At 62.3% G+C, this 115,343-nt stretch carries 97 protein-coding genes and 1 tRNA gene (2 of these 98 cut by a window edge); 43 read left to right on the forward strand and 55 right to left on the reverse strand.

Annotated features, from left to right (window positions below):
• The 5 genes in view from drmB to drmD are tightly spaced (at most 5 nt apart) and all read right to left on the reverse strand, a layout consistent with a single transcriptional unit that may run on beyond the window.
• A protein-coding gene (drmB, locus tag OKA05_RS16965) for a DUF1998 domain-containing protein (RefSeq protein ID WP_264488366.1) crosses the window boundary here: on the reverse strand, positions 1–779 show its 5' end (the start). Its footprint begins 1,081 nt before the window's first position; the window shows 779 of its 1,860 coding nt (coding positions 1–779); the start codon lies at positions 777–779; its stop codon lies beyond the left edge, outside the window.
• 5 nt (positions 780–784) lie between these two features.
• Positions 785–4,258, reverse strand: coding sequence for a DISARM system helicase DrmA (gene drmA / locus OKA05_RS16970; protein ID WP_264488367.1), 3,474 nt, complete (start codon positions 4,256–4,258; stop codon positions 785–787).
• A complete protein-coding gene (locus tag OKA05_RS16975) occupies positions 4,255–6,336 on the reverse strand; it encodes a hypothetical protein (RefSeq protein WP_264488368.1) in 2,082 nt (693 codons plus the stop codon). Before OKA05_RS16975 ends, drmA begins: the two co-directional genes overlap by 4 nt.
• 5 nt (positions 6,337–6,341) lie before the next feature.
• Positions 6,342–10,952, reverse strand: a complete 4,611-nt coding sequence (locus OKA05_RS16980; protein ID WP_264488369.1) for an Eco57I restriction-modification methylase domain-containing protein — start codon at positions 10,950–10,952, stop codon at positions 6,342–6,344.
• Positions 10,953–10,957: 5 nt separating this feature from the next.
• A complete protein-coding gene (gene drmD, locus OKA05_RS16985) occupies positions 10,958–14,182 on the reverse strand; it encodes a DISARM system SNF2-like helicase DrmD (protein ID WP_264488370.1) in 3,225 nt (1,074 codons plus the stop codon).
• A gap of 598 nt (positions 14,183–14,780) precedes the next feature.
• Between drmD and OKA05_RS16990 the strand changes: the two genes are divergently transcribed.
• The 3 genes from OKA05_RS16990 to OKA05_RS17000 all read left to right on the forward strand — a co-directional run bounded on the left by OKA05_RS16990 (position 14,781) and on the right by OKA05_RS17000 (position 17,465).
• Positions 14,781–16,088 (forward strand): site-specific DNA-methyltransferase, encoded by a 1,308-nt coding sequence (locus OKA05_RS16990; RefSeq protein WP_264488371.1) that lies wholly within the window; start codon positions 14,781–14,783, stop codon positions 16,086–16,088.
• 4 nt (positions 16,089–16,092) lie between these two features.
• Entirely contained in the window at positions 16,093–16,473 is a 381-nt protein-coding gene (locus OKA05_RS16995) for a DUF5681 domain-containing protein (RefSeq protein ID WP_264488372.1), read from the forward strand.
• 116 nt (positions 16,474–16,589) lie between these two features.
• A complete protein-coding gene (locus tag OKA05_RS17000; protein ID WP_264488373.1) occupies positions 16,590–17,465 on the forward strand; it encodes a hypothetical protein in 876 nt (291 codons plus the stop codon).
• Here the strand turns inward: OKA05_RS17000 and OKA05_RS17005 are convergent.
• Positions 17,440–17,892 carry a hypothetical protein gene (locus tag OKA05_RS17005; RefSeq protein WP_264488374.1) on the reverse strand — a complete coding sequence of 151 codons (453 nt, stop codon included), beginning with the start codon at positions 17,890–17,892 and terminating at the stop codon, positions 17,440–17,442. The two genes, OKA05_RS17000 and OKA05_RS17005, sit on opposite strands and share 26 nt — an antisense overlap.
• A 129-nt stretch (positions 17,893–18,021) precedes the next feature.
• Here OKA05_RS17005 and OKA05_RS17010 point away from each other — a divergent pair, with 129 nt between their 5' ends.
• The 3 genes from OKA05_RS17010 (at position 18,022) to OKA05_RS17020 (ending at position 20,656) form a co-directional block, all read left to right on the forward strand.
• Positions 18,022–18,312: a helix-turn-helix domain-containing protein gene (locus OKA05_RS17010; protein ID WP_264488375.1), complete on the forward strand. Its 291-nt coding sequence runs from the start codon at positions 18,022–18,024 to the stop codon at positions 18,310–18,312.
• A gap of 108 nt (positions 18,313–18,420) precedes the next feature.
• A complete protein-coding gene (locus OKA05_RS17015; RefSeq protein WP_264488376.1) occupies positions 18,421–18,870 on the forward strand; it encodes a DUF2924 domain-containing protein in 450 nt (149 codons plus the stop codon).
• Positions 18,863–20,656, forward strand: coding sequence for a recombinase family protein (locus OKA05_RS17020; protein ID WP_264488377.1), 1,794 nt, complete (start codon positions 18,863–18,865; stop codon positions 20,654–20,656). The genes OKA05_RS17015 and OKA05_RS17020 overlap by 8 nt, the downstream gene beginning before the upstream one ends.
• 205 nt (positions 20,657–20,861) lie before the next feature.
• On the opposite strand, the gene OKA05_RS17025 is transcribed toward OKA05_RS17020, so the two are convergent.
• Both OKA05_RS17025 and OKA05_RS17030 read right to left on the reverse strand, forming a co-directional pair.
• Positions 20,862–20,954: transfer RNA gene (locus tag OKA05_RS17025), tRNA-Ser, on the reverse strand.
• Positions 20,955–21,039: 85 nt separating this feature from the next.
• Positions 21,040–21,645 (reverse strand): hypothetical protein, encoded by a 606-nt coding sequence (locus OKA05_RS17030; protein ID WP_264488378.1) that lies wholly within the window; start codon positions 21,643–21,645, stop codon positions 21,040–21,042.
• 135 nt (positions 21,646–21,780) lie between these two features.
• Between OKA05_RS17030 and OKA05_RS17035 the strand changes: the two genes are divergently transcribed.
• A complete protein-coding gene (locus OKA05_RS17035) occupies positions 21,781–22,290 on the forward strand; it encodes a glycine cleavage system transcriptional repressor (RefSeq protein ID WP_264488379.1) in 510 nt (169 codons plus the stop codon).
• A gap of 8 nt (positions 22,291–22,298) precedes the next feature.
• On the opposite strand, the gene OKA05_RS17040 is transcribed toward OKA05_RS17035, so the two are convergent.
• Complete coding sequence (locus OKA05_RS17040) at positions 22,299–23,108, reverse strand: lipid II flippase family protein (RefSeq protein ID WP_264488380.1); 810 nt, start codon at positions 23,106–23,108, stop codon at positions 22,299–22,301.
• A 126-nt stretch (positions 23,109–23,234) separates the two neighbouring features.
• Between OKA05_RS17040 and OKA05_RS17045 the strand changes: the two genes are divergently transcribed.
• From OKA05_RS17045 to OKA05_RS17075, 7 genes are all read left to right on the forward strand, one after another.
• Positions 23,235–23,546, forward strand: a complete 312-nt coding sequence (locus OKA05_RS17045) for a Dabb family protein (RefSeq protein WP_264488381.1) — start codon at positions 23,235–23,237, stop codon at positions 23,544–23,546.
• A complete protein-coding gene (locus OKA05_RS17050) occupies positions 23,543–24,562 on the forward strand; it encodes a zinc-dependent alcohol dehydrogenase (RefSeq protein WP_264488382.1) in 1,020 nt (339 codons plus the stop codon). The genes OKA05_RS17045 and OKA05_RS17050 overlap by 4 nt, the downstream gene beginning before the upstream one ends.
• Before the next feature lie 2 nt (positions 24,563–24,564).
• A complete protein-coding gene (locus tag OKA05_RS17055) occupies positions 24,565–24,972 on the forward strand; it encodes a hypothetical protein (protein WP_264488383.1) in 408 nt (135 codons plus the stop codon).
• On the forward strand, positions 24,972–25,391 hold the full coding sequence (locus OKA05_RS17060) for a hypothetical protein (protein ID WP_264488384.1): 420 nt from the start codon (positions 24,972–24,974) through the stop codon (positions 25,389–25,391). The genes OKA05_RS17055 and OKA05_RS17060 overlap by 1 nt, the downstream gene beginning before the upstream one ends.
• Positions 25,392–26,180 carry an SDR family NAD(P)-dependent oxidoreductase gene (locus OKA05_RS17065; RefSeq protein WP_264488385.1) on the forward strand — a complete coding sequence of 263 codons (789 nt, stop codon included), beginning with the start codon at positions 25,392–25,394 and terminating at the stop codon, positions 26,178–26,180.
• Positions 26,181–26,282: 102 nt separating this feature from the next.
• Positions 26,283–27,320: a DNA polymerase IV gene (gene dinB, locus OKA05_RS17070; protein WP_264488386.1), complete on the forward strand. Its 1,038-nt coding sequence runs from the start codon at positions 26,283–26,285 to the stop codon at positions 27,318–27,320.
• A 66-nt stretch (positions 27,321–27,386) separates the two neighbouring features.
• A complete protein-coding gene (locus OKA05_RS17075) occupies positions 27,387–28,082 on the forward strand; it encodes a PEP-CTERM sorting domain-containing protein (RefSeq protein ID WP_264488387.1) in 696 nt (231 codons plus the stop codon).
• A 6-nt stretch (positions 28,083–28,088) separates the two neighbouring features.
• On the opposite strand, the gene OKA05_RS17080 is transcribed toward OKA05_RS17075, so the two are convergent.
• Positions 28,089–28,598: a gamma carbonic anhydrase family protein gene (locus tag OKA05_RS17080; RefSeq protein WP_343226975.1), complete on the reverse strand. Its 510-nt coding sequence runs from the start codon at positions 28,596–28,598 to the stop codon at positions 28,089–28,091.
• Positions 28,599–28,727: 129 nt separating this feature from the next.
• Between OKA05_RS17080 and OKA05_RS17085 the strand changes: the two genes are divergently transcribed.
• Positions 28,728–35,087, forward strand: a complete 6,360-nt coding sequence (locus OKA05_RS17085; protein ID WP_264488389.1) for a lamin tail domain-containing protein — start codon at positions 28,728–28,730, stop codon at positions 35,085–35,087.
• 282 nt (positions 35,088–35,369) lie between these two features.
• Positions 35,370–36,188: a hypothetical protein gene (locus OKA05_RS17090; protein ID WP_264488390.1), complete on the forward strand. Its 819-nt coding sequence runs from the start codon at positions 35,370–35,372 to the stop codon at positions 36,186–36,188.
• Between the two features lie 566 nt (positions 36,189–36,754).
• Here the strand turns inward: OKA05_RS17090 and rplT are convergent.
• The 3 genes from rplT to OKA05_RS17105 form a co-directional block, all read right to left on the reverse strand.
• A complete protein-coding gene (gene rplT / locus OKA05_RS17095) occupies positions 36,755–37,132 on the reverse strand; it encodes a 50S ribosomal protein L20 (RefSeq protein WP_264488391.1) in 378 nt (125 codons plus the stop codon).
• A gap of 131 nt (positions 37,133–37,263) precedes the next feature.
• Positions 37,264–37,476, reverse strand: a complete 213-nt coding sequence (gene rpmI / locus OKA05_RS17100) for a 50S ribosomal protein L35 (protein WP_264488392.1) — start codon at positions 37,474–37,476, stop codon at positions 37,264–37,266.
• Positions 37,477–37,677: 201 nt separating this feature from the next.
• A complete protein-coding gene (locus OKA05_RS17105; RefSeq protein ID WP_264488393.1) occupies positions 37,678–37,968 on the reverse strand; it encodes a hypothetical protein in 291 nt (96 codons plus the stop codon).
• Between the two features lie 95 nt (positions 37,969–38,063).
• On the opposite strand from OKA05_RS17105, the gene OKA05_RS17110 reads away from it, so the two are divergent.
• Positions 38,064–38,546 (forward strand): hypothetical protein, encoded by a 483-nt coding sequence (locus OKA05_RS17110; protein WP_264488394.1) that lies wholly within the window; start codon positions 38,064–38,066, stop codon positions 38,544–38,546.
• Positions 38,547–38,904: 358 nt separating this feature from the next.
• Here OKA05_RS17110 and OKA05_RS17115 read toward each other — a convergent pair whose 3' ends face one another.
• The 3 genes from OKA05_RS17115 to OKA05_RS17125 are packed head-to-tail and all read right to left on the reverse strand — an operon-like array spanning position 38,905 to position 41,864.
• The gene (locus OKA05_RS17115; protein WP_264488395.1) at positions 38,905–40,311 is read right to left on the reverse strand and encodes a class I adenylate-forming enzyme family protein; all 1,407 of its coding nucleotides are present in this window, start codon (positions 40,309–40,311) and stop codon (positions 38,905–38,907) included.
• On the reverse strand, positions 40,308–41,621 hold the full coding sequence (locus tag OKA05_RS17120) for a condensation domain-containing protein (protein ID WP_264488396.1): 1,314 nt from the start codon (positions 41,619–41,621) through the stop codon (positions 40,308–40,310). Before OKA05_RS17120 ends, OKA05_RS17115 begins: the two co-directional genes overlap by 4 nt.
• Complete coding sequence (locus tag OKA05_RS17125) at positions 41,622–41,864, reverse strand: phosphopantetheine-binding protein (RefSeq protein ID WP_264488397.1); 243 nt, start codon at positions 41,862–41,864, stop codon at positions 41,622–41,624.
• Positions 41,865–42,058: 194 nt separating this feature from the next.
• Between OKA05_RS17125 and OKA05_RS17130 the strand changes: the two genes are divergently transcribed.
• Positions 42,059–43,474 carry a hypothetical protein gene (locus OKA05_RS17130; RefSeq protein WP_264488398.1) on the forward strand — a complete coding sequence of 472 codons (1,416 nt, stop codon included), beginning with the start codon at positions 42,059–42,061 and terminating at the stop codon, positions 43,472–43,474.
• Between the two features lie 107 nt (positions 43,475–43,581).
• Here OKA05_RS17130 and OKA05_RS17135 read toward each other — a convergent pair whose 3' ends face one another.
• The gene (locus OKA05_RS17135; RefSeq protein WP_264488399.1) at positions 43,582–45,024 is read right to left on the reverse strand and encodes a glycoside hydrolase; all 1,443 of its coding nucleotides are present in this window, start codon (positions 45,022–45,024) and stop codon (positions 43,582–43,584) included.
• A 1,186-nt stretch (positions 45,025–46,210) separates the two neighbouring features.
• Between OKA05_RS17135 and OKA05_RS17140 the strand changes: the two genes are divergently transcribed.
• The gene (locus OKA05_RS17140) at positions 46,211–47,083 is read left to right on the forward strand and encodes a hypothetical protein (protein WP_264488400.1); all 873 of its coding nucleotides are present in this window, start codon (positions 46,211–46,213) and stop codon (positions 47,081–47,083) included.
• 48 nt (positions 47,084–47,131) lie between these two features.
• Here the strand turns inward: OKA05_RS17140 and OKA05_RS17145 are convergent, their stop codons facing one another.
• From OKA05_RS17145 to OKA05_RS17160, 4 genes are all read right to left on the reverse strand, one after another.
• Entirely contained in the window at positions 47,132–48,970 is a 1,839-nt protein-coding gene (locus OKA05_RS17145; RefSeq protein WP_264488401.1) for a phosphoenolpyruvate carboxykinase (GTP), read from the reverse strand.
• Between the two features lie 151 nt (positions 48,971–49,121).
• Positions 49,122–49,865, reverse strand: coding sequence for a hypothetical protein (locus tag OKA05_RS17150; protein WP_264488402.1), 744 nt, complete (start codon positions 49,863–49,865; stop codon positions 49,122–49,124).
• Between the two features lie 23 nt (positions 49,866–49,888).
• Positions 49,889–53,410 (reverse strand): hypothetical protein, encoded by a 3,522-nt coding sequence (locus OKA05_RS17155; RefSeq protein ID WP_264488403.1) that lies wholly within the window; start codon positions 53,408–53,410, stop codon positions 49,889–49,891.
• Between the two features lie 654 nt (positions 53,411–54,064).
• Entirely contained in the window at positions 54,065–56,953 is a 2,889-nt protein-coding gene (locus OKA05_RS17160) for a PDZ domain-containing protein (RefSeq protein ID WP_264488404.1), read from the reverse strand.
• Between the two features lie 152 nt (positions 56,954–57,105).
• On the opposite strand from OKA05_RS17160, the gene OKA05_RS17165 reads away from it, so the two are divergent.
• Entirely contained in the window at positions 57,106–59,202 is a 2,097-nt protein-coding gene (locus tag OKA05_RS17165) for an outer membrane protein assembly factor BamB family protein (RefSeq protein WP_264488405.1), read from the forward strand.
• Between the two features lie 18 nt (positions 59,203–59,220).
• On the opposite strand, the gene uppS is transcribed toward OKA05_RS17165, so the two are convergent.
• From uppS to OKA05_RS17210, 9 genes are all read right to left on the reverse strand, one after another.
• Positions 59,221–59,928, reverse strand: coding sequence for an undecaprenyl pyrophosphate synthase (gene uppS / locus OKA05_RS17170; RefSeq protein ID WP_264488406.1), 708 nt, complete (start codon positions 59,926–59,928; stop codon positions 59,221–59,223).
• Positions 59,929–59,984: 56 nt separating this feature from the next.
• Positions 59,985–61,256 (reverse strand): adenylosuccinate synthase, encoded by a 1,272-nt coding sequence (locus tag OKA05_RS17175; RefSeq protein ID WP_264488407.1) that lies wholly within the window; start codon positions 61,254–61,256, stop codon positions 59,985–59,987.
• A 10-nt stretch (positions 61,257–61,266) separates the two neighbouring features.
• A complete protein-coding gene (locus OKA05_RS17180; RefSeq protein ID WP_264488408.1) occupies positions 61,267–61,596 on the reverse strand; it encodes a hypothetical protein in 330 nt (109 codons plus the stop codon).
• Positions 61,593–61,796, reverse strand: a complete 204-nt coding sequence (locus OKA05_RS17185; RefSeq protein WP_264488409.1) for a DUF433 domain-containing protein — start codon at positions 61,794–61,796, stop codon at positions 61,593–61,595. Before OKA05_RS17185 ends, OKA05_RS17180 begins: the two co-directional genes overlap by 4 nt.
• A 37-nt stretch (positions 61,797–61,833) precedes the next feature.
• Positions 61,834–62,973 carry a glutamine-hydrolyzing carbamoyl-phosphate synthase small subunit gene (gene carA / locus OKA05_RS17190; protein ID WP_264488410.1) on the reverse strand — a complete coding sequence of 380 codons (1,140 nt, stop codon included), beginning with the start codon at positions 62,971–62,973 and terminating at the stop codon, positions 61,834–61,836.
• Positions 62,974–63,075: 102 nt separating this feature from the next.
• Positions 63,076–63,513 carry a TA system VapC family ribonuclease toxin gene (locus tag OKA05_RS17195; RefSeq protein ID WP_264488411.1) on the reverse strand — a complete coding sequence of 146 codons (438 nt, stop codon included), beginning with the start codon at positions 63,511–63,513 and terminating at the stop codon, positions 63,076–63,078.
• Positions 63,510–63,782, reverse strand: a complete 273-nt coding sequence (locus tag OKA05_RS17200; protein ID WP_264488412.1) for a hypothetical protein — start codon at positions 63,780–63,782, stop codon at positions 63,510–63,512. The genes OKA05_RS17195 and OKA05_RS17200 overlap by 4 nt, the downstream gene beginning before the upstream one ends.
• Before the next feature lie 36 nt (positions 63,783–63,818).
• Complete coding sequence (locus OKA05_RS17205) at positions 63,819–64,649, reverse strand: lysophospholipid acyltransferase family protein (protein WP_264488413.1); 831 nt, start codon at positions 64,647–64,649, stop codon at positions 63,819–63,821.
• Between the two features lie 54 nt (positions 64,650–64,703).
• Positions 64,704–65,771: a cytochrome P450 gene (locus OKA05_RS17210; protein WP_264488414.1), complete on the reverse strand. Its 1,068-nt coding sequence runs from the start codon at positions 65,769–65,771 to the stop codon at positions 64,704–64,706.
• A gap of 192 nt (positions 65,772–65,963) precedes the next feature.
• Here OKA05_RS17210 and OKA05_RS17215 point away from each other — a divergent pair, with 192 nt between their 5' ends.
• On the forward strand, positions 65,964–66,392 hold the full coding sequence (locus tag OKA05_RS17215; RefSeq protein WP_264488415.1) for a 3-hydroxyacyl-ACP dehydratase FabZ family protein: 429 nt from the start codon (positions 65,964–65,966) through the stop codon (positions 66,390–66,392).
• Here the strand turns inward: OKA05_RS17215 and OKA05_RS17220 are convergent.
• Positions 66,367–67,608: an AMP-binding protein gene (locus tag OKA05_RS17220; RefSeq protein WP_264488416.1), complete on the reverse strand. Its 1,242-nt coding sequence runs from the start codon at positions 67,606–67,608 to the stop codon at positions 66,367–66,369. The genes OKA05_RS17215 and OKA05_RS17220 overlap by 26 nt on opposite strands.
• A 153-nt stretch (positions 67,609–67,761) precedes the next feature.
• Here OKA05_RS17220 and OKA05_RS17225 point away from each other — a divergent pair, with 153 nt between their 5' ends.
• From OKA05_RS17225 to OKA05_RS17260, 8 genes are all read left to right on the forward strand, one after another.
• On the forward strand, positions 67,762–68,028 hold the full coding sequence (locus tag OKA05_RS17225) for a hypothetical protein (RefSeq protein WP_264488417.1): 267 nt from the start codon (positions 67,762–67,764) through the stop codon (positions 68,026–68,028).
• Positions 68,029–68,033: 5 nt separating this feature from the next.
• Entirely contained in the window at positions 68,034–68,498 is a 465-nt protein-coding gene (locus OKA05_RS17230; RefSeq protein WP_264488418.1) for an SRPBCC family protein, read from the forward strand.
• A gap of 129 nt (positions 68,499–68,627) precedes the next feature.
• The gene (locus tag OKA05_RS17235; protein WP_264488419.1) at positions 68,628–69,239 is read left to right on the forward strand and encodes a TetR/AcrR family transcriptional regulator; all 612 of its coding nucleotides are present in this window, start codon (positions 68,628–68,630) and stop codon (positions 69,237–69,239) included.
• Positions 69,236–70,339 carry an efflux RND transporter periplasmic adaptor subunit gene (locus OKA05_RS17240; RefSeq protein ID WP_264488420.1) on the forward strand — a complete coding sequence of 368 codons (1,104 nt, stop codon included), beginning with the start codon at positions 69,236–69,238 and terminating at the stop codon, positions 70,337–70,339. The genes OKA05_RS17235 and OKA05_RS17240 overlap by 4 nt, the downstream gene beginning before the upstream one ends.
• Positions 70,340–70,359: 20 nt before the next feature.
• Entirely contained in the window at positions 70,360–73,431 is a 3,072-nt protein-coding gene (locus tag OKA05_RS17245; protein WP_264488421.1) for an efflux RND transporter permease subunit, read from the forward strand.
• Between the two features lie 49 nt (positions 73,432–73,480).
• Positions 73,481–74,719, forward strand: coding sequence for a beta-ketoacyl-[acyl-carrier-protein] synthase family protein (locus OKA05_RS17250; RefSeq protein WP_264488422.1), 1,239 nt, complete (start codon positions 73,481–73,483; stop codon positions 74,717–74,719).
• Between the two features lie 109 nt (positions 74,720–74,828).
• Entirely contained in the window at positions 74,829–75,845 is a 1,017-nt protein-coding gene (locus tag OKA05_RS17255; protein ID WP_264488423.1) for a beta-ketoacyl-[acyl-carrier-protein] synthase family protein, read from the forward strand.
• Positions 75,846–75,894: 49 nt separating this feature from the next.
• A complete protein-coding gene (locus OKA05_RS17260; RefSeq protein ID WP_264488424.1) occupies positions 75,895–77,328 on the forward strand; it encodes an enolase C-terminal domain-like protein in 1,434 nt (477 codons plus the stop codon).
• Between the two features lie 13 nt (positions 77,329–77,341).
• Here the strand turns inward: OKA05_RS17260 and OKA05_RS17265 are convergent, their stop codons facing one another.
• On the reverse strand, positions 77,342–77,914 hold the full coding sequence (locus tag OKA05_RS17265; protein WP_264488425.1) for a 5-formyltetrahydrofolate cyclo-ligase: 573 nt from the start codon (positions 77,912–77,914) through the stop codon (positions 77,342–77,344).
• Between the two features lie 30 nt (positions 77,915–77,944).
• On the opposite strand from OKA05_RS17265, the gene OKA05_RS17270 reads away from it, so the two are divergent.
• Entirely contained in the window at positions 77,945–78,532 is a 588-nt protein-coding gene (locus tag OKA05_RS17270) for a hypothetical protein (RefSeq protein ID WP_264488426.1), read from the forward strand.
• Positions 78,533–78,612: 80 nt separating this feature from the next.
• Here the strand turns inward: OKA05_RS17270 and OKA05_RS17275 are convergent, their stop codons facing one another.
• Positions 78,613–78,813 (reverse strand): hypothetical protein, encoded by a 201-nt coding sequence (locus tag OKA05_RS17275; protein WP_264488427.1) that lies wholly within the window; start codon positions 78,811–78,813, stop codon positions 78,613–78,615.
• Between the two features lie 135 nt (positions 78,814–78,948).
• On the opposite strand from OKA05_RS17275, the gene ilvE reads away from it, so the two are divergent.
• The 4 genes from ilvE to OKA05_RS17295 all read left to right on the forward strand — a co-directional run bounded on the left by ilvE (position 78,949) and on the right by OKA05_RS17295 (position 84,386).
• Entirely contained in the window at positions 78,949–79,818 is an 870-nt protein-coding gene (gene ilvE / locus OKA05_RS17280) for a branched-chain-amino-acid transaminase (protein ID WP_264488428.1), read from the forward strand.
• A gap of 406 nt (positions 79,819–80,224) precedes the next feature.
• Positions 80,225–80,737 (forward strand): UvrB/UvrC motif-containing protein, encoded by a 513-nt coding sequence (locus OKA05_RS17285; RefSeq protein ID WP_264488429.1) that lies wholly within the window; start codon positions 80,225–80,227, stop codon positions 80,735–80,737.
• Between the two features lie 5 nt (positions 80,738–80,742).
• Entirely contained in the window at positions 80,743–81,861 is a 1,119-nt protein-coding gene (locus OKA05_RS17290; RefSeq protein ID WP_264488430.1) for a protein arginine kinase, read from the forward strand.
• Positions 81,858–84,386 carry an ATP-dependent Clp protease ATP-binding subunit gene (locus tag OKA05_RS17295; RefSeq protein ID WP_264488431.1) on the forward strand — a complete coding sequence of 843 codons (2,529 nt, stop codon included), beginning with the start codon at positions 81,858–81,860 and terminating at the stop codon, positions 84,384–84,386. The genes OKA05_RS17290 and OKA05_RS17295 overlap by 4 nt, the downstream gene beginning before the upstream one ends.
• Positions 84,387–84,574: 188 nt before the next feature.
• Here OKA05_RS17295 and OKA05_RS17300 read toward each other — a convergent pair whose 3' ends face one another.
• The 10 genes from OKA05_RS17300 to OKA05_RS17345 all read right to left on the reverse strand — a co-directional run bounded on the left by OKA05_RS17300 (position 84,575) and on the right by OKA05_RS17345 (position 95,289).
• Positions 84,575–86,041, reverse strand: a complete 1,467-nt coding sequence (locus tag OKA05_RS17300; RefSeq protein ID WP_264488432.1) for a FecR domain-containing protein — start codon at positions 86,039–86,041, stop codon at positions 84,575–84,577.
• On the reverse strand, positions 86,038–86,592 hold the full coding sequence (locus OKA05_RS17305) for a sigma-70 family RNA polymerase sigma factor (protein ID WP_264488433.1): 555 nt from the start codon (positions 86,590–86,592) through the stop codon (positions 86,038–86,040). The genes OKA05_RS17300 and OKA05_RS17305 overlap by 4 nt, the downstream gene beginning before the upstream one ends.
• A 200-nt stretch (positions 86,593–86,792) precedes the next feature.
• On the reverse strand, positions 86,793–89,066 hold the full coding sequence (locus tag OKA05_RS17310; protein WP_264488434.1) for a LamG domain-containing protein: 2,274 nt from the start codon (positions 89,064–89,066) through the stop codon (positions 86,793–86,795).
• Positions 89,067–89,111: 45 nt separating this feature from the next.
• Positions 89,112–89,816 carry a discoidin domain-containing protein gene (locus OKA05_RS17315; protein ID WP_264488435.1) on the reverse strand — a complete coding sequence of 235 codons (705 nt, stop codon included), beginning with the start codon at positions 89,814–89,816 and terminating at the stop codon, positions 89,112–89,114.
• 277 nt (positions 89,817–90,093) lie between these two features.
• Complete coding sequence (locus tag OKA05_RS17320) at positions 90,094–90,984, reverse strand: hypothetical protein (protein ID WP_264488436.1); 891 nt, start codon at positions 90,982–90,984, stop codon at positions 90,094–90,096.
• A gap of 99 nt (positions 90,985–91,083) precedes the next feature.
• Complete coding sequence (locus OKA05_RS17325) at positions 91,084–92,004, reverse strand: hypothetical protein (RefSeq protein ID WP_264488437.1); 921 nt, start codon at positions 92,002–92,004, stop codon at positions 91,084–91,086.
• Positions 92,005–92,359: 355 nt separating this feature from the next.
• Entirely contained in the window at positions 92,360–92,809 is a 450-nt protein-coding gene (locus tag OKA05_RS17330) for a hypothetical protein (protein WP_264488438.1), read from the reverse strand.
• Positions 92,806–94,065, reverse strand: a complete 1,260-nt coding sequence (locus tag OKA05_RS17335) for a hypothetical protein (RefSeq protein WP_264488439.1) — start codon at positions 94,063–94,065, stop codon at positions 92,806–92,808. Before OKA05_RS17335 ends, OKA05_RS17330 begins: the two co-directional genes overlap by 4 nt.
• Before the next feature lie 18 nt (positions 94,066–94,083).
• Positions 94,084–94,692 (reverse strand): hypothetical protein, encoded by a 609-nt coding sequence (locus OKA05_RS17340; protein ID WP_264488440.1) that lies wholly within the window; start codon positions 94,690–94,692, stop codon positions 94,084–94,086.
• 15 nt (positions 94,693–94,707) lie between these two features.
• Positions 94,708–95,289 carry a hypothetical protein gene (locus OKA05_RS17345; RefSeq protein WP_264488441.1) on the reverse strand — a complete coding sequence of 194 codons (582 nt, stop codon included), beginning with the start codon at positions 95,287–95,289 and terminating at the stop codon, positions 94,708–94,710.
• A 111-nt stretch (positions 95,290–95,400) separates the two neighbouring features.
• Between OKA05_RS17345 and folP the strand changes: the two genes are divergently transcribed.
• The 4 genes from folP (at position 95,401) to bioD (ending at position 98,147) form a co-directional block, all read left to right on the forward strand.
• Positions 95,401–96,228 carry a dihydropteroate synthase gene (gene folP / locus OKA05_RS17350; RefSeq protein WP_264488442.1) on the forward strand — a complete coding sequence of 276 codons (828 nt, stop codon included), beginning with the start codon at positions 95,401–95,403 and terminating at the stop codon, positions 96,226–96,228.
• A gap of 13 nt (positions 96,229–96,241) precedes the next feature.
• A complete protein-coding gene (locus OKA05_RS17355; protein WP_264488443.1) occupies positions 96,242–96,481 on the forward strand; it encodes a hypothetical protein in 240 nt (79 codons plus the stop codon).
• Positions 96,482–96,555: 74 nt separating this feature from the next.
• Entirely contained in the window at positions 96,556–97,398 is an 843-nt protein-coding gene (gene cdaA / locus OKA05_RS17360) for a diadenylate cyclase CdaA (RefSeq protein ID WP_264488444.1), read from the forward strand.
• Positions 97,399–97,517: 119 nt separating this feature from the next.
• A complete protein-coding gene (bioD, locus tag OKA05_RS17365) occupies positions 97,518–98,147 on the forward strand; it encodes a dethiobiotin synthase (RefSeq protein WP_264488445.1) in 630 nt (209 codons plus the stop codon).
• A gap of 768 nt (positions 98,148–98,915) precedes the next feature.
• On the opposite strand, the gene OKA05_RS17370 is transcribed toward bioD, so the two are convergent.
• Genes OKA05_RS17370 through OKA05_RS17385 form a run of 4 tightly spaced genes read right to left on the reverse strand, consistent with a single transcriptional unit; the run spans position 98,916 to position 102,335 of the window.
• A complete protein-coding gene (locus tag OKA05_RS17370; protein ID WP_264488446.1) occupies positions 98,916–100,064 on the reverse strand; it encodes a XylR family transcriptional regulator in 1,149 nt (382 codons plus the stop codon).
• Positions 100,065–100,121: 57 nt separating this feature from the next.
• Positions 100,122–101,123, reverse strand: a complete 1,002-nt coding sequence (locus OKA05_RS17375; protein ID WP_264488447.1) for a phosphatidate cytidylyltransferase — start codon at positions 101,121–101,123, stop codon at positions 100,122–100,124.
• Positions 101,110–101,751, reverse strand: coding sequence for a lysophospholipid acyltransferase family protein (locus OKA05_RS17380; protein ID WP_264488448.1), 642 nt, complete (start codon positions 101,749–101,751; stop codon positions 101,110–101,112). Before OKA05_RS17380 ends, OKA05_RS17375 begins: the two co-directional genes overlap by 14 nt.
• Positions 101,748–102,335, reverse strand: coding sequence for a CDP-alcohol phosphatidyltransferase family protein (locus tag OKA05_RS17385; RefSeq protein WP_264488449.1), 588 nt, complete (start codon positions 102,333–102,335; stop codon positions 101,748–101,750). Before OKA05_RS17385 ends, OKA05_RS17380 begins: the two co-directional genes overlap by 4 nt.
• A 147-nt stretch (positions 102,336–102,482) precedes the next feature.
• Here OKA05_RS17385 and OKA05_RS17390 point away from each other — a divergent pair, with 147 nt between their 5' ends.
• The 3 genes from OKA05_RS17390 to OKA05_RS17400 all read left to right on the forward strand — a co-directional run bounded on the left by OKA05_RS17390 (position 102,483) and on the right by OKA05_RS17400 (position 105,439).
• Entirely contained in the window at positions 102,483–103,337 is an 855-nt protein-coding gene (locus OKA05_RS17390; RefSeq protein WP_264488450.1) for an NAD(+)/NADH kinase, read from the forward strand.
• 289 nt (positions 103,338–103,626) lie between these two features.
• Positions 103,627–104,916 carry an aminopeptidase P N-terminal domain-containing protein gene (locus OKA05_RS17395; RefSeq protein ID WP_264488451.1) on the forward strand — a complete coding sequence of 430 codons (1,290 nt, stop codon included), beginning with the start codon at positions 103,627–103,629 and terminating at the stop codon, positions 104,914–104,916.
• A 10-nt stretch (positions 104,917–104,926) separates the two neighbouring features.
• Positions 104,927–105,439, forward strand: coding sequence for a hypothetical protein (locus tag OKA05_RS17400; RefSeq protein WP_264488452.1), 513 nt, complete (start codon positions 104,927–104,929; stop codon positions 105,437–105,439).
• A gap of 166 nt (positions 105,440–105,605) precedes the next feature.
• Here OKA05_RS17400 and OKA05_RS17405 read toward each other — a convergent pair whose 3' ends face one another.
• Both OKA05_RS17405 and OKA05_RS17410 read right to left on the reverse strand, forming a co-directional pair.
• Positions 105,606–107,246 carry an NAD+ synthase gene (locus OKA05_RS17405; RefSeq protein ID WP_264488453.1) on the reverse strand — a complete coding sequence of 547 codons (1,641 nt, stop codon included), beginning with the start codon at positions 107,244–107,246 and terminating at the stop codon, positions 105,606–105,608.
• Between the two features lie 319 nt (positions 107,247–107,565).
• The gene (locus tag OKA05_RS17410; protein WP_264488454.1) at positions 107,566–108,495 is read right to left on the reverse strand and encodes a hypothetical protein; all 930 of its coding nucleotides are present in this window, start codon (positions 108,493–108,495) and stop codon (positions 107,566–107,568) included.
• Positions 108,496–108,595: 100 nt separating this feature from the next.
• Between OKA05_RS17410 and OKA05_RS17415 the strand changes: the two genes are divergently transcribed.
• Positions 108,596–109,309, forward strand: a complete 714-nt coding sequence (locus OKA05_RS17415) for a TrmH family RNA methyltransferase (protein WP_264488455.1) — start codon at positions 108,596–108,598, stop codon at positions 109,307–109,309.
• 10 nt (positions 109,310–109,319) lie between these two features.
• Here OKA05_RS17415 and OKA05_RS17420 read toward each other — a convergent pair whose 3' ends face one another.
• The 3 genes from OKA05_RS17420 to OKA05_RS17430 are packed head-to-tail and all read right to left on the reverse strand — an operon-like array spanning position 109,320 to position 111,866.
• Complete coding sequence (locus OKA05_RS17420) at positions 109,320–110,480, reverse strand: aminotransferase class I/II-fold pyridoxal phosphate-dependent enzyme (RefSeq protein WP_264488456.1); 1,161 nt, start codon at positions 110,478–110,480, stop codon at positions 109,320–109,322.
• The gene (locus OKA05_RS17425; RefSeq protein WP_264488457.1) at positions 110,458–110,964 is read right to left on the reverse strand and encodes a hypothetical protein; all 507 of its coding nucleotides are present in this window, start codon (positions 110,962–110,964) and stop codon (positions 110,458–110,460) included. Before OKA05_RS17425 ends, OKA05_RS17420 begins: the two co-directional genes overlap by 23 nt.
• An 11-nt stretch (positions 110,965–110,975) precedes the next feature.
• Complete coding sequence (locus OKA05_RS17430) at positions 110,976–111,866, reverse strand: D-alanyl-D-alanine carboxypeptidase family protein (RefSeq protein WP_264488458.1); 891 nt, start codon at positions 111,864–111,866, stop codon at positions 110,976–110,978.
• Between the two features lie 114 nt (positions 111,867–111,980).
• Here OKA05_RS17430 and lexA point away from each other — a divergent pair, with 114 nt between their 5' ends.
• Positions 111,981–112,595, forward strand: a complete 615-nt coding sequence (lexA, locus tag OKA05_RS17435) for a transcriptional repressor LexA (protein WP_264488459.1) — start codon at positions 111,981–111,983, stop codon at positions 112,593–112,595.
• A gap of 824 nt (positions 112,596–113,419) precedes the next feature.
• Here lexA and OKA05_RS17440 read toward each other — a convergent pair.
• The 3 genes in view from OKA05_RS17440 to OKA05_RS17450 are tightly spaced (at most 49 nt apart) and all read right to left on the reverse strand, a layout consistent with a single transcriptional unit that may run on beyond the window.
• Positions 113,420–114,373 carry an ROK family protein gene (locus tag OKA05_RS17440; RefSeq protein WP_264488460.1) on the reverse strand — a complete coding sequence of 318 codons (954 nt, stop codon included), beginning with the start codon at positions 114,371–114,373 and terminating at the stop codon, positions 113,420–113,422.
• A 49-nt stretch (positions 114,374–114,422) separates the two neighbouring features.
• Positions 114,423–115,160: a type III pantothenate kinase gene (locus tag OKA05_RS17445; protein ID WP_264488461.1), complete on the reverse strand. Its 738-nt coding sequence runs from the start codon at positions 115,158–115,160 to the stop codon at positions 114,423–114,425.
• A gap of 5 nt (positions 115,161–115,165) precedes the next feature.
• Positions 115,166–115,343: the final stretch of a hypothetical protein gene (locus OKA05_RS17450; protein ID WP_264488462.1), read on the reverse strand. 263 nt of this gene lie beyond the right edge of the window; 178 of the gene's 441 nt are visible here — the last part of the coding sequence; the start codon falls outside the window, past its right edge — the gene reads right to left on this strand; it ends in the stop codon at positions 115,166–115,168.

Consider the following 115,343-nt stretch of genomic DNA (forward strand, 5'->3'; position numbering starts at 1 on the left):
CTCTCGGGAATCGAGATGACGGAATAGAGCTGGGGGAAATACGCGTTGCTCGCGCTACGGACGAGGAGACGAGAGGTCCGACCGCACTGTTCGCGGCTAAGGGGGCCGAGCCACGGTCGTCTTCCGCTGCAGTTCAAGAGCGAATGCTGATCCTTCTGTGCGGCGGCGAGCGTCCGAGCTTCACCGCATTCGCAACTGACCACGATGTCGGAGAGCGCTCCAGAGTTGCCTCGCTCCAGGAGGTACAAGCCCTGCATCGCTTTGGGACAATTCCTCGCCGTTCTGTGGTGCACGAAGGCGAGCCAGTCGATGTCATCCACATGACCGCTTTCGCAAGCCCTTACGAATCGGATCGGCACCACCTTGTGCGTCTTGCCCTGGATGTCGCGATACTTTCCGTCCCTTTCCAGTAGATGCTTGCCCACCAGACGCCGAGCCTTCGCTCCGCCGTGATCTTCGATTTTCTGAACTACATACCACTCGGGAAATTTCCATCCCGTGACCGCCGGTGTCAGCCCTTGGTATTGAAGCGATTCCCTCATGCGTGGCGGCCGGCGCAACTCCACATCAGGCAGCGTGTAGCTGAAAACCTCGTTGAGATACTCGGCCACTCGCCGGCTCAAACGCGGTTCCCGGATCAAGTGGTCGGCGATCTGATCTTCGCGGTAGGTCCAATGGTCCGGCCCGCTGACGATGATTGCCGCATCCGGCAAGTCCACCATGGCACCAGTGCCGAACGTCGTGATCAGTTGGCTGGATCGGAGTTGCTGAATGGACATTCTAATCAGGCGCTGGGTTGGGAGGCTGGGAGGTGGAGTCCCCCTGTGATCTGTTCGTTGAGCTCCTTGATTGAGAGCTCCGTGCTGGTCTCCACGTCGCGCATCGAACGGTTCGCCCGGAATTTACGAAATTGATCCGGCAAGGTTTCGAGCGAGGTATCCAAGAAATCATGCAGTAAAGCAACGGCACCACTCTGTCGGTCCTCCCGCTGATATTGGATGCTGGAATTTTGCTTGTTCTGCCACTCCAGAGCGATGGCTTTCCAATCATCCACCATCGCTCGGCAACGATTTAGGACGTAGTGATACACTTCCGAGGTGGGCATTGAGGGCAACTCGTCCGGCCGGTGGTCGCGGGCACGTTCCGCCAAGAGCTGGCAAAAGTGTTCGAGGCGGGCGTTGAGGTCCGGCGTAAGGATTCGCTGTGCTCCTAGCGCGGGGGTCATGCTTTCGACAGCGTGGCGGATCATCCCAACCATCGTTGCGCCCAGCGCTCTATCGAGCGCTCGGGGTGAAAATGGCGTGACGCTGGTCGCCTCGACGGATCGATAGAACGACTGATGATACAGTTGGAACTGTTCGAAATGAGAACGGTCCCGGGGCTTGTGGGGATTCAACAAGGTGATAACCAGCCCCGGCCGTGTGACCTCACGTCCGACTCGGCTGGTGGCCTGGATGTATTCCGAGCTGCCCTTCGGTTGTCCAAGGACGAGCATCAGACCGAGACGTGTGACATCCAGACCGACGGAAATCATGTTCGTCGCGAGCACCACGTCGCAGCCTTCTCCGGCGGCATGGGGTTTGCCCATTTTCTCCTTCGTCTCCGCGACCTCCTTGGTGGAAACCCGCGAAGTGAGTTCGCGAATCTGGCTCATATCGATGCTCCGATCCGTGAAAAGGTCCTCGGCTGGCTCCAGTCGACGTCGGTTCGCGAAGCGATCCAGTTGCATCAGAACTTCATCCTCCACAATGCGGCGGCTCCCCCCGAGTTCTCGCAGGCTATTAAAGTAGCCAAGCAACGTCATGTAGGGGTCCGCGCTGACTTTTGCCTCCGGATCGCTGCTAAAATACAAGGCCTGCGCCCGACTCATGATTGCGAGTGAGACCCGAAGAAAGACCTTCTTAAGGCTGCGACCTTGCGCGGCGATTCCTAGATAGAGCCGGCCATTGGTTTTCTCCTTTGCTGGGTCGATCCCCACCGTCCGGGCAAAGAACGAGTCTTGCCGATGGATCCCGGGAGATGGAAAAATGCGCGTCGTCGGCCTACCAAAGAGGGCCTGGATTTGTCGGTTCGCCCGCCGCACCGTGGCGGTGGAGGCAATGATCTTCGGCACGCGGACTTTCTGGCCATCGATGGAATATCGCTCGCAGAGCTTCTCTATCGCCGTCTCATACACGCCAGCGATGGTGCCGAGCGGGCCGGAGATCAGGTGAAGCTCGTCTTGGATGATCAGGTCCGGCCCTGGCAGCACGTCTTCCATTTTTGTGCCTTTGCCGGCATCCATCGGACCGTAGAAACCGAGGGCATCATAGCGGTTTACGCGACCGAGCAAAGCTCCCGCACGGCCTTCCCAAGGCAAAGCGGCGAACTTGTCCACGGTGGCGATTAGGAAACAGGGCAGACGGCGATAGATGGGTTCGTCCACGGTGAGAATCGGCAACCCTGTTGCCTGGGAGAAATCACACTCGTAGTTGTGACAAGTGACTTGGAGATTCGTGGGGGACGCCTCACTAGGCACCATCTTGAAGCTCCGATCATTGAAACGCTCACCGCACCATGGACAGCTTTCCAAAGGAATGGGCGCCGGATTGGCGCTGCTATTCTCCCGGAAGCGCTTGGTTTTGATGTAGGCAGTTTGATCCTGGCCTGGCCCCGTGTAACCGCGATGTCCCAGCCTGTTAGGTGTGGCTCCGGATCCCACCCAAAGACCGATCTCAAATGGCCACTCGCCGAGTGCGGCGGGATCCTTCCGCCGTTCGAGTTCAAGTGCGCAAATCAGCCCGGCGGCGCGGCCGAGCTGGTCGAGCGTGAGCAGGCGCAGCGTGTAGCGCATTAATACGCTGACCCCTGCGGAGCGGATGCCGGGATACGTAAGCCGCCTATGCAGGAGCTGAAAGGCCGCCAGGCCCAGATACGCTTCGGTCTTTCCTCCGCCGGTGGGGAAGAACAGCAGCTCCACAAACCGCCGTTGATCGTTCTGTGGATCCGCAAGGCCCGGCAAATTCAACAGAATGAAAGCGAGCTGGAAAGGCCTCCACTGGATTTGATCCCGTGGCAGCTCCTTGAGACGGCGCGCTGCCGCCTCCAACATGCAGTGGTTTGCCAGCGTGAAAGCGCGGAAGGCCTCCGCATTGGTTTCGAGCAGGGCTATGCCTTGCTCGATGCGATCCGCTGCCGAGCGCGCTTCATTGACGAGGTGCAGCGCTACATTCTTCCGCTTCTCTGATGGCAAAGTCGCAGCTTCCTGCTTCTGGCCGTCCAACCAGTTCCGGTATTGCTCAACTAGAGGGCGCAAGGCTCTTCCAAGTGCGGAGGCATCCGTGAAGGCGGCCAGCACTGCCATTCCGAACTCGACCTGCGGAATGTCACTGGCAATCACGCGTTCCACTTCGTAGTGCGGTACCCAGCTTGTTTCCACACTTGTGACTGCCGCACCAGGGCGGCTGTCGTAAGCAACGCTGACACCGTGGCCGATTCCGTAATCCAGCACGTCGCGGAAATGAAGATCCGCCAGATCATGATCAGCGTCCGCATATTGGGCTGTCGCCAGCCCACGCAAATCCGGACGTCCCACCAAGCCCTGAGGGCAGCTTACCCGCAGCTTGGCTTGAAAGGCGCAACTGCGGTAGGAGTGATCCTTGTCTGCGACCCGGTGATTGACGAGAAACACCGTCACCGCCCGGCAAGCAGGTGGCAGGCCGCCGTTTCCGTGCGCCGGACGGGAGATGCAGGACAGCATCATGCCACTGGCATCTCCTGACTTTACCCGGCTACCCGGAATCTCCAATGGGGTGGGTTCCGGACTTAAGGAATTCAAGGGAACAGGCAGTACTGCGGCTTTCGGTAGTCGCCGGTAGCCGTAGAGCTCCTTCGGCTCGTCCTTCTCGCCCTTCGTCAGGTATCGTTCCTCGATGTAATCTCCCCATTCCACCTGCACTTCGATTTCCACCGCCTCTGCTGGAACAATCACCGTCAGCCCCATGGAAGACGGCAGGTAATTCCCGCCCGAAGCCGAGCGGTCCACCGGGGCGTTGTCGTCGAATCCGCCCAGCACAGGGGCCTCATCAATTTCGTCCTGCACGGTGTCATCCAGCCTCGTTTCGAGATCGGCCTTCACCGGCACAAGAAATCCGGTGAGATACCACTGCGTTGGCGAATCGCTCAGAAGCTCCTTGGCACAGGCATGGCCGTTGCCGGGACCTATCAAATCGAGTTCCAGCGTTGCAGCGAGGTCAGTTCGGGTTTCGCGGGAGGTCATGAGATGAGGTCGATGTTTTCCAAATTGATCCCTAAGAGACGACCCGTATCAGTCGACGAATCCAGAACTGGTTCGAGACGCCACGGCAGCTGATTCAAATGGCCCGGTGGTGCCTCCGTGGTGGTAATAATGTACTGGAACGATGGTTCGGGACCTGACAACAGCGCGAGTTCATGCACCGTAGTGAAAATCGCAGAATAAATGCTTCGGGCGAGGTCGGACTCCCGCGGGCTGTCGTGGATGAGAAATCGAGGGTGCTGGCAATCCCGGTTTGTGAAGCCGAACACCATCGCTGCCAGGTCGAAGGCAAGCCACTTGGTTACCTTTAGCGCCGCGCTTTCCCGTTTGCCCCCAAAGACGATTTCCGGGTGAATTGTTTTTCCAGCTTTGATCTCCACTTCGCCGGCAACCTTCCTGCCGAGTAGCTGTTTGGCGAAGTGATCGTAGAGCCGTTGGAATCCGCGGACTGCGGAATCGTGTTGTTCAGAGAGTTTTTGCAGGCCGGCGGTCAACTTCTGTTTCTCTTCGTGATGGGCGTCTATTTCCACGTTCCACTTATTCAGATCTGCATAGGATTGCTTGAAGGAATGGAGGTGCGTTTCGATCTGTCCGGCTTGCTGATTCGGGTAGTTGATCCTGGCGAGCTCGGTTGCGTGCAACGCTCGCAGGCTATTCACCTTGGATTGTATGGTATCGAGAACGCTTTTGCGGTCGGCCACGATCTTCGTCCGACGGGCAAGCTCCACTTTGTCCCGGGCGATTTCGTCTTCTTTCGGACCCTTGGGAGAGACGGCGATTTGCTTTACGGCTTCTACAACCTCATCGGCGTCAGCTGGGCGTTCATGGGCAATCCGGCAATTGGCTCTCCATGCGTCGGTCATGTAGTGGGAGCAGTAACCCGGAAAAGGTCCCAGCCCCTTCATCATTCGGTTCATTCCGTCACGCCTTCTCGGCTCGATCGCGAGAGGCTTGGGTAGTGTCTCTCCCTTCAATTCCGCTTCCTTCTTCTCGATCAGTTCTTCCAAGTCCGTCGCCCAATCGTCAGCGAATGCCCAAGAGGCTCTGACATTGTCTAGTTCCTTGATAAGCGGCGACATCTCCTCCTCATGCCGCTTCTTCGCAGGTGCGAGGTCCACGCTTTCCCGGAGAGCTTTGACCTGCTGGTCTAAACTCTGTTTCAACAAGTCGGCTTCTGCTTCATCGGGGTTGGGAATCTCGACCCCTCCGAGAATGACGGAAAGACGCTCACGGTCGTTCTGAACGATACTCTCTTTGCGGGGGCGTTCGCGAACCTTGCGTTCGTGATGCTCCGACTCGCGGGCGTACTTTTCCAACAGTTCCCTTTCCTGGCTATTAAGGAGGCCAAGAACCAGGCGGAGAATATGTCCCCGGTCGTCATGAGAAAGAACGGGGCTCTTGTGCTCGCTGTCCTTATGGCGCCATTCCAGCAAGCCACTGTAGTGGGCTTCCTGGTCTCGTGAGAGCCAGGGGAGAAGGCGCTGCCAATCAAGTTCCTTTTGGGAGTCAGGCAGCCGCTTTTCGCTCAAATTACCGAAGGCGGCGGATTCAAGTGCTCCCTGATAATCCTTGAAACCTTGCCGGGGCGGTTTTTCCGGAAAATCGAAGTCCAACGACTCGCCTTTGAAGGCGAAAGAATGGTGGCCGTGATCACTGAGCGGGCGACCGACCAGCCAGCGTTCCCCGCAGATGAATACTTCACCTGCAAGCCAAGGATTGTCGAAGTGACGGCGTAGGCCTTCGAGAAAAGTCGTGGTCCCGGCGGAGTCTTCGTTGAGGAGGTGACGGACGAGACGGCAAAAGGTGGACTTGCCCGCACCGTGGCCGCTCAGACGGTTTTCCTCGGGATTGGCCCCTTCCGGATTGGCCCAGAGAATATTGAGGCCGCGGTGGAGAGTGAAGACGCGTAGCTTGTTGTCCTCCACGGGTTTCCAGTCATTGAAGACGCCGATTTTTGAGACCCAGATGGAAGGTTCGTCACGCCCCGGTAACGGCGTGAATGAGAGCGGTCTTTCCTCCTGTGTCAGTTGCAGTTCTGTATGAGAGGGGGGAGGATTCATCGTGATCAGGTAGCGAGTTCGTAAACCTTGGATTCAAGATGCTGCATATCGAAATCACCAACATCCAGCGCGAGATCTTCGGCAAAGGGCGTGGAGATCCTCAATGCCAGCCACGCGTCGTAACCGACGTGCGGCTCTACGTTGCGTACGATACCGTCCTGAAGCTCGAAGACCGGCTCACCGTTAGGGCTTTTGTCCGTGAACAGATTTCGGCCTCCCAGATTGCGAATCGCTTGAAGGAGGTGTTCTGGACCAGCGGACTGATCCCAAGCCTGTTGCCAAGCCTTCGCCCTCTCTTTTTCGTCGGGCAAGGCGTGGCTGAGCATTAAGCGCGGGGACGTGGCGAGAATATAGGCGTCACGGAGACGACGCCATGGCAACGGGCCTTGGGCTTCGTGAAAAAGAGCGGCAACAAGCGCGGTGGCGTAGATGTTCGGGTCATCCTCACGAATTCGCGTTGTCTGGGGGGGATGGCGTACCGTGGATTTAGATGCCGAGGATTGGAAAAGATCCAATCCTTCTGACCCGAACTGTAGCGACTGTTGTCCGAGGCGGGGGCTTGCATCCGAGTTAGGTGCAGGAAGGTAGCGACCGGCTTTCTTTGCCGCTTTCCGGGCAGTCTTTTTCGCGGCTTTCTTGGCAGCTGGAGCGTGAAGTCCTTGGCGAACTTCTTCGGCGTGGAGTTTGGCGTTGAGTTTGAGGAGTCGGGCGAGGACTTCGTCGCGGGTGGCGTCGGGCCAGCGCCAGCGGATGCTTCTGGGGATGGGCTCGCCACCTTCTTCCTCGGATTCGTCATAGTAGTCGGGAATGAATTTGCTGACGGTTCGCCCTTCTTCGATGAGATCGCTCCAGTCGTAGGAAATGAGCACAGCCTTATCTAAGGCGGCATGGAGTTCGCGTAGACGGAAGATGCTGGGACTTGTTTCCTCGGGGTCGTGGAAGCGGTTGTAGATCTTGGTCAGCCCCTCGTCGTGCTCAACCATCAGCGCAGCCCGAGCCTCGTAATAATCGCGCCCCGCCGCCTCCAGCGCTTCGTCCGTCTCCCAATTAGCGGGGAATGGAAAGGTTTCGAAGCAGTCGCTCGGCGTGTAGCGAAGGTCGTCCTTCATCGAACCCGAAAAGAAGCGCGCCCAAAGTTCGTGAGAGTAGGATTGAAGAATGCCAAAAGCTGCGAGCTGCGAAAGCGCAAAAACTACCGTCGCGTCTGAGAACACGCCCAAGCGTTGCATTACAGTTACCGTCCAGTTCGGCTGATGCCGTGAACAAGCGAGAACATGCGGGAGGTTCTTCACTGCAAAGTAGAGCTCGGGAGAGTTTCGCGAAAATTTCCACCAGAGCTTCATGCGCTTTTCCTTATCCTTACTGGGCTTAGCCTTGTAGGCCGCCTCGCGCTCTGGCTTCACTTTGGCTTCCGCAATTGCAACTAGCTCGGGAAACAGTTCGCGCGCCTCTGCTTCTTCAAGGTCGCTAAGGTTGAAGATGAAACGATGATGCAGATGCGTTGGCGACGAATTGATTTCCTCGCCGCCGATGTAAGGTAGAATTCGCGCCTTTGTTGAGGGAATCGCGTTCAGTTTGTGCATTTCAGACAGCGGCGAGGCCACTCCCGAGTCGTCTGTATCGTCAAAGGTGAATCCCATTCCCACGACAACGCTCCCTTGGAAACTTTGCGCATTTCGGGCTCGCAAAATCGAGGGGTCGTCGTTTCCGCCATCATGAAACAAGAATGCTGTGATTAGGTCGACCTTCCTCCCGTCAAGGATTCTTGGCGTGGGGGAAGCGCCTTTCCCGACATGGACTACACTCACTATGACGGCGGCCTCACCAGGCCATTTCATGCGGCGAATAGCGTTATAGATTGAACCGCCGTGATTGCAGATCCAACGGAGACCAGATCTCCTCGTATCACCCTGCGCAATTGTATTTGTCGTTACAAATCCGACAGTCCCATCTGTGCGCAGGTGGTGAAATGCGCGCCTAAACATGTGAGCCGCCAAGTCACTATTTCCGTGGCTTTCTTTGTGAAGGGTGAGCAGCCAGTCGATGTAGGAAATGTGATTTCCTTCTGAAAGAGTGCTCCTGCCTGCATACGGAGGATTGCCGACGACGGCATCAAAGCCGCTGGTCTCTCGCAAAAAGACTTCGGGAAACTCAATTTCCCAATGAAACGGAATGACAGAATGGGGCGTGCGATGGCGAAAATTGGTCACGAGTTTGCCAACGGCGTCGCTTTTATCTGGCCGAAAACCATGCTTCGGATCGCTCTCTAACAGGGCGTCGAGGTATTGTTCGCGCAGGGCGGCACGAACCTTGGGTTTGTCGCCTGCGAAGAAGGCGGCGAGACAAAGATCACCGGCGCGGCGCACGGGGTCGAGGGCATGGTCCGCAAGGGCGAGACGTTGGGCTTTGAGGCCGGGGAGCATATAGTCCCCCCCTTCGAGAATCTCGCGCCGGTAACTCATGGCACGTTCGAGAGCCTTTTCCAGATCGGTCTGGCCGAAGATTCGTTCCTTGGCTTCCTTCGCATTTAGATCCCAGTGGAAGGCGATGATCTGCTTTTTGTCTAGGCCGACGAGGGCGTCGCCGGTGCGCAGCGAGTGGTCGAGGAAGGTGAATGGGTGGTCCTTGGCGAGAGTGGCGAGCCAAAGAGAGAGCTTCGCGAGATCGGTCGCCATGGGATTGCGATCCACGCCGTAGAGGCAGCGTTGGGCGACAAGACGGCGGGCGTGGAGCAACTCGTCCTCATCCGGTGGGATGACGGGCTTGCCGCCATGCGCAGTCCACGCGGCGACGAGGGCATCGCCAAGTTGACGGCAAGCCTCGACGAGGAATGCACCGGAGCCTACGGCCGGGTCGCAAACCTTGAGATCGAGAATCTGCTGTGGAGTAGGTTTTTCCCCGAGCCGGGCGAGGATGGGTTCCAAGGTCTTTTTGACGATGGGCGCAGTGAGGGCTCGTGGGGTGTAATGAGAGCCGGAACGGCGGCGTTCGTCGGTGGGCTGAAGAAGATATGAGCCGGGCCGGAGTTTTTCCGGCGAGGCTTGGCGAGCGATCTTGCGCTCCACCGCGGCGAGGAGATCGTCGTGGGTAGCGGCATCCTTGAGCGTGGTGGCGACCTTGCCGGTGAGCTTGTGGTCGGTGAGCTTTTGGAGGCGTTCGACGCGCTTGGCGGAGGGGGTGGCGAGGAGGGCATCGAGATCGAGGAAGGTGGGTGCGCCTTTACTCTTGGCGGGTTTGAGGGCGATGGAGGAGCCTTGGGCGATCTCCAGGGTAAAGCCGATCATAGTCTGATAGACAGAACCGATCTGCTCGACATCGAGGGTGCGGTAAGAAAGGCGCTCTCCCCGAAGGATGAGAAGCTTTTCCAAAATGCTGTGAATGGTGCCATCCGAGATCGTGGGCAGCTGGCCTTCCGGGGAGCGAATATCGCTGCGGGCCTCGGCGCGGCCTTCGAGGAAGGGGAAGCGATCGGGATCGAAAAGGTGACCCTCGCGTGGAGGCATTTCCAGATCGCGATGACGGTGGCCACCGTGGATGAGGCGGAAGAGAGTCAGGAGCTGCGGCCAGGCACCGAAGCGCTGGTCCATGGTGTCGTGATGAAGAGCAGCATCGCGGTTCAGTCGCTCGAAGAGCGAATGAAGTGAGTAGTGCTGAGTGAAGAGAGGACTGGAGGGCAGCAAGCCACGGTCCTCGGCAAAGAGGAGGAAGACGAGGCGGAGGAGGACGGTGAGCTGGCCGTGGTAAACTTCATCCGGATTCCGCGCCATGACAACGCGGAGGAGATCGCCGTTGACGCGGGCATCGGCTGCTTGGAAACCACGCACGAGTTCATAGAGGGCCTCCAACACCTGCTCGGCGAGCGCGGTGGAGACGCTGGCCTGCATGTTACGGCTGTGGCGAAGCAGAGCGGGAAGCTGGTTCTTCGCGTCGCCAAGAAAGAGCATGGCGCGGCCCAGCAGCAGCTCGAAGGCACCAAGGATGGGGCGGCCCATGGTGCTGAGCATGTCCGCATAGCGAAGAGTTAGATGGCCGGGATTCTCGCCTTGTGGAGCATAGACGAGGCGGATGGCAGCCTTGGAAAGAAGCAGGCCGGCGGGCACGCCGGTCTCACGCAGGAGGCGCTCCAAGCGGCGGGTGGCAGAGGTGAGCCAGGTATTCGGGATGACTTCGTAAGGTTTGTCGAAGTCTCCCTCGGGATGGCCCGAGGCGAAGAGCAGGAGCTGGTAGGGCGACTGATCGTCGGAGAGGTTCTGCCGCTGACTGCGCGGAAGATGGATCGCGGCGAGGGGCGAGAGGACCTCGGCACTTTCCTTCAAGTAAAGGTGAAAGCGATCCGGGAGTTCGCTGGCATCAACCCACTCTTGGGCGGGCCACTGGAGGAATTGAATGGCTAGGGCCTTGAAGTCGGTAACTTCGACAATGCCGTTTCCCTCGTCGTGGTGCTGGCAGGCGGAAAGGTGATCGATGAACTCGATCTGACGTTGGCGCTGGGCCTCATTGTAGTAATGTCCCCGATCCACCAAGGCGGCGGCGGACACGACGAGGCCATCCGGCTGGAGGTAACCAAGCCAGCGTTTGTGGGCTTCGAGGGAGCGGACGATCTCTGGGGCAGACATGGGCTTTATTTCTGGGGCCAGAGATAGACGAGGCCAACGGGCTCGATGCGGGTGGTCTTGATTTCGTAGAACTCGCGGATGCGGGCGGGTTCGGACTCGATTTGCGTGGTGAAGTCTTCCAACCATTTGCGCTGCGCCTTGGTCTCACGCTCGACCTGGGCTTGTTCCTCGAAGTTGAAGAGCTCGAGCTGGTCTGGCGGGAGGGCATCCTTGAGTTTGGCTTCAACGCGCTTCTTCTGGCCTTCGAGGAGCTGGATCATGGCCTTGGCCTCGGCTTCGGAGCGGGCGTGGAGTTTCTTGCGGGCATCAGCTTCGGAGTCCTTGGCGCGGTCTTCGAGTAAGGGCAACAATTCTGCGACATCGGCCGGGATGGAGTCGAGGAGAGCTTGGCGTTCGTCAGCAGGAACGGAAGTGCCCGACGACAACATGGAGCGCTCGAGGATTTCCAGAGTGCGGGCTTCGGTCTCGCGGGCGTAGGCTTTGAGCGGGGCGGAGCCGCGTTGGGCAGGCGGCTTCCAGGGCGCGGTGATGGTAATTATTTCCTCGTGGAGGCGAGTGGCATGCTTGCCGAAGAGGCCGAGCCGCCCAAGCAGGATGACGCGCGGGACGGCATCGTCCGACTGAGCCAGACAAGCGCGGGAGATGTCGTGATTGACGAAGCCCTGGCAGAGAAAGCGGGAAAGCAGGCGTTTGGCGACGCGGTGGCCGAGGTGGATCTGAACGGTGGTGTCGTCGATGGTGGGGGGCGCGGTGAAGCGGATGGGACGGATGGGACTATCCTTCCGCCATTGGTGATCGCGGCGACCTTTTTCCGGAGCTGCGCGAAGAGTGTCGAGGGTGGTAGTCCAACTCGGATCGAGCGCCTGCTCGGTGGCGATCTTCGGGAATGAGTAGCACGTTTCACCATCGGCGGTGGTTCCGGATGGAGACAAGGGCGAGTAGTGATTGAGCCGGAGGGAGGTGGAAAGCGCCTGCTCGAAAGCTTCATGGGAGTAGTTGATCGCGCGCCGGGCTTGGTCGATGCGGTTTTCGAGCGTTTTCACCTGAGCTTGCAATGCGTCCTGGCGTTCGCGGGCTTCTTCAAGCTCTGCTTCGGCCACGGCTTTTTCCTCTTGGGCATCCTCCTGATCAATGCTGGTGATGAGGTCAGAGACTTGGGCCATGCTAATGCCGAACTCGAGCTTGCGGGAAAGGCGACGGTCGAGGACCTGGGAGAGGCTGCCGAGTTCCTGCTGGATGCGGGAAGTCTTCTTCACGAGGGCATCAAGCACGCGATCTTCCTGGCGCTGCTGGTAAACGAAGTAGTGACAGAAGACCTGTGGCTCGGGCTGGAGCTTGCGGTCGATACGGCCATTGCGCTGCTCTAGTCGGCCGGGATTCCACGGAATGTCGTAGTGAAAGAGGTGTTGGCAGTGGGACTGGAGGTTGATGCCCTCGCGAGCGGCATCGGTGGCGAGCAGGATTCGGACGGGATGTGCACCGGGTGCCGAGTTGAAGGCTTTTTTGATTTCCTCCCGCGAGTCGCTGGAGGTGGAGCCGCGGAAGATGAGTATGCGCTCGTCCGATCGGTCAGTGCCGGCGAGGGCGGCGTGGAGCATGTGACGCAGGTAAGTGAGGCTAGCGTCCCACTCGGTGAAGATAATGACGCGCGTATCGGTCCAGGTGGCACCCGGTTGGGCTGACTGGTTTCCTCGGGCGATGCCGTGGCATTGGTTCCCGGCGATCCAATCGAGGAGCTTGAGCACTTTGGCGTCCGGCCGGTAGCGGGCCTCGCTGGCGAGATCGACCATGTCGTGGAGGAGCTGGGTAGCCTCCTGGTTGAGCTGAGTGATGGGGTCGGCGTTGCGTAACTCGGCGGCGAGGAGATCTTCCTGCTGTTCTTCATCGAGCTGAGCTTCCTCGCAATCGGGGTCGATGCCCCGGGTGAGAAAGGCGGTGTCGGCCGTGGGAGAGAATTTGCGCTCAGCCGTCTCGGCGTGTTTGGAGATGGTGCGGGCGAACGCTTCCGGGCTGGAAAGGAGTCGCTGTTGGAGGTGGGAAAAGACGATGAGCGAGCGGTTGCGGATGTGCTTGGCTTCGTTTTTCACCTGCTCCTCGCGGATGGCTTGGTAGCGGGCGAGCATTTCGCTGAGGCGGAGCTCGGGGGCGTCGGTAGGCAGGCCGTCAATGTCTGTCTGGCAGATCACGCGCTCCGGGAAGCCGCCTTCCAGTGCACGAATGTCGCTTTTCAGCCGCCGGATCATGACATCGGTCAGGTTGGCCTTAACGACGGGAACGCCTCGCACAAAACGCTGGGGGTCGAGGATTTCCAGCAGGGCTGAGAAGCTGTTGGAGTGCCCGTTGTGCGGGGTGGCGCTCAGGAAAATTCGATGATCGAACCGTTGGGCTAGCTCGCGAATGACTCGTGTGAAGCGGGAGTCGATGGCGTATTTCGAGCCGCTGGCCGGTGCGGCATGGTGGGCTTCATCGAGGATGAAGAGGGCGTGCGGCTTCTGCTGGTCGAGCCAATGCTTGAGCGGCTCCGAGTAGGTATCGTCGATGAGGAGGCGGTGGGAGACGAGGAAGTGCGGGTAGGTCGTCCAAGGATTGACGGCGAAGCCCTGCTGCTGGCGGACGCCTTCGATGTATTCGCGGTCGAGGACTTTGAACTCGAGGCCGAAGCGGGAATCGAGTTCGGCCTTCCACTGGTGGAGCATGGAAGGCGGACAGGAAACAATGACGTTTTGAATGCGCTTTCGTAGGAGAAGCTCGGAGGCGATGAGGCCGGCTTCGATAGTTTTGCCGAGGCCGACGTCATCCGCGATAAAGAGGTTCACCCGCGGCAAGCGCAGCGCTTTGTGCAGCGGATCGAGTTGGTAGGCGTCGAGTTTGATGCCGGCGCGAAAGGGCGACTGGAAAAGGTTAGGGTCGGTGGCAGTGACGCATTGCCAGCGAAGGGTATTGTAGAATGAGGCGAAGTATTCCCGGGAGTCGAAGTCGCGGGCTCCGTATTTTTGGCCGATCGATTCCCACGCTTGCCGGGTAAGAATCCGTGTATCCAATTCGGCTTCCCAGAGAACAGACAAAAGCTCCCCTTGGGCGGAGTCATCTAGGCAGGCCAGATCCACGGTCGTTCCATAGGGAGCCCATTCACTGAATTCCACGACGTGGACGCGAGACCTTACTCGAACGACGTCACCAATCAGGGGCGTTTCTGGATTTCGGGAAATGAGGAGATTTTGTGACGTCAAAGCTCACGAGAGATATCCGATTCCTTCCTTGGTTCCAGAGCAAAGAGCGTGGTGGCGAGGTGATCCAAATTATTCATAACGGTCTTACAATCATTGTGAACTGTTCAACTTTAGCCAATCGGCCCCCGCGCCAAATGTAGGGCAGGCATTTAGACCTCGGTGGTGTTGGAGCATTCTCCAGACAAACGGCCATCGCCTCGATGCGCGCGCGGAAATATTGCTTGCCTTTCGGGCTCTATTCGTTGTTGGCTTTCCCGTCACTGAAACTCCGTGCGGCGGTGCCGTGCAAGTTTCTCATTAGGTCCGGTGGTGCCGGCCAGGGCGGGATGCCCTCATTTGAAAAAGGTGACGTCAGAACCAGACGAAAGCGTTTCGAGAATTCAACGGCGGTGCCTTGGATTGTTCGCACGGAGGCGGCGGTGCCCCTCCTCAGGCGGTGCCTGGAGTGCGAGGTCGGAAGAGTTCGTGAGGAGCTGATTGTTGAACTTGGGAACTAAAAACACGCGGCGGTGCCGTGTGCTCCCTGACTGCGCCCGGATTCCGGGAACCTGTCCACGACGCGGAAGAACCGTGTCCAACCTTCAATCAACTTCTTCAGATGAACTCTGTACTTTCCATTGAAACCATTCTCGTCGCGAAGCTCGTGTCCCACGAGCAGAACCCCCGCAAGCACTCCAAAAAGCAGATCCGCCAAATCGCGGACAGCATCCAGACCTTCGGCTTCAAGGTGCCTGTGCTGGTGGATGCCAACAATCGCCTGATTTGCGGCCACGGACGAGTAGCCGCCAGCAAGCTGCTCGGTATCGATTCCGTACCTGCCATTCGGGCCGCTGATCTCGACGACGCAAAGATCCGCGCCTACATGATTGCCGACAACCGGCTTACCGAGGTTGCCGAGTGGGACGATGCTCTGCTCGCCGAAAACTTCAAGATTCTCTCCGATCTCGATCTGGATTTCGACCTTGAGGTGACCGGCTTCGACTACGGCGATATCGAGGGCTTGTTGTCGCTAAACGAGGATGATGCCTCCGATGATCCGCCGGTTCCTTCGGTCGAATCACTTCCATCGGTTGCTCGACAGGGAGATCTCTGGATGCTGGGCGAGCACCGAATCTTGTGCGGCGACAGTCTTGATCGATCCTCCTACCGTAAGCTCTTCCCGGGCAAGACGAGGGCATCCATTGTCTTCACGGACCCTCCCTACAACTTGCCGGCGAAGGACATCGGGAAGACCTGCGAGGCAAGTCATGGCGACTTCGCGATGGGAGCCGGCGAAATGACTCCGGCTGAGTTCCAAGGGTTCCTCGAAACGATCTTCGATCACTTGGGATCGTTTTCGCGGAGCGGATCGATCCACTACATCTGCATGGATTGGCGTCACGCCCCGGAACTGATCGCCGCGGGGAAGGCATCGTACTCCGAATGGAAGAATCTCTGCGTCTGGACCAAGAGCGCTGGCGGGATGGGAACCTTCTACCGCAGCCAGCACGAACTGGTCTTCGTTTTCAAGAGCGGCAGCGGAAAGCATCAGAACCATTTCGAATTGGGGCAGCACGGTCGCCACAGGACCAACGTGTGGACCTACCCATCGGTGATGCATCTGAAGGAAGAAGATGGCGACAAGGGAGGGAAGGAAGCCCTTCATCTTCATCCGACCATCAAGCCAGTGGCGATGGTTGAGGATGCCCTCAAGGATTGCTCGAAACGCGGCGAGATCGTTCTCGATCCGTTTCTCGGCAGCGGAACCACGCTCATCGCCGCTGAGAAAACCGGACGAGTCTGCCACGGCATCGAGCTTTCCCCCCGCTACGTTGATGTGGTTGTCACCCGCTGGCAGGAATGGACCGGCCAGGACGCGGTTCACTCCGAAACCGGCCTCACCTATCAGGAAACTAAGCTCCTCTGAATTCATGAGCACCACATTTTCAGACGAAGAAGACGACTATGAGGTAGGCTACGGCAAACCTCCCAAGCACACCCAGTTTCCGAAGGGAAAATCCGGCAATCCCCTCGGAAGGCCGAAGAAGCAAAAGAAGAACTCCGAACTGCTTAACGAGCTATTGGACGTGAAGATCCAAGTGAATGGAAAGACCATCACCAAGCGAGAAGCGCTTTTCCTCTCGATCGTGAACGACGCAATCAAAGGGAAAGCAAGCGCCCGGAACACACTGCTCTCCCTAGTCAATGAAGAGGACGTAGAATTGGAAGAGTTCAGTGAAACCTTTGACGACAAAATCGCCTTTTTCGAGGTCCAGCGTCAGATGGCGAAGCGAGGAAAGGAGGAGGAATGACGAACGCCCAATTCATCTACCGGATGCGCTTCAGGAGCTTTGTCGATTTCGCCTTCAGAGAACTCCATCCCGACGAGTCCTTCGTTAGGAACTGGCACATCGACCTGATCTCCGAGATGCTCAATCTGATGTATCAGGAGAGCAGCAGCGGCTTGAACCGGATGATTTTCAATCTGCCCCCAGGCTATTTGAAAACTCACCTGTGCTCGGTTTCGTTCCCCGCATGGATCCTTGGCCGCGATCCGAGAAAGTCGGTGCTAATCCTGTCGGAGGATCCTGAGCCTGCCTTCGAGATTCAGGAGCGGTGTGCCGAGCTGATGGGCACCAGCCGCTACCGCTCGGTCTTCCCCAGGGCCCGCATCAAGAAAATCTCGCGGATGTTGGAACTGGAATATGGCGGCGGCATCTGCCACGCGGGAATCGGCTACTCATCCCGGCACACGAAGAGCGATGTCGTTATCATCGACAACCCACAGAGCTTGCACAGCCTGGATCGGATCAAGCCGGAGCATTTTGCCGAAATTGGCAGGCTGTTGAAGAAGCCCAAGGAAGGAATAATCGTGATGGCCACCCGCCGCATCGCGGAAAACGACCTGAGCTCGTTTCTCCACCAAAAGCTGGGTGGCTGGGGTAGGCTCTCAATTCCAGTCGTCGCGTTTGAAGACAAAGTGTGGAAAATGCCGCCCGATCTCAGCCATGTGCAGAAGAAGGGAGCCCTTCTCGACAGCTCATTGGAAAGATGGGAGGACATTGAGGGGCATCTGGCGGCGATGGGCGGGGAAGCGTTTTGCTATCAGTACCTCCAAGGCGAGTATTCTCCGCCGAAGAGCGGGGAAATCGAATTGCCGGAGCGCAACGGAATGAGATGCAAGGCCGTCGGCAATTTCGATCCGACTTGGGTCACTTCAACCCATCTGGCAAACCTCCGGGCATTGGAGGCTGACCGCATTGATGTTGCTTCCGATCCTACCCACGAGCAGGCGACGGAGTAGCCGTGAGGAAGTCAGCGATGGATGTCCAATTGCCGCGGTAACTTTCCTTCTCCGTCAAATCCTTCAGGTTCACCTTGCCCCATCTCGGGTCGCGGGGAAGCGCGAGCACCGTTCCTGCCGGAATCACATAGAAGTCCGGCGGAAGGATCGCCTTTTTCCCGTCCTTCGAGCCCCGGTTGAGGAATGCGGCGACGACAAAATCGCAGTTGAAGTTCTTGATCGGGAAACCGGTCGCACCGGTCCGCCAGCGACTCTTGACCTGAATCCTCACAGAAGTGTTGAACTCCGGGTTGGTCGCCACCAGATCGTAGCCGGGCATGTTGGTGTATGTCTTGTACGTCGGGATTTTCCGGAGGAGAAGTTCGCCGAGAACGAGAAATTCGGCTCCTTCGCTTTCCAAGCGCGTATCGAGTTTTTCCGAAGCCATGGGGATGGGTGCTTCGGCATGCCGTTTGGCAGGCCGGGATGAGCGTAGCTTGGACTGGTGGTCCTAATCAACGGTTTTGTAAGCGCAGTATAACAAACGGAAGGCTGGGATCGCATAGTCATCCGGCCCGTGGGAGCGCGCCCTGTCAGAAATGTTGCCGGGCCAGTCATCCGTTCGCTCCGGAACGAGTTGGGCTGGAGCCAAGAGCAGGCGACAGCCCGCTGTAACGTGGTGGGATTCGATATTTCCAGGGCCTCTTATGCGCAGATCGAGAGCCAGATCCGGAGCGTCACCGACCACGAGCTGGCGCTACTGGCAAAGGCATTCCGGGTAGGGCCGGAACGACTGTTGCCTGAGACTCTGCCTCCGTGGACCGGCAAGGGTAAAAAGGACACTTGGAAGAGCCGGAAGCGCGATTGATCGCCGATCGGAGTGACATTCCTGGCTGAAGTGTTGGCTGCGACTACTTCTCGAACATTCTCTGTATGACTTGATCTCTCTGGCGGGTGGAGCGTGTGTCGCCGCGACATGCAATCCATTGAGGATCTGGAGAAAATGACCAAGGACGAGCTGCTTGACCGGTGGCGAAAACTCCCCGGCAAGCAGCCGCCTCCCGGGCGCGTCGACCGCTTGCTGCGCGAACTTGCCTACCGTTTGCAGGAGGATGAATTCGGACGCCTCGACAAGAACACGACCGTCTCACTGCGCCGCCACATGGCTGAGTTCGGGAAATCTCTGCGCTCCCAGCGACCCGCACAGGCCGAGATCAAAACCCCGACGAAAGTGGTTCTGGAAGCGGGGTCGGTGCTCACTCGCGAATGGGACGGCAAGCGCATCACCGTCCAAATCGCCAGTCCCCGCCAGTTCGTCTGGGAGGGCCAGACCTTCAAATCCCTGAGTGCGCTCGCCCGCAAGATCACCGGCCAGCATTTGTCAGGACCATTGTTTTTCGGACTGAAGGAGGAATGCCATGGCTGAGAAGGTCAAACGCTGCGCGATTTACACGCGGAAGAGCACCGAGGAGGGACTTGAACAGGAATACAATTCTCTCGATGCCCAACGGGATGCTGCCACCGCCTTCATTCGCTCTCAGAAGCACGAAGGCTGGAAAGCCATCAAGGAAACCTACGACGACGGGGGCATCTCGGGAGGACACATGGAACGCCCCGGACTCCAGAGGCTCCTTTCGGACATTCGCGGAGGGAAAATCGATGTCGTCGTGGTCTACAAGGTCGATCGCCTTTCACGGTCCTTGGCCGACTTCGCCCAGCTGATGAAGCACTTTGACACCCACGATGTGTCCTTCGTGTCGGTCACCCAACAGTTCAATACCTCCAGCAGCATGGGCCGGCTCACTCTCAACGTCCTGCTTTCCTTTGCCCAGTTCGAACGCGAGGTCACCGGTGAGCGCATCCGCGACAAGATCGCCCTCTCCAAGCAGAAGGGCATGTGGATGGGAGGAACCCCGCCACTCGGATACGACGTCTGCGATCGAAAGCTCCTCGTCAATCCGACGGAAGCCGAAACCGTTAGAGCCTGCTTCCAGACCTACCTCGAAAAATCAGGTCTCATCGGTTCGGTCCTGGAACTCAACCGGCTGGGGCAGACGACGAAGGCATTCATCAGCCGGAAAGGGCGAATCCAGCAGGCACGGCCGTGGGTGGCAAAGGAACTCCATCGGTTGCTCACCAATCCTATCTACCGCGGGCTGATCCGCCATAAGGGCAACGATTACCCAGGCGAGCACGACGCAATCATCGCCTCTGATGTTTGGAACTCGGTTCAATCCAAGCTCCGCCATCAGCAGCCGGACTTCCGCAAGAGTTCCGGGCACCTCAACGAAACTGCCATCGCCAAGACCCGCCTGATCCACCCGCTCAAAGGCTTCCTCTTTGGCATCGATGGGCAGGCGCTTACTCCGACCTATACCAACAAGAGCGAGAAAGCCGCCAACGGCACGAAAACGCGAAAGCGCTATCGCTACTACGTTTCGCAGCAGGCCATCCGCCAAGGCTACGGAGCCGCGTCACTCAAAACCATCAGCGCCTCGTTGCTTGAGGACGCCGTGCGCCGGATGCTGATCCATTCATTGCCCGATCTCGCCGGATTCACTTCGTCAGAAGAGCTGTCGACGGACGAGATGAGTCACCGCCTCGGCATGCATGCCAGACACCTCGCCCGGCTCGACACTCCGGCTGACTTCTCAACGTGGCTGACGGTTGCGAGCCCAAGGATCGTCGTCGGGCCCGACATGGTCGCGATTCAGATTCCTCAGGACCGACTGACAATGCTGGCTGGATCCCCACCGAATGACCTCGCGGACGATGAATCCCCGCCGCTCGGAATTCCGGCCCAAATCGACTGTGAGAACGAGCGGGTGATTTTGACGGCAACGATCTCCTTCAAGCCGCGGCGCGGCCGGTCGGAGATCATCGACGGACGAACCGGTGAGGAGATCGGCGTGCGGCGCACCGCGCCAAATCCAGTGCTGATCCAAACTATCGCTCAGGCGGAATTCTGGAGGTCTGAACTCGCCCAGCATCCGGAGAAGTCCCTTCAGGAAGTCACCGAAAGGTACGGCGTGAAGCCCACCTACGTCCGTCGGCTTCTCAATGCCGCCTATCTGGCTCCGGCAATCAAGAAGGCGATTTTCCAAGGAACCCAACCCGCCCGGCTTCAGGTGCAGGACCTGTTGGCCCAGCGGTCGCCCGACTGGCCGACGCAAATGTGCGACCTCGGGTTCGAAGGTTCGGCAGCTGCCTGACCGATCCAAACTTCGAAAACCCTCTCGGGGTTCCCGAAATCCGGAAAATGGACCACCACCTGGATCAGTTTGAGAGATCGCGTCGGGAAATCAGGAGTGGCGGACGAAGATCCGGAGGCTTCTCAATCAGAGAGAAGCGGAAACCCGCGGCCCCAAGGGGATGTAACCCATTAAGAGTGAACCTTCCGGTTCATCTCTCAGAAAATGGCGGAGAGAGTGGGATTCGAACCCACGGTAGGTTTTAAGCCTACGTTCGATTTCGAGTCGAGTGCCTTAAACCGAGCTCAGCCATCTCTCCTTTTGCGGCTGGGGGCGGGAAATTAGCAACGAGCCCCGGGTTGTAAAGCTCCGGGTTCGATCAATTCCATTCGATTTGCAGGGGCTCACTCGGCCTCCTCGTGCTCCACGGCGGCGGCGAAGGCGGTGCCGGACGGATCGGTGCCGGGTTGCGGAGTAGCCTTTCCGGGGATCACGTGGATCACATCCAGCGGGGCTGCGGCGCGGCTGCGGCGGACGGCTTCGCGGGAAATGAAATCGACCAGGGTGCCGGACAGGAGGATGGCGGAGGCGGCGAGGCCCATGCCGATGACCCACCAGCGTTCGCCGGTTCGGCCGCGGCCGAAGTTCGATTCGCAATCGAGCGTTGGGCCCACTTTCGGCGGCGCCGCGCGGCGAATCGTTGGCGGCAGGATATCGAATGCCGGATGAATGGTCGGCGGCTCGACGGCGAGATCCGGCACGCGGAGCTCGACCTGGCGGCCGGAGGCGAAAGGTGAGCAGGCCGGGTGCGGCACGTCGGCGCGGCCGGCGAAGGAATCGAAGTCCTCCGCGGCCAATCCTTCCACCGGCAGGTCACCGGCGGTGCCGAGCAGGACTTTCCGCACATCCACGGCGGTGACGAAGTCCTCGATGTCGATCCGGGGCGCACCCGCCGGATCATCGCCGCGTGGCAGCACGGGCAGAGGGGATAGGGTGTCGGGGAGAATCATGGGTGGGACAAATAATTGGGAGAGGGTGTAACTCCTTGGCTTGAAGTGGGTCAATGATCATTTTTTCTTAAATATTTTGCCGAAATTTCAAAAAATTGGCTGACGAAAATCGGGTGCCAGTGCTCAAATCCGGGCATGCCCGCCTCCATCGTGATGACCGTCCTCGCCGCCGACCGCCCCGGCCTCGTCAGCGCCCTTTCCGAGACCATCGCCGCCCGCGGCGGGAGTTGGCAGGAGAGCCGGATGGCACGGCTGGCGGGTCAATTCGCAGGCATCCTGCGGGTCGAATGTCCCGAGGCGGAGTGCGATGCGCTGCTCGCGGCGTTGGTCGGCTTGGAAGCACAGGGGATCTCGGTGCAGGCCAAGCGTGAGGCGGCCGCTCCAGCGGAAAAGCGCGAAACCCTGGCGCTCGATGTCATGGGCAATGACCGCCCCGGCATCATCCGCTCGCTGTCCGCGGCCATCGCCGGTGCGGGCGGCAATGTGGAGGACCTGTCCACGTCGCTCGAAAGCGCGCCGATGTCCGGCCACCCGATTTTCCACGCGAAGGGGATCGTTTCCCTCGCGACAGGTAGCGATCCGGCGGTGCTGATCGCGGCGATCGAAAACCTCGGCACCGATCTCTCCGTTTCCGTAGAGAGTTGAGCCTCGGTTCAGGCGGGGATGATCCGGGCGATCCAGGCGATCAGCTGCGCGCCCGGGATCATCAGGAAATGCGCCATCACCGTGCCTAACAGGCGGCTGCCGGCCATGCCGAAGACCGCGGCCCGGAGGCGCGAGTCGCCGTCCTCGCCGTCGCCCTTCGCCGCGCCATCGGTGACGTAGGAGAGGTAGGGATCGACGAAGGCAAAGAGCATGATGGTGCCGATGAAATTCACAACCGCGGAGAGCTGGCCGGTGGTCATCCGCAGGTCCGGCGCATAGACCCCGGCGTAGAGCGAGCTGAGCACGCCCGTGGCCAGCAGCGCGGAGCCGATCACGTTCATGACGAAGATGTTCCACGGCAGCCGGTGACCGGCGCGGAGGAAGCTGAAATTCGCCGTCGAGGGCACGGTCCACGAAGTTTTCAGCGCCCGCAGGCCCGGTCCGCTGAGTGCGTAGCGGGTCATCCGCAGCAGCGACGGGAAGCGATCGAAGGCCGCAACCACGGTGGTCACGTAGCGCTGGAACATCGGGATGAGAGCCGCGCCGACGAGGGTCGCGACGCTGGCCGAGAGGATCAGCAGGTGGAACTCGTGCATCAGGCCCTCGGTGGCGGTGGACTCGATACCCGACTCGACGCGCTTCGATAGCGCGGGCGTTAGCAGCGTGTTCGCGGTGCGCGAGACGAGCACCAGGATATTGAAGAGCGAGAGGCAAAACGCCACCTTTCCGGTCCGCGCCCCGGCGATGCGGACGCCGTAGGAAAGGGTCGCGATCAGGTGGATCACCGCGATGAAGACGCAGAGGTAGAGGATCGACATCGCCGGAAAACTGCAGGCCGTGTAGCCCCCGCCGGGACCCGCGTCAACCGGCAGGGATCTAACTCCTCTCTAGCAGACACCCGCCGTTCTTGCCGCCGCGGCCTGCCGCCGCTACACGGGCGGCGTATGGAACACCACGTGTATTTCTGGCTGAAGGACGAGCACAAGAATGAGGCCGATCTCAAGGCCTTCGAAGGCGGGCTTTCGAGCCTCTTCAAGCTCAAGGGGCTGCTCGGCGGCTTCTGGGCCGTGCCGGCGAAGGTGATGGAGCGGCCGGTGGTCGATCAATCGTGGGACTACGCGCTCACGATGACCTTCGAGTCCGTCGCCGCGCAGGATGCGTATCAGGTGGATCCGGTTCACGACGTCTTCATCGCCAACTTCAAGAGCTGGTGGGCCCGCGTCGAAGTGCGCGACCTCGAAAAGGGCGGCCAATGAGAGCGCTGCAACTCGTCGCCCCGTCCACGCTCGCCGTGGTGGATTTGCCCGCGCCAGTCCCGGTAGCGGGTGAGGTTCGTTTGCGCGTGAAGGCCTGCGGCATCTGCGGCAGCGACCTGCATGGCATGGACGGCAGCAGTGGACGGAGGATTCCGCCGCTGGTGATGGGGCACGAGGCCAGCGGCACGGTGGATGCCGTGGGGGATGGTGTCACCGCGTGGAAGGCCGGGGATCGCGTCACCTTCGACTCCACCGTCTGGTGCGGCGAATGCGGCTACTGTCGTGAGGGCCGCGTCAATCTGTGCGATGCGCGGCAAGTCGTCGGTGTCGCCTGCGCGGAGTTCCGGCGCGATGGGGCGTTCGCGGAATTCGTCACCGTGCCGCAGCGCATCCTTCACCGCTTGCCAGACGGGCTTTCGTTTGAGGAAGCCGCCTTTGCTGAGCCGGTGGGTGTCGCGCTGCATGCGGTGAAGCGGGCAGGGGATGTGGCCGGAAGTACGACACTTGTCGTAGGTGCCGGTCTCATCGGCCTGCTGGTCATCCAGGCGCTCAAGCGCGCCGGGGCGAGGAAGATCATCGCCGTGGATCTGGATGAAGGGCGGCTCACGCTCGCGAGAGAACTCGGGGCGGATGAAACCATTCTCAGCGGCAGCGCTCCCGTTCCTGAAGTGGACGTGGCGATGGAAGTCGTGGGTGCCGCACCCACGGTCGATCTCGCGATTCGCTCGGTGCGGAAAGGCGGCCGCGTCGTTCTGGTCGGCAATCTTTCCCCGACGGTTCCGCTGCCGTTGCAGATCGTGGTGACTCGCGAACTCGATGTTCTCGGAACCTGCGCGATTGCCGGGGAGTATCCCGAGGCACTCGAAGCCATCGCTTCCGGCGACATCCGGGTGAAGCCGCTCATTTCCGCCAGCGTTTCGCTGGAGGATGGCGTGTCGGCATTTGAGAAGGCCAAGGCGCCCGGGGCGCTGAAGGTGCTCGTGGTCGATGACGCGGGCGAAACGAAGAATTCTTAACGATGGATCACGCTTACCTTGAGATGTGCCACTCTTGCGAAAGCAAGGTGGTGTCGCATTACATCAGCCAGCCGGGGGCGGAGCCGCCCAGCCTTTCGCTTTGCGATGATTGCGTGCAGACGCATACGCCTGCGTTCGCAAGGGACTTCACGGAGGATTTGAGCGCCGAGGGCTGCCGCTTTTGTGGCGGAAAGGCCGCGGCGTCCGACAGCTTGGCCCATGTGATCGATGGCGCTGGGGCGGAAGAGAAGTTTCTCTGCCGGTCCTGCGCCTTGGAATATCACAGGATCGGGCTCCGGTATTTTGAAAGCCCGTTGGATCCGGATTTGAAAGCGGACGAGCGGCTTCGCGAAATCATGGCGCAAATCGACACGGACATGCGCCGCTGGGTGATCCAACGCGACAACTGATGGATTCGGAGGAACAGGGGGTGTGCATGAATTGTGGTGGCGATCACGCCACCGTTTTCCTCGTCACGATTGTCTCGGGAGTGAAGGAATCCCGACGTCTCTGCATGAAGTGCCACGTGCAGGGGCTGTCTGGATCCCCGATCCATGAGGCGATGAAGCAGGCAAGATGTTGTTTTTGTGGCGGACAGGCGGTGGTCCCCGATAGCTTGGCAAACATCGCCAATGGTCCTGAAACGGTGCCTGTATTCCTCTGCCTTTCTTGTTTCGCCGAATCGAACACGGTGGCCACGGAGAAACTCCGGATCTTGGAAAGCGAATCCGATTCACTCCCTTCATCCGAGCAGAAGAAACGACTCCGAGAGATCACGGAGCAGATCGAAACTCACATGCGCCGCTGGGTGATCCAACGCGACAACTGAATGAACGATCCCTTCGACCTCACTGAAAAAACCGCTCTTGTCACCGGAGCCAGCCGTGGATTGGGCAAAGGCTTCGCGCTCGCCCTGGCGAGAGCCGGGGCGGACGTCGTCGTGACGAGTCGCACACTGGCTTCGCTCGATGAGACTGTTTCCGAGATCGAAGCGCTCGGTCGCAAAGCGTGGCCGGTCGTCTTGGACGTGCGCGACAAGGATAGCATCGACGCTGCCGCCGAGGCCGCGTGGTCGGCTGCCGGTCATCTCGACATCCTCGTGAACAACGCCGGCTGCAATGTTCGCAAGCCCGCGCTCGAAGTGACGTGGGACGATTGGAACCTGATCCTGGACACCAACCTGCGCGGCGTCTTCTTCACCGCCCAGGCGATCGCCCGCCGGATGGTCGAGCGGGGCTACGGCCGCATCATCAATATCGGCTCGGTCACTTGTGTGAATGGCTATGCGGGACTCGCGCCGTATGGGGCCAGTCGCGGTGGTGTGAAACAGCTCACCATGAGCCTGGCCGACGATTGGGGGCAGCATGGTATCACCGTGAATTGCCTCGCGCCGGGCTGGTTCAAGACCGCGCAGAACGCCGTGATGTATGAGGACACCGGCTGGGTCGATTATCTAACAGACCGCATTCCGCTGAAGCGTCCCGGTGCCCCCGGCGATCTGGATGGCACGCTGGTGTTCCTCGCCTCGGATGCCAGCGCCTACATGACGGGCCAGACCCTTCTGGTGGATGGCGGCATTTCCGTCGGCGCGGTGCGGGCGGTGCCGCGGAAGCCCTAAGGAGCGCGGACATTCCGTCCACGCCGTGTCGACAGAATGTCGACACTCCTTACGGCCGCCGCTTGCGCTTCGCCACTCCCCGCCGTTTCCTCCAGCGATCCCATGCGAAAGATCGTCCACATCGACATGGATTGCTTCTATGCGGCGATCGAGGAGCGTGAGAATCCCTCGTTGCGCGGGAAGCCCGTGGGCGTGGGTGGCAGCTCGCGGCGCGGCGTGCTGACCACGGCGAATTACGCGGCGCGCAAGTTCGGGTGTCGCTCGGCGATGCCGGTTTTCAAGGCCCTGCAGCTTTGCCCGCAACTCGTGATGGTGCCGGTGCGTTTTCATCTCTACCGCGGTGTCAGCGCACAAGTCCGGGCGATTTTCGGCCGCTTCACGGAGAAGATCGAGCCGCTGTCATTGGATGAGGCCTACCTCGATCTTTCCCATCTGAACTCTTCGGCGGAAGCGGTGGCGCGCGAGATCCGCAATCAAATCCGCGAGGAACTGAGGTTGACCGCCTCCGCAGGCATCGGCCCGAACAAGCTCATCGCCAAGATCGCCAGCGAGTGGAACAAGCCGGATGGGCAGCGCGAGATCCTCCCCGAAGAGGTGGACGACTTCATGAAGGCCCTGCCCGTGGGCAAGCTGTGGGGCGTCGGCGGGAAGATGCGGGCCAAGCTGGAGGCGCTCGGCGTGAATACCTGCGGTGACTTGCAGCGTTTCGACAAGATCGAGATGTCACGCCGCTTCGGCAAATGGGGGCTCGAGCTGTGGGAGCTATGCCGCGGCATCGATGATCGCGAGGTGGAGACCGAGCGCATTCGCAAATCGATCAGTAACGAGAACACCTTTACCGAGAATCTGACATCGATCGATGACCTGCGCCCGCCGATGCATGCGATGCTCGAGGAGTTGGCTGGCGACGTGGCGCGGCATGAGGACCGTGAGATTCGCTCGCTGGTGGTGAAGATGAAGTTCGCCGATTTCACGCGGACCACGGCGGAGAAGGCGCATGCGCTGATGGACACGGAGATCTTCGATGCTCTCCTGGCCGAGGCCTGGCAGCGGGGTGAGGGGAAGCCGGTGCGGTTGTTAGGTGTGGGAGTGAGGTTCCGCGATCCTGAAGGAGACGAACAACTGGAGTTCCCGGTTTGAGAGCTCTTTGAAATCGCGCCTTGAGGCGAGGGGGCAAGTCGATAGAGAAGAGTCCTTGGTGATGCCATGATTGCACGAAACGCCCTATTTATCTTCGGCCTGACAAGCCACGCCGCCTTTTCCGCACTCGTCGTGTCGAGTGGATTGGAGGACGGCTCCGGCGCTTTGCCGGATCGCGCGATTGTCACTTCGGAAGGCGCGCTTGTCGCAACGGGCTTCGCTGGCGTGGGGGTGTTCTCCCTCCCGGATGACGAGGTAGACCGCCTCGCTATCAGCAAAGATTTCGCTGGCCTGATTGCGGCGTTTCAGCCGGTGGTCGGCACGGACGATTTTCAGGCGGGCTTGGTCAGCCTGATTGGCTCTCCCGCTGCTCCCGGCTTTTTCTACGTGGTCAATGAAGGCATTGATCCTGTGGCTTCCGGGCTGTCGGGAGCGACGATCTACTCGTTCTTTGGCAACGGTCCGACTCTGGCGGAGAGCATGGAGCTGGGGTTGTTCAGGCACTCGTCGGTCTTGGCCGGGAACGTTGACGGACAAGGGAACACGCGGACCTACTTTTTCAACCTTTCGGATGGTGTCCCAAAGCTCGGCGCCTTCGGCTCGACGAGCCAAGTGGCGTCGATTCCCCAGTTGGGAACCTTCGACCAACCATTCGCAACGATGGTTCTCGAAACCATTCCCGAGCCCGGCATCTCCATAAGTTTTCTCGCTGGAGTTTCGATGCTCGCCTTCCGTTGCCGGCAGAGGTCCGGGCAAGTCTGACGGCGTTTACCGCGCGAGATACTTCCGCGATTGCACGACGTACTTCTCTGCCCAGCTCTTCACCTTCGCCTGTTCATCGAGTGAAAGCGTGCGCACGACTTTCGCTGGCGAGCCTAACACCAGCGAGCCGGGCGGGATGATGGTGCCACCGGTGACCAGGGCACCTGCGCCGATGATCGAGCGTTCGCCGATCACCGCACCGTCGAGCACGATGGCTCCCATGCCGACCAGCACCTCGTCCTTCACCGTGCAGGCGTGGAGGATGGCCGAGTGGCCGACGGTCACGAGTTCGCCGACGTAGCAGCCGTAGTCGTCGGCGAGGTGGATCACGGCGTTGTCCTGCACGTTCGAGCGTGGGCCGATCACGATCTCATTGATGTCGCCGCGCAGGGTAGTGTTGTACCACACGCTGCTTTCCTCGCCCAAGGTCACGCGGCCGATGACATCGGCACTGCCGGCGATGAAGACGGACGGGTGGATCTGCGGGGAAAAGGACTCGTAGCGCTCGATGGCCATGATGCGGGAAACGTGGACCGCGGCCGCCCGGCTGTCAGTCGCGAATGTGGCGGTATTGCCACGTGGCGGCTTCGACACGCAAGCATGCAAGACGCGGCGATTGGATGGGCTAAACGGCTCAGCGTTGCCATGAAACTCACACGCTCTCTCCCTGCGGGACTCACCGGCTTGTTCGCGGTGTGCTCGCCAGCCCTCCACGCCCAGTTGCTGCTCACCGAGATCAACTCCAACGGGAGTGCCGGGGACTACTGGGAAATCACCAATGTCGGCGCGGCCAGCGTTGATCTCAGCGGCTACCGCTGGACCGATGGCGAGGCTTCCGGGACCTTCGCGGGAGCTGCTGCCTGGGCCTTGGCTCCGGGCACCACGATTGCCGCAGGCGAGTCGATCGTTTTCACGAAGGTCGCCGAGAGCGCCTTCCGCACCTGGTGGGGTGCGTATCTGCCCGCGGGTGCCAAGGTGTTCTCCGCCACGGCCTCTCCCGGATTGGGGGGGAACGATGGAGCCAAGCTCTTCGACAGCACTGGCGCGGCGGTGATCACCTTCTCGTATGCGGCCGGAGGATTCACGAAAGCCGACAATGGTGCTTCACTGGGCGGTCACGCAGGGGCATCCGCCGGTGGCACCTCCAGCCAGGCCGCGGTGTGGATTCCTGCATCGGGTGCTGCGAGTCCTCGCTACACCTTTGCCGATGGTTCCACCAATGGCACAACCGTTTCGGCCACGAATGCTGCCGACATGGGATCGCCGGGCTACAGCGGATTCGGTGGGTCGGGACCGACCATCACGCTGGGCGTTTCCGCGCTGCCCGAGTCCTTCTCCGAGAGCGCCGCCAACCCAGCCTCGACCGGCACGGTCACCCGTGCAGTGGCCACCACGAGCGATCTGGTGGTGAATCTTTCCTCCAGCGACACGACCGAGGCCACCGTGCCGGCGACGGTGACGATCCTCGCGAACCAGACTTCCGCGACCTTTCCGATCACCGCGGTGGACGATACGTTCCCGGATGCTAACAAGACCGCAACCATCACCGCCAGCGCGACGGACGCCACCAGCCCAACGGTGGCGCTGACGGTGCAGGACGACAGCGACGTCTTCCCTCACCAACTCCTGCTGACGGAAATCCACTCCGACCAGGATGCCAGCCCGGAGGATTTCTGGGAACTCACCAACGTCGGCTCCAACAGCGCCGACATCAGCGGCTACTCTTGGATCGACAGCCCCGGCTCGTATTCGGCCTCACTCGACAAAGTGCCGAATGGCACGACGCTCGCACCGGGTGAATCGGTCATTTTCACCGCAGCCGATCCGACCGCCTTCCGCGATGTTTGGGGCGGGTTGGAATCGGTGAAAGTTATCCACACCCCGAACGCGCCGGGTCTCGGCAAGAATGACGGGGTGAAGCTTTTCGAAAGCAGCGGCAACCAGGTCTTCTTCGTCAGTTACGCCGCCGGTGGCTTCGACCGCGCCGATGGCACGGACTCGAAGGGCGAGCACGCCGGCTACTCCGCCAGTCCCGACGGAGCGGTGGAAGCCGTGGAGGAACTCCGTTCGATGATCTGGGTTCCCACGTCGGGCATCGTTTCGCCCCGCTATACCGTGGCCGATGGCACGAGCTTCGGAAGCCGTGCCATCGCGGGCTTCGGCGACGTCGGCTCGCCGGGAGTCACGAACGCGGTCGCAGGAACTGGTTTCGTCAGCATCGCCAGCGCCTCGATTTCCGAAGGTAATACCGGCACTTCCACGCTCGCCCTGGACGTGACCCGCACGGAGACCTCCTCCGCCTTCGCGGTGGACTACACGGTCACCGGCGGCACCGCGGACGGCGCTGATTACACCCTCGCTTCCGGCACCTTGAACTTCACCGCCGGTGGTGTGGATAGCCAGCCGGTGAACATCATCGTGAATGGCGACACCGATTCCGAGCCGGATGAAACGGTGGTCGTCACGCTCTCTAACATCGTCAACACAACGGGCACAACGACCCTCGGTGAAGAAGTGGGAACTGGCACCATCCTTGCGGATGACGTCTTCATCGCCACGCAGCCGGTCAGCACCGCTATCGTCAGCGGCGGTGTGACGACGCTCTTCCTGGATGCCATCGGTTCGCCTGCGCCAACCATCCAGTGGTATCAAGGAAACGCCGGTGATACCAGCACGCCGGTCGGCACGGATTCCCGCATCTTCGTCACCCCGGCCCTCGCCGCGAGCACCAGCTACTGGGCGCGCCTGACCAACGGTGTCACCACGGTGGATACCAGCGTCGCGACGGTCTCCATCGTCCCTGCCGCCACGGGCGTCAATCTCGCTACCTACGTCCGCACGGGCCGCCACGGCCTGCCGGAGCCGACCCGCACCGCGCTGCCAGCCGGCACTGCCGCCCACAACCTGCTCTGCCAGGAAGCGTCCGGCGTGGCTTACAACTGGGACACCGACACGCTGTTCATCTCCTGCGACGGCGGCCGTTCCATCACCCAGGTTTCGAAGACCGGCCAGTTGATCGATACGATGTCGCTGGACCTCCAAACGGGTGCTCCGCAGGGCACCGCGTTCTACGATCCGGAAGGCATCACCTACGTCGGCGGCGGCCAATTCGTCTTCAGCGAGGAACGCGACCAGCAACTGGTAAAGTTCACCTACGTGCCCGGCACCACGCTCACCCGTGCGAATGCCCAGACCGTCGATCTCGGACCGTTTGACGACAATACCGGCACCGAAGGCCTGAGCTGGGATCCACCGGCCAGCGACTTCATCGCGCTCAAGGAGAAGTCCCCGATCGGCGTCTTCCGCACCGGCGTGGACTTCACCGCGGGCACCGCCACCACCGCTCCTCCCACGAGCGGAAACGAGGCGAGCAATCTCTTCAACACCTCGCTGCTCGGCATGACCGACGTGGCGGATGTGTTCGCCTTCACCAACATCCCGTCGATGGCCGGCCAGCCGCAGGAAGCGAGCTTGCTGGTGCTCGGCCAAGAGAATGCCCGGGTCGTCACCATCAGCCGCAGCGGCACGATCGGCAGCACGCTGAACATCACCGCCGACCCGGGCGACACGATCAGCCCTCCGGACATGCAGCACGAGGGCATCACGATGGACCGCGCGGGGAACATCTACATCGTCAACGAGAACGGCGGCGGTAACATCAACTTCCCGGAGCTCTGGGTCTACTCGACCACCACACTATCCAACACCGCCCCGACCGCCGTGGCTGTGAACAATGCGGTCACCTCCATTCAGGAAAACGCCAACACCGCCTCACCGGTCAAGGTGGGCGACATCGTGGTCTCCGACGATGGCCTCGGCACGAACGCGCTGAGCCTAACGGGAGCCGATGCGGCCTCCTTCGAAATCACCGGCACTGCCTTGTATCTCAAGGCGGGTGTAACGCTCGATTTCGAGACCAAGGCCAGCTACGCCGTCACGGTCAATGTCGATGACAGCTCGGTGGGCACCACGCCGGATGCCACCGCGAACTTCACGCTCACGGTGACCGATCAGGAGCCCGAGACTCCGGTCGTTTCCGGACTGCTCATCACCGAGGTTGTTCCTTGGGCGAGCAGCAACAGCCCGGTGGCCAAGGATTGGCTCGAAGTGACGAACACGTCGGAAGATCCGGTCACCATCACGGGCTGGAAAGTGGATGACAACTCGAACTCCTCCGCCCTCGCCGGAACGATCGGCGGCGTGACCACGATCGCCCCGGGCGAATCGGTGGTGTTGCTCATGGAAGTCACGGAGGCCGAGCTTCCCGCGCTTGCCACCACTTTCATCAACACCTGGTTCAATGGCACCGCACCTTCCGGCTTCCAGATCGGATGCGTCACAGGGGGAGGCATCGGCCTCGGATCAGGAGCCAGCGGTGACGCGGTGAACTTGTTCAATGCCACCGGCGTCCTGCAGGCCAAGCTTACCTTCGGAGTCTCCGACGCGGTCTCGCCTTACCAAACCTTCGACAACACGGTCGCTGCGGACAACGTCGCGGTCTCGCTGCTGAGCTCGGTGGGTGTGAACGGCGCCTTCCTGGCCCCGAACTCGGCGGAAGTCGGCTCGCCGGGCTACTCTGCCCCAGCCGTCCTGCGCATCACCGAAGTGGCTCCCTGGAGTAGCGGCAATAGCCCGATCCAAGCGGATTGGTTCGAAGTCACCAATACCGGTGCCCGTCCGAAGGACATGACCGGTTGGAAGTTCGACGATGTCTCGGAATCCTCGTCGGGTGCCTCCGCGCTGGCTGGCATTTCCTCGATCGCTCCCGGCGAGTCGGTGATCTACATCCAGACCACCAACCTTGCCTCCGCCCGCACGGCCTTCCTGAACAACTGGTTCGGCGCGAATCCGCCGGCCGGTCTCCAGATCGGCAGCCACAATGGCGACGGACTCGGCACCAGCGGCGACGCGGTGAACCTGTTCGACAGTAACAACGTGCGCCGCGCGAAGGTGACCTTCGGGGTTTCGCCTTCCGCCGCACCGTTCGGCACCTTCGATAACACCGCCAAGGTGGATGCCGCGGCAGTGACGCTCAAGGCGTTCCCAAGTGTGAACGGAGCCTTCAACGCCGCGAACAGCGCGATCGAAGTCGGCTCGCCCGGCTCGGTAGTGAGCGGTGGACCGCTGGCGTTCGCCACGTGGCTCTCCGCCAATGGCTACTCCTCGTTCGGTCTCGGCGCGGATTCCGATTCCGACGGCCTCACCGACGGTGTGGAGTACTTCTTTAACCAGAGCCCCAACAACGGGAGCGACACCGGCAACACGCCGCAGCTCGTTTCCAACGGCGGTGCCCTGGAGCTCGATTTCACCCGTCTCACCAATGCCGGTGGCATGATCGGCTCGCTGGAGGTTTCCGGTGATCTCGCCACTTGGGTCCCGGCCCTCTCCGGACTCGACTACGTTCCGGCCGGTGCGGTGGTGAACGGCACCGAAACCGCCGTCACCTACAGCCTGCCCGGCACCGGCCCGTCCGCACCGAGCCCTTCGGCGGGCTACCTGACTCCGAATACCTCGGACCCGGTCGGTGCCTCGCTCGGCGGTGTGCGCGTGGTGAACGAAGGCCTCGTCGGCGTCGGTCGCCTGAGTGGTGAGAACGTGGACGTGTTCGGTGAGACGCAGGGGGCCGCCTCCGGCCTCTTCATCACCGGTTGGGCCTACAACGCCGGCCAGTTCACCGGGAAGTTCCAGGTGCTCCCCGACCGTGGCTACGGCGACGGCAGCTCGAACTACGCGGCGCGTATCCACGAGGTGGACTTCACCTTCACCCCGTACTACGGCACCACGGCGACCGCTCAGGGACAGGTCCAGCCCGTTTATAACAACGTATCGACCAAGTTCACCTACGTGGATGTTGAGGATGGCTCGAAGACGAAGTTCACCACCGGACTCAATCCCGACAACGTCGGCCCCACAATCGGTGCCCGTACCGGCACGCTGTTCGGGCAGACCGTCGGTCTGGCCACCGCAGCCAACGGTCTTGGCGGCAATCAGGAAAGCCTGCTGAGTTTCGACGCGGAAGCGGTCCATCTCTTCCCTGACGGCTCCGGCTTCGTCTCGGATGAATACGGCACCTACATCGCCCGCTTCGATGCGACAAAGAAGATCACCGGCCTGACCCAGCTCCCGGGCGCGGCCCAGCCGCACAAGACCGGCGCGCCGAACTTCAATTCGCTCGGCGCACCAGACAACGGTCGCCGCAACAACCAGGGCATCGAGGGCATGTCGGTCACTCCCGACGGCACCCGCCTCTTCGCCCTGCTGCAGAGCGCCACGGTCCAGGACACCAACGGTGGTGCTCAGCAAACTCGCAACCACGCCCGCCTGTTCGTCTACGACATCGTCGGGGCGAAGCGTGAGAATCCGGAGCTGGTGGGCGAATACATCGTCCGCCTGCCGCAGATCGACCTCAATAGCGACGGTTCCGCCCTCGACGGCACCGCCGCCCAGTCGGAGATCGTTGCCCTCGGGCCGAATTCCTTCCTGATGCTGCCGCGCGATGGCAACGGTCTCGGCAAGCTGAACTCCCCGCCGATCCTGTTCAAATCGGTGCAGCTCGTCGACTTCGCCTCGGCCACCAACATCCGCGGCCTGTTCGACGGAGTCGGCCAAGCGGTCAGCCCGGCCGGTGTGCTCGACTCCAGTGTGACCGCCGCCGCCACGGCGGAGGTCATCAACATGCTCCAGCCGGACGACCTCGCGAAATTCGGCCTGAACACGACCATCCCTGCGAACTCCAACACGCTGAACGAGAAGATCGAAGGCATGGCGCTGGCTCCGGACCTCTCCACCGAGCAGCCCAATGACTTCTTCCTCTTCGTCGCCAATGACAACGACTTCCAGTCGTCCGACGTGAAGATGCTCAACGCGGCTGGCGTTATTCAGGACCGCGGTGACGGCCGACTTACCCCCGGCGTGACCAACGACGCGATGTATTACGTCTGGCGCCTGACCATCGACGCCAGCGGCAAGAAGTTCTTCCGGATGGATGTGACTGGAAATCCCTGATGCTTTCAGGCTGACTGCATGGATTGAATACGGGGTGGCCCCGGCGGAGATGCTCCCGCCGGGGCCACTTCCTGTACCCGCCGGGGGACCCGGTTCGGGCGGGCGGAGGAGGGGTGGATGCCTTCGGCCGGGATTCCGGCGTGCCCCTTTTGAGACCCACGAATCGCTGGACAGTCGTCGTGATCACGCGGACAAGTTCGAGTCGGCAATCACGCAGCCCGCGATGTCATCCTTGACGTAGCGGCGCGGGACGCTTGGTTTCCGCCCTCCCGTCACCCATTCATGCGTTCCTGCCTCATCGTTCTCGGCCTCTTTGTCCTCGCCATCGGCCTGCGATCGGCGCGGCGTGCGACATGGCGCAAGCTCGGCGCATTGGTCTTCCTGGGGGCCAGTTTCATGGCGGCCTACTACCTGACAGACTGCCTTTGGTGGGGGTTTGCGGGCGTGGCGCTGTGGTTTTTCCTGCCATGGGTGGAGCTGCTGACCCGGATCCGCCGGATGCGCCTGCCGCTGGAGAACCGCCTGCGCAGCCGCGAGGTGCCGGACCCGGCGTTCTTTCCGAACGCGGTGGAAGCCGCCGGGGCGATGGAGGACGCGGGCTTCGAGCATGTGGATGATTGCGGCTGGGAATGGGGCGGGATGAAGCAATTCTTCCGCCTCTTTTGGCATCCGGAGGAGCGGGCCGTGAGCGCCGTCTGCCTGTGCGAGCAGGGCGATGTCGCCTTCGCCTTCATCTCGGTGACCTCCCGCGACGAATCCGGGCGGATCTGGCGGACGACCAACTTTCCCTTCTCGCCGACCCTGAAATGCCCGCCGCAGATGCGCTGGAACCACGTGCCCTGCGAGCGGAACTGCTTTCACCAGATCCTGCGCGATCACAATGAGTTCCTGAAGCGGGTGAAGGTCCCGGTCGATTCGTTGCTGATGCCGGACCCGGACGAGATCGAGCACGCGATCGAGGACGAGATGAAATTCCAGATCCGCCACAACCTCGAGGCCGGGATCATCCGCGCGACCGGGGACGGGCATTTCGAGTACTCCTTCCGCGGCCTGATGTTCCTGTGGGGCCAGTTTGTGAAGGACATGGTGCGGTTGTGCTGAGGTTCCTTGCGGGCTCGATCCGGGCAATCTGCCGCAAGCCTCTCGAGGATCTGGTCCAATGATCCCGGAGTTCCCGGTCCAGGATCCGGGAGGGATCCCAGCGAGTAGCCGGTGGTCGTATCCGCGCAGCGGCGAAGACCACCGGACCCAAAGGAACGCGGGAGGAATCCCGGAGGGGATTCCAGCCGGGCCGGAAGCGCACCGCGGCGTATAATATCCCCTTCAGCTAGGGAACGAGGACAGGTGTGGCGGCCGTGTCCGTTGTTCGTACCCGGCTTGAACCCCATCCGGGGTTCCCATCAACGTCGTCGTGGATCCGGGGGTGTCGCTCGTGCCTCGCTCAACCCCCGGCTACTCGCTGCTTCCCCTCCGGGGAAGATGACCGGCGGATCGACTGTCGGCGGGTTTTGTAACAGGCTGGCGAGAACGTGGGAAGCAGGCGGCAGAGTCCGCTTCAGGGGGTGCTTGCGCGGTGTCACCACCGCGCCTACGGCGAGGCCACGGTAACAACAAAAACGCCGCACGGCACGGGGCCGGGCGGCGTTTTGGAATGAGTTGTTTTAAACTCAGGCAGCGGCGGTCGCCTTCTTGTCGAGGGCGGCCTTGGCCTGGGCGACGATCGCGGAGAACGCGGCTGCGTCCTTGACTGCGAGGTCGGCGAGGATCTTGCGGTCAGCTTCGATCCCAGCGGCTACGAGGCCTTCGATGAAGCGCGAGTAGGTCAGGCCTTCGTTGCGGACGGCAGCGCTGATGCGCTGGATCCACAAGCGGCGGAACTGGCCCTTGCGCTTCTTGCGGTCGCGGTATTCGTAGGTCATTGCCTTACGAACCGCGTCCTTGGCGTAGCGGAAGAGCTTCGAGCGGAATCCGCGGAAGCCCTTGGCACGCAGCAGGACGCGCTTACGACGGGCGCGGGAAGCCGGGCTATTGGTGGCGCGTGGCATTTTCTGTTTCTGGGTCGGACAGGCCGTTGGTTATTCTTTCCTCCCGCAGTCTCGCTTGTCCGGTGGTACCCTTGCGGGTCAGGCTGCGATGGAGGCCGTCCGAGGCGCGGACGGGGGCGCGGTTTGTTGCTTCAGCGAGAGAACGGAAGGTTTTCCTTCACGTTCTTGATGTCGGCATCGGAGACAAGGGCGGAATGAGTGAGATTCCGTTTGCGCTTGCGGCTCTTGCATTGGAGCAAGTGCCGGGCGCCTTGCTTCCGGCGCAGAACCTTACCGGTTCCTGTCACCTTGAAACGCTTGGCAACAGCCTTTCGAGTCTTTGCTTTTCCTGAGACGCGTGGCATGGGGCGGCGAAACTAGGGGGCGACCCCGGGTTGGCAAGGCAAAAGTGGCACCTGAATCGCTTCCTTTTCCCGGTATTCCGGGGCTTCTCAGCGGGTCACCTCGCGAGCGGACTGGTAAAATCTTCGCCGGAGGTCTAAGGATCGACCGCTGGACGTGTCAAATCGTGAAGCGCCCCCGGATCCCGGTGGGCGGATATTCATTCAATCCCTGCTGCTCCCATGAACAAGCGACTTGTGGCCATGGCGATCGGAACCGGCCTGCTCGTGGCCTGGCTCAGCGGGCGCGTGGTAATATTGGAGCGACAGCTCGCGGCTGCCGAGGCGGCAGCCGTGCCGGTGCGGCGTTCCGTTACCGAGCTCCCAAAGTCCGCCGTCCCTCAGATCCCGGTGCCAGAGTCGGAGCCAGAGCCGGAGGCCGATCCGGTGGAGGCACCCGGCCTGCACGCGGAACTTGCCCAAGCCCGCGCCGAGGCCGCCGTCATGAAACAGCAACTGGACGCGCTGGAGAAGGCGAGACCGGTTCCCCGGAACGGGCCGCAGCCCCGCCTCGGCCCGCACCCACCGGATGGGGGGATTTCACCCCTCTCGTGGCGGCGCAGGCCATCGAGCACTGGACCGGCGGGGACAAGCGGCGCTGGGGGCACGAGCAGGCGGCCGGTGAGCCCGACACCCACCAGCCCGGCGACATCCCATCGGCGTGGGCGTCAAAAGCTCCCGATGGCGGCGAGGAATGGCTGCAGCTCGACTACGAGCGGCCGGTTGATCTCCAACAGATCAATGTGGTAGAGAGCCACAATCCGGGCGCGATCCGCAAGGTGGTCGCCGTGCTTCCCAATGGCCGCGAGGCCACGGTGTGGGAGGGGACCATGGACCCTTCGGCGGCCGATGAGCTGGTTTCCTCCGCCTTTCCCGTGGAGGGAAATGTCCGCGCGCAGTCGGTGAAGGTGTATATGGATACCAGCCGGGTTGCCGGATGGAACGAGATCGATGCGGTGGAAGTGGTTGGCCGGGACGGGACCAAGCAGTGGGCGAGCGCTTCGCGGGCGAGCAGCAGCTATGCGGATCCTTGAGAGGGGTGTGCCGGAAGCGCCGTTAGACCCGGGAGCGCCGGTCTTCAGACCGGCTTGAATGGTCCTTGGATGCCGGTCCTCAGGTCTAGGAGCGCGGTGACGTCTCCGCTGCCTTTCTCATGCTACCTCTGGGGGAACACTCGATGGGGAGCCCGTAAACCTGAGAGGTAAGCACCCCGTGCTTCCCCGCAGCAGGGCTGCTGGCTTTGAGCGGCAGCAGGGTTGTGCGCAGTCCGGGTCTCCGACCACTCGGGCGGAGGTGAATGGGATGCGAAGCGGTCCGGTGCTGCCGCGTGCACCACTTTTCATCAGCAGCGAGGGACCGTTCGGGCCGGTCTGAAGACCGGCGCTCCCGGGGTTAGCCGTCGCTGGTGACGCGCTTCAATTTGCCGGATGCCGTAAGGGGCAGGGAGTCGACCATCTTGAACACCATCGGCACCTTGTAGGCGGATAGGACGGCCTTGCAGTGGCGCTGGAGTTCGATTGGCTTCGGCGGCAGCGAGGGGTCGGCGGGGATGATCTCGGCGACCGGGACTTGGCCCATCTGCGAATGCTCGCGGCCGAGGACGCGGCTGCGGGTCACGGCGGGATGCTCGTTGAGCACGCGCTCCACTTCCTCCGGGAAGACCTTCATGCCGGCCACGTTGATGACCGACTTCTTGCGGCCCATCAGGAACAGGTGGCCGTCTTCATCGCGGCGGACGAGGTCGCCGCTGGCGAACCAGCCATCGTCGAGTGGCGAGGGATTCCAGGGTACGAGGTAAGCATCTAACAGGCCGGGGCCGCGCACGTGGAATTCATCGTCGCGCAACTCGACCTCGTAGGCGGGCATGGGCTTGCCGAGCGAGCCCGGCTTTTCACTGGCTGCGTCCAGATTGATCACGGAAAGGCCGACCTCGATGATACCGAGGCCCTGGTGCAGTGGCTTGCCGAAGCGTTGCTCGAAGGCCCGGGCGGTTACTTCCGGCAAGGCGGCGGCGGTGGCGACCGCGAGCCGCAACGAGGGCCACATGAAGCCGCGCTTGTCGCCGGACAACATCGCGAAGTGGAAAGGCGAGCCATAGATCACCGTGGCCGTGTGCTTCTCCGCGGTGGCCAGGATGTCCTCGCGCATCGCGGAGTGCTCCAACACCGTGGTCGCGCCGAAGTGCAGGTAGAGCACGATCGACACCGCGAAGTGGTGCGCCATCGGCAGCATCCACAGCACGCGGTCTTGCGGTCCGATCTGCAGGCCTTCATTCGCCGCGGTGATGCGGGCGAGCAGCGTCTCGTGGGAAAGCACCACGCCCTTGCTGGTGCCGGTGGTGCCGGAGCTGAAGCGAATGAACGCGGGATTGAGCGCTTGGAAGCCCTCCTCGGGGAAGGCGGGTGTTAGACCGGCACAACGGTGGAGCTTCCACGGCGTGCCGTCGCTTTCGGAGGAGAGCAGCGATTCTTCCGGGCCGTGCCACGGCAGCTCATCAGCCGCGAGGATGAAGTCGAGCGCGGTGGTCGCGGCAATCTCGGCGCGTTCGGTGTCGGTGAGTTCTTCGGCGAGCGGCACCAAGCAAGCGCCGGCCAGCAGCACGCCCATCGAGAGCACGATGTAGGACACGCCATTCGGGCATTGCAGGCCGACGCGGGCGATGCGGCCGATGTCCGGAATCAAGGCGGCGATTTCCCGAGCATGGCGGAAGAGGTCCCCGTAGGTCACACGGCGGTCGCCGCTGACGACAGCCAGCGTGGCCGGATCATGGCGGCGGGCGATTTCCTCAATCAGGTTCACGGCACGGGCGCTCCGAGGTCTTCGGAAAGGGTTTGTTTCAGCAGCTCCAGCTCTGCGGACGAAAGGCAGCCGTCCTTCCACGATAGCGTCATCGAGAGCTGACCATTGAACTCGGAGAAGAAGATCCCGATCCCCGGCGGCGAACTCACCGAGGGAACGTGGTAGCCATTGGTCACCCGGCTGCCGTGCATGTCTGTTAGGCCCGGGGCGAAGCCGCCGGTATGGGAGTGGAAGAGCGTGCACAGCTCTCCCTTCAGATACACGAAGGTGGGGAGGTTGTAGAAGCGGGAGGGGCAGCGCTCCATCATCCGCATCAGCGCGTCCATCGCGCCGGGCAGCTTGCGACGCATGAAGTCGGCATACTTGCGGTAGAGTACGCGGGTCGCGGGCTTGAGCTCGGCGAGATCTTCCGCGGTCAGCAGCAGGGTGTAGACCGACATGTGATTCTGGAACAGCGGCCGGTCGGCCTGGCGCTGGACCGGCAGCGAAAGTAGTACCGGCACTTGCTCGTCGGGGTGGCGCGCGGCGATGACCGCCTGCACGGCCCGTGAGGCGATGGTCGCGAAGTACGGTAGAAGTAGTAGCTCGCCGGCGGTGGCGGCCATCTTCGTGCGGATGGCGGCGGTGGCCTCGCGGTCGAAGTTGACGACGCTCACGCGGCTTTCTCCGGGCCGCACACCCTTGCGGTGTAGCGAACGGATCCGCCATTGGGGAAAGGTCCGCATTTCCTGGATCGCCGGGAGTGCCCGCTGGTAGAGCGCCGACATCGGCTCCGCCGGGGTGGGGGAGTCCAGCCCGCCGCTGCGGGGCGTGCGGTCGTCACCCGGCGCGGCGATTTCCAGCAGCAGCTTGTCGATGCCCACGGCATCGTGCAGCGAATGGCTCCACACCAGCACCAGCGCCCACGTGGAGGGCGAGGTGATCACGATGTGGAAGCGGAGATTCGCACCCGGCGCGCGGATGTCGGGGTCGCGGGCGTTCAGCAGTCGTCCGATCAAGTCGTGGAGGCCGCCTTTGGAAAGTTCGTGGACCTCGAGCGGAATGGCGGCGGGCACTGCTTCATCGAGCCCCCAGCGGGCGATGAAATCGCCGCCGCGGGAGATACGGGAGTGGAGAACGGGGTAGCGATGACCCAGCACGTCCGCCGCATTTCGCAGGGCATCGAGATCAGGCGCTCCTTCGCATTCGATGACGGTGGCCGCCAGATGATGGCCTTGGCCGCTGCGACGCATCAGGCTTTCAAGGCCGTGCAGGAAGCCATCGCTGCAGGTGGCGGCCAGCGGCGGCAGGGGGTGGAGGGGCGCCGGCATTCAGCGGGAAGCGGCCTCCTTTTTCTCGGCGACGAGGGCGGCGATCTTTTCCGCGGTGGAGAAATTGTCGCGCGACAGGTCGGCGGGATCAATCACCACGCCGAAGCGGTCCTCGATGGCCAGCAGGAGTTGCATGATGCCCATCGAATCCAGCCCGGCGGCGAAAAGGTCGCTCTGGGGCGTGAGCGCCTGGTCGGTGTCGAGGATCTCAGTGGCGATGATGGCGGTCAGCTCGTTTTCCATGCGGCGACGCGGAGAATACGACGTCACGCCGGACGATCAACCCCGGGGTTTGCGATGGCGGATGAGTTCACGGCGTCCCGGGCACGGCATTTGCCCGCCACGCCGATCCGTTCGCTTGCTTTACAGTGGTCTTTCCGGTCATTAATTGAGGCGGGTGATGAGAAAAGGATATCTCGCCCGTAAACGTTGCTGTCATGAAATCGGAGCACCAGATGAGAAGATTGGCGGACCTGCTGCGCCCCGGCCGGGCCGGTGGGATGGTGATTCCACTGCTGGTGGCCCTGACCCTGTCCTCTGCCGGCGATCCGATCGCAGACATCCGCAAGGCGGGGCAAACGACGATCGAGAACGCCGATACCGACGCCACTTTCAAGAAGCAGGAGCTTGCGAAGAAGTACGCCGTGGCTCTGGAGGCGCTGGAGAAGAAGCTCACCAGCGCTGGCGATCTCGATGGCGTGGTCCATACCCGCGAGGAGCGGGCGGAGGTTCTCAAGTCAGGCAACACCACCGCCTACGCGGACAAGGCGCTGGTGGAACTGCGCGACAAGTATCGCAAGTCGATCGATGGCATCGATACCGGCATCACCTCGGCCAAGGCGAAGGCGGTCGAACAGATCCGCAAGAGCCTGCGCGAGCAGGAGGCTGTCTTGACGAAGGCCGGCAAGGTGGATGATGCGCTGGCGCTGCGGAAGCAGGGTGAGCAGTTGTTGCTCGAGTTCGGCGGCGGAGCGGAGGTCGGCTTTCAGGAAGATCCGCGTGCCGTCCAGAAGACCGCTTTGAAGGGGCTGGAAGCCGTTACTCTTCCCGCCGAGAAGCCGGCGGTGAAGGACAACCCCTTTGCCAACAAGGACCGTTGGCTCGAAGGTCTGACCATTCCGGCGGCCAAGCAGAAGATCCGGCAGGGCATCATCATCGGCGACCGTGCTAAGCAATCCTGGCCGGTGGTCATCGTGACGCCCGGCAGCCACTGGGACGGTGGCGACAGCGGCTACGTCGAGGTTTCCGCCGGGAACTTCGTAACCGAGAAGAGCCGCTACCAGGATGTCCGCTTTTTCACCGATCTCTCCTGCCACGCCTATTTCACCCGCTGTCTTCTCGAGAAATGCCGGTTCGACAAGGGCGGCGTCTGGTATGGCTCGGAGCAGGCGGGGAAATTCTACTTCAAGGATTGCATCGTCCGTGGCGGCACCTTCTCGGCCAAGTCGATCAATGTGGTGGATCACGGCTTCCGCGCCGAGAACACGGTCTTCGAGGACGTGGAGATGCCGCACATGATTTTCCGCAAGAAGCAGCCCGCCGACTACCTTAATCACAAGTGGCTGCGGTTTGTGAACTGCCGCTTCACCGGCTGCACCATTCCGGTCAGCTTCCTCTACCTGACTCGTGATTGCATCTTCGAGAAATGCACCTTCGTCGAGTCCCCGCCACCCGCGAAGCCGGATGAGGAAGTCGTCATCAAGCCCTTTGAGATCGTGGTCTACACCACCGCTTGCAAGAACAAGGCCGGCACCCTGCCGGAGAAGTTCAAGTTGGTCGAGCGCCCTGCGTCCTCGCTCCAAGGCGTGGTCATTCCGACCGCGGCCGAGCTGATGAAGCTGATCGGTCCGTGACCGGGGCTCAAGGGACGCGCCCGCATTGCGGGCTGACCGCGTAGCGGGCAGGGGAACGTGTCGCAGCGCGACACCGGAACCGGGCCTTGCATGTCACCGATGTTCTATCAGCTCACCCCGTTGATCACCACTGTCTGCACGGACTTCATCGGCTGGCGGAGATCCAATTGCTTTCCTTTGAGCGCGATCTTTTCCAAGACCTTATAACGGCTCCGTTCCCGCGGCTCGGTGATCCATCCGGTGGCGGTCAGTGCCTCGCCTTTGAAGCGCGAGAGATCAATCTTCCACTCCCGTTCGGCATCCCCGTCGTTCAGGAACACCAGGGTCAGACGACCGCGCTTTTCTTCAAACGCGGCCACCACCGCTTCCTCGGCGGTCGTCAGTATTGTGGAGCCGGGCACGATGTTGCGGGTGTAGTGGGCGAGCACGTGCCACTTCGGATTCACCCGGCGCAGACGCCCGCGCTGCATGTCGGCGGGGATCAGGCCCCAGCCGCCGCCATCGATGGGTTGCCAGTAAGACCATGAGGTTGGCTTCAGCGTCGCCATGTCGCGGTGGAGGTTCCGCGCCATGTTCAGGCCGGAGGGATCACCATCGCCATACTCGGAGTTCCACAGGCGCTTGCCGCCCTGCACGTGCACGACTTGGTGCAGCTTTCCCCGGTCCCCCTTCGCCTCCTGGTAGCCGTGGACATTCACCTGTCCGATCAGGGCGCGCGTCTTCTCGTCAAAGCTCTCCCACGTGGAAATCGCATGATCGTAGTAGGTCTCTTCCGAGGCCGCGATCGGCAGCTTTTCCAGGCCTCGCTTGTCCAATTCCTCGCGGAGCAGGGGCATCACCCGGGCCTGTTGTCCCGGCGAGACGTGGCAGCCCTCCTGTTTGCAATCGGCGAACCACCAGTCCGACACCGGCTCATTGAATGGGGAGACCGTGGTGAAGGAGATGCCCCAGTCATCTTTCGCGTGGCGGGCGACGGCCGCAAGATAGATGGCAAAATTCCGCTCGTGAGCGGGGGACAGGTTGTCGTCGGTAGGCTTCGGGGCGCCGGAGGGATTGTCGATGCGGGTCATCCACCACATCGGGGAATTCGAAAAGAGTTCGAAATGGGTGACGCCCCGGTCCTTTGCCAGCGCCAGCATGTTTCGCTGCTTCGCATCGACCGACCAATCCCAACTGCCCGACGCCGGGTCGCTGCTGCGGTCATCCAGCCAGAAGCCCTGCATCTGCCGGTAGGGCAGGATGATCTTCGACTTCTTCATCTCGCGCTCGCCGATCTTCCGCCACCCGCAGGCACCCGCGTTATAGCGCGCAATGGTCAGCCCCAGCCCCGGCAACAGCTCACCTTCCACCCGCACCGCCTGAGTAGTGAACATCGCATCCGCCAGATCCGTGCGGTCCCCAAACACCGCCGCCCACCAGCACAGCGAGGCCCCCCAGCCGTCCCAAGTGCCCTGTTTCGCGGTGGGATCGAGCTTTACCTTCATCGGTTCGGCCACTAGCCGCACGGAGAAGGACATCCCGAGGAGGAGGAGAATACGAACGATCGTCATTCCCTGATTCCAACTCCGGTTTCGACGATTCGTCGTGCGCAAAAATCGATCGAGAGCTCGGGAAGGGAAACAGGTCCGGGTGAGAGAAGATTTCCTTACTCCTTGAAAATTTTTCACAGAACGATGCAAGATTGAGTCGCCTTGAGGAGATTAGGTCAGAGGTGAAGACGCCGCTGAAAGTGCTGTGGCTGATTGGCCGGCGGATGGCCTGCCCATTCAGGCTTTATCCAGATGCTCCGATAGTATTGGCCGCGCCCGTCATGCCCTGCCCCTTGCGCTACCAAACAATCCAAAAAGCTGGGAAGAATGTTAGAATGCGGGGACCGAACTCCAGTTTTGTTCAACTTTAAACGAAGAATGCAAAGTTCATTTGATCGGATGTGTCCGCGTTGTGGGCAGGGAGGGCTTCTGTTAGTGCGCTTGCTGGACTTGGATTCAAAGGTTTGTGTTGTATGTCAGGAGTGTGAGGCGATTTGGGAGGGGGCAACTCCCGATCTGTCGCTCCCATCAGTGAGATTCGGAGAATACGCGTCAGGGCTGGGTATTGATCCTGATTGGCATCGGCTTGAGATAATTGATCGTTGATTCGGATCTCTAGTCGGATTGTGAAATTATCTTCAGCGTGCCAAGGCGTTTAGCTCTTGATGTGCTGGTGGAAAGAGATTCGTCCAACGGGTCGATCCAGTTTTCCAATGAGGAGGTTCTCAAATAGATCGCTTTCAAAGAACGGATGAGGAAACTCCTGATAGGGCTGGGTGTGGTGATTCCCGCGGACGGTGCACGTGTCCCGGTTCACGAAAAGGGGGATTGGCTCATTGCCTTGGTTGCGATGACCGGGGTTCTTCTCATCGGCGGGATGCTGTTCGTTCGGAGGATGAGTCGGGCCAAGCAGGGCAGGAATGAATCGGAATTGGAGAGATGCCGATAGCCGCCCGGTGGCCGGGAATTCATTGATCGGCGGATGGCTTCTCCCATTGTCCCCGCCCCCGCTGGATTCGTTCTGGACGGAGCCTGACAGCTCCACCTCACCGCCGGCCCGGCTTGCGAGTTGAATTGGGCAGTTTACCGCATTTTAAGAAGACTGGCTTGATCCGGGTGCTCCGATTGGGTTGGCTGCGCTCCAGTTTTGAGACGAAGGGGCTTACCTACGACCATGTGAATCTATGAGAGCGAAACCCTTGGCCCAATGATGCGCTGCCTTGCGACCGGATTTGCAGCTATCGCTTTTCTTATAGCTCACCCGACATGCCGCGGTGAGCCCGAAGTATCGGCCCCACGTGGGGACGTCGAATTATTGGTAGCCAAAGGCGCTGAGTATCTGAGCGAGAAGGAGTATTTGGCTTGGCAAAAGGAGGTCGCGTCACGGCCCGACATCAAGTCTGATCTTCTGGCGATGCTCCGTCGTGCGTTTGAGGTCGACAAGAACGTTCAAGCGTTAGGGAGGGCACTTTCCGCTCTTCAGCTAAGAGCTGATTTGACCGACGTGGAATTGACCGAGATCCTCAGGCCCTTGATAACGCTTCAGAATGCGACGGCCTTGGACCGTCTTCAAATCTCTTACGCATACGCCGGGTTGCAGGTCCTTAATAACTATCCCTCGAAGGAGCATGAGGATCTTGGCATCACTTATTTGTTACGTCCAGAGCTTCACGCTCGGCTAGGCGCAGCGCGAGCCTTAGCCCAAATCGGAACGGAACGATCGTTGGTTCCCCTGCGAACGCTTGCAGAGGACTTGAAGCCACCGGATGGACTTTCCGATGATAGCTACACCACCGTGTTACAGGCGATCGCCTCCATCGAAAAGCGATTGCAAGCGGCAGATGCAGGAGCGCCCGATGCCGCCCCGCCCGACACCCCGGAGCCGCCCCCCACGACACCGGATGAAGGCAGCGCGAAGCCGCCTCAAGTGGCCAATCCTTCCGCCCGGTCGACTGACGAGGTGTCTGCCGGTTCCAAGATGGGATGGATCGGCGGAGGGGCACTCGTGGTCATCGCCGTCGTTCTTCTCGTCGTGCAGCTTCGGCGACATGACGGGAGATCGAAAGCGGGTCGTCACTGAGGCGGACAAGAGCGACGCTCTCCTGACGAAGGAGGGGTCGAATCTGGATCAACTCAACCGCGCCGCCAAGAGCTCGCGCTGGAAGACGATTTCCTTTGGCAGGTAGTCGTAGAGTTTCAGGAAGAGTTCGCCCTGGCTGAGGATCTCGGCTTTCCACTCGTCGGCGTCGAAGGCCATGCACTGGTCAAATTTGGCTTCGTCGAAGCCGTTGAGGCCTTCGGTGTGGAAGTCTTCCCAGTCCGGTGTCCAGCCGATCTGGGTCTCGTGTCCGGGGATGCGGCCGCGGCAGCGGTTTACGATCCACTCGAGCACGCGCATGTTCTCGCCGAAGCCGGGCCAGAGGAACTTGCCGTCGGCGTCCTTGCGGAACCAGTTCACGTGGAAGAAGCGCGGCAGGTGGTTGACCTTGCGGCGCATGTCGAGCCAGTGGTGGAAGTAGTCGGCCATGTTGTAGCCGATGAAGGGGAGCATCGCGAAGGGGTCGCGGCGGACGCCGGCCTTGAGGCCGATGGCGGCGGCGGTGACTTCCGAGCCCATGGTCGCGCCGACATAGACGCCGTGCGACCAATTGAAGGCCTGATAGACCAGCGGCATGGTATTCGGCCGGCGACCGCCGAAGACGATCGCGGAAATCGGCACTCCTTCCGGATTCTGCCACTGGGGGTCGATGGTCGGGCACTGGTTGGCCGGGGCGGTGAAGCGGGCATTCGCGTGCGCCGCGGGACGGCCGCAACCGGGGGTCCAGTCCTGGCCCTGCCAGTCGATGAGGTGGGCCGGGGCTTCCTTGGTGAGGCCTTCCCACCAGACGTCTCCATCATCTGTTAGAGCAACGTTGGTGAAGATGGTGTTCTCCTTCATCGACTCCATCGCGATCGGATTGGTGTCGTAGGAGGTGCCGGGGGCGACGCCGAAGTAGCCGGTCTCCGGATTGATCGCGTGCAGGCGGCCATCCTGATGGGGCCACAGCCAGGCGATGTCATCGCCGACGATGGTGGTCTTCCAGCCGGCGTCCGAATAGGTCTTCGGTGGTACCAGCATGGCGAGGTTGGTCTTGCCGCAGGCGGAGGGGAAGGCGGCGGTGAGGTAGGTCTTCTCGCCCTGTGGCGATTCGAGGCCGAGGATCAGCATGTGCTCCGCCATCCAGTTGTGCTCGCGGGCAATGTTGCTGGCGATACGCAGGGCGAGGCACTTCTTGCCTAACAGGGCATTGCCGCCGTAGCCGGAGCCGTAGGACCAGATCTCGCGGCTCTCGGGGAAGTGGACGATGTACTTGTCCTCATCGCATGGCCACGGGACATCGGCCTGGCCGGGTGCGAGCGGCGCGCCGATCGAGTGGAGGCAGGGGATAAAGCGGCCATGGCCGTCGCGCTTGGCGGGAATCTCGCCGTTTGCCTCGGCCTCCAGCCGGTCGAGCACCTTCTGGCCCATGTGGGCCATGATGCGGGTATTCACCGCGACGTAGGCGCTATCGGTTACCTGCACGCCGATCTTGGCGAGCGGCGAATCGAGCGGGCCCATGCAGAAAGGTACGACGTACATCGTACGTCCCTTCATGGAGCCGGTGAACTTGCCCTTGAGCAGGGTCTTCATTTCCGACGGCTCCATCCAGTGATTGGTCGGGCCGGCGAGGTCCCTGCGGCGGGTGCAGATGAAGGTGCGGTCTTCCACGCGGGCGACGTCCGATGGCGTGGAGCGGGCGAGGAAGGAGTTCGGGCGCTTGGCCGGGTTGAGCCGGGTGAAGGTGCCCTTCTCGACGAGGAGCTGGCACAGCCGCTCCCATTCTTCCTGCGAGCCATCGCACCATTCTACGGTGTCGGGCTGGCAGAGGAGGGTCATTTCCTCGACCCAGGCAAGGAGTTCGGCGTGTCGGACGGGAGCTGCGCTCATGGCGTCCGTATCAAACGCCGCTGAAAGGTCCGGTTCAACCCTATGGATGGAAATGGGCCAATTACGCAAGGAATTGACCGGATGCCGCCAAGCGGTGGGGAAAAATGATCAACGTCCGCGAGGCACCGGAAGGGCTCGGTGCCGGGGCCTCTTATGGCTGCTTGGCCGTGCCGGGTTCTTCCTTGGGAAGATCCAGCTCCATGGTCTTGCGGTCCTCGGGCACGGCCTTCACGCCCACCGGGCCGAGGCGGGGATCAGTGCCGGGAACGAGGAAGCAAAGCGTGCGGGTCTCCTTGTCGTATTCCCAGACGGCCGAGTAGAGCGGCTTGGCCAAGCCTCCCGGAAAGGCGAAGGCGGCGCTGAAGCCACGGTTCGCGCCACCGAGATCGAGATCGACGGGCTTCCAACCCGGCGGCACGCGGATGGCCTTCTTCTCAAGCTGGACTTCCAGCTCCTTGGGCGTGGCATTGAGGAAGCGGTAGCTGCCCCAGCGGAAACCGGCGGGATTGTCATCGAAGACCACCGCGCGGATGCCAGTGGGATCCTTCGGGTCGGGCAGCAGCACCAGCAGGGGATGCTTGATGGTTTCGGCGATGGTGCAGGCGTGCTGGGCCGGCTTGCCATCGGCACCCTGCTTGTCGAGGGCCCGCACGAAGACGGGGCCGTCGCCCTTCACTCGGAAGAAGGGGCTCCGCTTGGACGGATGGAGGTCCTTGATCTCGACCGCGCTTTCGCCACTCACGAGGGCGAACTTGCGGGCGGCGATCTCCGCATCCCACGGCAAGACACGCAGGGCCGGGGCAGCGGAGGACAGGACGGGAGAAAGCAGCAGGGCCAGAAAGAGGCAGCGGAAGTTCACAACAAGCAGGCTGTTTTCCGGGCGGTCGGTTGTCAACGCCGCCGCCCGGGAGAAGAAAGTCAGTTCAGATAAGGATCGCCGGTGGGGGGCTTGACGCGGGCGAGTTCGCGCACGCTGACGATTTCAAAGCGGCGGCCGAAGGTCTTGTTGGCTTCCATCGTCAGGTTGGCGATGGGGGTGGTGACGTCCTCGGTGGGGTCGATCCAATCCGGGATGCGCTGGACCACGGCCTCGAGGCTGACGCGGGCGATCACGTTGCCCTTTTCGTCGCGGGCTTCACCCTGCGAGCGGATGACGAAGGTGTCCGAGCGCGGCGTCATGAACGGGGCCAAGGCGTTGAGCACGTCCGCCTGGCTGAGCCAGCCGGGGGTATTGGTGCCGGTGTTCGGGTTGGGGATGTTCTCGCGGTTCGGATAAACGGAGACGTCGAACTTCGGATAGCTGAACTTCTTGTTGAGGGTGGTCTTGTCGATCGCGCTCTGGATGGCACCGGCGAGGTTCATGGTGCGCTCGCTGGAGATCCGGCGGTTGACGAATTCACCGAGTGAAAGGAAGGGGCCGCGCAGACGGACTTCTGCGACGATGTTGGTGGCCAGCGTCTTGATCTCCTCATCGGTCAGGGTGCGGAAGCCGGACCATGGGTCATTGGCGGCCATCTTCGCCGGACCGGAGTCCAGGATGTGGCGGAAGCGGGACTGCGGCGTCTCCTCCTTGTCGGCGGGATCCGCCCCGCGCAAGCTTGCGAGCACCGAGGCCCAGGCCTCTTCGCTGGTGGAGTTGATGTTGAAGCCGCCGTCCACCATCAGGTTGCCGGCGATGCGGGTGCAACCCGCCGGATCGCTCAAGCGCTTCTTGAGATCCTCCGCGGTTTTGCCGGCATAGTGAGGGATCATCCGCGGGTTGCGCAGCGGACGGCTCGCGGGGTCTTCGAAGAACGCGCCGAGCACGTCTTCCAGCGTCTCGCGGTTGCCGAGCTGATCCTGGTCCCAGATGTTCGGAGTGACCGTGCCGCCGCCATTGCGCTGGCCTTCTGCCGGAGTGGCACCGGAGAAGAAGAAGTTGTCGAAGAGTGCTTCATTCGCGAGGTAAGACATGTCGTAGACGCCCAATCCGGAGGGACGGATCTGGACGGGTTGGACGCCGGTGCTCGTGGTGACCCGGCGGGCAACGCTGGCCGCGGGCAAGTAGGGCGACGCCCACGAATTGCCCACCTGGCTGGGGTTGCCGAAGGCAGTGGCCGACAAATCGCAGTGCTGGAAGGCGCCAAGCGAAAGCGTCGGCGAGCGCGGGATCTCGAAGAACGAGAGGTGCGAGTAACCGGTCTGCGCACTGTGCGACGGGCCGTAGAAGGCCTGGGCACCGTTCGATGTGGTTTGCATCGCCAACTGCGCCAGCGAGGTTCCGCCTTGCAAGAGGGTCTCATAGTGCGGACCGCTCTGCATGCGCGTGGCGCTGAGGTAGTGGTTCACATACGCCTGGCGCGGATTGGTGGTGAACATCAGGTCTGCCAAAGGCAGCGTGCTCGACTGTGCCACCCGGTGGTAGGTCAGGAGGCTGCCGATCAACTGGGGACTTTCCTTGATGGTTTCGAACTTGAAGCTCGGGTAGCTCATCGAGTTGTCACCGACGCCGTAGTTCTTGGTCGATTGGATCTGGGAGTAGAAGTGAAGGTTCTTCTCCGCGGGCAAGGCGGGGAGGGTTCCGCGGGCGGGCCGGGCTTCCACCATCAGTTCCTTTGTGGGGTTCTTGATCTGGTAGGCGTCGGCCATGTTCACGATGTACGGGTATTCGTCGCGATCGAAGGATACCGTGTTCGCATTCACCGTGTCGCCATTCTGGAGCTTGTAGTTGAAGTTGGCGGTGCCACCGATGGACTTGGTCATGTTCAGCACGACGCCGCCCTTGAGCGCTTGGGTGATGTCGGTGGCGTTGGTGACCGGCTTCATCCGCCAGGTGCGGGCGGCCGGACCTTGCAGGATTTCCAAGTCCCTGCGCGCGGTATCCGCCAGGCAGAAGACCTTCACTTCTCCAGGGGCCATGCGAATCTTCTGATTGATGGTGCTGGTGCCGGAGCTGACCGGCGAGCCGGTTTCGGTCAGATGGAGGTAGAAGTAGGGCCGGCTGGAGCGCCCGTGGGCCTCGCCTGAGGAGTTCTGATATCCTTCTCCCACCAAGCGCGACAGCGAGCTATCCCAGGTTTCAGGATTCGGGGTGCCGGAGACGGGCGTCTTCTTGGAGACACTCCATTTCCAGAAGATCGCCATGTCGATCCACGGGTAGACCACCAGGCCTTCGGTCTCGACGTTGACGTTGTAGGGATTCCAGATCGTCACCAGCGGGGTGATGAGAATCCCCAGCGTGCCATCGGCCTTCGCGTAGACGCTGAAGAAGAAGTTCACGCGGTCGAGCACCGGTTGGATCGAGCCCTGGGTCTGCTTGCCGAACGGCCGGCCGGTGATTTGCTCGGGCGTGGCGACGTGCGAGTAGGGGCGCTCGAAGGCGGTCAGATCGTTGCCGCCACCTTCGTAGAGGTGGCGATAGGTCCGGTAGTGAGTGCGTAGCATGTCGAAGGTCGGCACGCCATTTACCTGATACTTGTGGTTCACGGTGGCCGGGTCGAAGTCCATGGTCACCTGCACCTGGGCGTTGTTGACCACAGGGGTGAAGAGCGGCTTCTGGCCCTTGTAGTCGGTAGCCCCACCGCCGCGGAAAGGATTGGTCGCGGTCACGTCGCCGTCCTGCCACGTGGCCTTCGCGAAGTCCCCATCCTGCATTTCGAAGCCGGTGGACATGTCGGCCTTCAGGCCACCTTTCACCGCGTTCGTCAGCAGGCTGAAGGCCTCGCCGGTATAGTGTGCGCGAGCCTTGCCAAGGTTGTCCCGGTCCACGCCGTAGGCGGGGTCCAGCGAGGCTTGGAGGAAATCCACGATCGTGGCTGGCCGCCGATCCCAGGCACCGTCGGGATGCTTGAGCATGGAGGACACCGCGAGATTCGGCCGGGCGGGCGTTTGGAGCTGTTCGGCGAGATCCTTGCGTTTGTCGTCGTCGGTCCCGAGGTTGATCTTGGCCCGGGTGTTTTCCTGGGTTACCGCCCACGCGAGGGTACCCGGGATGCTGCCATTGCTGACCGGGACCTTTTCTCCACTCAGTTCGAAGCCGCTGCTCTCCGTAGTGAAAAGTTCCGCGACGTCGCCGCTGGGTTCCGTGGCGTGCCACTGGATGTCCCGGGTCTTGTCCGGCTCCGCCTGCGAGACCAGCCACGAGCGGAAGCCGGTTTGTTGCTTCGGTGTCGCGTAGTCCACCCGCGGGGTGGAGGAGGAGGTCGTCTTCGTCACCAAGTCCGGTGACCAGCCGTTCCACACGCCGACGGCGCAAGGGTTCTGGGTGCCCTGCAGGATCGAGGCGTCGGCGGTGACGCGGCGGTCATCGCCGAGATCCTTCTGAAGCTGGCCGAGCGCGAGCACCAGCCCGAGCCGGGCATTGGCGCGAGCCGCCGCGCGGGCCTCGCCTGCCGTGCTCTTGCGCAGCTCGATCGACGCCAATCCAAGGAGGCTGGTCGCCAACACGGTGATCAGGATCATCAACGAAAGAGAGATCACCAGCGCGAAGCCTCGGGCCGGTTTCTTCCGGGAAGTTTGAAACCTGGGGATCGTTTTAGGTTTTACGGGCACGTAGTCTTTACGTCGTAACCTCCGGCGAGGTTTAGTTCCTTTGAAATCCCAAACGAAAAAGATGGGTTTTTGGGTTTTTGGGTTCCCTGTATGCACAATGGCAACTGTTGTTGCATAAAATTGCGCTGTCAAGCCCCGCTTCGATGAGTGTCGGGTATCCATGGGTCTCCTAGGAATGAGCGGGGAGCCGAAAACGTAGCAAAGTTTCGTCGCTCAAGGGCGAGAATCTGCCCGGCACCCTGCGAACCATCGGATCGGGCCGCCCCCGCCCCGCCCACCTTTCGGCCGGGCGGGGCGTAGGCCACCCTGGAGGGGAGAGTCGGATTACGGACGCCGTCTTGCGATTCTGTCCGGTTCTTCCGGCTTTGCTCTCAAGGCGTCGTCCCGCACTCCGGGAGCATCCTGTGTGCCCCCGGGCTCGCTTCAACGTGCGGCGTGTGACAATTTCGCAGGGACATTTTTCCGGCTCATGGCGCTTGCAGGGCACGATGAAAACCGGCGGTTGGCATCACGCCTTGGTCATTCTACGGAGGCTTTCCGGATGGCGCGACTCATGTCCGCCGATCACTCCACGGAGATCTCTTGGAAGGCGGTATGCTCGCCGGTCGGGTTCAGCGGCGCGGCGACCCATATTAGCCAGCGGAAGTTGCCAAGGGTGCTGCCTTTGGGTGCCCGCAATGAAGTGGCGGAGAAGCGGGATATCGGGAGGTCCCGCGTGTCCACGGTGCCGAGCGGGACGTAGCGCAAGGAGTCCGAGGTATTCCAGCCGGGGTCGGTTTCCGACGCACTGCCATAAAGAGTGAACCACTGTGCCCCGCGGGTGCCGCCCTGATTGTGGGACCAGGTGCTGACGGCGGAGACCTTCTGAAGACGTCCCAGGTCCAGCTTATATAATCCATCCCGTGTCCGGTTCGGGAAGACGGGGCCGTAACCTTGGGCAAGCTTGCCATCGGTCAGGAAGGAGAGCGGATCATTCGACGTCGCCGGGTGGCTGGAGAGTTTGGCCCCTGGCAGCGCGTGAATGGGGATGACCTTGAGGCCGTCGGCGTTCCCCGCGCTGTCCACCGCGAGGTAGGGAATGCGGGAAATAGTGAGCGTCACCGGTTTTTGGTTCCGGATCACGGCGACCTTCAGCTCCTTGTCACCGGACTTGTTCAGGACGGCGAAGAGGTCGGCGGCCTTGGTCACCTTGTTGCCGTTCACGCCTTGGATGAGATCGTTCTCCAGAAAGCCGGCCGTCGCGGCGGGGCAGCCTTTCGGGACCTTGGCCAACTGCACGCCACCATCCTCGCGAGTGACCCCGAAGGCGGAGAACTCCTCGCCGGCCAGCGTGTGGAGGAGCGCACCGAGCCAATATTGTGGGAGGGCATCACCGGCGGCTGGCGCCTCGGCCTTCGACTCGAGTGCGGGAATCTCCGGCGTTTTGGCGATGGTCTTGAGCGACGGCTTTTTCACGCCGAACTGGTCCATTGGGAAGTTCTCGAAGCCGGCTTTCAGCGCGGGGGAGCCTTCCTTGAGGCGGAAGTCGCCCTTGGCTGCATCGACGAAATCCGGCGCGATCGCGATGGAGTCCGCGTCGCCTCCCTGCTTGCGGCAGGCGTCGAGGATGGCGGGGGAGGTGAAGATGTTCTTGTTGAAGGCGGCGGCCCAGCCCTTCGGCATGCCGATCTCGGCGTGGAGCTTCATCAGCAGGTTGCCGGTGACCGAGTCGCCGCTGCGGTTGAACCAAACGTGCGGGTGGAGGCCGTTGTTGACGATGATGTTGTTGTGCGCCTTGCGGCCGTAGCCCTCGCGAAACTTCAGGCCGCCGGACAAGAGCAAATTACGATAGATATCGTAGTTCGAGGAGCCGTCATCGAGGTCGATGTCCCAGCCGTGATCGCAGCGCCAGCGGGAGTCGCGGATGACGGTGGTTTCGACCGCGTCGAGATAGGGGAGCTTGGGATTGCGATCGACCTGCGGTTCGGAGACGCCACGGTGGTTCGAGGTCCAGTAGCGGTCGCGGCCCCATGAGTTGAACGAGCCGTGGTCGTGGGTTTCCAGCACGGTATCGAAGACATCGCAGCGCTCGATGAGGTGGCCGCCCCAGCAGCCATCGCCGATATTGATGCCGGACCGCGCGCAGTCGTAGATCGAAAGATCGCGCAGCGAGATGCGGGCGGCCATCGCGATCTGGACACCGGCGGGCTGGCGTTCGACGCGGCCGATGCCGTGGATCAGGCAGTCCTCGACCGCGCTCTCGGCCGGATAGTTGTCGGTCTTGGGACCGGGCGTCGTGTCGATCTTCGTGAGATCCTGCGTCTGGGCGTATTCAAAGAGCGGATCGCGGACGGCGGCAGGATCGCCGACGAAACAGACGCCGCTAGCACCCGTGTCGTGGATGTGGCAGCCCTTCACCAGGGCGCGGCGGGTGTAGTGGTTGAAGAAGATCGCGTTGCCGCCCGGCTGATCGAATTCGCAATCGAGGATAGCGACGTCTTCGGTTCCGGTCAGGGTGAAGGCACCGCCTCGATTGATGGTCCAGTCCGAGCGGAGGAGGGCCTCCCGGTTCTCCATGAAGGTGCGGGCGGCATGGCGGATCACGAAGCCCTTGAAGGTGATGTGGCTCACCGGGGCGGATGCGGTGCCCTTCACGTCGATCAAGTGGCTGAGCCGCACGACCTCGACGGTCGCGGTGCCGGGATTCCGGCCAGGCTCGGGCAGGTAGTAGAGGGTGTTGGTTTTGGCGTTGTGGAACCACTCGCCCGGGGCGTCGAGTTCCTCGAAGATGTTTTCGACCATCCGCTGCTGGGCGTGCATGCCCATCTGGCGGTTGTTCTGCCATCCGCCTTCATACTGCAGGGTGCCGTCGGGCTTCTTGCCGGTGATGCGGTAGTGGTAGCCACCCCAGCGAGCCGTGTGCATGGCGTGGATGTAGCCGCCGGCCGGATCTGCCCAACGCGCGGCGCGTTCCTTGGAAATGGCGTCGGCGGCGAAGCCCTGGTAGGCGGCCGTGGGCTTGGCGGGATCGTAGTTCGGGTAGCGGGCCATGCGCTGGCGGACGCCATCGATGAAGAGCTGGTCAATCGCGAGCCCGGCGGGAGTGGCGGCCTGATAGATCCCATCGCGGTAGGCCTTCCAATTGAGCTCGAGTTTCACGCCGCCGCTGAGAATGGCTTTGCCTTCGTGCTCCGCTTGCCAGACCACCGGAAACGCGGCCGTTCCCGAATCGGCGGCGGTCAGGCTGAGAGTTTCGGGGAGGTAGTAGATCCCATCGGCGACGTGGATGGTGACCGCTTCTTTGCCAGCGAAGCGGCGGGCGGCATCGCGCGCGGCGGAAAGGGATTCCAGGGGTGCGGCGGCGGTGCCCGGCTGGCTGTCGTTTCCGGCGGGTGAAACGTGGAGGTCAGCGGCGACAGATAGACCCGCGACCAGGAGCAGGCTGGTGATGGCAGTGACGGATCGGCGGCACATGGGAAAGATCAGGATCAGGAAGACGTGAGCGCTACGTCAAAAGCGGAAAAATTCTCACAAAAAGCAAACAAAACAGACATGCGCGGTCTTACGGAGCCGTTTCCTCGGAGGAACGCGCCGCTGCCTTGCGTAACGGAACACTCCGCCTGCCCATGAAGTTACCCGCCTTGCTCCTCACCCTCGCCGCCGCCCACGCCGCCGATACGGGATGGCCCGCCTACCTCGGGGACAAGTCGAGCAGCCACCACTCCATGCTTTCCCAGATCACCCCGGAAAACGTCGCCAAGCTTCAGGTCGCCTGGACCCATCACGCCGGTGGCGCCGATCCGCAGAACCGCTCCCAGCTCCAGTGCAATCCACTGATCATCGATGGCGTGCTCTACGGCACCACGCCCGACTTCCAGCTCATCGCGCTCGATGCCGCGACCGGCGCGGAGCGCTGGCGTTTCGATCCGGCCAAAGAGGGATTGGCCAAGAGTGGCGTCAACCGCGGCGTCGTCCATTGGGGGAGCGGCGACGATGCGCGGATTCTCTACGCGAACGCCCGCTACCTTCACGCCATCGACGTACGCAGCGGCAAGCGGATCACCGGCTTCGGGAAGAACGGAAGCGTCGATCTCAAGGAGGGCCTCGGCCGCGAAGGGGCCGATCTTTACCTCACGGCGAATACTCCCGGCGTGATTTACCGGGAGCTTTTGATCATGGGCATGCGCTTGGGTGAAGGCCCCGGGCCTGCCGCCCCCGGTCCGATCCGCGCCTACAACGTCCGCACCGGCGAACTCATCTGGCGCTTCGATACCATCCCGCAGCCCGGTGAGCCTGGCCACGAAACCTGGCCGCCCGATGCCCATCGCCGCATGGGCGGTGCGAACGTCTGGACGGGATTCGCGCTCGATGAAGCACGCGGGCTGGTATTTTGCCCGACTGGCTCGGCCGCCTTCGATTTCTGGGGTGGCGATCGCACCGGTCAGAATCTTTACGCCAACTGCCTGCTTGCGCTCAATGCCGAGACTGGCAAGCGCGTCTGGCATTTCCAATTCGTTCACCACGATCTATGGGACCGGGATCTGCCTGCACCGCCAAATCTTCTCACCATCACTCGCGGCGGGAAGCGCATCGATGCCGTCGCGCAGGTCACCAAGTCGGGGCACGTGTTCGTCTTCGAGCGTGCCACCGGAGCACCGCTGTTTCCGATCACCGAGAAGCCCGTGCCGCCCTCCGATCTCGCCGGCGAATCCGCGTGGCCGACCCAACCTCTGCCGGAGAAGCCTGCGCCGTTTGCGCGCCAGGTTTTTAACAAGGACCTCATCACCGACGTTTCGCCGGAGTCACATCGCGCCATTCTCGAACGCTTCGAGAAGCTCAAGCAACACGCTCCTTTTGTGCCGCCGAGCGAGCAGGGCACCATCATTTTCCCGGGCTTCGATGGTGGCGCCGAGTGGGGTGGGGCGGCGGTCGATCCCGATGGTGTCCTTTACGTCAACGCCAACGAGATGCCGTGGATCCTCACCATGGTCCCCGCGAAAGGAAACGCTGGCGCGACGACCGGCGAGGCGCTCTATAACCAGCTCTGTGCGGCCTGCCATGGCATCGATCGCAAGGGCAATGCCGCGCAGAACGTTCCGACACTGGCGGACGTGGCCCAGCGACTGAAGAAGCCGGAAGTGGTCGCCCTGCTCCAGACCGGCCGCAACGTGATGCCAGCCTTCGCTTTCCTGAACGAAACTCAGCGCCAGCAACTCGCGGACTTCCTCTTCGGCGAAGTAGTGAACGATCCCGCGCGCAAGGCTGAGCCCGGCGGCGACGGCAGCCTTGCTACCTCCCCCTACACCACCACTGGCTACAACCGCTTCCTCGACCCGCAGGGCTATCCCGCCGTAAAGCCTCCGTGGGGCACGCTTCACGCCATCGACCTGAGCACAGGCGACTACCGCTGGTCCGTGCCGCTCGGCGAGTATCCCGAACTCACCGCGAAGGGCATCCCGAAGACCGGCACGGAAAACTACGGTGGTCCCGTGATCACCGCCGGTGGTCTCGTCTTCATCGCCGCCAGCCGCGACGAGCAGATCCGTGCCTTCGACCGCCGCACCGGGCAGGAACTCTGGAAGGCCAAGCTGCCTGCCGGAGGCTATGCGACTCCCGCGACCTATTCAGTACGAGGAAAGCAGTACTTGGTCGTCGCCTGTGGCGGCGGCAAGATGGGCACCAAAAGTGGCGATGCCTACGTGGCCTTCGCGCTGCCGGATTGATGATCTCCGATGCCCGGCTCAAAGTGCGCCGAAGCGCCGGTGACGGCGCGAGTACTCCTGAGCGGCCTCGAAGAGGTCGGCCTGATGGAAGTCCGGCCAGAATTTCTTGAAGATGACGATCTCCGAGTAGCTGATCTGCCACAGCAGGAAATTCGACACGCGCAATTCGCCGGAGGTTCGGACCAGCAGGTCCGGGTCCGGGATATCGGCGGTGTAGAGGCGTGAGGCGAAGGTGGCGATGTCGATCTTGGCGGGGTCGATCTTTCCCGCCGCGGCATCGATGGCCAGCGAGCGGGCGGCTTCCACGATCTCCTCGCGGGCACCGTAGGAAAGCGCGAGCACCAGCGTGAGCGAGGTGTTTCCCGCGGTGCGGTCGATGGCCTTGTCGAGCTTGCGGCGGGTGCGGGCCGGCAGACGGTCGAGGTGGCCGATCGCCCGCAGGCGGACGTTCTGCTTCATCAGCTCCTCCGCCTTCTCTTCAAGGAATCGCTCTAACAGCGCCATCAGTGCCGTGACCTCGGCGATCGGGCGATTCCAGTTCTCGGAGGAAAACGCGTAGAGCGTGAGGTACTGGACGCCCAGTTCCTTGCACGCTTCGACGCATTCGCGGACCGACTCCGCGCCGGCGCGGTGTCCTTCGCGGCGGGGTAGCCCGCGTTCTTTTGCCCAGCGGCCATTGCCATCCATGATGATGGCGATGTGGCGGGGGATGGAGGACTCGCTCATGTCGCGGCCGAGGCTTGGGAGGGGGGACGCGGATTGCATGAAGGCGGAATGAATTTTCAGACAACCAGTGTCTGAGCACGATCGGGGCCGACGCCTATGAATTTCACCGGCGTGTCGCACAGTTCGCTGAGGCGCTTGAGGTAGGCCTTGGCGTTTGCCGGCAGGTCGATGAAGTCGGTGCAGGCGGTGGTGTCCTGCTGCCAGCCGGGGAGTTCCTCATACACGGGCACGGCGCGATCCCACGCGTGGCGGTCGGCCGGCGGGAGTTCGTGGATGGTACCGTCGATGTCGTAGCCGGTGCAGATCCGTAGCGTCTCGTAGTTGTCGAGACCGTCCACGTTGGTGACGGCCAGGCCGGTGGCGCCGTTGACCATGCAGCCGTGGCGCAGCAGCACGGCATCCAGCCAGCCGCAGCCGCGCGGACGACCGGAGACCACGCCGAATTCGCGGCCGAGGCCGTGGAGGTATTCGGACAGACCCTCGTCCACCGTGGGGAAGGGACCGGAGCCGACGCGGGTGGTGTAAGCCTTGCAAACGCCGATGACCTGCTGGATCGCATTCGGCGGCAGGCCGCTGCCGGTGCAGGAGCCGCCCGACGTGGTGTTCGACGAAGTGACGAAAGGATAGGTGCCGAAGTCGATGTCGAGCAGGGAGCCCTGCGCGCCTTCGAACAAGATGACCTTGCCGCTCTTCCATGCGGAGTGCAGCACCGGGATGGTGTTGGTCACGTGCGGCTTCAGGCGGGCAAAGGCGGCGAGCACTTCATCCGCCTGCTTGGCGGCATCGAAGGTTTCCAGACCTTCGAACTTCGAGAGCACCTCGTTCGCATCGGCGGTGCGGTGGGCGACCATCTCGCGGAAATAAGGCTCATTCAGTAGATCGGCGATGCGCAGGCCGCAGCGGTTGATCTTGTCGGCGTAGGTTGGGCCGATGCCGCGCTTGGTGGTGCCGATCTTGCGGTCGCCGAGCGCGGCCTCGCGGGCGGCGTCGAGTTCCTTGTGCAGCGGCAGCACGACGTGGGCGCGATCGGAAATCAGCAGCTTGTCCGGCGTGATGGATACGCCCTGGGCTTCCAGGCGCGCGATCTCCGCGACGAGGCCGATGGGATCGACGACGACACCATTGCCGATGATGTTGATCTTGCCGTCCCAGAGGATGCCGGAGGGCAGCAGGTTTAGGATATACTTGGTGCCCTTGGCGATGACCGTGTGGCCGGCGTTGTTGCCGCCTTGGCCGCGAACGACCACGTCGGCGGTCTCGGTGAGGTAATCGACGATCTTGCCTTTTCCTTCGTCTCCCCACTGGAGACCGGTGACGATGGTGTTCATGAAATTCTGTTCAGTAGCCACTCACTTCGATCAGGTTTCCGGCGGAAACTCCGGCGATGGCCGAGCGCAGCGCGGTGGCGAGGGGCAGGAGGTCTTCGATTGCATTGCTTGGAACGCGGATCAGCACGATCCCAAACGACAGCGTGGAAAGGTTTTGTTTATGGCGAAGGCTTTTATCCACGGTCACGAACACGTCGAAGTTGCCTTGGATTGCGGCGATCAGACGGCCGTTTTTCATGCCGGAGAGCCCGGCTTCATGGGCTGTCTGGACCGATTCGTTGCCGAGGACGCGCTTGAGCTTCCGCGGGAGGCATTCGTCGAGGATCACCCGGCGGCTCATCGGACCAGTTCACAGCGGCTTTCGGCTTCGGCGAGGACCGAGACGACCTGCTCCTGGGTTACAGTCGGGAAGTCATCGAGAAACTCCGCGATCGAGTCGCCGGCTTTGAGGTAGTCGAAGAGCGTCGTCACCGGCACGCGGGTTCCCCGGAAGACCGGGATGCCTCCCATGGTTTCGGGGTCGCGGACGATTTCACTCATGGCGGTACGATAAGACGGGAAAGGTGGTAACGCGAGTTTACTTGGTGGTGTCGATCAGCGCGGCGAATTCTTCGAAGAAGTAGCTCGCATCGTGCGGGCCGGGGGCGGCCTCGGGGTGATACTGCACGGAGAACACCGGGATGTCCTTGTGGCGGATGCCCTCCACGGTGTCGTCGTTCAGATTGAGGTGGGTCACTTCCACGTTTGATGGCAGCGAGTCGGGATCGACGGCGAAGCCGTGGTTCTGCGAGGTGATCGAGATGCGGCCGCTGCGCAGGTCCTTGACCGGCTGGTTGCCGCCGCGATGGCCGAACTTCAGCTTGTAGGTCTTGCCGCCGAAGACGTGGCCGAGGATCTGGTTGCCGAGGCAGATGCCGAAGACGGGCTTCTTGCCGATCAGCTTCTTGATCTCCTCGTGGATGTAGCCGAGCGCGGCCGGGTCGCCGGGGCCGTTCGAGAGGAAGATGCCATCCGGGTTTCTCGAGAGAACCGCTTCGGCGGAGGTGCGGGAGTTCACCACGTCAACATCGAAGCCGGCCTGGCGGAGACGACGGAGGATGTTCCACTTGATGCCGAAGTCGAAGGCGACGATGCGGTGCTTGACCGGAGGAAGCTCAAGGTAGGTCTCCAAGTGCCCGGTGGACGCGTTCGGCAGGGCGAAGCGGCGCGAGTCGGCTTCCCAGTGATAGCCCTCGGCGGTCGAAACTTCCTGCACGTAGTCCATGCCTTCCATGGCCGGCGACTTCTGTGCGGTGGCGATGGCTTCCTCGGAGGAAAGCTGGGTGGTCAGGCAGGCGCGCATGGCACCGCGCGAGCGCAGGTGCTTGGTCAGGGCGCGGGTATCGACGTGCTCGATGCCCAGCACGCCGTGCTCGGAAAAGTAGTCGGGAAGCGTCATCCGCGAGCGCCAATTGGAGGCGACGGGCGAAAGTTCGCCGATCACGAAGCCGCGGACGTGCGGGGAAGCCGACTCGGCATCTTCCGGATTGATCCCGTAGTTGCCGATCTGCGGGTAGGTCATCGCGACGATCTGGCCGCGATACGAGGGATCGGTGATGACCTCCTGATAGCCGGTCATCGAGGTATTGAAGCAGATTTCCCCGGTGGTGGTTCCGGAGGCACCGAAGGCACGGCCTTCGAAAAGGCGGCCGTCTTCCAGGGCAAGAATGGCTTTCATGGGCGCGATGCTGCCGCGAAAGCGAGAGGGCTGCCCGCGCGGCGGGCGGAACGTAGGGGAGGGGGGACCCGCGTCACAAGCGGAATTCGGGACGGACTGCGATCAGGGCTGGAGATGGAGGAAATCCAGGCCGGGGAACTTCGCGAAATCTGCGTCGAAGGAGACGACCCGGTAGCCGTTTTCAAGGGCGATGGCGGCGATCCAAGCGTCGGTCCAGAGGCGGTGGGGAAATCCCGCACCAAGGCACCACCGGGACATCGTGACCTCGGTATGGGGTCCATCGGCGAGAAAATCGATATCGGGAAGATCGGCAAAGTCCCGGTATAGCCGCCAAGCGTCGGGCATGTCGAAAGGCTTGCCCGCCATGGCCTTCGGGTTGGTCATCACGCGCAGCATGCCCGCGCGGGTGAAGCTGCAAAACGCAAGTCGACTCGACCGGTCCGAGTTCCAGTAGCCAACCGCCCGGCGGTGGTGAACATGAGTCGTGTCGGTCAAGGCGACCCAGACATTGACGTCCGGCAGGTCGATCTGAGCGCTCATTCCTCCCAGCGGATTCCCGCTCGTTCCATGTCCTCACGAAGGAAAATCTCATCGATTTCCGCGTTCGTCAGGGAGGGGATGGTATGGCCCCCGCTTTCGCGAGGCGTAGGCAGCGGGCTGCGGACCGGCTTTTTCTCGGCTTCGGGAGACCCGTAGAGTCCCTTTTTGACAAAGCCAGCGAGCAATTCCTTCAAAGTCACGCCTTCCTCGGCGGCCTTGATTTTCAGGTCGCGGAATACGGGATCCGGCAGGTCGAGCGTCGTCCTCACAAACGCATCTTCGCATCAAAATGCGAAAACGTCAAATTACTCCACCACCCGGCGCAGCTTATGGGCGCGGGAAAGGTTGTGCTCGTAGATCTCCTCCAACCGCTTGGTGAACTCGTGGGCGGTCTCGTTTTCCCCCGGCATCACCGGGTCGCCGAGCTCGATGCTGACGCGGATCGGGAACTCCGGCTTTTTCCACAGCGGCCAGCCTTTTTCGAGGAAGCGGGTATTGCTGCGGATGAAGACCGGCCGCACCGGCACCCCAGCCCGGCGGGCGATGAGGGCGCAGCCGCCGCGCAGGGGATTGATCCAGCGGGCCTCGCGGCGGGTGCGTGTGCCTTCCGGGAAAAGCAGGAGCTGGCCGCCTTTTTGGAGCGCGTCGGCGGCGTCCTTCACCATCCGGGCGGACGAGCCGTTCGGGATATAGCCGGCCAGCCGGGCACCGCCGCCGAGGAAGGGATTCTTCAAAATCGCCTCCTTCATGATGCAGATCGGCTGTGGCAGCTTGGAAATCACGAAGACCGCGTCCCACAGCGAGGTGTGGTTCGGCGCGATGATCACGGGTGACTTTTCGTCCTTCAGCGCATCGAGCGAACTCAGGTCGGCATGGACCAGATCGGTGGCCCGCAAATAGCCGACGAAGACTTGGAAGGCCTTATGGAGCATCCCGCGGCCGAGCTTCTTCGCCACGGGGCAGGGGAGCAGCAAGATCAGCGGGATCGAGACCGCCGTGAACAGGAGCCCGAAAATGCCCCAATAGACGATACCGCCCAGCGAGGCAGCCATATCCCACGGCAAGCGCCACCACCGGCGCGCCTGCGCGACTGTGGAATCGGTCCGGGGAAGGGTGTGACTTTCCAAGGAGGGCATGGACAACAGCCCCGCCACCATAGCCGGTTTCCGGTAGTCCGGTCTATGGAAAACTCAAGCGCGGCCACGAGGTGTCATCCGCACCCGAAGCGATTCGTATCCCAGAGTGCGATCGAATTTCGCCTCGCGCTCCACGCGTTCCTCCTCCGACAGGATTTCGATCCGCTCGATTCGCTCGCAGCAGAGGCGCAGCAAGGCGCGAAGGATCAGGCGCGCGTGAGGAGCGCCAAGGCATAGGTGATTACCAAAGCCGAATGAAAGGTGCGGGTTCGGCTTCCGGTCCAGACGAACCTCCATCGGAGCGGGAAAGGCAGCGTCATCGAAATTCGCGGACGCCCAACAGAGCGAGATGCGTTCTCCCGCGTTGACCGCTTCGTCATTCACCACGGTCGTTTCCGGGCACACACGGCCGATGTGGGTGAGCGGCATGAAGACCCTGAAAAACTCCTCGCTCGCCAGCGTGATGCGTTTCGGGTCCTCGCGCAGGAATTCCAAGGCCTCTGGATTCGTGGCGAGGTGGGCCATTGCGCAGGAGATCGTGTGGATGATCGTGTCGCGTCCGCCGGCGAATGCGAGGTTGGCAAAGCCCATCATTTCCTCGCGGGCCAGCGGTCGGCCGCGGAAGCTGGCCCGCGTGAGCTCGCTGAAGAAGTCCTCGCCCGGGTTTTCCGCCGCCTCGTCGAAGCGAGCGTGGAGGTAGTCCTCCAGCACGTTGCCTTGCTTGAACTCCCCGCCCGTGACCTTGAACACGTGGATGCCCCAGCCGATCCAGGTGTCCGCTTCGGACTCCGGCATGTTGAGCAAGTACGTCAGCGCCCGCGACTGCACCGGCAGCGCAAACTCGTTCACGACCTCGATGGTGTCCCGCGCGATGGCCGCGTCCAACATCCCGCTGATCAGGGCTTCGACTTGGGCGATCACGGCGGGCTCCTTGGCCCGCTGGAAGAACGGCTCCACGATTTCCCGGTAGTCGGCGTGCTCCGGCGGGTCGGTCTCGATCGGTAACTGGCGCATGGTCCGGACCTCTTCCTCCGAGGGGACGGGCACCCGAAAGGGAGCGTCCGAGCTGTAGGTCTGCCAGTCTTTCGCCGCGAGCCGAACGTCTTCGTGACGGAGTAGCATGACGATGTCCTCGCCGTGAAAGGGGCAACGTAGCACACCCTTCTCAAGTCGAGCGTCACGGAAGGGGTCGTAAAACGCGGCCATGCTTCCCGGAGCCAAGGAGTCCGGCGGAGGGTTGTCCAACCGATTCCACGATGGCCCCTTCTCGCTTGCAGGCTTGTCAGAGGCGGGCTCCCCGCAAATGGATCGGCGATGCAAAACCCACTCGCCGCGTTGCCGCATGGGCCGGAATTCCGTTTCGTTGATGCGCTCGACACGCTTGAGCCGGGGAAATCGGCGACCGCCCGTTACCTCGTTCGTGGCGACGAGGCCTTTCTGGCCGGTCATTTTCCGGGAAATCCGCTGATGCCCGGTGTGATCCTGATCGAGGCGATTGCCCAGCTAGGGGGGGTGGTGGCGCAGAGCGATCCGGCGATTCCGCCTTTGGAAAACCTGCTGCTCACCGGCGTCCGTGGCGCGAAGATCCTCGGCGCGGCCAAGCCCGGCGAGACGCTCACCTTGCGCGCCGAAGTCGAAGCCCGCCTCGGGGGGATGATTCAGGTTTCCGGTGAGGTGAGCGTGGGGGAGCGACCGCTCGCTTCGGCGAAGATCATGCTCAGCGGGCAGGAGCGCGCTTCTTGAGCTCTGCGCGGGAGAGGGTCCACAAGCTTTCATCCGGCGCGGTTTCCCAGTGCCGTGGCATTTCCCAGCCGGCGAGCGTTTCGGTCATGCGTTTGCGGAGTTGGTCCAGTGTGCCGGATTTCAATTCCACCATTGCGGTGATTTCTTCGACGCGTTCGGGATCGTGGCTTGGCACGCCAAAGACTCGCGCTCGTTCGGCCAGTCCACTGGCCAGCAGCGCCGCCTCGATCTTCGCGGGGCCGATCTTGCGGCCGGCGACGTTGATGGATTCCGCGCCGCTGCTTTCTAACATCAGCCGCCCGCCTTCGATGCGTCCGAAGTCCTGTGTGAGAAATTCGCCGTCGCCGAGCAACTCGCTCTCCCTCGCCGCTTCGTAGCCAAGCGCGACGGACGAGCTTTCGACGAGAAATCGTCCCGACTCGTGGACCCGCACTGTCACGCCCAAGAGTGGCGCGCCGAGGTTCGCGGCGCTTTCGCGAGGGGCGTCGCTGGTGTCGAAGGAAATCCCGCCGCATTCGCTGGCCCCGTAGAAATTGTGGAGCTTCAGCCCGCACTCGACGAAGACCGCTCTTTCCAGCTCCAACGAAAGCGGTGCGCCGGCTGAGACGGCGAGATCGATCTTTGCCCCGCGCAGGATCCCCGCCCGATGCCATGCCTTCCACATGGAGGGCACGGCAGGAATTACGACGCCATCATGCGCCGCCAGCGCGTCGGCGATGACTTTCGGAAACGGGACTTCCACGGCATGCAGCGGGATGCCGTGGAGCAGCAGCGGCAAGATCAGGCTGGAGTAGCCGTAGGAGTGCGTGAGCGAGATCGCCGCGAGGTTTGGGATCTCATGGCGCAGCCCCATCGCTGCGACCAACCGGTCGGCATCGGCCGCAATTTGTTCCGCGGAAAAGAAGACCGCGCGTGGCTTTCCGGCGATGCCTGGAGTTAGTTTTAGGTGCGTCGTCCCTTCGGGAAAAGACGCCGGCAGTTCGGGGATTGCCGCGCCTTTCTCCAGCGGCAGGACCGGTTGCTGGTCGCGCCATCCTTGCAATACCGCTGTGACGATCTCCAGTGCGCCGCCGCTCGCGATTACCGGCGCATTCGTCAGCGGCTTTTCCGCCAGGCACACCGCGAGATCGGTGAAGCTCCATGACTCCGTCCCTTCGATGACCGCAATTCGATCGCGAAATCGCGCGGAAGTTTCCTGCCAGCGTGAAAACAACATGCCCTTGGTCAGTCGATGCTTCCCACCGGGGTGATGCGCTGCGTGCTCATGCCCGAGAAGTGCATGAGACGGCACGAGCCGTCAATTTGACCCTCAAACGAAATCCAAGGGTTCTGGCTTCCGGAGCGGGGCTCGCCTTGCTTCATTGTGGCGATGAGCGGACTGCTGATCATGCTTGGGCTCTTTGGTCCGCCCTTCGTTTGGCTGGTCGCGATCCGCCCCTACGCCCGTCGGCACGGTCAGGGGTTCACCCCGGGCGCCAATGTCGGGATCACCGCCTGGGTCGATTGGGAGCAGGCGAGTGACATCGCCAAGAAACGCGGCGATAAGGGAATGATCTGGATTTGCCGGCTCTTCTTCCTCTTGAGTGCGTCCGTCGTCGTTGGCTTCCTGAGCCTGTTTTTCCTTGGTCCCGATTGATTGCCGTGCCGCGCCTGGAACTCATCACCGACATCGCCGCGCCGATCGGGCGGGTGTTCGATCTCGCCCGCAGCATCGACGTTCATCAGGAAAGCCAGACGCGCCATCGCGAGCGGGCGGTCGCCGGGAAGATGTCGGGGCTGGTCGAGGCGGGGGACACGGTGACGTGGGAGGCCGTGCATTTCGGTGTTCGCCAGCGGCTCTCCAGTCGCATCGATGCGATGACCAAGCCGGTCCATTTCCGCGACTCGATGATTTCCGGGGCTTTTGCGGGCTTCGTGCATGATCACCATTTCGAGGAAACTTCCCGCGGCACGCGGATGACGGATGTCTTTGACTACACTGCGCCACTCGGGCTGCTGGGGAGGCTGGCGGACGCGCTCTTTCTGGAGCGATATATGCGGCGGTTATTGGAGGAGCGAAATGGGGTGATCCGACGTCTGGCGGAGCAAGCGACGACGAAAAAGTGAATCCTGCTGTCACATCCCGGCGGATTAGTTCGGCGAAGGGGTAGATGATCGTCATGACAGAAAAAAATCGGGTCCGACCGTCCAGACGGTTTGACTCCGACCGTCTGGACGGTTTGGCTTCCGCCCGGCATGGGAAAACTGACTTCATCGTCCCTGAGGGACCAATTGCTCGACGCGGCCGAAACGGTGGCGGCGCGGGAAGGTGTTTCCCGGATGACCTTCGATGCCGTGGCGGCCGAGGCCGGGGTCAGCAAGGGGGGGCTGCTTCACTACTTCACCAACAAGGACCAGCTCATCGAGGGTATGGTTCGCCGGGCCGCGGAAGGCTGGCGGATCCACTTTACGTCCGCTTACGAGAATGCATCGCCCGGCCCGGGCCGGATGGTGCGCGGACTTCTGCAAGGGTGCTTCACCGATGCTCAATCGTGGACCGAAGAACTCCGCCGCAGCTACTCCTCCGTTTTCGCCGCGCTGGCCCAGAATCCCGGGTTGGTGGAGCCGATGCAGGAGGCCTACCGCGAGCTTTACGGCTACCTCCAGGACGATGGTCTGCCGGACGGCGTTGCTGAGACTCTGGCAACCGCTATCGATGGACTATGGCTTTATTGGGTGCTGCGCCTGCGTCCCGTGGTCCAAGCCGACCTCGATCGAATGCGTGGAGTGCTGGAACGGGCACTCGCCCAAGCCATCGAATCTTCCAAGGAACCCGGATCTGAAACGACGACTTATCAGAAACCATGAAGGCATCCCAGTGGATCGGATCACTCGTGCTGATCGGCGCGGTGGCAGGCACCGGCTTCGGCTTGGCGGCTTGGAAAAAGGCGGATATCGAGAAATCGATGGCCGAGGCGGCGATGATGCCCGAGCCGATGGAGGCGATCCTCGTGCGGCCGGCGCATGAAATCGAACACCGCCGGACTACGACCGCCGTCGGCACGGTGCTGGCTTTGCGGTCGGTGACCCTGCAGAACGAACTTCCCGGCACGGTGGTGCGCGTTGACCTTACGCCGGGCAAGGTGGTCGAAGCGGGTGCCGAGCTGGTCGCGCTGGATGTCTCGGTGGAAGAAGCCGAGCTCAAGGCCCAGCAGGCTCAGGCCTCCTTGGCGGAAGCCACGCTGCATCGCGTCGAGTCGCTCACATCGAGCAGTGCGAGTTCCAAGAAAGATCTCGATCAAGCGAAGGCCGAGCACGAGGTGGCGCTTGCCCAGATGGAGCGGACCAAGGCGATGATCGCCCGGAAGGTCATCCGCGCGCCCTTCCGCGCCCGCATCGGTCTCTCAGACCTGCACCCCGGCCAGTATCTGATCGAGGGTGTGGAGCTCACCACCTTGCAGGGTGTGGATGAGGCCGCTCACGTCGATTTCACCGTGACGCAAAGCGTCGCGGCCGGCCTGCGCGAGGGCGACGTGGTGGAGGTGGTCGGGCAGAACAAGGATGCGCCGGTGCAAGCGACAATCATCGCGCTCGATGCCCGCATCGACCGCGCCACCCGCAATGCGAGCATTCGTGCGAAGGTGGCCGACGCGTCCCAGATCCCGTCGCCGGGAGCCTCCGTGCAAGTGCGGGTGCCGGTTGGCGCGGCGCGCAAGGTGGTCGCCATTCCGGTCAGTGCGTTACGCCGCGGGCCGGAGGGCGATCATGTGTTCACCGTCGTGCCCGACAAGGAGGGCAAGCCCCGCGCCTCTATGCGGCTCGTGAAAAGCGGTGCCGTGCTCGGCGATGAAGTGATCATCGAAAGCGGTCTGGCAGTGGGCGATCCCGTCGCCGCTTCCGGCTCCTTCAAGCTCCGCGAAGGCGTGCTCGTTGCAGACGCCGGGCAAGCTCCGCCGCAGGGTCAGTAAACTCCTTCCCCATCCGCGCCATGCGCTCCTTCACCGATCTTTTCATCAAGCACCCGGTGCTCGCCATCGTGGTCAATCTCGTGATCGTCCTCATGGGATGGCGCGCGATCGGCTCGCTGCCGGTGCAACAATTTCCAAAGCTCGAGAGTTCGTCGGTGCTCGTCACCACGCTCTACTACGGCGCCAGTGCCGAGACGGTCCGCGGCTTCCTGACCACGCCGATCGAGCGCGTCGTCTCGCAGATCGGCGGCGTCGATCACGTCGAGTCGAGCAGCCGCGCCGGTGTCAGCACGGTCACGGTGCGGCTGAAGCTGAACCACGACACCACCGCGGCGCTCGCCGAGATCAGCGCCCGACTCCAACAGGTCCGCGCCGAGTTGCCCCCCGATGCCGAGCCGCCGATGGTCGAGGTCCAGCGCGCGGACCGGCCCTATGCGACCTTTTATCTCAGTTTCACCTCGCCGGAACGCAGCGTCTCGGCGGTCACCGATTGGCTGACGCGCTCGCTTCAGCCGCAGTTCGCCACCTTGCCGGGTGTCCAGCGGGTGACGATCGAAGGCGGCCGCCAGATTGCCATGCGGATCTGGATCGATCCCGAGCGGCTTGCGGCGCTGAATCTTACGCCGGGCGACGTCCAATCCGCGCTGCGCCGCAACAACTACCTCGCCGCGGTTGGTCGCACCAAGGGCAACCTCGTCGAGGTGAACCTGCTGGCGAATACCGACCTGCGCTCCACCGATGACTTCGAAAAGCTGATCGTGGTCGAGCGCAATGGAGCCATCGTCCGCCTGACCGATGTCGCGAAGGTGGAGCTCGGCGCGGAAGAGCCCGACTACATCGCGAAGCACAGCGAAAAGGAGGGCGTCTATCTCGGCGTCTGGCCACTGGTCGGCTCGAACGAGATCGATGTCGCCAAGGCCCTCGAAGCGGAGATGAACCGCATCCGCCCGACGCTGCCCGACGACATCGAGATGAAGCTCGCCTACGACGGCACCATGTTCATGCGCGAGGCGCTGAAGGAAATCAGCAAGACGCTGGTGGAAACGATCCTCATCGTCGGCCTGGCGGTGTTCCTCTTCATGGGCTCGATCCGCACGGCGCTGGTGCCGTTGATCGCGATGCCGATTTCGCTGATCGGCACCGCGGGGATCATGCTGGCCTGCGGCTTCAGCCTGAACCTGCTCACCATTCTCGCGATCGTGCTTTCGGTCGGTCTGGTGGTCGATGATGCGATCGTGGTGGTGGAAAACGTCGAGCGCCACGTCCGCGAAGGGAAGTCGCGGATCCAGGCGGCTTTGATCGGGGCGAGGGAGCTGAAGGGGCCGGTCATCGCCATGACGATCACGCTCGCCGCGGTCTATGCACCGATCGGTTTCCAAGGCGGCCTCACCGGTTCGTTGTTCCTCGAGTTTGCGATCACGCTCGCCGCGGCGGTGATCGTGTCCGGCTTCGTTGCCCTGACACTTTCGCCGGTGATGAGCTCACGCTTCATTCACAAGACGGGGCAGGAAGGCCGGCTCACCCGGCTGGTCAACCGCGCCTTCGATCGCGTGAAGGCGGCCTATGCCGTGGCGCTGGATGGGGCGCTGCAGATCCGTTGGGTCATCGTCGGCGTGGCCGTCGCGATCATGCTCGCGGCCTATCCCTTCTACCTGATGTCGGAGAGCGAGCTCGCGCCGGTGGAGGACCAGAGCCACATCAGCCTGTTCCTTGACACGCCGCCGGATTCGACCATCGAGGCCGCGAATCGCGAGTCGCTGGAGCTGGTGAAGAAGGTCACCGCGTTTCCCGAAGCCGACTACATGTGGTCACTCACCGCGGGATGGGGTGGCTTCGGCGGCATGGCCATGAAGCCGTGGAAGGAGCGCGAGCGCACTACCGAGGAAATGTATGGCGAGGTCTTCGGTGCGGTGTCCCAGGTGCCCGGCCTGCGGATTTTCCCGCGGCTCGATCCCTCATTGCCGACGCCCGGCCAGTATGACGTCGAGCTGGTCTTGCAAACCGACGGGCCGGTCGAGGACTTGATCCAGACCGCGCATCAGATCATCGGTGCGGGCTTCCAGAGCGGGAAGTTCCTCTACGTCGATACCGACTTGAAGATCGACCGGCCCGAGGCCCGCGTGTTGATCGACCGCGAGCGGCTTGCCGACCTCGGGCTGGACCTGGCAGGGGTGGGCCAGGAACTGGGCACCTTGCTTGGTGGAGCCTACGTGAATCGCTTCAACTACTTCGACCGCAGCTACAAGGTGATCCCGCAGCTCGGCGACAGCGACCGTGCGTCGGTCGGACCCTTGCTCGATCTGAAGATCCGGACGCCCGATGGCGATCTGGTGCCCGTTTCGACCTTCACCAGTCTTGAGGCAGGGACATCGCCGCGCACCCTGAACCGCTTCCAGCAGCGCAATGCCGTGAAGATCTTCGGCGGCGTGCAGCCGGGTGTCACCAAGGAGGCCGGGCTGAGCGTGCTGGAAGACGCCGCGAACAAGGTCAAGCCGCCCGGGGTGACGCTCGACTACGCCGGCGAGTCGCGACAGATCCGCAAGGAAGGCTCCGCTCTGGTCGTGACGCTCGGCTTCGCGGTGGTGCTGATTTACCTGGTGCTCGCGGCGCAGTTCCACAGCTTCCGAGATCCGCTGATCATCCTCTTTGGCTCCGTGCCGCTGGCGATTTCCGGGGCGCTGATCTTCACGTTCATGGGGTTCACCACGATCAACATTTACTCGCAGGTCGGGCTGATCACGCTGGTTGGTCTGATCGCGAAGAACGGAATTTTGATCGTGGAGTTCGCGAACGAACTTCAGGCGAAGGGTCTTGAGAAGGTCGCCGCGTTGCGAGAGGCGGCGCTGACTCGTTTGCGCCCGGTGCTGATGACCACGGCGGCCACGGTGTTCGGGCACGCGCCACTGATTTTCGTGACCGGTGCGGGCGCGGAATCGCGGAACAGTATCGGGATAGTGCTGGTGGCGGGGATGATCGTGGGGACCTTGTTCACGCTGTTCGTCGTGCCGGCTTTCTATTCGATCATTGCGGCGAAACACCGGCCGCATGAGGAGATCGAGGAAGAGGAGGCGGGGGAGCTGGTGCCGGCGTAAACGGCTACTCTGTTTGACAAGCTGCCGCGCTGTTGCCTAGCTGCCGCCGGTGGCATTCCGAGCCGATCAACCCCCAGTTTCCGCCCTCCGTCCCGTCGCCATCACCGGCACCGGGATCTTCACGTCGATGGGCGGGGATCTCGCGGAAAATGCTGCGGGGTTCCGGGCAGGCCGCACTGCGTTTCGCCCGGTGGATCTGTTTGATGTTTCGCGTCAGCGGGTCGGCACTGCCGGTCAGGCTGAGCTGCCCGATTCGGCGGCCGGGGTGTCGCGAAAGTCCTGGCAGCGCATGGACCGCGGCAGCCGTATGGCGTGGCTCGCGGCTCGTGAGGCCTTGGATACGGCAGGGCTTTCCGGAGGGGACATGCCGGTGGTGATCGGCACCTCTGCCGCCGCGATGCCGGTGGGGGAGCGGTATTACCTGCAGGCGATCGAGGGTAAATCCAAGCGTCGCCAGCTTACGCGGGTGGAGACCTATCAGCCGCAGTTCCAGATGATGGAGATGATGCGCAGCCTCGGGGTCCGGGGGCCGCTGCGCATTGTCTCGAATGCCTGCGCATCCGGAGCGAATGCGATCGGGCATGCGTTCCAAATGGTGTCCGAGGGGAAGGCCGAGCGAGTGCTTGCCGGTGGCTACGATGCCCTTTGCCAGCTTGTTTTCGCTGGCTTCGATTCGCTCCAGGCGCTTTCAGTGAGCGGCATCCCACGGCCATTCGATGCTGCACGGGATGGCCTAGCGCTCGGCGAGGGTGCGGGCTTCGTCATCGTCGAGTCGCTCGAAGCTGCCCAGGCGCGCGGGTCTAACATTCTAGCGCGAGTGCTTTCGTATGCTGCGGCGACCGACATCCACCATCTTACCCAGCCCCATCCTGAAGGCGATGCGGCACTGGTGACGATGGAGAAGGCGACGCGTGCTGCCGGCCTGCATCCGGAGCAGATTGACTACATCAATTCGCACGGCACGGGGACTCCGCTGAATGACGTGGCGGAGGCCCGCGCGATCTCGCGCTGGGCGGGTGATGCGGTGTCGAAGATCCAGGTTTCCTCCACCAAGTCGGCGATCGGGCACCTGTTAGGCGGCGCCGGTTCGGTGGAGTCGGTGATCTGCCTGCTCGCGCTACGAGATCAATTCCTGCCTGCCAGCTTGAATGTCCGCGAGATCGATCCAGTGGTGGAATTCGATCTCGTCCAACAGCCGCGGGATGCGGTCGTGAACACGGTACTGACGAACTCGTTCGGCTTCGGTGGCGCGAATGCCACGCTCATCTTCCAGAAGGAGGGACTGTGAGAATACGGATTATCGAACCGCCAAGACGCCAAGTGCGCCAAGATTCCAAGTCTTTGCGAACTTGGCGTCTTGGCGGTTCAAATTTCCGCAGGGGAACGGAGGTGCTGTCATGATCCGCATCACTGGCACCGGAGCTGTTAGCTCGGCAGGGTGGGGAGTGGACGCGATGATGAGCGCGCTGGATTCAGGCGTGCGCCCGGAGCTTTCCGAGTTGTCCCGCGAGCGAAAGGATGGAGAGCCGGTGGTCACGCGGGTGCTGCGGGTTCCGGCTGCTCTGAACACCTTGCCGAAGAGCCCGCGGCTGCGCCGGGTCAGCCCGATTTCGAAATTCGCTGTGGCTGCGGCGATGGAAGCGCTCGGCTCGGAGCGTGCGGCGAAGGTGGCGGCCGGTGAGCTTCGGCTCGGGGTCGTCTGTTCGCTCTTCAATGGCTGCGTCAACTACTCGAACCGCTTCTTCGGCGAAGTGCTGGTAGAGCCGGCTGTGGCCAGTCCGATCCTGTTTCCCGAGACCGTTTTCAACGCGCCTTCCAGCCACCTTTCCGCACTCTTTAATTCCACGGCACCGAATGACACCATCCTCGGGGATGGCGCGGAAATCTTCACCGCGCTGGAAATCGCCACGGAGTGGCTGCTGCGTGGCGATTGCGATGGGGTGCTGGTTGTTGCGCCGGAAGAGATCGACTGGCTGAGCTCGGAAGGCCTCGGCCTCTACTCGCGCGATGCCATTCCTTCCGAAGGAGCGGCCGCGGTCTATCTGGAGATCGGAGGCGAAGGCCCGCAGCTCCTTTCCATTCCCGATCCGGTGTTGTTAGGGGCCGGTCTTGCCCGTGCGGCGACGTTGCGGGAGGCGATGTCAGCGGCAGGCGCCGAGGACGATGGCAGCACCCTGCTTGCCGATAGCCGCAGCGGCGTGGCGAAATTCGACGCGCCGGAGAACAAAGTCTTCGGTTCGTGGAACGGTCCGCGGATTTCGGTGAAGACCATTCTCGGCGAGTGTTTCGGCGCGTCCGCCGGGCATCAGCTTGTCACGGCCATCGAACGCCTCCGTCGCGGCGATGCGGAGCAAGCCCTGGTGATCACCTTGGGCGGCAATGAACAGGTGGGGGCATGCCGGTTGGGACGCTGAGACGCGGATTGCGCTGGCCGTCCGGGCGATCCCCGGTTGAAAAAGGACCATGGTCTCCTCGCGCCGTGCGTTTCTCAAATCGTCAGCCCTTTGCGCGACGGGTGTCGGATTCACGCAAGTGCCGAACATTGCGATCAAACAACCCATCGGGATTCGGGTCGCTGCGGTGGATTTCGCCTTCGAGGAGTTCAAATACCGCATGCCGTACAAGTTCGGGGGGACGGCGGTGGATCGAGTAACCTTGCTGAATGTCACGGTGGAGGTCGTTTCCCCATCGGGCAAGACGACCAAGGGCTTCGGCTCGATGCCGATGGGCAACGTCTGGTCCTTTCCTTCGAAGACGATTCCCTACGAAGGCACGCTCCAAGCGATGAAGGCGCTGGCTCCGAAGATTGCGGCCATCACCCGCGGCTTCACCGAGTCCGCCCACCCGATCGAGATCAACCACCAGTTGGAGCCCGAGTATCTGAAAGCCGCGGCAGACGTTTCCAAGGAACTGAAGCTCGCCACACCGATTCCGAAGCTGTGCACGCAGGTCGTCGCGAGTGCGTTCGATGCCGCTTTGCACGATGCCTTCGGGAAATCGCTCGGCTTGAATTGCTATCGCACCTACACGCCGGAACTCATCGGTCACGACCTGTCGCGCTACCTCGGCGCGGACTTCAAGGGCGAGTCGATCCAGACCCACGTGAATGAGAAACCGCGCGACTGGGTGTGGCTATTCCACTCGGTCGGCGGGCTCGATGCGGTGCTGGAGTCCGAGCTGAAGGAACGCGTGAACGACGGGCTGCCCGAGACCCTCGCGGAGTGGATTCGTCGCGACGGCTTGCAGCGGATCAAGATCAAGCTCCAGGGCGAGAACCTCGACTGGGACATCGAGCGCACGGTATCGATCGATCGGGTCGCGCGTGAGACCCGGCCGGATGTGGAATGGGCGTATTGCTGCGATTTCAACGAGGCGTGCGCCAATGTGGACTACGTGCTCGAATTCCTGGCCAAGGTGAAGGAGCGTGCGCCCAAGGGCTTCGAGAGCATCCTCTACCTCGAGCAGCCGACACGCCGAGACCTCAAGGCCGACTCCGGCAATCACATGCACCGGGCGGCGGAAATGCGGCCGGTGGTCATCGATGAATCGCTTACCGAGCTCGAGTCGCTGCTGCTCGCCCGGGAAATGGGCTACACCGGCGCCTGCCTCAAGGCCTGCAAGGGTCAATCGCATGCCGTGCTGATGGCTGCTGCCGGTCGCAAATACGGGATGTTTCTCTGCGTTCAGGACCTGACCTGTCCGGGGGCGTCGCTGATTCACTCGGCGGGTCTTGCTGCCAACCTCGCGGGGCTTTCCACGATCGAGTCGAACGCCCGCCAGTATGTTCCGGCGGCGAATGCGGGTTGGATCGAGCGGTTCCCGGGGCTCTTCGACACCAGGGACGGGAAGCTGGCCACGGCCCGTCTGACCGAACCCGGGTTGAGTGCGGTTTCCTGATGCCGGTTCCAGCTCAGCGCTGTTGGCAGGAGGCGAGTGCGTCCGCGGTCGCCAGGAAATGCATCGGCAGGTCGTGCGGGTCCATGGGCAGTTCGGGCAGGACTTGCTCGCGGAAGCACACGCCGACTCGCAGCGATTCCGAATGGGACGTCGCGAGCGCGCGGTCGTAGTAGCCCTTGCCGCGGCCGAGGCGTTTGCCACAGCGGGTGAAGGCCATGCCGGGGCAGAGGAAGAGATCGATGTCCTCGGTCGTGACGAGCGGCGCGTCGGGCATCGGTTCGGCAATGCCGAAAGGACCGGGGTGCAGCCGCGGCAGGGAGGCATCGACGAGATGGAAGCTCATGGTTTCGCCCTCGATCCGTGGCAGCAACCAGCGGCGATCCGGGAACTCGGCGAGCAGGGGCAGCAACAGCGGCTCGCCGGGGATGGCCACGAAGGCGGCGATGGTTTTTGCGGGTTGCCCGGCAAGCCAGTCGCGCAGGTGATTGCGAAGCGCCGCGGCTTGTTCGAACTGCGACTTCAAGTCCGGGCGGTTGGCGCGCAGGACCCGGCGCAGGGCGGACTTGGCGGGAGTTGTCACTTGCATTGGACCGGCTGGAGCAGAAACCTAGCCGCCGTGAACGTCCGCTGGCAAGTCGTCGCCTGTCTCCTCAGCATCTCCGTCGCCGGAGCGGCGGATGAGAAGGCGAAGTTCGAGTGGAAACCGCCGGCCGTGGGCGCGGGGATTTTCACCGATCAGCTCGGCATGCTCGACCGCGAGCGCGAGGAGTATGCGAACAACCTGGCCGGCTACGCTTCGAACCGGATCGCGGCGGCGCGGGCGAGCGCGGCCTCGCTGAACGAGGGCCGGCGTCTGGTGGCGCTGGCGCTGCATCTCGTGCCTCGCAACCGCAAGGCGTTGGTGCTGAGCTTTCAACTCTCGCGCGGCGTGGTCCCGGAGGCGGATCCGGATAATTTCCGCCCGGATGTGCTGGCCGGTTTGCTTTTTACCCGCGCGCAGGTGCTCAAGGAGCAGGGAGGCGTGGAAAACCTGCTGCTGGCCAAGATCTTCACCGAATTGGCGGCCGAGATGGACCCGAAGAACGACGACGCCGTTTACGCCAGCGAGCTACAGCGGCTGGACCAGGGCGCGGTGGATTGGTCGGCGCTCACCGATGTGAAAAAGCCCGCGGCGGATGAGCCGGAGGCCGACGACAGGCCGTGAGCCTTTTCCGAAGGCGACGCGGAGTGGCTCGTTGAGGCGGAGTTCACCCGACGCATTCTCACGAATGCGCCTACGGATCGTCATGCGAGCCCGAACTCTTCCCGAACGGTCTGGTGGGAGTGCTGCCGGCCGTCGCGGATGTTGGCGAGACCCGCCTCGATTTTCTGGCGGACGAGAATCTCATACATCAGGTCATCCCAACTGGCCGATTCCGGCAGGTCTCTGACCAGCCGGGTGGCGGCTTTCTTGATCGACGCCTTGTTTGGGTGAGCTCCAGTCATGGAGGAATGAGGCCGCGAGCCGGGGTCCAATGCAAGCAGGGCTTTGCCCCCGGCGGGTTCATGTCAGCAAACGGCTGCGCCCTCACGAGGGGCTTGCCAGCTTGCCTCCCCGGCCTACGCTGCGGGCTCTTTTCCATGAAAATCTGGCTCGACGGCGAATTGGTGGACGAATCCGCGGCGAAAATTTCCGTGTTCGATCACGGTTTGCTTTACGGTGATGGCGTCTTTGAAGGCATCCGCTTCTACAACCGGCGGGTCTTCCGCTTGGAGGAGCACATCAAGCGCCTCTTCGAGTCGGCCCGTGCGATCGTCCTCGAAATCCCGTGGACCCACGAGGAAGTCTGCAAGTTCGTGGTGGAAACCGTGGCCGCCAACGGCCTCGATGATGGCTACATCCGGCTGGTGGTGACCCGTGGCTCGGGTGGCTTGGGCCTTAATCCCTACCTCTGCAAGCGGGCGAGCATGTTCATCATCGCCTCGACCATCAGCCTCTATCCGCAGGAGCACTATGAGAATGGCTTGTCCGTGATCACCTGTGCCACCCGCCGCCCTGCGCCCGCCGCGCTGATGCCGCAGGTGAAGTCGCTGAACTACCTGAACAACATCATGGCGAAGGTGGAGGCGATCCAGGCGAACGCCCTTGAAGCCGTGATGCTCAACGAACAGGGCTACGTTGCCGAGTGCACCGGCGACAACATCTTCATCTTGCGAGAGGGAGTGCTCTACACCCCGCTGGTCAGCGATGGCGCGCTCGACGGCGTGACCCGCCGCGTGATCCTGGAGCTGGCCGATCAGCTCGGCGTGCCGAAGGTGGAGAAGTCGCTGACGCGCTACGACCTCTACATCGCCGACGAGTTTTTCCTCACCGGCACCGCCGCCGAGGTCATTCCGGTGGTGGCCTACGACCGCCGGGTGATCGGCGAAGGCAAGCCCGGCGAGATCACCAAGCGCTTCATCGCCGCCTTCAAGGAGCTTGCGTCCACGACTGGAACGCCGATCGATTGAGGGCTGGTCGGACGGGTCTGAGAGCCCTGATGGCCGTTGCAAATTTACTCCGCTATTCCGGTATCCACGGGTACCTGAATAGCGGAGTTCGCTGTTTGTAGAGAGGGGGCCCTTCCAGCTGAGCGCGGTCACAAGGCGGATCGTCACTCCGAATCAATTGGCGGACCGCTCCCCGCCGGAACGACGAAGTCTTCCCGCTACAAAGGCGAAAGGCCTCATTCATACCTGCCGATGCCGGGACCCTTCACCGCATGGGGCGTCACGTTGCGACACGGTCGGTTTGTCACGCTCCCTTGCTCGAGCGGAGGAATTGGAAGGACGTTTTGCAGCGAGGTAGGAAAAACGGACTTCTGCCGGGAGATTTCCTTTCGCATTCGGCATTCTCACTCGTAGCTTTTCCCTGTCCATGGACTGCGACATCTGCGGCAAGCATGCAAAGGTGCACCTCACCCAACTGGTGGGCGGGCAAATCAAGAAAATTACCCTTTGCGATGATTGCGCCAAGGAGAAGGGAGTCACGGACCCGACCGGCTTCGCGCTGGCGGAGATGTTGCTGGGGAAAACGCCCGGCAAGGTGGTCCCGGCTTCCCCGGCGGTGGCGGGTAGCGGCAAGCGCTGTCCCTCCTGCGGGTTCACGCTGGAGGATCTGCGCCGCATCCGCCGCTTCGGCTGCGCGGAGTGCTACACGACCTTCCGCGACGACGTGAACCAGATGCTCCGCGGCATGCACAAGGGCTTCAAGCACTGCGGCAAGGTGCCCGCCGGGCTGATGGAACTGCACGAGCGGACGCAGCGGCTGGAGGAACTCCGCGGCAAGCTCGACCAAGCCGTCACCTCCGAGAACTACGAGGAAGCCGCGGGTCTGCGCGATGAGATCCGCCAGATCGAGCTGCGCGCTACCCCTCAGGCCAACGACTGATTGCCATGATGCGCTTTACCACTCTCGTCAAAAATCCCGCCGACTGGATGACCGGCGAGGGGGCTGATAGCTCCATCGTGTTGACGTCCCGCATCCGGCTTGCCCGCAATTTGAAGGGCGAGTCCTTTCCCGGCTGGGCGAAAAAGGAGGAGCGGCGTCAGGCTCTGGAAATCATGCGGCCGGCCGTCGAGGCGCTGTCGTGCATGAAGGACGCCTTTTCCCAGGAACTCGACGACCTGACCTCGGTCCAGAAGCAGGTGCTGGTCGAGCGCCACTTGATCAGCCGTGAGCACGCCGCCCGCGGCGAGGGCAGCGCGGCGGTGATCGAGCGGCGCCAGTCGATCGCGCTGATGCTGAATGAGGAGGACCACCTGCGGATGCAGGCGATCCGCCCGGGGATGTCGCTGCGCGCCGCGTTCGAGTCGCTGTCGGTGATCGACGATGAGCTGGAAATCGCGCTCCCACTGGCCTTTGACCACGAGCTGGGCTACCTGACCACCTGCCCGACGAATCTCGGCACCGGCCTGCGCGCCTCGGCGATGCTGCATCTGCCGGCGCTCGTCTTGAGCGACCAAATCGGCCAGGTGCTGCAGGCGGTGAACAAGATCGGCCTCGCGGTCCGCGGCTTGTACGGGGAAGGGACCGAGTCGCTCGGCAACCTGTTCCAGATCTCCAACCAGTCCACGCTGGGCGAGAGTGAAGAGACAATTTTACGCAGGCTGGAGCGCGTTATTTCCCAAGTTGCGACACATGAGCGCAATGCCCGCGACAAGCTGTTGGAGGATGACCCTGCCATGGTGAGCGATAAAATCGGTCGCGCCTACGGGGTTTTACGGCATGCATGGATCATCGACTCAAAGGAGGCTTTGACCCATCTTTCCTTGCTGCGCCTAGGCGGAGACCTCGGTTTCCTGCCCCACGACACGGTAAAAACCTGCGACGCGCTGCTGATGGACATCCAACCGGCACACCTCCAGCTACACAGCGGGCGGAAGCTTTCACCGGAAGAGCGCGACTCCATTCGAGCGGAAATCGTGCGCGGCCGGTTGCAAAGCCTCGAAGCCCCTGATATTCGTTCTACGAGAAAGAAGGACGCGTCCGACCCAGACCCTGAAATTTTATGAATAACTTCACTCCCAGAGCTCAACAGGTCCTGGCCCTTGCCCGCAAGGAGGCCGACCGCTTCAACCACAGCTACGTGGGAACCGAGCATCTCCTGCTCGGCCTCATCAAGCTCGGTCAGGGAGTGGCGGTCAATGTGTTGGAGCGCATGGGACTCGACCTTGAAAGCGTGCGGATGGAGGTCGAAAAAGAGGTCGGCACCGGCACCGGCCAAAAGATCTCCGGCAGCATCCCCTACACGCCTCGCGTGAAGAAGGTGCTGGCGCTCGCCAACAAGGAAGCGAAGGCCCTCAACCACAGCTACGTGGGCACCGAGCACATCCTGCTCGGCCTGCTCCGCGAAGGCGAAGGCGTCGCCGCCCGCGTGCTGCGCCGCATGGACGTGGACATCCAGCGCACCCGCAACGAGATCCTCGCCGAGATCGACCCGAACTTCACGCCGGACGATGACGATGACGATTCCGACGACGAGGAAGACGAAAGCTTCGAAGACGAAGGACAGGAAGGTGGCGAAGAGCCCGAAGCCGAGGGCAAGACCAAGACCCCGGCGCTGCGCGCTTTCGGCCGCGACCTGACCAAGCTCGCCCGTGAGCACGAACTCGACCCGGTGATCGGCCGCGAGTCGGAGATCGAGCGCGTCATCCAGATCCTCTGCCGCCGCACCAAGAACAACCCGGTGCTGATCGGTGAAGCCGGTGTCGGCAAGACCGCGATCGTCGAGGGCCTCGCCCAGGAAATCTCCTCGGGCAACGTGCCGGAGATCCTCCGCGACAAGAAGGTCATTACCCTCGACCTCGCGCTGATGGTCGCCGGAACCAAGTACCGCGGCCAATTCGAGGAACGCATCAAGGCGGTGATGGACGAGATCCGCAAGGTGAAGAACGTCATCCTCTTCATCGACGAGCTGCACACCATCGTGGGTGCCGGCTCGGCTGAAGGGGCGATGGACGCTTCCAACATCATCAAGCCTGCGCTTTCCCGCTCCGAGCTGCAGGTGGTGGGTGCGACGACCCTCAACGAGTACCGCAAGTACATCGAGAAGGACGCCGCGCTCGAGCGCCGGTTCCAGCAAGTGAAGGTGGAAGAGCCCTCCGTGGACGACGCCATCAAGATCATGCAGGGCTTGCAGGAGAAGTACGAGGCGCACCACAAGGCGAAGTTCACGCCCGAAGCCGTCGAGGCCTCGGTGAAGCTCACCGCGCGCTATCTCACCGGCCGCTACCTGCCGGACAAGGCGATCGACGTGCTCGATGAAGCCGGTGCCCGCGCCCGTATCGGCACGATGACCCGGCCGCCGGAAATCAAGCAGCTCGAAGCGGACATCGAACAGGTGAACCGCGAGAAGATCGGCGCGATCGGCGAGCAGGATTTCGAAAAGGCCGCCTCACTGCGCGACAAGGAGAAGCACATCAAGAAGTCGCTCGAAGAAACGCTCAAGACCTGGCGCTCGAAGTCCGAGGAAACCGTCGTCGAAGTCGGTGACGAGGACATCATGTCGGTGGTCTCGAAGTGGACCGGTGTCCCGCTCCGCCGCATGGAGGAGAAAGAAGCCGAGAAGCTGCTCAAGATGGAGAGCGAACTGGAAGGTCGCGTGATCGGTCAGGACGAGGCGGTGAAAGCCATCTCGAAGGCCCTGCGCCGTTCGCGTGCCGACCTCAAGGATCCGCGCCGCCCGATCGGTTCGTTCCTGTTCCTCGGCCCCACCGGTGTCGGCAAGACCTACCTCGCCCGCAACCTCGCCGAGTTCATGTTCGGCGATCCGGACTCGCTCATCCAGATCGACATGTCGGAGTACATGGAGAAGTTCACCTCCAGCCGCCTGATCGGATCGCCTCCGGGCTACGTCGGCTACGAGGAAGGTGGCCAGCTTTCCGAAGCCGTCCGCCGCCGGCCTTACTCGGTGGTTCTCTTCGACGAAATCGAGAAGGCTCACCCGGACGTGATGAACCTGCTCCTCCAGATTCTGGAAGAGGGCATGGTCACCGACTCGCTGGGTCGCAAGATCGACTTCCGCAACACGATCATCATCCTCACCTCGAACGTCGGTGCTTCCAGCATCAAGCGCCAGACCACGCTGGGATTTGGCGCGATGTCGGCGGACGAAGGCGACTTCGAGGGCATGAAGGCGAAGATCATGGAGGAATCGAAGCGCTACTTCAAACCGGAGTTCCTCAACCGCCTCGATGACCTCGTGGTCTTCCACATGCTCGAAAAAAAGGACCTCGACAAGATCGTGGACCTGGAAATCGACAAGCTGGTAAAGCGCCTGCGCGAGAAGGACATCACCATCCAACTCGACGCCAGCGCCCGCGACCTGCTGGTCAAGAAGGGGTACGACCCCGACTACGGTGCGCGCCCGATGCGCCGTGCGGTGGAACGCTACCTCGAAGACCCGCTGGCCGAAGCCCTGCTCCGCGGCGACGTGAAGCCCGGCGATACCGCCAAGGTCATCTGCCCCGAAGAGAAGGAAGAGCTGGTGTTCGAAACCATCGGCACCAAGGCCGAGCCGGACAACGCCGGGGTCTGAGCGAATCAATCAAACCAACGCCCGCCTGTGGAAACACGGGCGGGCGTTTTTGTTTGGTTGAGGGGGGCATGCCGGCTTAGGGCGGCAGCGAGCTCTCATCCTGCGGCGGTGCGTCTATGACCGTCGCACTTTGGGGACCGACATTCTCCCGGCCGAGGAAGCGAGCGAAGAGCTGGTTGTTGGTAACCTCAATCATCCACCCGGCGGGCGTCCCGATAGGGAAGGTTGACGAAAACCAGCGTCCGGGCATCGCGCAAGAAGTGCAGTTCATCCGTTCGTGAGCTTCCTCCAGTCGGGACATCGAGATGCAGGTAGCCCTCGGCTGCCGTCCAAGTGGCAGTTTCGAATCCGATGTAAGGTTCGCCGTCGATCGTCAGGCTAGCGGTTCCGCCCGGTGCAAACGTTCGCCGGAAGACCTTGCCGTCATGCATGTATTCCCAGGTGCCTGTAAAATCCGACTCCGCCGCGCTTAGGGCGAGACCGTCTTCCAATAATACCACGCCGCTTGAGGAATCGGGTGACGCCACCGGCTTGCTATCCAATCCGCCATGCACTCGCAGCGTCCAGTGACCGCGGTGATACGCATGATCCGGCACCACCAGATCATAGCTGTTGGCCTGTGTGCGTGGGACCACCCCGGCAAATCCGGCGTGTCGATCGCGCGCCACCAGTTTGCCGTCGAGCAACAATTCCGCGCCTGCAATCGCAAACCCGCGAGCGCCAGTCATCCACTTGCAGATGGCGCGGTATCGTCCCGGATGCCAGATGAGGTGGCTCACGTCGTATTCCAGGACTTCACCCCGCGACGAATCGCTGAGTTGCCACGCGAACTCGCGGGATGGCAGGCGGCGTGTGAATTTCTCCAACTGGAAGGGCACCGAGACCACTTCGCCATCTTCCGCCGTGACCGCGTGATTCTCCCGAAGCAGTACCTTGCGGCCGGAACCATGCCGCGGGTGGTATTCGATCTCACCGCGGAACACCCCGAAGTTCGCCGAGCGGCCGCCCGCCATCACCTCAACACCGAACTCAGTACCAAGATCGACGATGGTTCCGTCCGGGTACTCCACAGTGAATCCCTCCGCACCCTTGGGCACATCTGCCACGAGACGACCGCGTGAGAGGTTCAGAGCGTTGCTCCCCAAAACACGAAACGAAGCAGGCCCTTCGATCACCGCGCGCGTGCCGCTGGCAAACGTCAACTCGACCAGGCCTGTTTCGACACCCGTCTCGGCCGCTGCCGCCGAAAAGCTCATCGGCATGCCTGCCGCATGGCTTTCCCAGGCGACACCAAGCATGCCGGTAATCGTCGCGGCGGGCATCTGCACCCCCGTGACTGATGCCGTGGATAGCGGTGCTGCGGGAGCCGGAGTGAAGGCCCGCCACACCATCATGCCGAGGAACAAGCCGGCGACGAATACCGCGGCGAACTGCCACCGAGACGCCCGCCGGGGCACTATCGGAATGACGGGATCCATCAAACGAGCCGCTGCCGCCGGTAGCGCGGCCTCGATCTCGGCGATATCGAAGAGATACTCGCGCGCGGGCCCTTCAGCGGTCAGACGGCTCTCCAAGCGGAGCGCATCTTCCGGGGTGATCGTCCCATCGTGCCATGCATCAATCAGACGACGCAGTTCGCGGTCAGGTGAAGTCATGGATCTTGACGGCTAAGTTTGCGGTTAATGCAGAGGCGCAGAACCAAACGGATGCGCGAGATCGACTTGTGCAGGGAATTCGCGCTGCATTCAAGCCGGGTTGCCTGCTGGGCCAGCGAACGGCGTTCGACATACTTTTCGGTTACCAAGCGGCGTTCCTCGGGCGACAAGCCTTTGAGACAGTCCTCAAGCGCATCGACGAGCGGATCGCCCTGCCCAAAGCGTACCTCGGCGTGCGCGGCGACCATCTGGAAAGCGGTCTCGCCAAGCATCACCCGGCCTTCGCGCTGGCGGATGCGCCGCCATGAGGTCGCCTTGAAGAAGGCGACGCGAAACGCCCAAGCGATGAAATTGGTGCCTGCAACGAACTCATCGCGCTTGTGCAGCAGAACCAGATTGGTCTCTTGCACCAGATCATCGACATCCGACCAAGCGCCCAGCAGGGACGCGACGTATCCCTTGAGCCGAGGCTGGGCGTCCGCCAGCAAGGCATCAAACTCTGCGGCAGGCGATGAAGGCATGCCAGGTTCAGGCACGAGGTTCGCGGACATCACGAGGATTCAATTACTCCGGATACTGTACCATGCCGCTGGGGTCAGGTGCGAATGCTGGAACCCCATGGCTTGAATTGAATAGCAAGGGTGCGTTCTGAATAGAAGAGGGCGTTCACCCGGTGTTTCCTTCCAATTCGAAGGGTCCCGGACGCACATGCCCCCGGGACCGATCGACCTCTATGTACCCCGAAAATCATTCATTGCCCAGGAGGAGCCGCCCCTTCAGCAATCCGGATAAACAGGCGTGGGCCGGACATCGGAACGGTGGGAATCGGGTCGCCTCCCATGAAAGTACTGCCTGGAATCGAGTCGAATGACAAGAGGGTGACGGAGCTTTCCAAATGATAGGGTTGGCCGTTCACCATCCCGGAAACGCCACCGATGACCAGATTGCCGCCGAGAACGGAAACCCCCGTAATTGCGAATGTTGCGTCCGCCGGTTGAGGCAATCCGGTGAACCCGGTCACCCCCGTGTTGCGAATGGCATTGATTTGCGTGGGATTCAGGACCTCCCGGAAGATCGCCACGTCATCGAGCATGCCCTCGAACATGAAGTCGGTTCCCAGGTTTCCGCCGCCGGCGAGATGGAGATCGTTCAGGAGATTGCGACCGAACTCTACACCGGTATCGGTTGCCACCGCTGTCCCGTTCACGTAGAAGATCTTCGTTTGCGCAACATGATCGTAGGTGATGGCCAAGTGAGTCCAAGCACCCTGCACCACGTCGCCCTCCGCACCACCGGCTTGGGAAACATCCCAGATCGCGCCGGTCGGCTTGCCGTCGCCGGACCAGAATTCCCAGTCGGCATCGCTGCTGTTGTAGAGGATGTATCCGGAGCCGGAAGGAGTCGCGTCATTGCGGCTGGTGATCGCGGCATTGAAATCCGAGGCCGAAGCAGGATTCGCCCACAGGACGACGGTGAAGCTCGACGGGTTCAGTGCCTCATCGAATGGCACGTCGATGCGGCTTGAACCATTGAACATGGCCGCGCCGCCCGTGACCCCGCCTGCCCCCGCTGCGGCGTAGCTGACCGCTCCCACATCCGCGCCATGGTGGCCGTTGCCGGAGGCGTCGCTTGCATTCGTCTCCATCGGCCACCAGGCGACCAGCGCGCTGCCCGCGACATTCGTGACTTCCACCAGGATGGTTAGGTCGAGTGCCTGCTCATCGAAGTCGTCGGAAACGATGCGAAGCGTCGCTTGATAGATGCCGCCTTTCAGCCCGGCAGGATCGAAGGTGAACTGGAGGTCGAGCTGGTCCCCGGAATTCACCGTGAGCGACCCGTTGTTCAGGAAATCGTGGACCACGGCGAAATCATCGAGCAGCTCGGGGTTGATGACTCCTGGCAGGAAGAAGGCGTCGGCGATCGTCAACTCCTCTTCCCCGCTATTCGACACCGTGACCCCGAAGGTCTGCATCGCCGCGCCGTTGGCGACAGGACCGTAGCTGTTCGACAAAGGAGCCTCGATCTCCGGTGCGAGTCCGTCTACATCCAGGCTAAGGGAGACGAACGCATGCGGCCGCATGACATCGTCGGTCGTTAGGTCGAGCGAGGCGCTCAGGGGGCCGTTAAATCCTTGGGGATCGAACTCCACCGTCAGGTTGACCGTCTGGCCCGGGGGCACAACGATGGGCAGGGTGCTGTTGACTGTGCAGAGGGCCCCGTCCTGACCGCCGAGGATCACGGAGGTCACATTCAAGTTGTTCGTGGTGCCTCCATTGGTGATCGGGATCTGCAGCGTAACCGGCTCTCCCTCGGATTCGCCCGATACCGCGGTGGGCACCTGGATCTTCGGATCGAGGCTCGCCTCGGTGGCGAACCGGACTTCGCCCAAGCCGAAGCGATCTCCGCCGCCTATGCCGCCGACGCCGGAGTAGTTCGAATCGATCCGAATGGCTGCATATCGAGCATCAAGGGCCGTACCGGCAAAGAACGCTTGGGCGATGTTGTCGATCGTGTTGTCACCAGTGATGGGGTCCATGACCCCGCTGATGTCAACCGTTTCGGTCGTGAAGTCGAAGACGTTGCCCTCTGCCTCGGTATGGAAGATGACCCGGAATTCCCGGGTGCTGTTGCCGCCGTTCGTCGGACCGATGCCGCCGTGGTTTCCGTATTGCCAAAGGAGGAGCGAGCCGACCGCAGTATCGCCGCCATTGGTGAGGTCGAAGACGAAGACCGGGTTTCCGCTGGAGGTCGGCCTTGTCCATGATTCCTCGTGTCCATTGCCCGAGCGGTAGGAGTAGGTGGTTCCAGCCTTGAAGAAGGGATCCCCGGTATCGAGGGTAAGTGCGGCACCGGTTGAATCCTGCAATCCGGCGGCACCTTGGCCGGGGTTGTCATTGAGCAACCAATTGACGTTCGATCCGGCGTCGCCGGCGATGGAGGAAGTAGCGCTCACCGGCTTGATCACGGACGCATGGATCACCGGGGTGCATAGAAGCGTTAGGAAGGCGAGATGGAAGGTTCTCATCGGGTTTTTGCGGTTTTTAAGGGGAAGGTAATGGAGACATGGATTTCATCGGCCGCGGCGCAGCAGGCCGATCAGACCGAGCCCACCCAGCAAGAGAGCGGAGGGTTCCGGTACCTCAGGAGTTCCGAGAAAGCGGATCTCCGCGATTCCTACCCGGTCACCTCCAGCGTGGGTGCCGAAGTAGTTGTCGGTAATGGTCAGGCGTACGAAGTTCGCCGAGGTCGGGTTGAAGGCGATGGTATCGGCCGCATTGGCGGCACCTCCATTGGGAACCGTGAGGCCGGTCAGCGACGTGTAGTAAGAGCTGCCACCGTTGTCCGAGAATTCGAGATCAAAGGTCTTCGGATGGTTCCCGCTGTTGCCTCCGAAGTGATAGCCCCAGATCACGAAGGCATCGACGCTGAAGATGGATCCAAGATCGATAGTGAAGGTCGGTGCTGCACCACCATCGGCAAAGTAGTCGCCGCCACCGGGAGCGATATCCACGGTCGCCCATGCATTTCCTGGAGCGCTCAGGGAAACGGAAGCGTGGGTAATGGTGGTGTAGTTCGCAATATCGAGAGAACCGCTCAGACCGGAGCCATTGATGATGTTGGTTTCGTTGTTCAATGAGCCACCAAGACCGTTCTCCTCCTGATTCGGGAGGTTGGTATAGGTGATCGTGGTTGGAGTGATTAAGGTGGTGGCCGCGAGAGCCGGGCTGGCGGCTGCGAATAGCAAGGCGATGGCAAGTGGAGAGGCGCTCTTCATGGGTTTAAATGTGGTGATATGGTCACGCTGAAATGGTTGCCCGATTTGGTTCAGGCACTCATTTGGTTCAGGCACTCAGGATGCAGATGTCGCGATTCCGCAAAACCTGACCGGAAAAAATTCAAAACCTACCAAAACGGGGTGAGTTTTCGGGCCGGAACTTTGATTTCGATTTCGCCGTGTGGCGGCTCGACCAAGCTGCCGGGGCGCAGGTATGGGTTGACTGACCAGCTGGCTTGGAAGGGGAGGAGGCTTGGTCCAAGCCATCACCGATCTCTCAGCGGGTCCCAACCCGGACCACTTGCATCGCCTGTTCGCCAGAGGCCTTCATTTTCCCTTCGGGGAGTGAGGCAAGCCAACGCTCGGCGGCAGGTGCATCGCTTTCCGCCCAGGTCTCGACGAGGGCTTGAACTCCCTCCTCAAGCAATGCCCCGGGCGGAAGCTCTCGAACCCACTTCGCCGTGTCATCCGGATCGCGCTGGGTCCACTTGTGAATCACGGCAATGGCTGCCTGATTCCGTACTTCCAGATCGGGAAACTGGCCTTCGGCAATCAGCATGGCGGCGGCTTCGGGATCGGATTGAGCGACGACAATGGCAATCCTCCCCAACAGGTCCGCCCGTCCGGTTTCGTTGGCATGCTTGCTCGCCCAATCCCAGGCTGCGGCAGCGTCGCGTTCCGCCCACTGGGCGACAAGATCCCCAGCCAGACGATAGCCTGGCCTACCAAGGTCATATTCCGAGACAAGAGCGAGGCCCGCCTCAAGGTTCTTTCGACCCACTTCCGCGACCACCAGATACAGAGCCTCTTTCCGTCGGACATCTTCGGGAAGCTGCCGGGCCCAGACAAGAGCGGCTCCCGTATCCCGGCAGGACCATCGCCTGGCCAGTTCAAGGGTTGCCTCGCTCCGTTGAATCACACCGGGCAGTGTTTCAATCCGTGCCGCGGATCGCTGCGGATTGAATCCGACCGCTTCACGTGGCCTGGCTGATGGGGATTGGAGCGCTACCCTTGAGGAAAAGCGCGGGTGTGTTCGCGCCGCCGGTTGGTTGGTGAGATCGGAATGCCCTCGCTGGAAGTCGCCCGCAGTTCCCGAGCGATATTGCAAGAGGGCGCCCCCTCCGAGAAAAAGGGCGATCGCCCCAAAAAACCTGATGTCAGCCTTCATGAACGGGTAGTGTTTCAGCCAGAGTCCTGAGCAAGCCTCCGCCTCCCGGCCTTGATGGCAGCGGAAGGCGGAGGGATCAGACCGGCAGGTTCTCGTGCCTTACCAAGTGTTGTCGTCACCGTATCCCAGGGCCTTCCATTTGGTCGCCGGCACCAGGATCCCGTTGCGATGCCAGACTTCCTTTTGGTTATTCGAGGTGTAATCCACCGGAGCCACGACGGAGTCATTGGGGTTCGCGCTGTGGGCCACCGAACCGACGGCGGGAGTCTTCAGCACCCCGTTGGTCACATACCGGGGATTCTTGTAACGCACGTCGAAGGCGGCAGATCCCGTGATCGAAGTCTCCACCCAGACCAGGGACGAATCGATGTAATTTGCCTTCGAATACACGGCACCGATAAAGTAGGGTACCCCGGTATCGAGGTTGTCGATCCAGGCTTCCCAACTCCAGTAGCCGTTGGTTTGCCCCCCGCGATAGACCACCAGCTTGTAGTTGGTCCCCACGGTCCAGTTGAAATGGGAGGCGGGCCTACTATTGACTTGCGTGTAGGTGCCCGGGTCGAAGTGCCCGACATACACGGAGACACCGGCGGCCGGATTGTAGAGCATCGGCGGTGAGGAGATCTGGTTCTCGTTGGTGACGGAGGGACCGCTGTTGAAAAACGGGGTGTAGCGGTATCCCGGTGTGGTGAACTCGATGAAGTAGCCGCCCCAGTTGCTCTGCTGCACCGAGTTGACCCGTTGGGGTCCGAGGTGTGCGCCTTCCCCCGCATTCCCGAGATTCACCTGTATCGCAGGAAAGAACAGGGAATTGGCGAGAGCGGTCGTATCCAAGGACTCCACCTTCAGTTCGACGGAAACCAAGGTGCAGCCCGGCTTGTCGGCGGACGGGACCGTATAGTGGGTGTAGGTGCCGGCTCCGGCTTGAGCGAAGGCATGCCCCCCGGCGAGAAGCAAGCCTGCTGAAACCGAGGCTTTGATGGTGCGGGTCACGAGAGCCGCGATACTGGATCTTTTCATACTTCGGTGTGGTGAGTTTTGATCTCTGGTTTTGTTGTTATTGGGTCGGAACGCAGGAGAGAGCCCTCTGGACACTCTTCCCGGTGCCAAAAATGGAAATGTCACTTTCCCGCAAAACCTGACCTGAAAAGTTTCAGGAATTACCACTCCCGGCCCAGCAGCCGTGCCCCACGCCCTGTTGCCGGTGGCTTTCCGGAAAGCACCATCTCGGTCGTCTACCTGGAACTAGCTGGTTCGTGATGAAGGGGCGAAATCGGGAGCCGCCTCACGATGCGGCTTGTTGCCGCGAGTTTCCGACGGTCATCGACCGACGCTTACATTTGCATGCCAGTCTCAAGACCGGCGCTCCCGGGATTTAGCGCTCCCGATCTTCACGCGGATCCGGGTCGCCCCTTTGCGGAACGGACGGCTGACCGGTGGCGGCGTGCTTGAGCTTGAGCAGAGTATTGCGCTGGATGACGAGCTGCATGCTGCCGCCGTGAACTGGATGACTACTACGGATGTAGGAGAGATCGGTGACTTCGACTTCCCGCCAAAGTCCGCGAATTAGGGTGAGGCGACCGTCCTCGGTCATGACCTTCTTTTGGGATCTGCCGGAGTGCAGCGTGACTTCGAAGGAGCCGGGCACATGGCCGGCATCGTCGGTGAAATCGACCTCAACACGGAGAGGTCCCAAGTAGAGTGCGATGAGAGCGGCGATGGGAACCAGCAGTAGGATCGCGTAAGGCCAGCGCCGTTTTTTCCGCTCGGGCAGGGGAGGTGGCTCCGCATGCGGGGAGGGCAACGGCGGCGGCTCGTCGATCATGGCACTTGATTGAGCAAGCGGACGGTATCGGGAGCGGGGCGGAGCAGCGTGAACTTGCGGCCCTCGGGCGTGGTGACGGCGGCGCCGATGGCCGGTGGTTCGTCGGTGCCGGCGAATGACGAGATCAAGTCGGCTGCGGCCGTGGCGAAGGCGTCGGCGGACTTCTCCGAATCGAGGCGGATGTCCCAGATCAGATGCACGTCGACATCGCTGGTGGCATGGAGCCGGTATCGGTCACCGCGCCAGCCATCCGCCAGCTTGGAAAACTCCTCGCCCAGCGGTTCGAGCCACAGCCGGAGGCCGAGCATGCCGGCGCTTTCTTCTAACAGCATGTTGCCGGGCGTGTCCGGCAGCGCGAGGGGCGAGGGTTGGAGACCCTCGTGGTCGGGAAAGAAGTCGGCGGTGATCGTTGGCGGCTTGTGGAGGGCGGCCATGATTTCTTCCTGATCCATCAGACGTTCCGCGCGCGGCAAGCCGAGGGCGGAGGGGAAGGTGGCGATGCCACGGACGAAGGCGGGCAAGTTGGCCATCAGCTCGCGGGCCTCGGCATTGTCCTTCAAGCCGGTGAAGCCGATGCCGAGTGCCTGGCGGGCGAGGAAGCGGTTCTCGACGGCCATCGCGGCACCATGGTGGAGAGCTTCGCGACAGATCGCCGCCTCATCGCCGGGCCAGCCGGGCATCGGCGGGTAGTGCTGGTGGATGAGGATGCGGGCGAGGGCGCGGATCAGCGCGGCTTGATCGGGCACGGCCTGAGGATCGAAGCGATCGGTCACCCAGCCTTCGCCGCCCTGTTCATCGAACCACGAGCGAGCACCGATGGATTTCGTCGCTGCGAGCTGCGGCGCGAAGCGGTCGTCCGCGGTGAGCAAGCCCATCAGCGCCCATGCCTGCTGCCGGGAATCCAATCCATGCGGGCCATAGCGGGCCTCGATGGAAGCGACGATGCGGTCGCGCAGTTCCTCGCCGGCGATGCGGTGGACCTGCGGGTTGCTTTTGAAATCGAAGCCGAGCGCGTCTTCGACGAAATCGAGCAGCTCCTGAGGCACCTTTACCTCACCGCCGCCTTGGGCCAGCGAGCGAAGGCTCTCGTTCTCGCGCTTGAGCAGTGCGATCTCGTTTTCCAGCGCGACGACCTTGCCTTCGCTATCTTCGGTCTCGGTGGCGGTGGCAGCACTGCGCCACTGAAGGCCCTGCATCCAACCGGCGGTGCCGATGGCTGCGCCGAGCAGCCACGGCAGAAGTGTTTGAGGTCGCATGGAGAATCGGAAGCAGGCTCAGCGGGTGGCTCCCTGCTTGGCCGCGGATTCCCAATCGGTCAAGGGATTGAATCCGGTGAGGGCGGCACCCAGCAGGGTCTCGGTTGCACTGGGCGACATGACGTCGATGGTCGTCGGCGCGGGACTGCCCCCGTTTGCATCGTAGGAGTAAACGATGCGCCGGAGTGGCGAGGCATCTCCTTCGGCCCGGTCTTCCTTCGCGTCGAAGATCTGGACCTCAGCCATTTTGCCATAGGTCGGGCCCGCTTTGGCATGGTAGCCGTAGCGGCATTTCAGCAAGCGCTCGCCCTCTGCGTTGAAGATGTCGCAGGTGAGGGGATTACCCTTGGGGCTCAGGCGATAGACGGTCTTGAGGAGTGGGTGGCCTTCGGCGCTGACGGTCCTCTTCGTGATGACCGTTAGATCGTGGGTCCGCTGGAAGTATTCGCGGGAGCCGTCCTTGTTGGTCTTCACGCTGGTGCTGGGCGCGAGCGACGCCGACCTCGGCGCCGGCCTCGCCGATGGCTCTGGAAACGCCGGAGGTGGCGACGAAAACCATGCCAAGGCAAGATAGCCGGCAGGGAGTGCCATCACCACGATCAACAGAAGCCGCGCCGGAGCCTTCATGAGGTACGCCGGTGATTACTTTCCGAGCGGCTTGGCGCGCGGGTTGACCTTCTCCTTCTCGTCTGGCTTCCGGCCATCGAATGGGTCGAACTCCAGTGCGGAGGGGCCGAAGACTTCATCCGCGGTCTTGCCGGGGATGGTGGTGATGGAGATCGGCGCATTGCGGTTGCCCTGCGCGTCGTAAGTGTAGATGAAGCGGCGCACCGGGATCTCCTTGCCGCTCCTCGGGTCGGTGCGCTTCATGATGGCGTCGAACATTTGCTCCTCGATCAGCTTGCCGTAGGTCAGTCCTGGCTTCGGGTCGTAGCCGTAGCGGGATTTGAAAAGCCGTTTGCCCTTGCCGTCGAAAATGTCGCAGGTGAGGGGGTTGCCCAGCTTGCTGAGACGGTAAACGGTCTTGAGCACGTCCCGGCCCTCCGCGCTGACGGTCCTTTTGGTGATCACCGTCATGTCACGGGTTCGCTCGAAGTACTCGCGCGAGCCATCCTTGTTGGTCTTCACGCTGGCGTAGGGGCCTTGCACTTCCAGGCCGGGCACGGCCGACCAAGCGGTGCCGCAGGACAGGGCGGCGATGGCGACGAGGGTTTTCAGGTTCATGGGCGCGGAGATTAGGGCTTGGCCGGAGGGGCTGCAAGTGGCCATTTGCCGCCCGTCATGTGGTGGAGAACGGTGCGCACACGGGTGGATCTGAGCCGGAGGGGGGGGGTCATGGGCATCCTGAATGTCACGCCGGACTCCTTTTCCGACGGGGGGACGCACGCTGGTGTGAGCGCGGCCTTGGACCACGCGCGGCAGATGATCGCGGAAGGGGCGGAGATCATCGACATCGGCGGCGAATCGACCCGCCCCGGGGCGGCGGAGGTTGCCGTTGCGGAGGAAATCGCCCGGACGGCTCCGGTGATTGCGGCGCTGCGGGGGGAGTGGGACGGGCTGATTTCCATCGATACCATGAAGGCCGGGGTGGCCGCGGCGGCGCTGGAAGCGGGTGCGGACATCGTCAATGACGTGAGCGGCCTGACCGCCGATCCGGAAATGGTTCGTGTCTGTGTGGCAGGCGGCTGCGGGGTGGTGGTGATGCACATGCAGGGGGATCCGAGGACGATGCAAAAGGCCCCGCGTTACGATGACGTGGTGACCGAGGTGCAGGCATTTTTCGAGGAGCGCCTGGCCGCTCTGACGGCGGCGGGCATGGATGCGGAAGCGATCTGTTTCGACCCCGGGATCGGCTTCGGCAAGACGGTGGCGCACAATCTCTCGCTGCTGCGGGCTTTGCCGGACCTTGGAATCGGCGGCCGTCCGCTGCTGCTCGGGGTGTCGCGGAAATCCTTCATTGGCCGGGTGCTCGGCAGCGAAGCTCTGGCGGATCGTTCGTGGCCGACGGTCGCGATCACGGCTTGGGCACGCGAGGCGGGGGTGATGATCCACCGGGTCCACGAGGTCCTGCCGAATGCGCAGGCGCTCCGGATGACCGAGGCAATCCTGCACGGCGGAATTTCGGATTCTCCCGGTGAATCTTTTGTGAGAACATCCGTCTGACCCAGCGAACGACATGAAAGCGATCCCGCTCAAAGCCTCCGCCCTGATCCTCGCCCTTGCCGGAACCTCCTGCATGACCACCTACGACGCCTATGGCCGGCCGGTCCAGACCGTCGATCCCGGTGCTGCGGCGGCGATCGCCCTCGGTGCGGCGGCCGTGGGCTATGCCATCGGCGAGCACAATGATCACCATCACTACCACGGCGGCGGCTACTACTACGGTCGTCCTTACTACGGCCCGGGTGGCTGGTAAACCGCGCCTCATTTCCGCTCGCACGGAAAAGCAAATGACAGTGTGGCGCGCCCCGGCGTAGTATCCCGATCGCGATGGCGTGGGACTTTGTCAGGGATCATTGGCGCGACGGGATCGAAATTCTGATCCTGGCGATCGCCATCTATCAGATTTTCCGGGCGTTTCGGGCGACCCGGGGCGCCCGTATTCTGGTCGGCCTGGTGGTCATCCTGGTGGCGATCACGCTGTTGCTGCGGCTGTTCGAGTTCGAGGTGATCACGTGGTTGGTCACCCGCGCGGCAATCCTGCTCGTCTTCGCGGTGCCGATCATCTTCCAGCCGGAGCTACGCAACGCGCTGGCCAAGCTGGGTAGCAGCCGCCTGTTTTCGTTCTCAAACAAGAGCCAGCTCGATTTCCTGGAGGTCTTCGAGGACTCGGTAGTGGCGTTGTCGAAAAAGCGCATCGGGGCGCTGTTCGCGATCGAGCGCGACATCACGCTCAAGCCCTACGAGGAGACCGGCGTGATGCTGAATGCGGACTTCTCGCCGGAGCTGTCGATGACCGTGTTTTTCCCGAAGTCCCCGCTGCATGACGGGGGGATGGTCATTTCTAACAAGAAAGTGACCTCCGCCGCGTGTGTGTTTCCGGTCAGCCAGCGCGAGCTCGCCGACCGCTCGATCGGCCTGCGCCACCGCGCGGCGATCGGCGTGACCGAGGAAAGCGACTGCGTGGCCGTGGCCGTCAGTGAGGAGACGGGCGCGATATCCATCTGCATGGACGGCCACTTGGAGCGGAACCTGGGTGAAGAAAAATTCCGCACCCGGATGGCCGAAATCTTCCTCGCCACCGACGACAACAATGAAAAAGGCGTTTCGAAAGAACCTGATCCCAAAGATCGTGTCGCTGCTTCTGGCGACCGCGATCTGGTTTCTGATTAAGGAACACTTGGGCAAGCAGGTCGATTGGTTCGGGCCAGGGACCAGCCCTTCCAACCTCCCGCCCGACCAGGGAGAGGATCCGCCTTGACCGCGCCGCCGCGTGCGGCCACGGCTGCGGCGTGAGCTACTTCGTCACCGGCACTGACACCGGCGCGGGCAAGACCCGTTTTTCCTGCCTCCTCGTGGAGGCGCTGCGCGCCGAGGGGATCGACGCGGCTGGCTTCAAACCCGTCTGCTGTGGCGATCGCGATGATGCGGTGAAACTGGCTGCCGCTTCCGGAGGGCTGGAGCTGGATCAGGTGAATCCGGTGTGGCTGAAGGCGGCGGTTGCTCCATTGGTTGCCGGGATGCTGGAAAATCGGCCGGTGGATCCGGCGGCGCTGCTGATGGCGACGAGGGATTTCCTCGCGAGTCACGCCCGGGGAATCGTCGAAGGCGTCGGCGGCTGGCGCGTGCCGCTCGCCGAGGGGTATGACATGGCGGATTTTGCCACGGATCTGGGACTGCCGGTGATCATTGTGGTGGGCAACCGCTTGGGGGCGCTCAATCACACGATTCTCACGGTGGACGCGATTCGTTCGCGTGGGTTGGAGATTGCGGGACTGGTGATCAACCACCTGGCGGACGAACTGGACACGGCGGCGATCACGAACAAGGGAATGATCGAGCAACTGACCGGGGTGCCGATCCTGGCGGAGATCATCCACGGGCAGGATTTTCTGGAGGTGGAGCCATTTTTGGGTTCCTGAAGGGGAAAGAAGGGGTCTCCGTCAGGTTTGCTGAGTGGTCTTTGGAAGAAAGGTCAACCGCCGATGGACGGGCTGCACAGAGAACAAGATGTGCTAGGACGGATGGGATGGGCGGCGGCTTGGTCCGAGGCGGCTGCCCTTCGTCCCAACGAGACGATTCATAAAAGCCCGGCACGAAGTGGCCGGGGGGCAAGGCTCGTTGATCGCGTCCCAACGGGACGCCTTATGCGGGGAGGAGTGCGCGGACGGGCGGAGCAAGTTGTCCAGGCTGGTTCCTGGCACGCGCGGGACCTGCGCAAAGCGCTCGGGCCACGGCTTCGGAGCCTGTCTGACAGATCGCCGCCAGCCGCATGAGGTGTCCCGTTTGGGACACGACGAGCCGGGTCGGCTGAGCTGGCACTTCGTGCCAGTCTATTATCAGCCGTCCCGTTGGGACGAAGAAGGTCGTCTGGTTGGGATTCATCGCCAAACCCGCCTGACCGGAAAAGAAAAACGCCGTTCCCTCGGCGAAGGGAACGGCGTTTGGAAAGTGGGAGGGGGCGAGCTCTGCTTAGCGGCGGGTGCCGGTTTGCTGAGTCGAGCCGGAGTTCACGGGGAACGAGATGGCGGAAGGAACGGACATGGCTTTATTTGGTTCGAGGTCTTTGACGAGGTCGTGGATCTGGGAGGGGTGCTCCCAACGGGTGACGCCAAAGTAACCTCGAACTGCTTGCCCTACATTATGAAGACGGGAACCTGACTTGCGATTATGCGCAGATGTAAATACCGCTATACCCCCGTGGATTTACGGTATTCCCCCGGGGTCTTGCCGGTCTGTCTGCGAAAAAGATGGCTGAGCCGTTCCGCATGCTCGAAGCCGAGCAAATCCGCGATGTGAGCCAAGGTGTAGTCGGTCTGCGAAAGGAACCGCTGGATGCCTTCCACCAAGGTCTGGCTCAGCAATTGCCGCGGCGTCTTGCCGGTGGCCGCCTTGACCCGCTGCTCTAACAAACGACGCGAAACGTGGCAGTCGCGTGAGAGTTCCTCGATGCTGAGCAGGCCCGGTTTTTGTTGGCGGAGCAGCTCAAGAAAGCGGCGCACCACCGGATCCTCGATCGCATCGAGTGCGGTTGACTGGCGGATCACCAGACCCTTGGGCGGGACGAGGCGCTCGAGCTTGATCTGCTTCAGCTCTTTTCCGGCCATCAACTCGGCCAGCCATGAGGCGGCGAGGAAGCCCATGCGGATGATGTCCGGGTCGATGCTGGAAAGAGGAATGCGGGAGGTGCTTGAGAAGACGGGATCGTTATCCACGCCGAGCACCGCGAGGTCTTCGGGCACCGCAATCTGGAGCTCGATCGCCGACTGCACGGCACGGAACGCGACTTCATCCCAGCAGCAAAAGAGCGCGCACGGCTTCGGCAGTGATTCGATGAAGGCGAGGTCGCCCTTCTGCAGCGACTCGAAGCTGCGGGCCTTGCGCTCCGGGGTGTGATGGCGCCGCGGCTTGTGGCCGCGGGCAGACAGGGCGTCGGTGAAACCGATTTCGCGCTCTCGGGAAACATTGTGGTCGCTGTAGCCGAGGAAGGCGAAGTGGCGGTGGCCCTTCTCGATGAAGTGCTCCGCGGCCATCTTGCCGACCGCGCGGTGATCGCTATCGACAATCAGGTGCTCGCCGGCGGGATCGAGCAAGGTGCTCTGCAAGTCGAAGACCGGCATGCCCTGCTTGCGCAGCGCGCGCGAGTGCTGCTGGTCAGGACTGGTGGTGATCACGCCATCGCCCTTGAAATCGGCCAGCCAGTCCGGTTCGGCCGCGGTCTTCCCGCGATATTCAAAATGGATCTGCCAGTCATGCAGGCGGCCGAACCGGGCAATGCCCCGGATCAGATTGCGCCCGTATTGGGTGGAAGTTTCAACGATGACCGCAACGTGCCGCACGAAGGAATGGGTAGGGCGTGGGTGCCAGCCTGACGAGGATTTTGCCAGCCATCAAAATCAGCCGCCCATCCACAGCCGCAGGGCGTCGTGCATCCATTGCGGCTGGCTGTAGGCGGTGTTCATGTTGGTGCCGAAATAATAGCCAGTGACGTGGAAGAACAGCGGCCCGGCGAAAAGCAGCGAATCCAGCCGGTCCAGCACCCCGCCATGGCCGGGAATGCCGCGGCCCCAGTCCTTGGCACCGAGCGAGCGTTTCACCGCCGACATGACCAGCCCGCCGAAAAAGCCCGCGGCTACCAGCAGGGCGGACATGCCCGCGGCCACCGCCGGAGAGAAAGGTGTGGCCCACCATAGCGAGGTGCCGATGAGCGTGGCTGCCGCACCGCCGTAGAGCAGTCCTTCGCGGGTCTTCGAGGGGCTGACTTTCGGGGCGATCTTGGTTTTCCCGAAGAGCTTCCCGAAGACGTACTGCATCACGTCGCTGAGCTGGGTGACGAGCACCACGAAGAAGAGCAGCTTGGCATTCTCCTCCTGCTGGTAACCCGGGATCGGCAAGTAGAGCAGCATCGGCAGGTGGCTGAGGAAATAGACGCAAGTGAGCACGCCCCACTGGATGCGCGCGGTCCGTTCCAGGAAGCGCTCGGTATCACCGGCCAGTGCGCTGCGGATCGGGATGAAGACGAAGGCGTAAACCGGGATCCAGATCAGGAACATGCCGTACCACGGGGCTCCGGCGAAAACGAAGTGCAGCGGCAGGATCAGGAAGAACACCCAGGTCAGCGTGCGATGGTCGCCCCGCGGAGTGGGGGACAGTGTGATGAATTCGCGCAGGGCCAGGAACGACAGCAGCGCGTAGAAGCCGAAGACGCCGCCGCGTCCGAGCGCCAGCGAGGAACAGAATACGACCATCATCCACCACCACGCGTTGACCCGCTGGCGGAGGTTCACCAGCACCGGCGTCTCACCGGATTTCCGGATCAGGAGCTTGGTGATCAGGGTGGCGACGATCAGCACGGCCACCACACCGCCGACGAGGTAGAGAAGTTCAGGATCCTTCATCAGAAGCGGGAGCGGGGAGGAGATGACCGTGGGAGAGGCACATCATGGATTCGCGGGCACGTTTCAGAAAGGCGGCCTTGCATTCGCCTTCCACCGGTCCCGGTATCGGTTCGCCGAAGACCGCCTGTCCCATCAGCGGCAGGGGCAGCAGTTCGCCCTTGGGCAGGATGCGGCTGAGGTTTTCGAGGAAGACGGGCATGAGCAGCGCGTCAGGCCGCTTGGTGGCGAGGTGATGGAGCCCGGGCTTGAAGGCGGCGACGGCACCGGTGTCGCTGCGGGTTCCTTCGGGGAAAACGATCAGGTCCGCACCTGCGTCGAGCGCTTCTAACATTTTGCCGAGCGGGTCTTCCGTCCGCATCCTCGCGAGGTCGCGGGGAATGAGCACTGCCTTGAAGATGCGGCTGGCCAGCCAACGTCGCAGCGGGGTCTTTTCCCAATACTCCGCGGCCGCGACCGGCCGGGTCCATGAGCGTTGCCGGCCAGGCAGGGCCGCCCAGATGACGACGAAATCGAGATGCGACGAGTGATTGGCGAAATAGATGCGCCGCTTGCCGTCCTCCGGCAGATCGCCGAGCAGCCGGACTCCGGTTGCCAGGCGTATGACGAATGCCAGCACAGTGCCGGTCATGGGCGGGCCTCCTTGAGCTTTGCGGATAGGCGCATCACGCGGCGGATGATGGTCACGCAAGTGCCCGCGGCGATGATCATGATGGCGATCTTCATGACCTGCCCGTGTCCCTTCCAGAGCGGTTCGGCGGCGGTGACCAAGGCGGCGACCGTCAGCGCCGCCATCCGCTGGGGCTTGGCGAACGGGCCGCAAAAGTCGTGGGTGCCGACCAAGGCGGCTCCCGAGGCGCGGACATAGGCCGTCATCACCGAGGCCCAAGCTGCAAGAGCGCCGACCCATGGCGAACCTACCGCCCACGCGGCGCAGGCCAGCAGGATGGTGTCGGCGAACCGGTCGGGGAGTTCGTTCCACAGGTCGCCGGTGGGGCTCTTCTTGCCTCCTTCGATGGCCACCATGCCATCCATGAGGTTGCAGATGAGGCGGAGCTGGATGCAGGCCGCGCCGGCGAGCCAGCCGCCTTTCCAGTCGAGCGAGCCATTTCCGGCGGCCAGGAAGGCAAGTCCTCCCCCGGCGGCCGCCACCACGCTGAAGGCGGAGATGGCATTGGGGGTGACGCCTTTCGCAGTGAGGGACTTTGCCAGCACGACGGCCCATTCGGCCGAGCGGGATTTCAGGGGGCGCCGCGAGCTGTCTCCTTCCACGCCGCGACTCTGCCAAGCGCGGCGGGAGCGGGCAAGTTAAGGAATGGAGACTCCTTGCGGTGCGGGGCGTCCGCCGTTAGAAGAGCGGACATGACCGTCGGCATTATCGCCAACCCACAGAAAGAAGGAGCGCGGATTGCCTTGGATCGCCTGATGGGCGCGCTCTCGCTGAGGCGGATTGGCACGCTGTTGGAGAGGGAAGCTGCGGCGTTGTGCGGGGTACCGGGCGGCATGGATGGCCCGGACCTGGCCGCCGCCTCCGACGTGATTGCCGTGCTCGGTGGCGACGGGACCATGCTCAATGCCGTCGCGAAGCTCGGTCCCACGGACAAACCGGTCGCCGGCATCAACATCGGCACGCTCGGTTTCCTCACGAGTTGCACGGACGACGAGGTCGAGGTGTTCGCCGACGCGCTGCTTTCCGGCGAGTATACCACCAGCCGCCGCACGCTTTTGGCCGCCAAAGTCCGCAGCGTCGATGGTAGTGAAAAGGACTTCCGCGCCCTGAACGAGGTGGTGCTAGCTCGCGGCCAGACCGGCCGGCTGGTGTCGCTCTCCGCCTTTGTCGATGGCGATCTTCTCAACAGCTACCGGGCGGATGGCTTGATCGTCGCCACACCGACCGGCTCCACCGCTTACTCGCTGTCTGCCGGCGGCCCGCTGATCAGCCCGGCGGCGGCGGCCTTCGTGATCACGCCGATTTGTCCGCACACGCTGAGCCAGTGTTCGCTGGTCGTTGGCGATCACGTGACCGTGGAGTTGAGGCCGCAGAACGCGGACGAGGCGCCGATGCTGTTCACGGTCGATGGCCGCGACTGCATCACCATTCACCACGGCGACCGGATCGAGGTGAGGAAAGCGGCCCATGTGCTCAATTTGCTGCGGCTGTCCGGGCACTCCTTTTACGAGGCCGTGCGGCAGAAGCTGAATTGGCGCGGGGGTTGAGCCAACCATGGGGCGGCGTTTCTTCTCAAAGCGGTCCGCCGAGATCGTGTTCCTGTGTCGCGACGCGACACCATGGCGGACGCGGCCGAACTAGGGGCTGAAGCCCGTGGCTACCGTCCCTTGACCGCTACGCGGTCGCTGGGGTTTGGTTCGAGGTGTGTGGGCGCTGAAGTGAGAGTTCTCTCCCGGATTGGCCATTCGACGCGCCGATTCCGTAGCTTTCGCCAAGAATTCGGCGGGCTGAGGGAATGGCGTTGCGGCGCGCGCGGGCATCCGCTGGAGTCCGGTCGTGCGCTACGAACCCATCGATCCCCAGCTCTTCGTCCGCAATCGCGAGAATCTCCGCGCCCTGCTGAAGCCGAATAGCATCGTCATCGTGCTGGCGAACGACATCTACCCGACCAATGCCGACGGGTCGATGGCCTTCAAGCAGAACGCCGATCTCTTCTACCTCACGGGCGTCGATCAGGAAGAAACGATGCTGGTGCTGATGCCGGACGCGAAGGATCCGAAGGAGCGGGAGATGCTGTTCGTGAAGGAAACCAGCGAGCTGATCGCGATCTGGGACGGCGATAAACTTTCCAAGGACCAGGCGAAGGCGGCCACCGGCGTCGAACGCATCGAGTGGAGCCACAGCTTCGAAGCGTGGTTGCACCGACTCATCCCGCAGGCGGATCACATCTACCTCGCGACCAACGAGCACCTGCGCGCCACCACGGTGGTGGAGACGGCGAATGACCGCTTCATCAAGAAGTGCCAGTCGCGCTACCCGCTGCACCGCTATGAGCGGCTCGCTCCGCTGATGCATCGCCTGCGGATCACCAAGGATCCCATCGAGGTCGATATCATCCAGAAGGCTTGTAAGATCACCGAGGCGGGTTTCCGTCGTCTGTTAGGCTTCGTGAAGCCGGGGGTGGGCGAGTGGGAAGTCGAGGCGGAGCTGCTGCACGAGTTCGTGCGCCGTGGTTCGCGCGGCTTTGCCTACGGGCCGATCATCGGCAGCGGGGCGAATGCCTGCGTGCTGCACTACGTCGAAAACTCCAAGGTCTGCAAGGATGGCGACATGCTGCTGCTGGACGTGGCCGCTGAGTATGCCGGCTGGGCTTCCGATCTGACCCGCACGATCCCGGTCAACGGGCGCTTCACTGCCCGCCAGCGTGATGTTTACAACTCGGTGCTGCGTGTTTTCCGCGGGGCGAACGAGATCCTGCGTCCAGGCAACACGCCGCTGGAGTATCAAAAGCAGGTGATCGAGCTGATGGAAGCGGAGCTGGTCCATCTCGGACTGATCGGTGCCAAGGAGGCGAAGGAGCAAGGGCCTGACAAGGCGCTGGTGAAGAAGTACTTCATGCATGGTACTTCCCACCACATGGGCCTGGACGTCCACGATGTGGCTCCGCCGCACGAGCCGTTTGCGGAGGGGATGGTGTTTACCATCGAGCCGGGGATTTATATTCGGGAGGAGGGTCTGGGCGTGCGTCTTGAGAACGATGTGGTGATCGGGAAGAAGTCGAACCTTGATCTGATGGCTGATATTCCGATCGAGGCGGATGAGATCGAGGAGTTGATGAACCGGTAGTGATCCAAGGATGGAATCCATCATCAAATTCCGGGAAGAACTCACGAGATTGTGGGAATTCTTGACCGAGGCAGGCTATGTCTCGGAAGCCTTCCCTGGATTTGATTGTGGCGGTTTCGAGGAAGAAGGGGATTCTCTCTCAAGAGAGTCGTTTGTCAGAGTTGCCCGGCTATTTCTACCGAGCGGGCCAAGCGTTGTTGTCGAGAGGAGAACTCCAGATGAGTTTATCGTGATTTACGGCGCAGAAGCTATGGATCGGTGGCCGAAGGACGATCCGTTCTTTGATTGGCCGTTTTTTCCTCTCATGGTTGATTCCGAGAGCTACACGGTTGGATTGACTCTTGATGACGCCGACGGAGGGTTTCGCCTTTTGTGCGTGTCCAAGGATTGTCTGTATGACGATTCGATGCCCGACGACGAGGATCTGGCTTACGTTAGCGAGAAGCCGGTATGGGAGTTGCCAAAACTGGTGAGGGACCTAGTCGAGTCGCAAGATGAGGTGGTGTTCTTCGGAAACGTCTGACGTGCGTGGCCAATCATTGCCATGCCAAGTGGCAATGTGCATGGCAGTAAGGAGTGTGGACGTTCCCTCCACATTGTGTCGACGGAACGTCGACACCCCTTATCCTTAGGCTGCGCTATCGATTCGAGCGTGATGAATCCCGCGGTCCCAGTAGGCTTGGGGTGCGTCAGCCGGTGAAGCCTTGGACGATGGGCATGCGGCGGCCCATGCCGAAGGCCTTGGAGGTCACGCGGAGGCCGGGGGCGGCTTGTTGGCGTTTCCATTCATTGAGATCCACGCGGCGCTGGACCCAGCGGACGAGGTTCTCCTCGTAGCCGTGGGCGACGATTTCGTCGGCGGAGAGGTGGCGCTCCACGTAGAGCTCGAGGATGCCATCGAGGATGTCGTAGGGCGGCAAGGTGTCTTGGTCCTTTTGATCGGGACGCAGCTCGGCGCTGGGCGGCTTGTCGATGGTGCTCCACGGGATGATCTCGCGGTGGCGATTGATCCAACGGGACAGCTCGTAGACGCGGATTTTCGGCAAGTCCGAGATGACGGCTAGGCCGCCACACATGTCGCCGTAGATGGTGCAGTAGCCGACCGCCAGTTCGCTCTTATTGCCGGTGGTGAGTAGCAGGTGGCCGAACTTGTTGGAGAGCGACATTAGGTAGAGGCCGCGGATGCGGGCCTGCATGTTTTCCTCGGTCACGTCCTCCTTGGTGCCCTCGAACAAGGGGGCCATCGAGGCTTTGACGGAAGCGAAGGTATCGGCGATCGGCACGGTCTCGCAGCGGATGCCGAGGGTTTTCGCGAGTGCCACCGAGTCATCGACGCTGCCGCCTGACGAAAAGGGACTGGGCATGGTGAGCCCGTGAACATTCTCTGGTCCCAGTGCCTCGGCTGCAAGGACGGCGGTGAGGGCTGAGTCGATGCCGCCGCTGAGGCCGAGGCAGACGCTGCGGAAGCCGCACTTCTTCACGTAGTCGCGCAGGCCCAGGACCAGCGCATCGAAGAGCTGGCCGGCCGCGACCGGCTGGGGAAGGGGAGCTTCGCCCTGCGGAAGCGCATCGAGATCGACGGTGAGGGATTGCTCGGAAAAGCCGGGCATTTGTATCGCAATCCGGCCGTCCGGAGTGGCGACCAGCGAGTGACCGTCGAAGAGCAATTGATCCTGCCCGCCGACAGCATTCGCGTAGATCACCGGCACGGCGGCATCCTTCGCCACCGCCGCCATCATCTCGCGGCGGATCTCCGGCTTGCCGAGGTGGAAGGGCGAGGCCGAAAGGTTCAGCAGCAGGTCGATCCCCTGCGAGCATAGCTCCTGCACGGGGTCGCGCTCGTAGAGCGGGCGGTGCAGGTATTCCTCCGTCCAGATGTCCTCGCAGATGGTGACGCCGAGCCGCAGTCCATTCCAGACGATGGGCTCGCATTTCTCGCCGGGCTCGAAGTAGCGGCGCTCGTCGAAAACATCGTAGGTCGGCAGCAGCGTCTTCCAGACCTTGGCGACGATCTCGCCGCGATGGAGGAAGGCGGCGGCATTGCGGAACGGCTTGCCCGGGCGACCGGCCTCGTTGAGATCGACGTAGCCGACCAGCAGGGGAACCTCCTTCACCTCGCCCGCCAGGTAGTCGAGCGCCTGCAGGCACTTCGGCACGAACTGCGACTTGAAGACCAGATCGCGGGGCGGGTAGCCGGCCAGCGACAGCTCCGGCGTGATCACCAATTCGGCGCCTTGCTCCAAGCACTCGCGATAGGCTTGGAGCAGCCGCTTCGCATTGCCGGGGAAGTCCCCGATCACCCCGTTGATCTGCGCGATCCCAACCTTCATGTGCGGCGACTCAACGCAGCCAGGGCCGGGGAGGAAATCCCAAATCGGTACAAAAAAGAAGGGCGCGAATCGCAAGTCCCCCCGGAATCACAATTCGCGCCCTTTCTGACCCATCGGGTTCTCTAGCTGGCGGCATTGGCCGAAATCCCCCCGGATTCAGAACCAATGCATATTGCCGTGCCGGATTGTCCGATGGCCGGGCAACGACACCGAAGCGCCGCTACCTGTGAATGAAATTGCCAAATAATCCGGGTTTGGAAAGCATTAATTTAAGTGAAAATTCACAAGTTGTTCCCAAAATTGGACATTTCACTGAAAATCAGGGACTTTTCGCGGGGATTTCCAGCGTGAGGCCCTTCGGCCGCCAGTAGCGGACCAAGGCTTCCTGAGTCGCGACCGCCGTTTCGGGGGAGAGGACGTCAACCGGCCGGCGGTTGCGAGGGGCGGCGGTGAGGATGTTGCGCAGGGCTTCAACTCGCTTGTCCCCACCGTGGATCTGGTAGTGGGCGAGCAGCAGGGCGGTGGCGTAGGCGTGGTAGCGCTCCTCCACCGGCAAGTCGGTGACGAAGCCGTGCCAGCGGCGGCCATCGAGCCCGACCAGATCGGCGACCCGGACCAAGGGGATGCTCGGATCGTCCGGGCTGAGGCGGACGCGCAGGTGCTGGCGGATGGCGCCGTCCATATCGGCGAAGGAGAAGCGCCCGGCTCCGGTGTGGGCGCACGCGAAGTATTCCGCAATGCCCTCCGCCAGCCACTGCGGCAGACCATGGTTCAGCCGGTGCATGCAGAGGTGGACGATTTCGTGGACGACGAGATCCTCGTCGTTGCGTGGCGCGAGTTTCGAGCGGCCGGCATCCGGGGGGCGCGAGAGATAGCCGCCATGGATGAGCACCAGGCCCTGCCGGGCGACGTAGTACCCGGCCGAACCCGCTGCCGCGCCGGCTTCACGATAGCTTTGGTCGGTGGAATAGATGGCGATGCGTGGGCGCTTGCCCTCCGGCGGGCCGAAGAGCGGCAGCGGGTGGGCTTTCACCACCAGCGCGGTGGTGTCGGCGACTTGGGAGAGGCGAGCGAGTTCGTTTGGCTTCAGGTCAAGGTCGCTATCGATGCGGAAGAACCGGGTGTGCCATACTTTCCGGCCGCCATCGTCCGGCTGGGCTTCGACGACGGCCGGGCCGGGAACGGTTTCGCGCGGCAGCGGGTCTGCCGCGGCGAGCGAGGCGAGGGCGAAGAAGGTCAGCAGGCGCATGGCAGGGAAAACCTCGGCGGTTCGGTGAAGTGTGCCCCGTCCGGAGGCATTCCGCAGGTCGAAATTCGACAATCCGCCCCGCCTGCCGTAACCGGTGCGCGTGACCGACGATTGGCAGACCACCCTCCGCGAGCAACTGGCCGCCCCCCAGGACCCATGGGTCGTGCTGGAGGGGCAGGGGATGGTCGAGGCCGCAATCGCCGGCTGGTGGGAGGTCGCGGGGGTGATGGTGGCGGAAGATCACTCGTGGGAAGTGCCGGTCTGGAGCGGCATGGAGGTGGCTCGCGAGGCCCCGGCGGAAATGGATCGCTGGGCCGATGCCTCGATTCACGGGGGTGTGCTCGGCTTGGCCAGGCAGCCGTCCGAGACGGGTGAGGTGGCAACCTTCCTCCGCTCGCTGGATGCCGAGGCGCTGCTGGTCGTCTGCCCGCGCTTGGATCATCCCACGGTGGTAGGGGAAGTCATCCGGCTGGCGGCAGATCACAACGCGGCAGGCGTTTTGTTTGGAGCGGAAGGGGTTTCGCCATTTCATGTCGAGGCGGTGCGGGCGGCGGCCGATGCGCTTTTCCAGCTCCCGATTCGCGTGGCGGATGGCGGGCTGCTGCTGCGCTCGCTCAAAGCCGCCGGGGTGGAGCTTTGTGGCTGGGAGCAAGCTGGGTTTTCCGGCGAGGCTGCGACTACCGGTCGCCGCGCGCTGGTGATGGGCGATCCGGAGAAGGGGCTGGGGCCGTTTTGGCGGGCTGCGTGCGACCGGCAGGTTGGCGGGGAAGTGGGGGCTGTCTTGAAGGAGCTCGCCGTAGAGGTTGGCGGATAGGTCCTATGGGTCACATGGGACTTATTTCCGAAGCGAGTGCGGCGACCGCATCAGGAGGATGGGCTGCCGACACGGATATCCGCAGCCTTGCGGTGCCCCGTGGGACCGTTGGATAGCGGATCGCTGGAACGAGAAAGCCGCGGGTTTCCAAGCGGGCGGCGGCTTCGAGCGCTGCTTCGTTTCCGCCGAGGAGCACCGGGATCACGGGGGATGGATGTCCGGCCGAGAGGACGGCGATGTTTTCGCGGAGTTGCTTCCGGCGATGATCGCCATCGGATGAAGTGATACGCTCCAGAGATGTCATCGCTGCGTGGGCAAGAGCGGGTGGTGGAGCGGTCGAGTAAACGAAGGATCGTGCGCGGTTCACCAGCAGATCGCGCCATGCCGTGGTGGTGGCGAGGTAACCGCCGGCAAGGCCGGCGGCCTTGCTGAAGGTGCCCATTTGGAAATCCACGCGATCTTTAACGCCGAGCTCTGCCGCAAGGCCCATGCCGCGTGGACCGAGCACGCCGAACGCGTGCGCTTCATCGAGGAAGAGCAGCGCGCCGTGGCGATCCTTCAGCTCGATGAGTTCTGTTAGAGGGCAAAGGTCGCCATCCATCGAGAACACCGATTCGGTGATCACGATCACGCGGGCCGCCGGTTGTTTCGCGCGGATGTTCTCTAACAGGCGGGCCAGCTTTGTGGTGTCATTGTGCGGGAACACGCGGATGGTGGCACCGGAGAGGCGGGCTCCATCGATGAGCGAGGCGTGGCAAAGCTTGTCGAGCACCAGCACGTCATCCTTTCCCGCCAGTGCTGGCAGGCTACCGACTGCGGTGGCGAAGCCCGAGGAGAATACCAGCGCGGCTTGCGTGCCCTTTGCGGCTGCCAAGGCTTCCTCTAACAGGTGATGTGGAGGCAGGGTGCCACAGACCAATCGCGAGGCTGCGGAGCCTGCTCCATACTTTCTAACACCTTCGATGAATGCTTCCGCAAGCTCTGGATCGGTGGCGAGGCCGAGGTAGTCGTTGGAGGCGAAGTTCCACAGCTCCCGTCCATCGCGCATCACCCGTGGACCCGTCGGCGAGTCGAGAGGCTTCAGCGTGCGCAGCAGGCCCGCCTCGGACAGATCGGCCAACTCCTGCTGTGGATCCGGCGAGCCGAGGTCAGTGCCGGAGCGTCGTGTCATGGCGGGAAAGGTAGGTGTCGATGGCCTCAAAGATACCCGGAGCGAAGGCGGTGCTTCCGCTCTGCCAGGGACGCCGGATCGTCACCGCGGCGGAGATCTCTCCATCGTCGTGCAAGACCGCATCAAGGAAGGTGCGGAAGCTCTCGTTGTGGGGATGAGTCGTGGAGAAGATCCCGATCCGGCCGACCACCGCGTGAGCGCCGTTGTAGGTGATCGCCGATCCGGCCTTGGTTCCTTCCTTGCGCGCGAGTTTTTCCAATGAGTCGCGGAGACCATTCCGAAGTGCGGGAACTGACTCTCCATAGAATGCGGCCGCGGTCATGCCCGCGCGCAGGGTGAGCGAAGCGAGTCCCGGCCATTCCCGCTCGGTGATGTCGACATCGGTCTTGACGTTCCAGCGGTCGCGGGTTTCGCCGATGGAGGGATACTCGCGCTTCGAGATGGCCGGCACCCAAGCCGGAAACCAGCGGAGCCGCCAAGGCATCTCGCGCGGGATCATCCTTCCGCCGCCGGACGTTCGAGCGCCCAGCGCAGGAGCTTTTCGGAATCGTTCCACACGTTGGGGGTGTTGCTCTTGAGCACCACCACGATGACCGAGCGGCCACCGAGCGTGCCGGAGGAAACCAGGCAGCGGCCGGCGGCATTGGTGGTTCCGGTTTTCAGGCCATCGCAGTAGGGCACGCGCTTGAGGAGCTTGTTGGTGTTTTCCAGCGTCTTCACGCGGCCGTCGCTGTGACGGAAGGTCGTGCTCTTCAGCGAGGTGAACGAGTGAATCGTCTGATTGCGCCATGCGGATCGTGCGGCGATCGCAATGTCGCGGGCGGTGGAGAACTGACCCTCTTGCGGCAAGCCGTGCGGGTTCATGAAATGCGAATTCCGCATGCCGAGTTGGGCGGCCTTGCGGTTCATCATCATGGCAAAGCCGTCCTGGCTCCCGCCGATATCCCGGGCGAGCGCGCGTCCCACGTCATTGGCGCTTTTCACCATGAGCACTTTCAGCAGTTCGCGGCGGGAGTGTACCTCGCCGGGCTTCAAGTAGAGCTTGGTGGGCTCGCAACGGGTGTCATCGGCGGCAATGGTCACCGGCTTGTCGATGTTGCTGTCCACGGCCACGAGCGCGGTGACGAGTTTCTGGGTCGAGGCGACCGGTCGCCGCTGGTCGGCGTTCTTTGCGTAGAGGACGCGGCCGGACACCGGGTCGATCACGATCACGCTCTCTGCGGCCACCGGTGGAGGGGGCGTCGTAGGGATCGCAGTGGTCCGCACTGCCTCGGCTTTCAGCGGTCCCGCCTGCGACATGGATCGCGGAGGCGGGGAATCGCCGCCACAGGCGGGCAGCAGGAAAGAAAGGGCAAGAAGTCCGAAAAGGCGGGCTCGGCGAAACATCGGGCGGATCATTCCCCGGACGGACCTGCCTCTCAAGGCGGGAATCTCCGAATTTCCGCTTGCCGGGTGGTGTTCATCCTGTTTTGTTCTCAAGAACACTGTTCAAAAAAAGCGATGAGCGAACCGATGACCCAGCGCCAAGGGGAGATCCTCGAGTATCTCAAATCCGCCCAGCGGAAGACCGGCGTGATGCCGTCCACCCGTGAGATCCAACACTATTTTAAATTCGCCAGCCAGACGGCGGCGATGAGCCACTTGAGGGCTCTCGAAAGAAAAGGGGTTATCCAGCGTCTTCCGGGCAAGGCCCGCGCGGTGGTTTTCCCGGAGGAACTCGACCGTGAGGAAATCGTCGATATCCCGGTCTATGGCCAGATTGCGGCCGGCATGGCCGGGGAGGTGGAGCAGGAGAAAGAGGGGTGTATTTCGATCGACATCGCTACTCTCGGAATTCCCCGGAGCTCCCGGACCTTCGCGCTGAAGGTCAGGGGTGATTCGATGATCGATGCCCACATCTGCCATGGCGACACCGTGATCCTGGAATTCCGCGAACCGCGGGACCGCGACATCGTGGCGGCGTTGATCGATGGGGAGACGACGCTCAAGCGCTTTGTCGTCAACAAGGGCAAGCCCTACCTTCACGCCGAGAACGATGAGTTCCCCGACCTTATTCCGGCACGCGAACTGATTATCCAAGGCGTTCTCGTTGCCCTTCTGCGAAAGGCTGCGTAGGATTTCATCTTCTCCCCAGATCGAGCTGGCTCCGGCGAGATACCCTCCCCTCGCCGGAGCCATCGGCTTGGTCTCGCGGTCGGTTTGGTCGGGGGAAGCGAGATATTGACAGGGCGGAGCGAGCTTTGCGGAGGGAGGCTTCCAAGGAGAAGCCAAGAGGGAGAGGAGCGGAGGGGGCTCGACGGTTTTCCCGGACCGACGTGCGGGAGATTTGGGATAGAGCCGCCGCACCCCGCATGAGGTCTCCCGTTGGGAGACGATTTTTGACCGCATGCCCTGGCACTTCGTGCCAGGCTATTATGAGCCGTCCCGTCGGGACGAAGAACGGACCGTCCTGTTGGGACGAAGAACGGACCGTCCTGTTGGGACGAAGAACGGACCGTCCCGTTACGACGAAAGGCAGCTATTCGGGTGGCTTTCCATTTCGTCGGTTTCGCTTGTTTTGTGGTTCTCCACCTACGCCTTGGTGGTGACGACGGATGCACCCGGGTGCTTCCCCGCAGCAGGGCTGCTGGCTTTGGGCGGCAGGAGGGCTGCGCGCAGTCCGGGGTTGAGACCACTGGTTTCGGCAGTGCGCGTTTCCGACGGCTGGGGCGGAGGTGAAGGGGAGGCGGAGCCGTGAGGTGCTTCTGCGGGCCAGAGGTTGTCCGGATAAAGGAGGTGGCCCGGACCACTTCCGCTGCGCTCCAGTTCCGCGGTCCCAGCGGAAAGCCATTCCGCCGGGTCACTGGCAACACGGGTGGTAGGCCCGGTCTTGGTTCGCGATGGGCTTTTTCCTAACCCAACCCTTCCGTTCAGCTCAGCTCAGCTCAGCTCAGCTCAGCTCACGGTTGCAGCACCACACCGGATTCTTCCAAGGCGAGGGCGGCGGCGCCGACCATGCCGGCTTCGTTGCCGAAGCGGGCGGGAAGGATCATGAGGTGCTCCTTGAAGGGGGCGGAAAGCTGGGCGTAGAGGTGCGCGGTGAGGGGATTGAACAGGATGTCCCCGGCCTTGGCCACGCCGCCGCCGATGATGACGGCTTGCGGATTGAGGAGCCAGCAGCAGTTCATGATCGCGCTGGCGAGCTTGGCGGCGATGCCGTCCCAGATCGCGAGGGCGGTTTCGTCGCCGTTGAGGGCGGCCTTTGCCAAGGCGGCAGGGCTGCAATCGGGAAGGTGGCGCTCGACGCCGGATTCGAGGTAAGTCTGGCGGGCATCGGCGGCGATCTCGTTGTTGCCGACGTAGTCTTCCAGCGCGCCGAGATTGCCGTAGGCACCGCGGCGGCCTTGCCAATCGATCGACATCTGGCCGATCTCGCCGGCTCCGAATTGGGCGCCGCGGACCATCTTGCCATTGGCCACCACGCCGCCGCCGACGCCGGTTCCGAGCGTCAGAGCAATCAGGTGGTTGAGACCGCGACCGGCACCGCGCTTCCACTCGGCGTAGGCCATGCAGTTGGCGTCGTTTTCCACCACGACCGGCAGGTTGGTCGCTTCGGAAAGCTTCTTCTTCAGCGGAATGGCCGTCCAGCCGGGCACATTGGTCAGGTTGTGGACGATGCCTTTTTCGAAATGGACGAATCCGGGGACGCCGACGCCGATGGCCTCGACCCGCGGGTGGCGGTCGCGAAGGTCGCCGATCACCCGGAGCATCGCCTCAATGAGCGCGTCCGGCCCGTCAAAGTCCGGCGTGGAGATTGCCGGAGCTTGGTCGATGATATTGGAGCGGTAGAGAACGCCGAATTTGACGGAGGTTCCGCCGAAATCGACACCAATCGAGAGAGGGGTTTCAGCCATGGTGCGGTGACTACCTTGTATCCACTCAGAGCGGTCTTGGCACGTACTTTTAATGGAGATTCCTGACAGCGGCCAGCCGGATGCCTTCGAGCGTGAGGTCGGGATCGACGTATTGGATTTCCGGCAAGCCTTTGGCAATCAGGCCCGCATCCCCGCCGGTGGCGACGATGATGGGATCGCCTTCAATTTCTGCGCGCAGCCGTAAAAGAATTTCGCGAACGAGACCGCGGTAGCCGTAAACGGCTCCGGCTTGCATGGCCTCGATGGTGGACTTGCCGATGGCGGCGCGTGGCTCGTCGATTTCGATCTTCGGCAGCAGGGCGGTGCGCTTGCCCAGATAGTCCTGCATGGCTCCGAGACCGGGGGCGATGACGCCGCCGCAGTAGGCCGGGCCGGCGGCAACCACGTCGAAGGTCACCGCGGTGCCGAAGTCGATGACAATGGCGGGAGTGCCATGGGTGGCCGCGACGCCGATGGCATTGGCGAGGCGGTCGGCGCCAATCTGGGCCGGGTGGGGGTAGTCGATGGTGAGGCCGGTGTCGCTCTGGTAGCTGAGCGGATGGACAGGACCGCGGGAGGCGAGGAAATCGCGGAGGATGCGGGCCTTCTCCGGGACGACCGAGCAGAGCAGGGAGCCAGTGAACTCAAATCCGGCCAAGGCGGTGGCGAGGCTTTCGGGGGAAATGTCCGGCGTGGGCAGCCAGGCGCGGCTTGCGGAAATGCCGGTGGCGTCCGCGATCGCGAATTTGGTGCGGGTGTTGGAGTTGTCGACGAGGAGCCAAGGCATCGGGCTTACCAGTTCGCGGTGTTGAAATAGCGGATCGAATCCGTGACGGGCGGCGGTCCGGACTCCTTGCGGATGGTGAGGGTGCCGTCGTTGAGCTTGAGGCGAAGCGGGCCTGCGAGGTCCTTTTCCTCCAGCCAGAATTTCAGGCCGATGCCGGCGTTCGGGTGGTCTTGGTCGCCCTCG

This window comes from Luteolibacter arcticus (genome assembly GCF_025950235.1).
GTDB classification, from domain to species: Bacteria; Verrucomicrobiota; Verrucomicrobiia; order Verrucomicrobiales; family Akkermansiaceae; genus Haloferula; species Haloferula arctica.

Bases quoted from the DNA above. Each gene is read 5' to 3' on its own strand.
- OKA05_RS17425 (WP_264488457.1), bottom strand. From the start codon at position 110,964: ATGCCTTGGCGGCTCCGCTGGTTTCCGGCTTGGGTGCCGGCCATCTCG.
- OKA05_RS17090 (WP_264488390.1), top strand. From the start codon at position 35,370: ATGCGTTCCTGCCTCATCGTTCTCGGCCTCTTTGTCCTCGCCATCGGC.
- OKA05_RS17155 (WP_264488403.1), bottom strand. From the start codon at position 53,410: ATGATCCTGATCACCGTGTTGGCGACCAGCCTCCTTGGATTGGCGTCG.
- OKA05_RS17120 (WP_264488396.1), bottom strand. From the start codon at position 41,621: ATGCCGGCGCCCCTCCACCCCCTGCCGCCGCTGGCCGCCACCTGCAGC.
- OKA05_RS17310 (WP_264488434.1), bottom strand. From the start codon at position 89,066: ATGAGAACCTTCCATCTCGCCTTCCTAACGCTTCTATGCACCCCGGTG.
- OKA05_RS17205 (WP_264488413.1), bottom strand. From the start codon at position 64,649: ATGCCCTCCTTGGAAAGTCACACCCTTCCCCGGACCGATTCCACAGTC.
- ilvE (WP_264488428.1), top strand. From the start codon at position 78,949: ATGAAAATCTGGCTCGACGGCGAATTGGTGGACGAATCCGCGGCGAAA.
- OKA05_RS17195 (WP_264488411.1), bottom strand. From the start codon at position 63,513: ATGAGCGCTCAGATCGACCTGCCGGACGTCAATGTCTGGGTCGCCTTG.
- OKA05_RS17245 (WP_264488421.1), top strand. From the start codon at position 70,360: ATGCGCTCCTTCACCGATCTTTTCATCAAGCACCCGGTGCTCGCCATC.
- carA (WP_264488410.1), bottom strand. From the start codon at position 62,973: ATGAAAGCCATTCTTGCCCTGGAAGACGGCCGCCTTTTCGAAGGCCGT.
- OKA05_RS17260 (WP_264488424.1), top strand. From the start codon at position 75,895: ATGGTCTCCTCGCGCCGTGCGTTTCTCAAATCGTCAGCCCTTTGCGCG.
- rpmI (WP_264488392.1), bottom strand. From the start codon at position 37,476: ATGCCACGCGTCTCAGGAAAAGCAAAGACTCGAAAGGCTGTTGCCAAG.
- OKA05_RS17185 (WP_264488409.1), bottom strand. From the start codon at position 61,796: ATGAGTGAAATCGTCCGCGACCCCGAAACCATGGGAGGCATCCCGGTC.
- OKA05_RS17375 (WP_264488447.1), bottom strand. From the start codon at position 101,123: ATGAAGGATCCTGAACTTCTCTACCTCGTCGGCGGTGTGGTGGCCGTG.
- OKA05_RS17220 (WP_264488416.1), bottom strand. From the start codon at position 67,608: ATGTTGTTTTCACGCTGGCAGGAAACTTCCGCGCGATTTCGCGATCGA.
- OKA05_RS17135 (WP_264488399.1), bottom strand. From the start codon at position 45,024: ATGACGATCGTTCGTATTCTCCTCCTCCTCGGGATGTCCTTCTCCGTG.
- OKA05_RS17045 (WP_264488381.1), top strand. From the start codon at position 23,235: ATGGAACACCACGTGTATTTCTGGCTGAAGGACGAGCACAAGAATGAG.
- OKA05_RS17440 (WP_264488460.1), bottom strand. From the start codon at position 114,373: ATGGCTGAAACCCCTCTCTCGATTGGTGTCGATTTCGGCGGAACCTCC.
- folP (WP_264488442.1), top strand. From the start codon at position 95,401: ATGGGCATCCTGAATGTCACGCCGGACTCCTTTTCCGACGGGGGGACG.
- OKA05_RS17050 (WP_264488382.1), top strand. From the start codon at position 23,543: ATGAGAGCGCTGCAACTCGTCGCCCCGTCCACGCTCGCCGTGGTGGAT.
- OKA05_RS17430 (WP_264488458.1), bottom strand. From the start codon at position 111,866: ATGTTTCGCCGAGCCCGCCTTTTCGGACTTCTTGCCCTTTCTTTCCTG.
- OKA05_RS17030 (WP_264488378.1), bottom strand. From the start codon at position 21,645: ATGATTCTCCCCGACACCCTATCCCCTCTGCCCGTGCTGCCACGCGGC.
- OKA05_RS17275 (WP_264488427.1), bottom strand. From the start codon at position 78,813: ATGACTGGAGCTCACCCAAACAAGGCGTCGATCAAGAAAGCCGCCACC.
- OKA05_RS17340 (WP_264488440.1), bottom strand. From the start codon at position 94,692: ATGAAGGCTCCGGCGCGGCTTCTGTTGATCGTGGTGATGGCACTCCCT.
- OKA05_RS17400 (WP_264488452.1), top strand. From the start codon at position 104,927: ATGGAATCCATCATCAAATTCCGGGAAGAACTCACGAGATTGTGGGAA.
- OKA05_RS17125 (WP_264488397.1), bottom strand. From the start codon at position 41,864: ATGGAAAACGAGCTGACCGCCATCATCGCCACTGAGATCCTCGACACC.
- OKA05_RS17320 (WP_264488436.1), bottom strand. From the start codon at position 90,984: ATGAAGGCTGACATCAGGTTTTTTGGGGCGATCGCCCTTTTTCTCGGA.
- OKA05_RS17405 (WP_264488453.1), bottom strand. From the start codon at position 107,246: ATGAAGGTTGGGATCGCGCAGATCAACGGGGTGATCGGGGACTTCCCC.
- OKA05_RS17055 (WP_264488383.1), top strand. From the start codon at position 24,565: ATGGATCACGCTTACCTTGAGATGTGCCACTCTTGCGAAAGCAAGGTG.
- OKA05_RS16975 (WP_264488368.1), bottom strand. From the start codon at position 6,336: ATGAATCCTCCCCCCTCTCATACAGAACTGCAACTGACACAGGAGGAA.
- OKA05_RS17040 (WP_264488380.1), bottom strand. From the start codon at position 23,108: ATGTCGATCCTCTACCTCTGCGTCTTCATCGCGGTGATCCACCTGATC.
- OKA05_RS17325 (WP_264488437.1), bottom strand. From the start codon at position 92,004: ATGAAAAGATCCAGTATCGCGGCTCTCGTGACCCGCACCATCAAAGCC.
- OKA05_RS17240 (WP_264488420.1), top strand. From the start codon at position 69,236: ATGAAGGCATCCCAGTGGATCGGATCACTCGTGCTGATCGGCGCGGTG.
- OKA05_RS16990 (WP_264488371.1), top strand. From the start codon at position 14,781: ATGAACTCTGTACTTTCCATTGAAACCATTCTCGTCGCGAAGCTCGTG.
- OKA05_RS17000 (WP_264488373.1), top strand. From the start codon at position 16,590: ATGCTCAATCTGATGTATCAGGAGAGCAGCAGCGGCTTGAACCGGATG.
- drmA (WP_264488367.1), bottom strand. From the start codon at position 4,258: ATGACCTCCCGCGAAACCCGAACTGACCTCGCTGCAACGCTGGAACTC.
- OKA05_RS17130 (WP_264488398.1), top strand. From the start codon at position 42,059: ATGAAATCGGAGCACCAGATGAGAAGATTGGCGGACCTGCTGCGCCCC.
- OKA05_RS17265 (WP_264488425.1), bottom strand. From the start codon at position 77,914: ATGCAAGTGACAACTCCCGCCAAGTCCGCCCTGCGCCGGGTCCTGCGC.
- dinB (WP_264488386.1), top strand. From the start codon at position 26,283: ATGCGAAAGATCGTCCACATCGACATGGATTGCTTCTATGCGGCGATC.
- OKA05_RS17345 (WP_264488441.1), bottom strand. From the start codon at position 95,289: ATGAACCTGAAAACCCTCGTCGCCATCGCCGCCCTGTCCTGCGGCACC.
- OKA05_RS17330 (WP_264488438.1), bottom strand. From the start codon at position 92,809: ATGATCGACGAGCCGCCGCCGTTGCCCTCCCCGCATGCGGAGCCACCT.
- OKA05_RS17085 (WP_264488389.1), top strand. From the start codon at position 28,728: ATGAAACTCACACGCTCTCTCCCTGCGGGACTCACCGGCTTGTTCGCG.
- uppS (WP_264488406.1), bottom strand. From the start codon at position 59,928: ATGAGCGAGTCCTCCATCCCCCGCCACATCGCCATCATCATGGATGGC.
- OKA05_RS17210 (WP_264488414.1), bottom strand. From the start codon at position 65,771: ATGCTACTCCGTCACGAAGACGTTCGGCTCGCGGCGAAAGACTGGCAG.
- OKA05_RS16995 (WP_264488372.1), top strand. From the start codon at position 16,093: ATGAGCACCACATTTTCAGACGAAGAAGACGACTATGAGGTAGGCTAC.
- OKA05_RS17145 (WP_264488401.1), bottom strand. From the start codon at position 48,970: ATGAGCGCAGCTCCCGTCCGACACGCCGAACTCCTTGCCTGGGTCGAG.
- OKA05_RS17295 (WP_264488431.1), top strand. From the start codon at position 81,858: ATGAATAACTTCACTCCCAGAGCTCAACAGGTCCTGGCCCTTGCCCGC.
- OKA05_RS17225 (WP_264488417.1), top strand. From the start codon at position 67,762: ATGAGCGGACTGCTGATCATGCTTGGGCTCTTTGGTCCGCCCTTCGTT.
- OKA05_RS17180 (WP_264488408.1), bottom strand. From the start codon at position 61,596: ATGAGCCGCCGGGTGATCCTCGACGAATGCCTCCCGCGGAAGCTCAAG.
- OKA05_RS17075 (WP_264488387.1), top strand. From the start codon at position 27,387: ATGATTGCACGAAACGCCCTATTTATCTTCGGCCTGACAAGCCACGCC.
- OKA05_RS17300 (WP_264488432.1), bottom strand. From the start codon at position 86,041: ATGACTTCACCTGACCGCGAACTGCGTCGTCTGATTGATGCATGGCAC.
- OKA05_RS17140 (WP_264488400.1), top strand. From the start codon at position 46,211: ATGATGCGCTGCCTTGCGACCGGATTTGCAGCTATCGCTTTTCTTATA.
- OKA05_RS17255 (WP_264488423.1), top strand. From the start codon at position 74,829: ATGATCCGCATCACTGGCACCGGAGCTGTTAGCTCGGCAGGGTGGGGA.
- OKA05_RS17315 (WP_264488435.1), bottom strand. From the start codon at position 89,816: ATGAAGAGCGCCTCTCCACTTGCCATCGCCTTGCTATTCGCAGCCGCC.
- OKA05_RS17305 (WP_264488433.1), bottom strand. From the start codon at position 86,592: ATGTCCGCGAACCTCGTGCCTGAACCTGGCATGCCTTCATCGCCTGCC.
- OKA05_RS17060 (WP_264488384.1), top strand. From the start codon at position 24,972: ATGGATTCGGAGGAACAGGGGGTGTGCATGAATTGTGGTGGCGATCAC.
- OKA05_RS17215 (WP_264488415.1), top strand. From the start codon at position 65,964: ATGCAAAACCCACTCGCCGCGTTGCCGCATGGGCCGGAATTCCGTTTC.
- OKA05_RS17080 (WP_343226975.1), bottom strand. From the start codon at position 28,598: ATGGCCATCGAGCGCTACGAGTCCTTTTCCCCGCAGATCCACCCGTCC.
- OKA05_RS17175 (WP_264488407.1), bottom strand. From the start codon at position 61,256: ATGAACACCATCGTCACCGGTCTCCAGTGGGGAGACGAAGGAAAAGGC.
- OKA05_RS17005 (WP_264488374.1), bottom strand. From the start codon at position 17,892: ATGGCTTCGGAAAAACTCGATACGCGCTTGGAAAGCGAAGGAGCCGAA.
- OKA05_RS16980 (WP_264488369.1), bottom strand. From the start codon at position 10,952: ATGTCTGCCCCAGAGATCGTCCGCTCCCTCGAAGCCCACAAACGCTGG.
- OKA05_RS17020 (WP_264488377.1), top strand. From the start codon at position 18,863: ATGGCTGAGAAGGTCAAACGCTGCGCGATTTACACGCGGAAGAGCACC.
- OKA05_RS17235 (WP_264488419.1), top strand. From the start codon at position 68,628: ATGGGAAAACTGACTTCATCGTCCCTGAGGGACCAATTGCTCGACGCG.
- cdaA (WP_264488444.1), top strand. From the start codon at position 96,556: ATGGCGTGGGACTTTGTCAGGGATCATTGGCGCGACGGGATCGAAATT.
- OKA05_RS17065 (WP_264488385.1), top strand. From the start codon at position 25,392: ATGAACGATCCCTTCGACCTCACTGAAAAAACCGCTCTTGTCACCGGA.
- rplT (WP_264488391.1), bottom strand. From the start codon at position 37,132: ATGCCACGCGCCACCAATAGCCCGGCTTCCCGCGCCCGTCGTAAGCGC.
- OKA05_RS17380 (WP_264488448.1), bottom strand. From the start codon at position 101,751: ATGACCGGCACTGTGCTGGCATTCGTCATACGCCTGGCAACCGGAGTC.
- OKA05_RS17290 (WP_264488430.1), top strand. From the start codon at position 80,743: ATGATGCGCTTTACCACTCTCGTCAAAAATCCCGCCGACTGGATGACC.
- OKA05_RS17335 (WP_264488439.1), bottom strand. From the start codon at position 94,065: ATGCGACCTCAAACACTTCTGCCGTGGCTGCTCGGCGCAGCCATCGGC.
- OKA05_RS17015 (WP_264488376.1), top strand. From the start codon at position 18,421: ATGCAATCCATTGAGGATCTGGAGAAAATGACCAAGGACGAGCTGCTT.
- OKA05_RS17160 (WP_264488404.1), bottom strand. From the start codon at position 56,953: ATGTGCCGCCGATCCGTCACTGCCATCACCAGCCTGCTCCTGGTCGCG.
- OKA05_RS17420 (WP_264488456.1), bottom strand. From the start codon at position 110,480: ATGACACGACGCTCCGGCACTGACCTCGGCTCGCCGGATCCACAGCAG.
- OKA05_RS17390 (WP_264488450.1), top strand. From the start codon at position 102,483: ATGACCGTCGGCATTATCGCCAACCCACAGAAAGAAGGAGCGCGGATT.
- OKA05_RS17410 (WP_264488454.1), bottom strand. From the start codon at position 108,495: ATGCGCCTGCTGACCTTCTTCGCCCTCGCCTCGCTCGCCGCGGCAGAC.
- OKA05_RS17035 (WP_264488379.1), top strand. From the start codon at position 21,781: ATGCCCGCCTCCATCGTGATGACCGTCCTCGCCGCCGACCGCCCCGGC.
- OKA05_RS17165 (WP_264488405.1), top strand. From the start codon at position 57,106: ATGAAGTTACCCGCCTTGCTCCTCACCCTCGCCGCCGCCCACGCCGCC.
- OKA05_RS17355 (WP_264488443.1), top strand. From the start codon at position 96,242: ATGAAAGCGATCCCGCTCAAAGCCTCCGCCCTGATCCTCGCCCTTGCC.
- lexA (WP_264488459.1), top strand. From the start codon at position 111,981: ATGAGCGAACCGATGACCCAGCGCCAAGGGGAGATCCTCGAGTATCTC.
- OKA05_RS17445 (WP_264488461.1), bottom strand. From the start codon at position 115,160: ATGCCTTGGCTCCTCGTCGACAACTCCAACACCCGCACCAAATTCGCG.
- OKA05_RS17285 (WP_264488429.1), top strand. From the start codon at position 80,225: ATGGACTGCGACATCTGCGGCAAGCATGCAAAGGTGCACCTCACCCAA.